The organism is Micromonospora sp. NPDC002575, from assembly GCF_042889525.1.
Classification (GTDB): domain Bacteria; phylum Actinomycetota; class Actinomycetes; order Mycobacteriales; family Micromonosporaceae; genus Micromonospora; species Micromonospora carbonacea.
The window spans coordinates 176841-289684 of sequence record NZ_JBIARA010000003.1; the positions used below are offsets into that span (position 1 = coordinate 176841).

The 112844-nt window shown below is 75.1% G+C and carries 98 protein-coding genes and 5 tRNA genes (2 of these 103 cut by a window edge); 58 read left to right on the plus strand and 45 right to left on the minus strand.

Annotated elements, in window-relative coordinates:
- Both ACFYWL_RS06405 and ACFYWL_RS06410 read left to right on the plus strand, forming a co-directional pair.
- Positions 1-177: the 3' end of an OB-fold nucleic acid binding domain-containing protein gene (locus tag ACFYWL_RS06405; RefSeq protein WP_386968179.1), read on the plus strand. Its footprint begins 207 nt before the window's first position; 177 of the gene's 384 nt are visible here — the last part of the coding sequence; its start codon lies off the left edge, out of view; its stop codon occupies positions 175-177.
- Positions 178-208: 31 nt separating this feature from the next.
- Positions 209-916 carry a DUF3159 domain-containing protein gene (locus ACFYWL_RS06410; protein ID WP_386968181.1) on the plus strand — a complete coding sequence of 236 codons (708 nt, stop codon included), beginning with the start codon at positions 209-211 and terminating at the stop codon, positions 914-916.
- A gap of 57 nt (positions 917-973) precedes the next feature.
- On the opposite strand, the gene ACFYWL_RS06415 is transcribed toward ACFYWL_RS06410, so the two are convergent.
- Positions 974-1663, minus strand: coding sequence for a potassium channel family protein (locus ACFYWL_RS06415; protein ID WP_386968182.1), 690 nt, complete (start codon positions 1661-1663; stop codon positions 974-976).
- Positions 1664-1665: 2 nt separating this feature from the next.
- A complete protein-coding gene (locus tag ACFYWL_RS06420) occupies positions 1666-2331 on the minus strand; it encodes a potassium channel family protein (protein ID WP_386968185.1) in 666 nt (221 codons plus the stop codon).
- 160 nt (positions 2332-2491) lie between these two features.
- On the opposite strand from ACFYWL_RS06420, the gene ACFYWL_RS06425 reads away from it, so the two are divergent.
- The 4 genes from ACFYWL_RS06425 (at position 2492) to dxs (ending at position 9197) form a co-directional block, all read left to right on the plus strand.
- Complete coding sequence (locus tag ACFYWL_RS06425) at positions 2492-4564, plus strand: APC family permease (protein WP_386968187.1); 2073 nt, start codon at positions 2492-2494, stop codon at positions 4562-4564.
- Positions 4561-5973 (plus strand): class I SAM-dependent RNA methyltransferase, encoded by a 1413-nt coding sequence (locus ACFYWL_RS06430; protein WP_386968188.1) that lies wholly within the window; start codon positions 4561-4563, stop codon positions 5971-5973. Before ACFYWL_RS06425 ends, ACFYWL_RS06430 begins: the two co-directional genes overlap by 4 nt.
- Positions 5974-6040: 67 nt before the next feature.
- Entirely contained in the window at positions 6041-7204 is a 1164-nt protein-coding gene (locus ACFYWL_RS06435; RefSeq protein ID WP_386968191.1) for an anhydro-N-acetylmuramic acid kinase, read from the plus strand.
- Positions 7205-7265: 61 nt separating this feature from the next.
- Positions 7266-9197, plus strand: a complete 1932-nt coding sequence (gene dxs, locus ACFYWL_RS06440) for a 1-deoxy-D-xylulose-5-phosphate synthase (protein WP_386968193.1) — start codon at positions 7266-7268, stop codon at positions 9195-9197.
- Positions 9198-9324: 127 nt separating this feature from the next.
- Here dxs and ACFYWL_RS06445 read toward each other — a convergent pair whose 3' ends face one another.
- The gene (locus ACFYWL_RS06445) at positions 9325-10515 is read right to left on the minus strand and encodes a hypothetical protein (protein ID WP_386968195.1); all 1191 of its coding nucleotides are present in this window, start codon (positions 10513-10515) and stop codon (positions 9325-9327) included.
- A 304-nt stretch (positions 10516-10819) separates the two neighbouring features.
- On the opposite strand from ACFYWL_RS06445, the gene ACFYWL_RS06450 reads away from it, so the two are divergent.
- Positions 10820-12607: a hypothetical protein gene (locus tag ACFYWL_RS06450; protein WP_386968765.1), complete on the plus strand. Its 1788-nt coding sequence runs from the start codon at positions 10820-10822 to the stop codon at positions 12605-12607.
- On the plus strand, positions 12607-14421 hold the full coding sequence (locus tag ACFYWL_RS06455) for a hypothetical protein (RefSeq protein WP_386968197.1): 1815 nt from the start codon (positions 12607-12609) through the stop codon (positions 14419-14421). Before ACFYWL_RS06450 ends, ACFYWL_RS06455 begins: the two co-directional genes overlap by 1 nt.
- 102 nt (positions 14422-14523) lie before the next feature.
- Here ACFYWL_RS06455 and ACFYWL_RS06460 read toward each other — a convergent pair whose 3' ends face one another.
- A complete protein-coding gene (locus tag ACFYWL_RS06460; protein ID WP_386968199.1) occupies positions 14524-16392 on the minus strand; it encodes a hypothetical protein in 1869 nt (622 codons plus the stop codon).
- A 111-nt stretch (positions 16393-16503) separates the two neighbouring features.
- Between ACFYWL_RS06460 and ACFYWL_RS06465 the strand changes: the two genes are divergently transcribed.
- The 5 genes from ACFYWL_RS06465 (at position 16504) to ACFYWL_RS06485 (ending at position 23282) form a co-directional block, all read left to right on the plus strand.
- Positions 16504-17811: a hypothetical protein gene (locus tag ACFYWL_RS06465; RefSeq protein WP_386968201.1), complete on the plus strand. Its 1308-nt coding sequence runs from the start codon at positions 16504-16506 to the stop codon at positions 17809-17811.
- Between the two features lie 113 nt (positions 17812-17924).
- Entirely contained in the window at positions 17925-18593 is a 669-nt protein-coding gene (locus tag ACFYWL_RS06470; protein WP_074473992.1) for a response regulator transcription factor, read from the plus strand.
- Positions 18590-19771, plus strand: a complete 1182-nt coding sequence (locus tag ACFYWL_RS06475) for a sensor histidine kinase (RefSeq protein ID WP_386968205.1) — start codon at positions 18590-18592, stop codon at positions 19769-19771. Before ACFYWL_RS06470 ends, ACFYWL_RS06475 begins: the two co-directional genes overlap by 4 nt.
- A 310-nt stretch (positions 19772-20081) precedes the next feature.
- Complete coding sequence (locus tag ACFYWL_RS06480; protein ID WP_386968208.1) at positions 20082-22622, plus strand: malectin domain-containing carbohydrate-binding protein; 2541 nt, start codon at positions 20082-20084, stop codon at positions 22620-22622.
- Between the two features lie 276 nt (positions 22623-22898).
- On the plus strand, positions 22899-23282 hold the full coding sequence (locus ACFYWL_RS06485; RefSeq protein WP_386968209.1) for a VOC family protein: 384 nt from the start codon (positions 22899-22901) through the stop codon (positions 23280-23282).
- An 85-nt stretch (positions 23283-23367) separates the two neighbouring features.
- On the opposite strand, the gene ACFYWL_RS06490 is transcribed toward ACFYWL_RS06485, so the two are convergent.
- The 4 genes from ACFYWL_RS06490 to ACFYWL_RS06505 all read right to left on the minus strand — a co-directional run bounded on the left by ACFYWL_RS06490 (position 23368) and on the right by ACFYWL_RS06505 (position 29082).
- A complete protein-coding gene (locus ACFYWL_RS06490; RefSeq protein WP_386968212.1) occupies positions 23368-24081 on the minus strand; it encodes a hypothetical protein in 714 nt (237 codons plus the stop codon).
- A 164-nt stretch (positions 24082-24245) separates the two neighbouring features.
- Positions 24246-26315 (minus strand): 3-hydroxyacyl-CoA dehydrogenase NAD-binding domain-containing protein, encoded by a 2070-nt coding sequence (locus ACFYWL_RS06495; protein WP_386968215.1) that lies wholly within the window; start codon positions 26313-26315, stop codon positions 24246-24248.
- Entirely contained in the window at positions 26312-27535 is a 1224-nt protein-coding gene (locus ACFYWL_RS06500) for a thiolase family protein (protein WP_386968217.1), read from the minus strand. Before ACFYWL_RS06500 ends, ACFYWL_RS06495 begins: the two co-directional genes overlap by 4 nt.
- A 218-nt stretch (positions 27536-27753) precedes the next feature.
- Positions 27754-29082 (minus strand): ribonuclease D, encoded by a 1329-nt coding sequence (locus ACFYWL_RS06505; RefSeq protein ID WP_386968220.1) that lies wholly within the window; start codon positions 29080-29082, stop codon positions 27754-27756.
- Positions 29083-29447: 365 nt separating this feature from the next.
- Between ACFYWL_RS06505 and ACFYWL_RS06510 the strand changes: the two genes are divergently transcribed.
- Together ACFYWL_RS06510 and ACFYWL_RS06515 are read left to right on the plus strand one after the other, a co-directional pair.
- Positions 29448-30557 carry a trypsin-like peptidase domain-containing protein gene (locus ACFYWL_RS06510; RefSeq protein ID WP_386968767.1) on the plus strand — a complete coding sequence of 370 codons (1110 nt, stop codon included), beginning with the start codon at positions 29448-29450 and terminating at the stop codon, positions 30555-30557.
- A gap of 86 nt (positions 30558-30643) precedes the next feature.
- Positions 30644-31714, plus strand: a complete 1071-nt coding sequence (locus ACFYWL_RS06515; protein ID WP_386968223.1) for a hypothetical protein — start codon at positions 30644-30646, stop codon at positions 31712-31714.
- A 233-nt stretch (positions 31715-31947) separates the two neighbouring features.
- Here the strand turns inward: ACFYWL_RS06515 and ACFYWL_RS06520 are convergent, their stop codons facing one another.
- The gene (locus ACFYWL_RS06520; protein WP_386968226.1) at positions 31948-32520 is read right to left on the minus strand and encodes a DUF3000 domain-containing protein; all 573 of its coding nucleotides are present in this window, start codon (positions 32518-32520) and stop codon (positions 31948-31950) included.
- 206 nt (positions 32521-32726) lie between these two features.
- Between ACFYWL_RS06520 and hemE the strand changes: the two genes are divergently transcribed.
- Genes hemE through hemQ form a run of 3 tightly spaced genes read left to right on the plus strand, consistent with a single transcriptional unit; the run spans position 32727 to position 35949 of the window.
- The gene (gene hemE, locus ACFYWL_RS06525) at positions 32727-33815 is read left to right on the plus strand and encodes a uroporphyrinogen decarboxylase (protein ID WP_386968229.1); all 1089 of its coding nucleotides are present in this window, start codon (positions 32727-32729) and stop codon (positions 33813-33815) included.
- A gap of 11 nt (positions 33816-33826) precedes the next feature.
- The gene (gene hemG, locus ACFYWL_RS06530) at positions 33827-35251 is read left to right on the plus strand and encodes a protoporphyrinogen oxidase (protein WP_386968770.1); all 1425 of its coding nucleotides are present in this window, start codon (positions 33827-33829) and stop codon (positions 35249-35251) included.
- Positions 35248-35949 carry a hydrogen peroxide-dependent heme synthase gene (gene hemQ, locus ACFYWL_RS06535; protein ID WP_386968231.1) on the plus strand — a complete coding sequence of 234 codons (702 nt, stop codon included), beginning with the start codon at positions 35248-35250 and terminating at the stop codon, positions 35947-35949. Before hemG ends, hemQ begins: the two co-directional genes overlap by 4 nt.
- 159 nt (positions 35950-36108) lie before the next feature.
- Here hemQ and ACFYWL_RS06540 read toward each other — a convergent pair whose 3' ends face one another.
- The 3 genes from ACFYWL_RS06540 to ACFYWL_RS06550 form a co-directional block, all read right to left on the minus strand.
- Complete coding sequence (locus ACFYWL_RS06540; protein WP_386968772.1) at positions 36109-37134, minus strand: lytic polysaccharide monooxygenase; 1026 nt, start codon at positions 37132-37134, stop codon at positions 36109-36111.
- Between the two features lie 200 nt (positions 37135-37334).
- Entirely contained in the window at positions 37335-37889 is a 555-nt protein-coding gene (locus tag ACFYWL_RS06545; protein ID WP_386968234.1) for a GNAT family N-acetyltransferase, read from the minus strand.
- Between the two features lie 114 nt (positions 37890-38003).
- Positions 38004-38264 carry a Prokaryotic metallothionein gene (locus ACFYWL_RS06550; protein ID WP_386968237.1) on the minus strand — a complete coding sequence of 87 codons (261 nt, stop codon included), beginning with the start codon at positions 38262-38264 and terminating at the stop codon, positions 38004-38006.
- A gap of 160 nt (positions 38265-38424) precedes the next feature.
- On the opposite strand from ACFYWL_RS06550, the gene ACFYWL_RS06555 reads away from it, so the two are divergent.
- Complete coding sequence (locus ACFYWL_RS06555) at positions 38425-38700, plus strand: isoamylase early set domain-containing protein (RefSeq protein ID WP_386968240.1); 276 nt, start codon at positions 38425-38427, stop codon at positions 38698-38700.
- Positions 38701-38746: 46 nt separating this feature from the next.
- Here ACFYWL_RS06555 and msrB read toward each other — a convergent pair whose 3' ends face one another.
- Complete coding sequence (gene msrB / locus ACFYWL_RS06560; protein ID WP_043962545.1) at positions 38747-39157, minus strand: peptide-methionine (R)-S-oxide reductase MsrB; 411 nt, start codon at positions 39155-39157, stop codon at positions 38747-38749.
- 47 nt (positions 39158-39204) lie between these two features.
- Between msrB and ligD the strand changes: the two genes are divergently transcribed.
- The gene (gene ligD, locus ACFYWL_RS06565) at positions 39205-40233 is read left to right on the plus strand and encodes a non-homologous end-joining DNA ligase (RefSeq protein WP_386968244.1); all 1029 of its coding nucleotides are present in this window, start codon (positions 39205-39207) and stop codon (positions 40231-40233) included.
- Between the two features lie 28 nt (positions 40234-40261).
- Here ligD and ACFYWL_RS06570 read toward each other — a convergent pair whose 3' ends face one another.
- Complete coding sequence (locus ACFYWL_RS06570; RefSeq protein WP_043962547.1) at positions 40262-40558, minus strand: hypothetical protein; 297 nt, start codon at positions 40556-40558, stop codon at positions 40262-40264.
- A 190-nt stretch (positions 40559-40748) separates the two neighbouring features.
- On the opposite strand from ACFYWL_RS06570, the gene ACFYWL_RS06575 reads away from it, so the two are divergent.
- The 4 genes from ACFYWL_RS06575 to ACFYWL_RS06590 are packed head-to-tail and all read left to right on the plus strand — an operon-like array spanning position 40749 to position 48583.
- The gene (locus ACFYWL_RS06575; protein ID WP_386968247.1) at positions 40749-43940 is read left to right on the plus strand and encodes an FtsX-like permease family protein; all 3192 of its coding nucleotides are present in this window, start codon (positions 40749-40751) and stop codon (positions 43938-43940) included.
- Positions 43937-46777 carry a hypothetical protein gene (locus ACFYWL_RS06580; RefSeq protein ID WP_386968249.1) on the plus strand — a complete coding sequence of 947 codons (2841 nt, stop codon included), beginning with the start codon at positions 43937-43939 and terminating at the stop codon, positions 46775-46777. Before ACFYWL_RS06575 ends, ACFYWL_RS06580 begins: the two co-directional genes overlap by 4 nt.
- A gap of 55 nt (positions 46778-46832) precedes the next feature.
- The gene (locus ACFYWL_RS06585; RefSeq protein ID WP_386968253.1) at positions 46833-47825 is read left to right on the plus strand and encodes an ABC transporter ATP-binding protein; all 993 of its coding nucleotides are present in this window, start codon (positions 46833-46835) and stop codon (positions 47823-47825) included.
- The gene (locus ACFYWL_RS06590) at positions 47822-48583 is read left to right on the plus strand and encodes an ABC transporter ATP-binding protein (RefSeq protein ID WP_386968256.1); all 762 of its coding nucleotides are present in this window, start codon (positions 47822-47824) and stop codon (positions 48581-48583) included. The genes ACFYWL_RS06585 and ACFYWL_RS06590 overlap by 4 nt, the downstream gene beginning before the upstream one ends.
- 122 nt (positions 48584-48705) lie before the next feature.
- Here the strand turns inward: ACFYWL_RS06590 and ACFYWL_RS06595 are convergent, their stop codons facing one another.
- From ACFYWL_RS06595 to ACFYWL_RS06605, 3 genes are all read right to left on the minus strand, one after another.
- Positions 48706-49158 (minus strand): GNAT family N-acetyltransferase, encoded by a 453-nt coding sequence (locus ACFYWL_RS06595; protein ID WP_386968259.1) that lies wholly within the window; start codon positions 49156-49158, stop codon positions 48706-48708.
- Between the two features lie 61 nt (positions 49159-49219).
- Complete coding sequence (locus tag ACFYWL_RS06600) at positions 49220-50782, minus strand: alpha/beta hydrolase (RefSeq protein ID WP_386968774.1); 1563 nt, start codon at positions 50780-50782, stop codon at positions 49220-49222.
- 69 nt (positions 50783-50851) lie between these two features.
- Positions 50852-51964: an ATP-dependent DNA ligase gene (locus tag ACFYWL_RS06605; protein ID WP_386968776.1), complete on the minus strand. Its 1113-nt coding sequence runs from the start codon at positions 51962-51964 to the stop codon at positions 50852-50854.
- A 135-nt stretch (positions 51965-52099) separates the two neighbouring features.
- Between ACFYWL_RS06605 and ACFYWL_RS06610 the strand changes: the two genes are divergently transcribed.
- Together ACFYWL_RS06610 and ACFYWL_RS06615 are read left to right on the plus strand one after the other, a co-directional pair.
- Positions 52100-52312, plus strand: a complete 213-nt coding sequence (locus ACFYWL_RS06610) for a hypothetical protein (RefSeq protein ID WP_229404206.1) — start codon at positions 52100-52102, stop codon at positions 52310-52312.
- A gap of 59 nt (positions 52313-52371) precedes the next feature.
- The gene (locus ACFYWL_RS06615) at positions 52372-52881 is read left to right on the plus strand and encodes a DUF1990 family protein (RefSeq protein ID WP_386968263.1); all 510 of its coding nucleotides are present in this window, start codon (positions 52372-52374) and stop codon (positions 52879-52881) included.
- A 21-nt stretch (positions 52882-52902) separates the two neighbouring features.
- On the opposite strand, the gene ACFYWL_RS06620 is transcribed toward ACFYWL_RS06615, so the two are convergent.
- The 9 genes from ACFYWL_RS06620 to ACFYWL_RS06660 form a co-directional block, all read right to left on the minus strand.
- A complete protein-coding gene (locus ACFYWL_RS06620) occupies positions 52903-53820 on the minus strand; it encodes a DNA-3-methyladenine glycosylase family protein (protein ID WP_386968266.1) in 918 nt (305 codons plus the stop codon).
- Between the two features lie 368 nt (positions 53821-54188).
- Positions 54189-54848: a hypothetical protein gene (locus ACFYWL_RS06625; RefSeq protein WP_386968268.1), complete on the minus strand. Its 660-nt coding sequence runs from the start codon at positions 54846-54848 to the stop codon at positions 54189-54191.
- A gap of 207 nt (positions 54849-55055) precedes the next feature.
- Complete coding sequence (locus tag ACFYWL_RS06630) at positions 55056-55841, minus strand: anti-sigma factor family protein (protein ID WP_386968271.1); 786 nt, start codon at positions 55839-55841, stop codon at positions 55056-55058.
- Entirely contained in the window at positions 55838-56536 is a 699-nt protein-coding gene (locus ACFYWL_RS06635) for a sigma-70 family RNA polymerase sigma factor (protein ID WP_386968274.1), read from the minus strand. The genes ACFYWL_RS06630 and ACFYWL_RS06635 overlap by 4 nt, the downstream gene beginning before the upstream one ends.
- Positions 56537-56620: 84 nt before the next feature.
- The gene (locus tag ACFYWL_RS06640) at positions 56621-57478 is read right to left on the minus strand and encodes a spermidine synthase (RefSeq protein ID WP_386968277.1); all 858 of its coding nucleotides are present in this window, start codon (positions 57476-57478) and stop codon (positions 56621-56623) included.
- Positions 57478-58431, minus strand: coding sequence for a hypothetical protein (locus tag ACFYWL_RS06645; RefSeq protein WP_386968779.1), 954 nt, complete (start codon positions 58429-58431; stop codon positions 57478-57480). Before ACFYWL_RS06645 ends, ACFYWL_RS06640 begins: the two co-directional genes overlap by 1 nt.
- Positions 58432-58517: 86 nt before the next feature.
- Positions 58518-60992, minus strand: coding sequence for an AAA family ATPase (locus ACFYWL_RS06650; RefSeq protein WP_386968280.1), 2475 nt, complete (start codon positions 60990-60992; stop codon positions 58518-58520).
- On the minus strand, positions 60992-62140 hold the full coding sequence (locus tag ACFYWL_RS06655) for an exonuclease SbcCD subunit D (protein ID WP_386968282.1): 1149 nt from the start codon (positions 62138-62140) through the stop codon (positions 60992-60994). Before ACFYWL_RS06655 ends, ACFYWL_RS06650 begins: the two co-directional genes overlap by 1 nt.
- A 12-nt stretch (positions 62141-62152) precedes the next feature.
- Positions 62153-63907, minus strand: a complete 1755-nt coding sequence (locus ACFYWL_RS06660) for an ATP-binding protein (protein ID WP_386968781.1) — start codon at positions 63905-63907, stop codon at positions 62153-62155.
- A 381-nt stretch (positions 63908-64288) separates the two neighbouring features.
- On the opposite strand from ACFYWL_RS06660, the gene ACFYWL_RS06665 reads away from it, so the two are divergent.
- Entirely contained in the window at positions 64289-65833 is a 1545-nt protein-coding gene (locus tag ACFYWL_RS06665) for a M4 family metallopeptidase (protein ID WP_386968285.1), read from the plus strand.
- Between the two features lie 79 nt (positions 65834-65912).
- Here the strand turns inward: ACFYWL_RS06665 and ACFYWL_RS06670 are convergent, their stop codons facing one another.
- Positions 65913-66698, minus strand: a complete 786-nt coding sequence (locus tag ACFYWL_RS06670; RefSeq protein ID WP_386968288.1) for a pyrimidine reductase family protein — start codon at positions 66696-66698, stop codon at positions 65913-65915.
- A gap of 152 nt (positions 66699-66850) precedes the next feature.
- Between ACFYWL_RS06670 and ACFYWL_RS06675 the strand changes: the two genes are divergently transcribed.
- Positions 66851-67396 carry a plasmid pRiA4b ORF-3 family protein gene (locus tag ACFYWL_RS06675; RefSeq protein ID WP_386968291.1) on the plus strand — a complete coding sequence of 182 codons (546 nt, stop codon included), beginning with the start codon at positions 66851-66853 and terminating at the stop codon, positions 67394-67396.
- A gap of 148 nt (positions 67397-67544) precedes the next feature.
- Here ACFYWL_RS06675 and ACFYWL_RS06680 read toward each other — a convergent pair whose 3' ends face one another.
- Positions 67545-68156, minus strand: coding sequence for a hypothetical protein (locus ACFYWL_RS06680; RefSeq protein ID WP_386968293.1), 612 nt, complete (start codon positions 68154-68156; stop codon positions 67545-67547).
- 697 nt (positions 68157-68853) lie between these two features.
- Between ACFYWL_RS06680 and ACFYWL_RS06685 the strand changes: the two genes are divergently transcribed.
- The 6 genes from ACFYWL_RS06685 (at position 68854) to ACFYWL_RS06710 (ending at position 75649) form a co-directional block, all read left to right on the plus strand.
- Positions 68854-70167 carry an ABC transporter substrate-binding protein gene (locus tag ACFYWL_RS06685; protein WP_386968297.1) on the plus strand — a complete coding sequence of 438 codons (1314 nt, stop codon included), beginning with the start codon at positions 68854-68856 and terminating at the stop codon, positions 70165-70167.
- Between the two features lie 215 nt (positions 70168-70382).
- Positions 70383-71369 carry a carbohydrate ABC transporter permease gene (locus ACFYWL_RS06690; protein ID WP_386968300.1) on the plus strand — a complete coding sequence of 329 codons (987 nt, stop codon included), beginning with the start codon at positions 70383-70385 and terminating at the stop codon, positions 71367-71369.
- 13 nt (positions 71370-71382) lie between these two features.
- A complete protein-coding gene (locus ACFYWL_RS06695) occupies positions 71383-72282 on the plus strand; it encodes a carbohydrate ABC transporter permease (RefSeq protein ID WP_386968304.1) in 900 nt (299 codons plus the stop codon).
- Positions 72279-73712 (plus strand): GH1 family beta-glucosidase, encoded by a 1434-nt coding sequence (locus ACFYWL_RS06700; protein ID WP_386968306.1) that lies wholly within the window; start codon positions 72279-72281, stop codon positions 73710-73712. Before ACFYWL_RS06695 ends, ACFYWL_RS06700 begins: the two co-directional genes overlap by 4 nt.
- A gap of 88 nt (positions 73713-73800) precedes the next feature.
- Positions 73801-74847, plus strand: coding sequence for a LacI family DNA-binding transcriptional regulator (locus ACFYWL_RS06705; RefSeq protein ID WP_386968310.1), 1047 nt, complete (start codon positions 73801-73803; stop codon positions 74845-74847).
- A gap of 178 nt (positions 74848-75025) precedes the next feature.
- On the plus strand, positions 75026-75649 hold the full coding sequence (locus tag ACFYWL_RS06710) for a hypothetical protein (protein ID WP_386968313.1): 624 nt from the start codon (positions 75026-75028) through the stop codon (positions 75647-75649).
- Positions 75650-75673: 24 nt separating this feature from the next.
- Here the strand turns inward: ACFYWL_RS06710 and ACFYWL_RS06715 are convergent, their stop codons facing one another.
- Together ACFYWL_RS06715 and ACFYWL_RS06720 are read right to left on the minus strand one after the other, a co-directional pair.
- Complete coding sequence (locus ACFYWL_RS06715) at positions 75674-76885, minus strand: acyl-CoA dehydrogenase family protein (RefSeq protein WP_386968316.1); 1212 nt, start codon at positions 76883-76885, stop codon at positions 75674-75676.
- The gene (locus ACFYWL_RS06720) at positions 76885-77997 is read right to left on the minus strand and encodes a phosphotransferase family protein (protein ID WP_386968319.1); all 1113 of its coding nucleotides are present in this window, start codon (positions 77995-77997) and stop codon (positions 76885-76887) included. Before ACFYWL_RS06720 ends, ACFYWL_RS06715 begins: the two co-directional genes overlap by 1 nt.
- Before the next feature lie 149 nt (positions 77998-78146).
- Here ACFYWL_RS06720 and ACFYWL_RS06725 point away from each other — a divergent pair, with 149 nt between their 5' ends.
- The 4 genes from ACFYWL_RS06725 to ACFYWL_RS06740 all read left to right on the plus strand — a co-directional run bounded on the left by ACFYWL_RS06725 (position 78147) and on the right by ACFYWL_RS06740 (position 84637).
- On the plus strand, positions 78147-78854 hold the full coding sequence (locus ACFYWL_RS06725) for an amino acid-binding protein (RefSeq protein ID WP_386968321.1): 708 nt from the start codon (positions 78147-78149) through the stop codon (positions 78852-78854).
- Positions 78855-79111: 257 nt separating this feature from the next.
- Positions 79112-80302, plus strand: coding sequence for a GNAT family N-acetyltransferase (locus ACFYWL_RS06730; protein WP_386968324.1), 1191 nt, complete (start codon positions 79112-79114; stop codon positions 80300-80302).
- A 321-nt stretch (positions 80303-80623) separates the two neighbouring features.
- The gene (locus tag ACFYWL_RS06735; protein WP_386968784.1) at positions 80624-80974 is read left to right on the plus strand and encodes a hypothetical protein; all 351 of its coding nucleotides are present in this window, start codon (positions 80624-80626) and stop codon (positions 80972-80974) included.
- 744 nt (positions 80975-81718) lie between these two features.
- Entirely contained in the window at positions 81719-84637 is a 2919-nt protein-coding gene (locus ACFYWL_RS06740) for a glycoside hydrolase family 9 protein (RefSeq protein WP_386968327.1), read from the plus strand.
- An 80-nt stretch (positions 84638-84717) separates the two neighbouring features.
- Here ACFYWL_RS06740 and ACFYWL_RS06745 read toward each other — a convergent pair whose 3' ends face one another.
- From ACFYWL_RS06745 to bioB, 4 genes are all read right to left on the minus strand, one after another.
- Positions 84718-85665, minus strand: a complete 948-nt coding sequence (locus tag ACFYWL_RS06745) for a hypothetical protein (RefSeq protein WP_386968330.1) — start codon at positions 85663-85665, stop codon at positions 84718-84720.
- 159 nt (positions 85666-85824) lie between these two features.
- Positions 85825-86331: a GNAT family N-acetyltransferase gene (locus ACFYWL_RS06750; RefSeq protein WP_386968787.1), complete on the minus strand. Its 507-nt coding sequence runs from the start codon at positions 86329-86331 to the stop codon at positions 85825-85827.
- Positions 86332-86342: 11 nt separating this feature from the next.
- Positions 86343-86525, minus strand: coding sequence for a hypothetical protein (locus ACFYWL_RS06755; protein ID WP_043962582.1), 183 nt, complete (start codon positions 86523-86525; stop codon positions 86343-86345).
- 14 nt (positions 86526-86539) lie between these two features.
- Entirely contained in the window at positions 86540-87535 is a 996-nt protein-coding gene (bioB, locus tag ACFYWL_RS06760) for a biotin synthase BioB (RefSeq protein WP_386968334.1), read from the minus strand.
- A 191-nt stretch (positions 87536-87726) separates the two neighbouring features.
- Between bioB and ACFYWL_RS06765 the strand changes: the two genes are divergently transcribed.
- Both ACFYWL_RS06765 and bioD read left to right on the plus strand, forming a co-directional pair.
- Positions 87727-88863, plus strand: coding sequence for an 8-amino-7-oxononanoate synthase (locus ACFYWL_RS06765; RefSeq protein ID WP_386968336.1), 1137 nt, complete (start codon positions 87727-87729; stop codon positions 88861-88863).
- Between the two features lie 62 nt (positions 88864-88925).
- Positions 88926-89630 (plus strand): dethiobiotin synthase, encoded by a 705-nt coding sequence (bioD, locus tag ACFYWL_RS06770; RefSeq protein WP_386968789.1) that lies wholly within the window; start codon positions 88926-88928, stop codon positions 89628-89630.
- 91 nt (positions 89631-89721) lie between these two features.
- On the opposite strand, the gene ACFYWL_RS06775 is transcribed toward bioD, so the two are convergent.
- Complete coding sequence (locus tag ACFYWL_RS06775) at positions 89722-90882, minus strand: cytochrome P450 (protein WP_386968339.1); 1161 nt, start codon at positions 90880-90882, stop codon at positions 89722-89724.
- Between the two features lie 9 nt (positions 90883-90891).
- Positions 90892-91560, minus strand: a complete 669-nt coding sequence (locus tag ACFYWL_RS06780) for a class I SAM-dependent methyltransferase (RefSeq protein WP_386968341.1) — start codon at positions 91558-91560, stop codon at positions 90892-90894.
- A gap of 180 nt (positions 91561-91740) precedes the next feature.
- Between ACFYWL_RS06780 and ACFYWL_RS06785 the strand changes: the two genes are divergently transcribed.
- The gene (locus ACFYWL_RS06785; RefSeq protein ID WP_386968343.1) at positions 91741-92595 is read left to right on the plus strand and encodes a hypothetical protein; all 855 of its coding nucleotides are present in this window, start codon (positions 91741-91743) and stop codon (positions 92593-92595) included.
- 40 nt (positions 92596-92635) lie between these two features.
- Here the strand turns inward: ACFYWL_RS06785 and ACFYWL_RS06790 are convergent, their stop codons facing one another.
- Positions 92636-93307 carry a TetR/AcrR family transcriptional regulator gene (locus ACFYWL_RS06790; RefSeq protein WP_386968346.1) on the minus strand — a complete coding sequence of 224 codons (672 nt, stop codon included), beginning with the start codon at positions 93305-93307 and terminating at the stop codon, positions 92636-92638.
- Positions 93308-93657: 350 nt separating this feature from the next.
- On the opposite strand from ACFYWL_RS06790, the gene ACFYWL_RS06795 reads away from it, so the two are divergent.
- From ACFYWL_RS06795 to ACFYWL_RS06805, 3 genes are all read left to right on the plus strand, one after another.
- Positions 93658-93730 (plus strand) — tRNA-Gly (locus tag ACFYWL_RS06795).
- A gap of 34 nt (positions 93731-93764) precedes the next feature.
- A tRNA-Cys gene (locus ACFYWL_RS06800) sits at positions 93765-93835 on the plus strand.
- 13 nt (positions 93836-93848) lie between these two features.
- Positions 93849-93923, plus strand: a tRNA-Val gene (locus ACFYWL_RS06805).
- A gap of 117 nt (positions 93924-94040) precedes the next feature.
- Here the strand turns inward: ACFYWL_RS06805 and ACFYWL_RS06810 are convergent.
- Positions 94041-94280, minus strand: coding sequence for a DUF6458 family protein (locus tag ACFYWL_RS06810; protein WP_386968349.1), 240 nt, complete (start codon positions 94278-94280; stop codon positions 94041-94043).
- Positions 94281-94442: 162 nt separating this feature from the next.
- Between ACFYWL_RS06810 and ACFYWL_RS06815 the strand changes: the two genes are divergently transcribed.
- The 4 genes from ACFYWL_RS06815 (at position 94443) to recQ (ending at position 97182) form a co-directional block, all read left to right on the plus strand.
- Positions 94443-94515: transfer RNA gene (locus ACFYWL_RS06815), tRNA-Gly, on the plus strand.
- A gap of 64 nt (positions 94516-94579) precedes the next feature.
- Positions 94580-94651 (plus strand) — tRNA-Val (locus ACFYWL_RS06820).
- Positions 94652-94850: 199 nt separating this feature from the next.
- Positions 94851-95222: a group 1 truncated hemoglobin gene (locus tag ACFYWL_RS06825; RefSeq protein ID WP_386968352.1), complete on the plus strand. Its 372-nt coding sequence runs from the start codon at positions 94851-94853 to the stop codon at positions 95220-95222.
- A 121-nt stretch (positions 95223-95343) separates the two neighbouring features.
- Complete coding sequence (gene recQ / locus ACFYWL_RS06830) at positions 95344-97182, plus strand: DNA helicase RecQ (RefSeq protein ID WP_386968355.1); 1839 nt, start codon at positions 95344-95346, stop codon at positions 97180-97182.
- Between the two features lie 45 nt (positions 97183-97227).
- On the opposite strand, the gene ACFYWL_RS06835 is transcribed toward recQ, so the two are convergent.
- A complete protein-coding gene (locus ACFYWL_RS06835; RefSeq protein WP_386968357.1) occupies positions 97228-97848 on the minus strand; it encodes a TetR/AcrR family transcriptional regulator in 621 nt (206 codons plus the stop codon).
- Positions 97849-97947: 99 nt separating this feature from the next.
- On the opposite strand from ACFYWL_RS06835, the gene ACFYWL_RS06840 reads away from it, so the two are divergent.
- The 4 genes from ACFYWL_RS06840 (at position 97948) to ACFYWL_RS06855 (ending at position 101039) form a co-directional block, all read left to right on the plus strand.
- The gene (locus ACFYWL_RS06840) at positions 97948-98871 is read left to right on the plus strand and encodes an NmrA/HSCARG family protein (RefSeq protein WP_386968359.1); all 924 of its coding nucleotides are present in this window, start codon (positions 97948-97950) and stop codon (positions 98869-98871) included.
- Positions 98872-98959: 88 nt separating this feature from the next.
- Positions 98960-99958, plus strand: a complete 999-nt coding sequence (locus ACFYWL_RS06845) for an NAD-dependent epimerase/dehydratase family protein (protein ID WP_386968362.1) — start codon at positions 98960-98962, stop codon at positions 99956-99958.
- Between the two features lie 187 nt (positions 99959-100145).
- Entirely contained in the window at positions 100146-100490 is a 345-nt protein-coding gene (locus tag ACFYWL_RS06850; protein WP_386968365.1) for a hypothetical protein, read from the plus strand.
- Positions 100491-100502: 12 nt separating this feature from the next.
- Positions 100503-101039 carry a DinB family protein gene (locus ACFYWL_RS06855; protein WP_386968372.1) on the plus strand — a complete coding sequence of 179 codons (537 nt, stop codon included), beginning with the start codon at positions 100503-100505 and terminating at the stop codon, positions 101037-101039.
- A gap of 341 nt (positions 101040-101380) precedes the next feature.
- Here the strand turns inward: ACFYWL_RS06855 and ACFYWL_RS06860 are convergent, their stop codons facing one another.
- Positions 101381-101581, minus strand: coding sequence for a DUF397 domain-containing protein (locus tag ACFYWL_RS06860; protein WP_386968375.1), 201 nt, complete (start codon positions 101579-101581; stop codon positions 101381-101383).
- Entirely contained in the window at positions 101572-102375 is an 804-nt protein-coding gene (locus ACFYWL_RS06865) for a helix-turn-helix transcriptional regulator (protein WP_386968377.1), read from the minus strand. The genes ACFYWL_RS06860 and ACFYWL_RS06865 overlap by 10 nt, the downstream gene beginning before the upstream one ends.
- Positions 102376-102623: 248 nt before the next feature.
- Here ACFYWL_RS06865 and ACFYWL_RS06870 point away from each other — a divergent pair, with 248 nt between their 5' ends.
- From ACFYWL_RS06870 to ACFYWL_RS06885, 4 genes are all read left to right on the plus strand, one after another.
- On the plus strand, positions 102624-102944 hold the full coding sequence (locus ACFYWL_RS06870) for a hypothetical protein (RefSeq protein WP_386968380.1): 321 nt from the start codon (positions 102624-102626) through the stop codon (positions 102942-102944).
- Entirely contained in the window at positions 102944-103204 is a 261-nt protein-coding gene (locus tag ACFYWL_RS06875) for a hypothetical protein (protein WP_386968382.1), read from the plus strand. The genes ACFYWL_RS06870 and ACFYWL_RS06875 overlap by 1 nt, the downstream gene beginning before the upstream one ends.
- Positions 103205-103382: 178 nt before the next feature.
- A complete protein-coding gene (locus ACFYWL_RS06880) occupies positions 103383-104246 on the plus strand; it encodes an MBL fold metallo-hydrolase (RefSeq protein WP_386968385.1) in 864 nt (287 codons plus the stop codon).
- 17 nt (positions 104247-104263) lie between these two features.
- On the plus strand, positions 104264-104746 hold the full coding sequence (locus ACFYWL_RS06885; RefSeq protein WP_386968388.1) for a MarR family winged helix-turn-helix transcriptional regulator: 483 nt from the start codon (positions 104264-104266) through the stop codon (positions 104744-104746).
- A gap of 21 nt (positions 104747-104767) precedes the next feature.
- Here ACFYWL_RS06885 and ACFYWL_RS06890 read toward each other — a convergent pair whose 3' ends face one another.
- Entirely contained in the window at positions 104768-105742 is a 975-nt protein-coding gene (locus ACFYWL_RS06890) for an Acg family FMN-binding oxidoreductase (protein WP_386968792.1), read from the minus strand.
- A gap of 186 nt (positions 105743-105928) precedes the next feature.
- On the opposite strand from ACFYWL_RS06890, the gene ACFYWL_RS06895 reads away from it, so the two are divergent.
- Entirely contained in the window at positions 105929-106567 is a 639-nt protein-coding gene (locus ACFYWL_RS06895; protein WP_386968391.1) for a response regulator, read from the plus strand.
- 99 nt (positions 106568-106666) lie between these two features.
- Here ACFYWL_RS06895 and ACFYWL_RS06900 read toward each other — a convergent pair whose 3' ends face one another.
- Together ACFYWL_RS06900 and ACFYWL_RS06905 are read right to left on the minus strand one after the other, a co-directional pair.
- Positions 106667-108373 carry a GAF domain-containing protein gene (locus ACFYWL_RS06900; protein WP_386968795.1) on the minus strand — a complete coding sequence of 569 codons (1707 nt, stop codon included), beginning with the start codon at positions 108371-108373 and terminating at the stop codon, positions 106667-106669.
- Between the two features lie 91 nt (positions 108374-108464).
- Complete coding sequence (locus ACFYWL_RS06905) at positions 108465-109475, minus strand: Acg family FMN-binding oxidoreductase (RefSeq protein WP_386968394.1); 1011 nt, start codon at positions 109473-109475, stop codon at positions 108465-108467.
- 211 nt (positions 109476-109686) lie between these two features.
- Here ACFYWL_RS06905 and ACFYWL_RS06910 point away from each other — a divergent pair, with 211 nt between their 5' ends.
- Positions 109687-112008, plus strand: coding sequence for a heavy metal translocating P-type ATPase (locus ACFYWL_RS06910; protein WP_386968396.1), 2322 nt, complete (start codon positions 109687-109689; stop codon positions 112006-112008).
- A 104-nt stretch (positions 112009-112112) separates the two neighbouring features.
- On the opposite strand, the gene ACFYWL_RS06915 is transcribed toward ACFYWL_RS06910, so the two are convergent.
- Positions 112113-112844, minus strand: partial view of a universal stress protein gene (locus ACFYWL_RS06915; protein ID WP_386968399.1) — the 3' portion only. 129 nt of this gene lie beyond the right edge of the window; only the last 732 of its 861 coding nucleotides appear in the window; its start codon lies off the right edge, out of view — the gene reads right to left on this strand; it ends in the stop codon at positions 112113-112115.

Consider the following 112844-nt stretch of genomic DNA (forward strand, 5'->3'; position numbering starts at 1 on the left):
ACCCTCGAAGCCGATCTATATGATGGCAGCGACGTGGTGACCCTGGTCTGGCTCGGTCGGCGGCACATCGCCGGCATCGAGCCGGGCCGGCACCTGACGGCCAGGGGCCGGGTGGCGGTGCGCGACGACCGCAAGGTCATCTACAACCCGTACTACGAGTTGGAGCCGCCGAAGTGACGACCCGCACGCCCCCGACGGGAGGGCCGCGATGACCGCCGGAGCCCAGCGGGCGGCCGAGCCCGGCACCGGTCCGGAGGACGAGGCGCCGCTGCCGACCCTCGCCGAGCAGATGGCCGACCAGCTCGGCGGCTGGCGCGGGTTGGTCGAGTCGAGCATCCCGGTGGTCGTCTTCGTCGTCGCCAACATCGTCGGCGAGCTGCGGCCCGCCGTCATCGCCTCGGTGGCCGTGGCGCTGCTCATCGCCGCCCTGCGGCTGGTCCAGCGCCGGCCGGTGCGACACGCGGTCAACGGCCTCGTCGGCGTCGGCATCGGCGCGGCCATCGCCTGGCGCACCGGCGACGAGCGCGACTTCTACCTCCCCGGCATCCTCTACGGCATCGGCTACGGGTTGGCCCTGCTGGTCTCGGCGGCGGTCAAGCAGCCCCTCGTGGGCTGGATCTGGTCGGTGCTGGTGGCCAAGGGGCGCTCCGAGTGGCGCGACGACGCGCGCCTCGTGCGGACCTTCACCCAGCTCACCGTCCTGTGGGGCGTGGTGTGGCTGGCCAAGGTCGGCGTCCAGGCCGGCCTCTACCTCGCCCACCAGGACACCGCGCTCGGCGTGGCCCGGCTGGCGCTGGGCTACCCGCCGTACGCGCTGCTGCTGCTGATCACGGTCTGGACGGTGCGGCGGGTGACGCGCGAGCGGGCGGCGGAGCAGGATCCCACGGCGGCCCCGGAGCCCCTGCCCGGCGGCTGAACCCGCCCTCTGCGGCGGCGTCGCCCCGCCGAAGGCTCAACTCGCCCCGCCGGGGGCTCAGCTCGCGCCGCGGGTCCGCTCGATGCTGTCCGTGCCGAGGATCACCGCGCGGACGTCGTCCTCCACCTCCGCCGTGCACACGAAGATCAGCTCGTCGCCGGCCTCGATCGGATCGTCCGGGCTGGGCACCAGCACCCGCTTGCCGCGCAGGATGGCCACCAGGGCGGCGTCGCGGGGGATCGGCACGGCGTGGATCGGCTGCCCCACGTACGGCGCGGTCGGCGGCAGGGTGATCTCCACCAGGTTCGCCTCGCCCTGCCGGAACGTCATCAGCCGCACCAGGTCGCCGACGGTCACCGCCTCCTCGACCAGGGCCGCCATCACCCGCGGCTTGCTCACCGCGACGTCGACGCCCCACTGCTCGGTGAACAGCCACTCGTTCTCGGCCCGGTTGACCCGGGCCACCACCCGGGGCACCGCGAACTCGGTCTTGGCCAGCAGCGACACCACCAGGTTGACCTTGTCGTCCCCGGTCGCCGCGACCACCACGTCGCAGCCGGCGACGTTGGCCTCCTCCAGGCTGGCCAGCTCGCAGGCGTCGGCGAGCACCCAGTCGGCCGCCGGCACCCGGTCGGGCCGCAGCATCCGCGGCTGCCGCTCGATCAGCATCACCTGGTGGCCGTTGTCGATCAGCTCCTGCGCGATCGAGCGGCCCACGTTGCCGGCGCCGGCGATGGCGATCCGCATGCTCAGTGCGCTCCTTCCGGCGGGCTGCCCGCCACCGAGGTCGCCGACGCCACGATGTCGTCGGTGACCAGCATGAAGACCTGGTCGCCCTCCTGCACGGCGGTGGAGCCGGTGGGCAGCGTGCCGATGCCGAAGCGGATCAGGTACGCCACCCGCGCCCCGGCCGCCTCCTCCAGGCCCCGCAGCGGCCGGCCGATCCAGTCCTTGTGCACCGGCACCTCGACGATCGAGACGGTGCTGGTCGGATCCCGGAAGATCTCCACGTTGCCCTCGGGCACCAGGTGGCGCAGCATCCGGTCGGCCGTCCACCGCACGGTGGCCACGGTCGGGATGCCCAGCCGCTCGTAGACCTGGGCCCGGCGCTGGTCGTAGATGCGCGCGGCGACCCGGGAGACGCCGAACGTCTCGCGGGCCAGCCGGGCCGAGATGATGTTGGAGTTGTCGCCGCTGGAGACCGCCGCGAAGGCGTCCGCCCGCTCGATGCCGGCCTGCCGGAGCACCTCGCCGTCGAAGCCCGCGCCGGTCACCGTGATGCCCGCGAAGTCCGGGCTGAGCCGGCGGAACGCGTCGGCGTCCTGGTCGATCACCGCCACCGAGTGCCCCCGGGACTCCAGGCTCTGGGCCAGGGTCGACCCGACCCGGCCACAGCCCATGATCACGACATGCACGTGTCCCTCCCAAGGTGCGCGCATCCGCCCGCCGTCGGCCCTCGACTGCGAGCCTGCCACGTCCAGGTTGCCGGCGGGCACGACGCTACCCCGCCCGGCCGAACCCGCCCCCGCGCCACCCCCGGGCGACCACGGAACCGTGGTCGTACCCTTAGCGCTTGTGGCCAGTCCCACCTCGCTGCTGAAGCGGCTGCTCGTCGGTCGACCGTTCCGGTCCGACCGGCTCCAGCACACCCTCTTGCCGAAGCGCATCGCGCTGCCGGTCTTCGCCTCGGACGCCCTCTCCAGCGTCGCGTACGCCCCCGACGAGATCCTGCTGACGCTCTCCATCGCGGGCGCCTCGGCGTTTCTCTTCTCCCCGTGGATCGCCTTCGCCGTGGTGGTGGTGATGCTCACGGTGGTGGCCAGCTACCGGCAGAACGTGCACGCCTACCCCTCGGGCGGCGGCGACTACGAGGTGGCCACCGTCAACCTCGGCCCCCGGGCCGGCCTCGCGGTGGCCAGCGCGCTGCTGGTCGACTACGTGCTCACCGTGGCCGTGTCGGTTTCCTCCGGCGTGGCCAACCTGGGGTCGGTGGTGCCGTTCGTGGCCACCCACAAGGTGCTCATCGCCGTCAGCGCGGTGGTGCTGCTCACCGCGATGAACCTGCGCGGCCTGCGCGAGTCCGGCACCGCGTTCGCCATCCCGACGTACGGCTTCGTGATCGTCATCGGCGGCATGATCGTCACCGGCCTGGTCCGGTACTTCGTCCTCGGCCACGACCTGCGTGCGCCCAGCGCCGGCCTGGAGATCCAGGCCGAGCACAGCGTCACCGGGTTCGCCCTGGTCTTCCTGCTGCTGCGGACCTTCTCCTCCGGCTGCGCCGCGCTCACCGGCGTGGAGGCGATCTCCAACGGGGTGCCGGCGTTCAAGGCCCCGAAGAGTCGCAACGCCGCCACCACCCTGCTGCTGCTCGGCACCATCGCGGTGAGCATGCTCGTCGGCATCGTCTGGCTGGCCCGGCTCACCGGCCTCCAGTTCGTCGAGGACCCGGCGCGGCAGATCGTCTCCGGCCCCGACGGGTACGTGCAGAAGACCGTCACCGCCCAGCTCGGCGAGACCGTCTTCGGCTCCGGGTCGGTGCTGCTGTTCGTGGTCGCCGGGATGACCGCGCTGATCCTCTTCCTCGCCGCCAACACCGCGTTCAACGGCTTCCCGGTGCTCGGCTCCATCCTCGCCCAGGACCGCTACCTGCCCCGGCAGCTGCACACCCGGGGCGACCGGCTGGCGTTCTCCAACGGCATCGTCTTCCTCGCCGTCGCCGCGATCGTGCTGATCGTCGGCTTCCAGGCCGAGGTGACGCGGCTCATCCAGCTCTACATCGTCGGCGTCTTCGTCTCGTTCACCCTCTCCCAGGCCGGCATGATCCGGCACTGGAACCGGCACCTGCGCACCGAGCGGGACCCGCAGTCCCGCCGCCGGATGGTCCGGTCCCGGGCCATCAACGCCTTCGGCATGGCGATGACCGCCGCGGTGCTGGTCATCGTGCTGATCACCAAGTTCCTGCTCGGCGCGTGGATCGCCATCGCCGCGATGGCGCTGCTCTACGTGCTGATGCTGGCCATCCGGCGGCACTACGACCGGGTCGCCGCCGAGTTGGAGCCGACCGAGGTCCGGGGCGTGCTGCCCGCCCGCAACCACGCGATCGTGCTGGTCAGCAAGCTGCACCAGCCCACGCTGCGGGCCATCGCGTACGCCCGCGCCACCCGCCCGGACACGCTGACCGCGGTGACGGTGAACGTCGACGAGAAGGACACCCGGGACCTCCAGGCCGAATGGGAGCGGCGCGAGCTGCCGGTGCCGCTGACCGTGGTCGACTCGCCGTACCGGGAGATCACCCGGCCGATCCTCGACTTCGTGGCCAACACCCGCCGGGAGTCGCCGCGCGACGTGGTCACGGTCTTCATTCCCGAGTACGTCGTCGGACGCTGGTGGGAGAACCTGTTGCACAACCAGAGCGCGCTGCGCCTCAAGGGGCGGCTGCTGTTCGAGCCGGGCGTCATGGTCACCAGCGTCCCGTGGCAGCTCGCCTCCACCGCCGGCAAGAACCTCGACCGGCTCGACGCGACGCTGACCCGGGGCCCGGCGCGCGGCCCCCGGGTCGCCCCGCGCAGCACCCTGCCCCCGCCGGTGCCGCCGGTGGTCTCCGCCCCGCCCGGCGAGCGCGGCCCGGCCGAGGGGGACCGGCGATGACCCGGCCGGGCGTGGACGCGTCCCGGTCCGGCGTGGACGTGTCCCGCGCGGGCGCCGGACCGGCCCGCGGCGACGGTCGGGGCCGGCCGGCGGGCACCACCGGACCGGCCGACGGCGAGCGGCGCGGGCTGGAGGAGGCCGAGCGGGTCGAGCTGACCGTCGACGCCGTCGCCCCCGGCGGGCACTGCGTGGCCCGGGTCGACGGGCAGGTGGTCTTCGTCCGGCACGCGCTGCCCGGCGAGCGGGTGGTGGCCGAGGTCACCGAGGTGCACCGCGGGTTCGTCCGCGCCGACGCGGTGACGGTGCTCGACGCCGCGCCGCAGCGGGTCGCGCCGCCCTGCCCGTACGCGAAACCGGGTCTCTGCGGCGGGTGCGACCTCCAGCACGTCGCGCCCGAGGCCCAGCTCGACTGGAAGGCCGCGGTGGTCCGCGAGCAGCTGCGCCGCCTCGCCGGCCTCGCCGACGCGGAGATCGACCGGCTCGGGGTCCGGGTCGAGGCGCTGCCCAGCGGACCGCTCGGCTGGCGCTCCCGGGTCCGGTACGCGGTCGACGCCGCCGGCCGCGCCGGGCTGCTCAAGCACCGCTCGCACGAGGTCGTGCCGGTCGACCGCTGCCTCATCGCCCACCCGGCGATCCAGGCGCTGCCGGTGCTCGGGCGGTCCTGGCCGGCGGCCGAGGCGGTGGAGGCGGTCGCCTCGACCGGCGGCGACGTCGCGGTGACCGCCCTGCCCGACGGGCCGACCACCCGCGTCGCCGGGTCGGCGGCAGTCCCGTCCGACGGGTCGGCAGCCGCCCGGGTCGACGATCCGGCGACCGCCCGGTCCCTCGACGGCCCGCAGACCGTCCGGGAGGTGGCCGCCGGCCGGGAGTGGACGCTGCCGGCGTCCGGCTTCTGGCAGGTGCACCCGGCGGCGGCCGACACCCTGGTCGACGCGGTGCTCGACCTGCTCGACCCGCAGGCGGGCGAGTCGGCCTGGGACCTCTACGGCGGGGCGGGGCTGTTCGCCGCCGCCGTGGCCGCCCGGGTCGGCCCGGACGCCCGGGTCACCGTCGTCGAGTCCGCCGGCGAGGGCGTCGCCGCCGCCAGGGACAACCTGCGGGACCTGCCCGGCGTCGAGGTGGTGGCGGCCCGGGTGGAGACCGCCCTGGCCCGCCGCCGGGTCACCGGCCCGGTGGACCTGGTGGTGCTGGACCCGCCGCGCAGCGGGGCGGGAGCGCGGGTGGTGCGGGACGTGGTCGCGGCCGGGCCGCGCGCCGTGGCGTACGTGGCCTGCGACCCGGCCGCCTTCGCCCGGGACGTGCGCGCCTTCGCCGACGCCGGCTGGGAGCTGGCGGCGCTGCGCGGCTTCGACCTGTTCCCGATGACCCGGCACGTCGAGCTGGTCGGCCTCCTGCGCCCGGCGCGGTAACTGCCGCCGGGGTGATTGCAGGGGACCCTTCCTATGCAGAATGCGTTAACAGGGGGCCCTTCCTTACATGCGGATCGTGGGGTTGATGTCGGGGACGTCGTACGACGGGGTGGACGTCGTCGCCGCCGAGTTCGCCGTCGACGGGGACGACCTGCGGCTACGGCCGCTCGGGCATCTCGGCCTCGACCACGACGAGGGGCTGCGGGCGCAGATCCAGGCCGTGCTGCCGCCGCACCCGACCACGATCGAGGCGGTCTGCAAGCTGGACAACCGGCTCGGCGAGGTGTTCGCCGACGCGGCGGCGCGCGGCGTGGAGCTGGCCGGCGGGCGGATCGACGCCGTCGTCTCGCCGGGGCAGACCGTCTTCCACTGGGTCGACGGCGGCGTCGTGCGCGGCACCCTCCAGCTCGGCGCGCCGGCCCGGGTGGCCGCCCGGGTGGGCGTGCCGGTGCTGTCGGACCTGCGCGCCGCCGACGTCGCCGCGGGCGGGCAGGGCGCGCCCCTGGTGCCGGCGTTCGACGCGCTGCTGCTGGGCGGCCGGGCCGGCCCGCCCCGGGCGGCGCTCAACCTGGGCGGCATCGCCAACCTCACCGTGGTCGCACCGGGCGCGCCGACCCTCGGGTACGACGTGGGCCCGGCCAACGCGCTGCTCGACGCGGCGGCCCGGCGGTTCCTCGGCCGCCCCTGCGACCTCGACGGGGCCCGGGCGGCGGCCGGCCGGGTGCACCCGGGGCTGCTGGAGCTGCTGCTCGCCGAGCCGTACTACGCCGCGCCGCCGCCCAAGTCCACCGGCAAGGAGCTGTTCCACGCCGGCTACCTCGACGAGCGGCTCGCCGCGCTCGGCGAGCCCGTCGACGCCGACGACGTGCTGGCCACGCTGACGGAGCTGACCGCCCGGACGGTGGCCGCCGCCTGCGACCGGCACGGGGTGGCCGAGGTGGTCGCCGCCGGGGGCGGGGTGCGCAACCGCGCCCTGTGGGGCCGGCTGGCCGCGCTCGGGGCGGGCCGGTGGCGGCTGCGGGTCAGCGACGAGCTGGGGGTGCCGGCCCAGGCCAAGGAGGCGTACGCGTTCGCCCTGCTCGGCTGGCTGTCCTGGCACGGCCTGCCGGGGGCGGTCCCGTCGGTGACCGGGGCCCGGGAGGCGGCCGTGCTGGGGTCCTGGACGCCGGCCGGGCCGGCCCGGCACGCCCCGCCGGCCGTCGCGCCCCGACGCCTGGTGGTCGTCTCCTGACTGCCCGCCCGGTCAGCCGGCCGGGCTGCGGACTACCGGGCGGCCGATAGACTCTTCGCTCATGAGTGCTGAAGAGGACACGGCCAACCACGGCCGGCTGCTGGCCACGGTGCGGGGTCCGCAGGACGTGAAGCGGATGACCGCCGAGCAGCTGGACATCCTCGCCGCCGAGATCCGTGACTTCCTGATCGCCAAGGTCTCCCGCACCGGCGGGCACGTCGGCCCCAACCTGGGTGTGGTGGAGCTGACACTGGCGATGCACCGGGTCTTCGACTCCCCCCGGGACCGGCTCCTGTTCGACACCGGCCACCAGGCGTACGTGCACAAGATCCTCACCGGCCGGCAGGACGGCTTCGACAGGCTGCGCCAGCGCGGCGGCCTCTCGGGCTACCCGAGCCAGGCCGAGAGCGAGCACGACCTGATCGAGAACTCGCACGCCTCCACCGCCCTGTCCTACGCCGACGGGCTGGCCAAGGCGTACGCGCTGCGCGGCGAGGCGCGCTCCGTGGTGGCCGTCGTCGGCGACGGCGCGCTGACCGGCGGCATGTGCTGGGAGGCGCTGAACAACATCGCCACCTCCGGCAACCCCCTCGTGATCGTCGTCAACGACAACGGCCGGTCGTACGCGCCGACGATCGGCGGCCTCGCCGACCACCTGTCGTCGCTGCGGCTCAACCCCGGCTACGAGAAGGTCCTCGACACCGTCAAGGACGCCCTGGGCTCGACGCCGCTGGTCGGCCGGCCCATGTACGAGGTGCTGCACGCCGTCAAGAAGGGCATCAAGGACGCGGTCGCCCCGCAGGCCATGTTCGAGGACCTGGGCATCAAGTATGTCGGCCCGGTCGACGGCCACGACGTGGCGGCGGTCGAGTCGGCGCTGCGGGCGGCGAAGCACTTCGGCGGCCCGGTGATCGTGCACGCGGTGACCCGCAAGGGCTACGGCTACCGGCCGGCGGAGGAGGACGAGGCCGACTGCTTCCACGGCCCCGGCGCGTTCGACGTGGAGACCGGCAAGCTGGTCGCCGCCCCGTCGGTGAAGTGGACCGGCGTCTTCGCCGACGAGCTGGTCGCGATCGCCGACGCCCGGCCCGACGTGGTGGGCATCACCGCCGCGATGGCCGAGCCCACCGGCATCGCCAAGCTGGCCCGCAAGCACCCCGACCGGGTCTACGACGTCGGCATCGCCGAGCAGCACGCGGCCACCTCGGCGGCCGGGCTGGCCCTCGGCGGGCTGCACCCGGTGGTGGCGGTCTACGCGACGTTCCTCAACCGGGCGTTCGACCAGGTCCTGCTGGACGTGGCGATGCACAAGCTGCCGGTGACGTTCGTGCTGGACCGGGCCGGGATCACCGGCCCGGACGGGCCGAGCCACTACGGCATCTGGGACATGTCCGTCTTCGGGGTGGTGCCGGGCCTGCGCATCGCCGCCCCCCGGGACGCCGCGACCCTGCGCGAGGAGCTGCGCGAGGCGATCGCCGTGGACGACGGCCCGACGGTCGTGCGGTTCCCGACCGGCGCCGTCGCCGCCGACCTGCCGGCCGTGCGCCGGGTCGGCCCGGTCGACGTGCTGGCCGAGGCGGCCCGCGCCGACGTGCTGCTGGTCGCGGTCGGCGCGTTCGGCCACCTCGGCATGGAGGTCGCCGCCCGGGTCGCCGAGCAGGGCTACGGGGTGACCGTGGTCGACCCGCGCTGGGTGCGCCCGGTCCCCGCCGAGCTGGTCGAGCTGGCCGCCGGCCACCGGCTCGTCGTCACCGTCGAGGACGGCGTGCGCGTCGGCGGCGTCGGCGACGCCCTCGCCCAGGCGATGCGGGACGCCGACGTCCGGGTGCCGCTGCGGGACCTGGGGGTCCCGGCCGACTGGCACCCGCACGGCACCCGCGCGCAGATCCTGGCCGACCTGGGCCTCACCGCCCAGGACGTGGCCCGCGACGTCACCGGCTGGATCTCCCGCCTGGACGAGCAGCAGACCGAGCCGGTCCGCCTGCCCAACTAAGCAAGGAAGGGCCCCTTCTTAACGCCTGGCGTCGAGAAGGGGCCCCTTCTCACCACTTCCGGCGGGGCGGCGCGTTGCGGTGGGCGCGGCAGCGGGGTGCGGCGCTGGGGGTGCCGGCGGGGCCGGGCTATCTGCCGCCGACCGAGCGGTAGTAGGTCTTCTCCGCGCCGGCCAGGCTGAACGTCGCCTTGCTCGACGGCTGCGGCACCACCACCAGCCCCGGCCGGTCGACCAGCCGGGGGGTGCCCGGGGGCACCGACAGCGAGGTGTACCGGTTGGCCCGCCAGCTCAGCACCACCAGCGGCTGCCCCGGCACCGGCAGCACGTACGCCTGCAACGTGTTGGCGCGGTCGGCCGGCGAGAACACCGGGTCGCCGGCGGCCGGGCGGTAGACGACCGCCGTCATCGTGCCCGTGCCGGTCTCCCAGCTCAGCTGCTCCAGGTCGGCCGGGTCGCCCCCGCCGAGGGCCACCTCGCCGAGCGCGCGCACGCTCACCTTGCCCCGCGGCCACGACTCCGGCACCGCGCGGGGCGCGTCCCGGTCGCCGATGCGCCGCGGGATGCTGCCGAAGGGGCCCCGCTCGTCGGCCAGCTCGCAGGTGTCCAGGTCGTCCAGAGCCCGCCGGCCCGAGCCCGTCTCGTCCCGTACCAGCGGGTAGCGGGGGTCCGTGGTGGCCGTACCCAGGTCGAGCAGGCGGTCGGCGGCCCGGCCGCGCGGCAGCGAGCTGGTGGCCCGCAGCGTCGCGGTCAGCGGCACCGCCTGGCAGGCCGGCACGTCCACCGGGTCGGTCAGGCCGTCCCGGGTGACCAGGGCCCGGCCCTTCGGGCCGAGCAGCCGCTCCACCCGCTCGGAGAGCAGGTAGCGACGCCCGGCGCTGGTCTGCACGGGCAGCACGTCCGAGTAGACCAGGTAGCCGGGGTCGGTGTACTCGCTGGCCCGGTCGACCACGTAGCGGTTGCCGTCGCGGGTCAGTTGCAGCAGCCAGGAGGCGCTCTCGCCGGGGACGTCGGCGGCCACCAGGGCCAGCGGCGCGCCGTCGGCCTCGCCGGACCAGAGGATCCCCGAGGAGGGCAGGTGCGCCCGGTCGTCGACAGGCGTCCGCCAGGCCCGGACCGCGTCGGTCACCGCCGCCGTCGCCGCCGCGTCGCCGGCCAGGCTGCCCCGCGCCGGCCACACCCGCAGCGTGCCGTCCAGGCTGTCGTAGCCCACCGGGAGGGCGTCGGGCTTGCGGTCGGCGACCGGGCCGCAGGCCGTTGCGGTCAGCAGGACGGCGAGCAGCGCGGTGGCCGTCCCGCCGCGCCGGCGCGCTGAAGCCACCTGTACGCCCCCGATCGCGTCGCCGGTCGTGTTGCGCCCCACATGGTACGAGACGACGGCCGGACGCGAACCGGCACCTCGATCCCCGCCCGCGAGCTGCGCGCCGACCGCCCACAAGGGACGCAACGGTGATTGTCGGGCGCGGCCCCGCCTCCGGTAGACTCCGCCGACTGTGACTCCTGCCGAGCCCCTGACCGTCGAGCCTCCGACCGTCGAGCCCCCGGCCGGCGCGGAGCCCGCAGCCGCCCCGCCGCCCGCCGGGGCCCCGCAGCCCGCCGCCGCAGCCCCGTCGTCGACCGCCGCCGTGGCATCGCCGGCCGGGTCCGCCGAGGCCCGCAGCCGGCGGCGCTGGAGGTGGACGCCCCGGCGGCGGGACCTCGCCGTCTACGGCCTCTTCCTGCTCGCCGCGCTCTGGGTGACCAGCCAGATCTGGATCGACCCCGCCGGCCGGGTCGCCTCGCTCTACAGCAGCGACCCCGCGCAGGTGCAGTTCTTCCTCGCCCACTCCGTGCGCGTGGTGCTGCACGGCGAGTTCCCGTTCTACACCGACCAGTTCAACTACCCCGACGGGGTCAACCTGATGGCCAACACGGCCGTCCTCGCGCTCGGCATCCCGATGGTGCCGGTGACCCTGCTGTTCGGGCCCGCCGTGTCCTTCGTGGTGCTGGTCACCTGCGGCCTCGCGGGCACCGCCGCCGCCTGGTACCGGGTGCTCTCCCGGCACGTCGTGCGCAACCCGCTCGCCGCCGCCGTGGGCGGCTGGTTCTGCGGGTTCTCCCCGGCGATGCTCTCGCACGCCAACTGGCACCCGAACATCATCAGCCAGTTCCTGCTGCCGTTCATCGTCTGGCGGGTGCTGGTGATCACCCGCTCGAAGCGGCCGGTCCGCGACGGGGCGCTGCTGGCCCTCCTGGTCACCGCGCAGGCGTTCATCAACGAGGAGATCCTGCTCTTCACGGCGATGGCCTGCGGGGTGTTCCTGATCGCCGTGCTGGCGCAGCGGCCGGGGCTGTGGTCGGCCGCGTGGCGGCCCCTGGGCGTCGCCGTCGCGGTGTGCACCGTGCTGGCCGGCTCGCTGCTGGCGTACCCGCTCTACGTGCAGTTCGCCGGGCCGATGGCGTACCACGGGCTCAGCGACGCCGTCCGCGACTACGGCAACGACATCGCCGCGTTCTTCGCCCCCGGCTCGCCCACCCTCGGCGGCAACGAGCGCGCCAACGTCAACCTCGCCCCGAACTACTCCGAGGAGAACGCCTTCCTCGGCTGGAGCCTCGCCCTCATCGCCGTCGGCATCGTGCTCTGGCTGCGCCGCGAGCCGATCGTCCGCGCCCTCGCCGCGACCGGCGCGTTCTTCGCGGTGCTCTCCCTCGGCGAGCGGGTGTCCTGGTGGGACCGGGAGCTGTTCACCGGCCCCTGGGAGTTCCTGGTGCGGCTGCCGCTGCTCGACGCCGTCGTGCCCACCCGGTTCGGCATGATCACCAGCGTGGTGGTGGGGGTGCTGCTCGCCATCGCCGTCGAGCGGGTCTGGGCGCTGCGCACGGCCGAGGCCCGCACCATGCGTACCCTCGGGGTGGCCGGGCTGGTCATGGCGCTGCTGCCGATCGCGCCGATGCCGCTGAAGGTCACCTCCCGCCCACCGGTGCCGAAGTTCATCACCGCCGACCGGTGGCGCGGCTACGTCGGCCCCGACCAGACCCTCGTGCCGATCCCGGTGCCGAGCATGGGCAACACGCACGGGATGCGGTGGGCGGCCAGCACCAACCTCGACTTCAAGATCCCGGGCGGCTACTTCCTCGCCCCGCGCAACGGCAACACCGGCGACCCGGGCCGGTTCGGCGGGCGGCCCAGCGGCGTCGGCGAGCTGCTGGAGGACGTGGCCAGCACCGGCCGCACCCCGAAGCTCGACGACCGCCAGCGCCGCCGCTCCCTGGACGAGCTGCGGCACTGGCGGGCCGCCATCCTGGTGCTTCCGGTCGGCCAGCACAACGCCGAGCCGCTGCGGCGTACGGTCGAGGACCTGGTCGGCCCGGCGCGCCGCGAGCTGGACGTCTGGGTCTGGGACGTGCGGACCCTTACCGACCCGTCCGCCTGATGGCCGCGCCCGCCGCCGTCGGCGCGCCGGGCAAGCGGCGGCAGCCGGGCGCGCCGCCGGTCGCCGCCCGGCCCCGGCGGGTACGCAGCGTCGACGTCGCCGTCGTCGCCGGCTACCTCGGCCTGGCGGTGCTGCTCACCAGCCGGCAGTGGGGCCGGCCCGACCGGCTGTTCCACCAGGACAACGACCAGATGCTGTTCGAGTGGATGCTCGCCCGGGCGGCCCGCGCGGTCACCGCCGGGGAGAATCCGCTGCACAGCGCGGCCCTGAACGCCCCCGACGGGGTGAACCTGATGGCCAACACGTCGGTGCTCGGCCTGGGCGTGCCGCTGACCCCGGTGACGCTGCTGTTCGGCACGCAGACGGCCTTCCTCGTGGCCGTCGTCGCCAGCCTGGCCGGCACCGCCACCGCCTGGTACGTCCTGCTGGCCCGCCGGCTGGTCGACTCCCGCGTCGCCGCCGCCGTCGGCGGCCTCGTCTGCGGCTTCGCCCCCGGCATGGTGGCCCAGGCCGGGGCGCACCTGCACATGGCCGCCCAGTTCCTGGCGCCGCCGATCCTGGCGCTGGTGTTCCGGCCCCACACCGACCGGGTCCGCCGGCACGGGGTGGCGCTCGGGCTGCTCGTGGCGTACCAGGTCTTCGTCGGCGAGGAGCTGCTCGTCTTCCTGGCGCTCGCCGCCGGGGTGTTCGCCGTGGCGTACGCCCTCGCCGACCGGGCGGCGGCCCGCCGGCTGACGCCCGCCCTCCTCGGCCGGCTCGGCGTGGGCGCGCTGGTGGCGGGGGCGCTGCTGGCGTACCCGCTGTGGTTCCAGTTCCTCGGCCCGGGGCACTACCGGGGGATGCCCTTCGACGCGCGGGGCTTCCAGCTCGACGCGGCCTCGTTCACCGCGTCGGCCCGGCAGACGGTCCTCGGCGACGGGTACGTGCCCGGGCTGCTCTCGCCGAACCCGACCGAGGAGAACTCCTTCTTCGGGCCCGGCCTGCTGGTGCTCGCCGTGGTGGTCGTGGCCTGGCTGTGGCGTCGGCCGCTGGTGCGGGCCCTCGCCGTCGTCGGGCTGCTCGCCGCGCTGCTCTCCCTCGGCGACACCGTCCGGGTCGACGGCGCGTCGACCGGGCTGCCCGGGCCGTACCGCCTGCTGGCCGGGGTGCCGCTGCTCGACCTCGTGGTGCCGGCCCGGTTCGCCCTGATCTGCGTGCCGGTGCTGGGGGTGCTGGTCGCCCTCTCCCTCGACCGGGCGCTCGCCCTGGGCGTCGGCGTGGCTGCGGCGGGCGACCGGCCGGGGGCGTCGGTGCGGCTGCTCTGGGGCGGGGCCGTGGCCGCCGCGCTGCTCCCGCTGGCCCCCACGCCGATCCGCACCGTGCCGACGTGGCCGGTGCCGGCGTTCGTGGCCGGCGGCGGCTGGCGGGCGTACGTGCCGGCCGGGCGGACCCTCGTGCCGGTGCCGCCGGTGACCGGCGCGGGGGTGAGCCCGGCGACGTTCTGGTCGGCCCGCACCGGGCTGGCCTTCACCGCGCCGGGCGGCTACTTCATCGGCCCGAGCGCCGCCGACGACCCGACCGCCCGCTGGGGCGCGCCCGACCGCCCGACGGCGGCGCTGCTGCGCCGGGCGGCCGAGACCGGCGAGGCGCCGGTGGTGACCGACGCGGACCGCCGGCAGGCGGTGGCGGACCTGCGCCACTGGCGGGCGGCGGTGCTGGTGCAGGGCGGGCTGCACCGGGGCGACGCGGTCCGCCGCACCGTCGACGCGCTCGTCGGTCCGGGGCGCGAGGTCGACGGCGCGTGGGTGTGGGACGTGCGCCCCCTGGTGGGCTGACCGCGGCCTGCTGCGCCCGCTCCGCCGCTCCGCCCGCTGCGGTGGCGCGCGTGTTAGGAAGGGCCCCCTGTACAACAGAATGCGTTAACAGGGGGCCCTTCCTTACACCCGCCAGAGCCAGACGTCGTCGACGCGCTGCGGCGGGCCCAGCAGGGCGGTCATCAGCTCGCGCAGCACCGCCTCGCGCGGATGCGCGCCGAGGACGACCACGGACGCCTTCCAGTAGCGCAGGTCCTCGGCGGCCTGCCGGCGGTTCTCCTCGGTCAGCGGCGGCACGACGCCCGCGTCCATGGTGGAGTAGATGAGGGTGCTGGTCGGCCGGTTCGGGGCCCCGAAGACGCCCTCGCCGTCGGGGTTGGGCCCGATGAAGTAGCCGCCGGGGATCGGGAACTCGTGCCCGGTCAGGGCGCTCCAGCGCAGCGTGGGCAGGCCGTGCACGTTGCTGGGGATCGGCACCGGCACCAGGGTCCGGCCCGCCGGGACGTACGGCCGCCAGCCGCCGGAGGTGATGAAGCGCGGCGGCGGGTCGATCCGCTCGGCGGGCAGCGGGCGGGGGACCAGCGGCAGCACGGCGAGCGCGAGCGCCGCGTACCCGACGGGGCGCAGCCAGCGGCGCGACCGGGCGGCGGCCCCGGCCCCGGTCCCGGCCGGCGCGGTGCGGGCCAGCGCGTCCCAGGCCAGGGCGAGCAGCACGCCGACGGCGGCGGCCACCACCAGGGCCAGCCGGGTGGGCATCATCATCTCCACCAGCGGCAGGTCGTCCGGGATGTACGCCCACGGCCCGTCGATTGTGGTCTCCGCCCCGTCGAAGCGCACCACCGGGCCGATCGAGGCGACGGTGAACACGACCACCAGCACGGCGACGATCCGGGCGGCCAGCGACCGGCGCACCAGCAGCGCCAGCGCGACCAGCGCCACCAACACCAGCGGCCAGCCGAACCAGGTGTTCTGCTCGGTCAGGCCGATGGTCTTCTCCACCGCCTCGTCGCCGGCCACGGTGTCCCGGGCGAACGTGACGAACGCCACCAGGTCCTCGCCCCAGTTGTGGAACACCCCGCCCTGCAACCCCCGGTAGGACTGCGGGCCGTTGAACTGGAACCAGATCGGGTACGCGGTGAGCAGCAGCGCCAGCGCGCCGCCGAGGCCGAGCGCGGACCCGAAACCGCGGGCCCGGGCCCACGCCGCCCGGGGCCGCTGCGCCGCGTACGCGAGCACGACCACCAGGCAGGCCAGCGCCGTGAGCAGCAGCATCTCCTCGTTGATGAAGATCTGGTACGCCACCAGCAGCCCCAGCGCCACCCCGTCGCGCCGCCAGCTCCGCCCCGCCGCGCCCAGCAGCAGCACCCGCGCCACGATCAGCGGCAGCAGGTAGTTGGAGACGAAGTTGGGCTGCCCGTTGGCGTGGTGCACGATGCCGGGCGCGAAGCCGAGGAACACGCCGCCGAGGAACGCCGCCGCGCGCGAGCGCACCAGGTGCCGAGACAGCATCCAGTACGAGGTGGCCGCCGTCGCCGCGAGCGCCCCGCCCAGGTAGAGGGCGTACGTCACCTGCGGGCCGAACAGCAGCGTCACCGGCGTCAGCGGCAGGGTCGCGCCGAGCAGCGACGTGTTCGCCATCATGTTCACCCCGTCCGGGGCGTTCTGGCGGGTGGAGAAGAACGGGTTCTCCAGGTGCTGCACCGAGTACGCGCCGTGGGCGAACAGCCACTCGAACCAACTGTGGTCGGTCGGCAGGTGCGACGACACGCGGTGCTCGACGTCGCCCCAGTAGTTGAGGCACACGAGGACGCCGAGGAGCACGTACGCTCCGATGGCCAGCAGGTCGGCGCGGGCCGGCCGCCAGCGGGGCCGACGGGGTGTGCCTGTGCCCGCCGCCTCGGGCCCGGTCGACGCGGCCCCCGTTTCGACGGGTGCGGAGTCGACGGGTGCGGAGTCGGAGTTCAGCGAGGGGTCTACCACCGGCACGGCCACGACGCGCCATCGTACAGGCGCGTGCGCGCGGTCCCGGCCGGCCGGTGCGCCCCACGGCGGCCGGTGGGACGCCCCGCCGGGCCGCCGGCCACGGCCCGGGAAGGAGCGAGGGTGACGCTGATCGACCTCGGCGAGGTGCGCGGCGACCGGGAGCCGGAGCCCGCGCCCCGGCCGCCCCGGGCGGTGGGCCGGCCCCTGCGGGTGGCGCTGGCCGGCGTGCTCGGGCTGCTCCTGCTGGCCTCGTCGACGCCCGTGGCGCGACCCGCGTCGGCGGTGCTGGGCGGCCAGTTGGGCGCCGAGGTCGTCGTCCTCGGCGGCCGGGTCTACCTGCTGGCGCCGGAAGTGGGCAGCAACGGGTCCCGCGAGGTGACCGCCCACGCGACGCCCGCCCGGGCGGGGGACGGGGTCCGGCCGCTGTGGCACACGGCCGTCGCGAGCACCGGCCGACTGGTCGGCGTGCAGGAGCAGGGCGGCGTCACCCTGCTCGTCGACTACCAGCCGGCCGGGGTGCAGACCATCGCCGTGGACGTGGCGACCGGCGAGCGGCGCTGGCAGCAGGCCGGCTACCCGGCGTCCGCGGCCGGCGGGGGGCTGCTGCTCCTCGGCGATGACGTCGAGCGGGGCGAGCTGCGGTCGGTGGACCCGGCGTCGGGCCGCGTCCGGTGGTCGGCGCCGGGTCGCCTGGGTCGGGCGGCCTTCGCCGACCGCGACGCCGACGGGGCGGCCGAGCAGGTGGCGCTGGTCACCGCCGCCGGCGGCATCGAGGTGCGCGACGCGGCCTCCGGCGCGGTGCGGGCGAGCCTCGCCCCGCCGCCGGGCGGCTGGCAGGGCGGCCTGCAGATCGAGGTCGCCGGCGACCTGCTGCTGGCCTCCGAGCAGGACGAGGGCGAGGTCCGGCGGGTCACCGCGTACGGGCTCGCCGCGCTGGACCGACGCTGGGCGCTGGAGCGGCCGAGCTTCGGCTACGCGGGGGCGTGCGGAGCGGTGCTCTGCGCCTCCGCGTACCGGGGCTCCGAACTGTCCGGGCTGGACCCGGCGACCGGCGAGGTCCGGTGGACGAACCCCCGCTGGCAGTCGGTCTTCGCGGTGCGCGGCGACCGGCTCCTGGCGATCGCCGACGAGCGGGCGGGCGGCACGGCCAGCCACCTCGGCGTGCTGGACGCCGCGACCGGGCGGGAGGTCGCCGACCTGGGGCGCTGGGACCTGGCGTTCAGCCGGAGCCCGGGCGGGCCGCACTACGGCACCCGGCCCGACCGCGCCGGCGGCGGCCTGGTCGTCGTGGAGCTGGACCTGGCGGGGGCGACGGCCCGGCTGCGTGACGTGCTGCCCGGCGCGGCGGGGGACTGCGCCGCCGACGGCCGCGACATCGTCTGCCGCCGGCCGGCCGGCACGTACGGCTGGTGGCGGCTGCCCGCCTGACGCTCGTCCGCCGTCCGGCGGCTGCCCGCCCGTACGCCCGGCCGGGCCGGGTGCCACGCTGGTTTGGTGGCCGGCACTAGGTTGTCGGGAGGTCGGCCGGCGAGGAGGCGGGTATGCGGGTGTTGGTGGTCGAGGACGAGCGCAACCTCGCCGACGCGATCGCGCGGGGGCTGCGCAAGCGCGGCATGGCCGTCGACGTGGCCTACGACGGCGACAGCGGCCACGAGATGGCCTTCGTCACCCGGTACGACGTGGTGGTGCTGGACCGGGACCTGCCCGGCGTGCACGGCGACCAGATCTGCGCCGAGCTGGCCGCCTCCGGCACGCTGACCCGGGTGCTCATGCTCACCGCCAGCGGCACCGTCGCCGACCGGGTCGAGGGGTTGCAGCTCGGCGCGGACGACTACCTGCCCAAGCCGTTCGCGTTCGACGAGCTGGTCGCCCGGGTGCAGGCGCTGGGCCGCCGGGCCACCCCGGCCGCGCCCCCCGTGCTGGCCGTCGCCGACCTGGTGCTCGACCCGGCCCGCCGGGTGGTGACGCGGGGCGGTGCGCCGGTCGACCTGACCAACAAGGAGTTCGGGGTGCTGGCCGAGCTGCTCAAGGCGCGCGGCGCGGTGGTCTCCAGCGAGGAGCTGCTGGAGCGGGTCTGGGACGCCAACACCGACCCGTTCACCACCATCGTCCGGGTGACCGTGATGACGCTGCGCCGCAAGCTCGGCGATCCGCCGCTGATCGAGACGGTGGTCGGCGCCGGCTACCGCACCGCCGAGGGGCTGGCGTGAGGGTCCGGCTGCGGCCGACCCTGCGGCTGCGGCTGACGCTGCTCAACGGGGTGCTGCTGGTGGGCGCCGGGGCGATCCTGGTGCTGCTGGCCTGGCTGCTGGTCCGCGACGCGCTGCGTCCCACCGACGAGCTGCTGCCCGGCACCACCGTCCTGCTGGCCGACGGCCGGTCCCTGGACGCGGGGGAGTGGCAGCGGCAGCTCGTCGCCGCCGCGTCCCGGGAGCTGCTGGTCAAGGGCCTGCTGGCGCTGCTGGCGATCAGCGTGGTCGGGGTGGCCGGCGCGTACGCGGTGGCGGGCCGGGCGCTGCGCCCGCTGCACCAGGTCACCGCGACCGCCCAGCGCCTCGGCGAGGCCACCCTCGACCAGCGAATCGGCTGGTCCGGGGCGGACGACGAGGTGGCCGAGCTGGCCAAGACGTTCGACGCGATGCTTGACCGGATCGCCGCCGCGTTCGAGGCGCAGAAGCGGTTCGTCGCCAACGCCTCGCACGAGCTGCGTACCCCGCTCGCGGTGATGCGGACCGAGATCGACGTGACGCTCAGCGACGACGAGGCCGACGCCGCCGAGTACCGCCGGATGGCCACCGTGGTCCGCGACGCCTCGGAACGGGCCAACGGCCTGGTCGACGCCCTGCTGGTGCTGGCCCGCAGCGAGGCCCAGGCGGGCCGGCGGCTGGGCCGGCGCACCGAGTGCGACCTGGCCGCCGGCACCGGCAACGCGCTGTCGGCCGTCCGCCGGGAGGTGGAGCGGATCGGGCTGCGGGTGCAGACGTCGCTGGAGCCCGCGCCGGTGGTGGGCGATCCCGGGCTGCTGGACCGGCTGGCCGGCAACCTGATCGAGAACGCGGTGCGCTACAACCACCTGCACGGCCGGATCACGGTGCGCACCGGCACGGACGGCTGCACGTCCTGGCTGGTGGTCGCCAACACCGGCTTCGAGGTCAGCCCGGGCGACGTGCCGGGCCTGTTCGAGCCGTTCCGCCGGGGCGGGCAGGAACGCACCGGGGCGCGGGGCTCCGGGTTGGGCCTGTCCATCGTCCGGGCGGTCTGCGACGCGCACGGCGGCACGGTGCGGGTGTTCGCGCAGCCCGGCGGCGGCCTGGAGGTGACGGTGACGCTGCCCGCCGCCGACGCCGGGCCCGCCGTCGGCGCCCCCTCCCACGCCGGGCGGCCCTGACGGTCGGCCTGGCCGGCGGCCCTCCGGGCGGCCCTGGCCTGGCCCCGGGGCCGGTCGTGATCGGCTTTTCGTGTGCTCCGCCCGGCTGACCCGGCGGGCCCCGCCTCCGGCGGGCAACCCGGCGTCGGGTGCTCGGGTGGAGCCGGCGCGCGGTTGGGGCAGAATCGGACCCCGCCGCTGGACTCGGTGGCTCCGGTGCGTGAAGGTGTCATGGCGTCATGCCTCACGTGGTGCGCGCCGCCGAGCCGGCCGTCCCCGGTGGCCCGGCTGTGAGCCGCACCTCCGTCCGCACGTGCTCCGGGAGCTGCCCGTGATTCGTTCCTCGTCCCTGACCCGCCGCGCCCCGGCGGTCCTCGTCGCGGTCGCCCTGACCGCCGCCGGTCTCGTCGCCGGCGGCCCGGCGAGCGCCGCGCCCGACCACGACAAGGTGGTCTCCGCCGTCCCGTCCACGGCGTCGCCGGACATCGTGAACGGCACCGTGTTCGCCATCCACGACGCCGGCACGAAGATCATCGCGGCGGGTTCGTTCACCACGGTGCAGAACCGCAACTCGGACGTGGACATCACCCGCAACTACGTGCTCGCCTTCGACAAGGCCACCGGCGCGGTGGACACCGCCTTCGTGCCGGTCGTCGACAACGAGGTGAACGCGGTGGCGGCCGGCCCGACCGCCGGCACCGTCTACCTGGCCGGCAAGTTCAACACGGTCAACGGGGTGACCCGGCGCAAGGTGGCCCTGGTCGACGTCGCCACCGGGGCCACCGTCACCAGCTTCGCCGGGCCGGCGTTCAACGGCCTCATCGACGACGTCGCCCTGGTCGGCAACCGGCTGCTCGTCGGCGGCATCTTCACCACCGCCGGCAACGCCAACCCGCGCGGCGGCCTCGCCTCGCTCAACGCCACCACCGGCGCGCTGGACAGCTACCTGACCACCACGCTCACCGAGAACCACAACTACGACGGGGTGAGCGGGGCCAAGGCCGGCGTCGGCGCGGAGAAGCTCGCGCTCTCCCCGGACGGCACCCAGCTCGTCGTCATCGGCAACTTCAAGAAGGCCGACGGGGTGCTGCACGACCAGATCGTGCGGCTGGACCTCGGCGCGACCGCCGCGACCGTCGCCGACTGGAACACCAGCCGGTACACCCCGCGCTGCTCGTGGAATGCGTTCGACTCGTACATGCGGGACGTGGCCTTCGCCCCGGACGGCAGCTACTTCGTGGTGGTCACCACCGGCGGCCAGCACAGCGGGTCGCTCTGCGACACCGCCGCCCGCTGGGAGGCCGCCGCGGCCGGCGACGCCCAGCAGCCCACCTGGGTCGACTACTCCGGCGGCGACACCTTCCTCTCGGTCGGCATCAGCGAGCAGGCCGTCTACGTCGGCGGGCACCTGCGCTGGCTCAACAACACCTACGGCGGCGACAACGCGCAGGCCGGGGCCATCGGCCGGGCCAGCATCGCCGCCCTCGACCCGCGCAACGGCCTGCCGCTGTCGTGGAACCCGGGCCGGCACCCGCGCGGCTACGGCGTGGCCGAGATGCTGGTCACCCCGCAGGGCATCTGGCTGGGCTCCGACCAGTCCTGGATCGGCAACTTCCGGTACCGGCGGGAGCGGATCGCGTTCTTCCCGCTGACCGGCGGCAACGCCCCGCACCCGACCACCACCGCCGGCCTGCCCGGCACCGTGTACCAGGCCGGGGTGCCGGTGCCGACGAACGTGCTCCACCGGGTCAACGCCGCCGGCCCCGCCGTCGCGTCCACCGACGACGGGCCGGACTGGAGCGCCGACACCGCCGAGGCGCCCAGCCCGTACCACAACACCGGCAGCAGCGCCGCGAGCTACGGCGTCGTGCCCAACCTCGACGGGACCGTCCCGGCCGGCACCCCGGCCGCGCTGTTCAGCACCGAGCGGTGGGACGACGGGGGCGCGCCGGAGATGCAGTGGGACTTCCCGGTGCCGGCCGGCACCGAGGTCACCGTCCGGCTCTACCTGGCCAACCGGTACGCCGGCACCAGCACCCCCGGCACGCGGGTCTTCGACGTGACCCTGGACGGCACGCTCGTCCTGAACGACCTCGACCTCGCGGTCACCCCGGGGCACGACACCGGCACCATGCGGGCGTTCACGATCGTCAGCGACGGCAACGTCGACATCGACTTCGGGCACGTGGTGGAGAACCCGCTCGTCAACGCCATCGAGATCGTCAAGACCGGCCCGCCGCCCGCCGGCACCGGCGACGAGGTCCAGGCCCGCTCCTACGACGGGGCGACCACGGTCGGCGCGGCCACCCCGGTGGCCAACCCCGACGACACGGACTGGTCGTCGGCGAAGGGCGCGTTCTGGGTCGGCGGCACCCTGTTCTACGGGATGAACGGCGCGCTCCAGCGGCGCACCTTCGACGGGACCACCTTCGGCACGCCGAGCCTCGTCGACCCGTACCACGACGCCTACTGGGACACCGTGGAGACCGACTCCGGCCCGGCCGGGCAGACGTACGCCGGCGTCACCACCAACTTCTACGCGGAGATCGCCAACGTCACCGGCATGCTCTACACCAACGGCCGGCTCTACTACACCCTCTCCGGCCAGAACGGGCTGTTCTGGCGCTGGTTCACCCCGGACAGCGGGGCGGTCGGCGCCGAGAAGTTCACCGTCGCGGGGGTGACCGGGTTCGCCGACACCGGGTCGATCCTCCTCGCCGGCGGCACCCTCTACCGGGTCAGCCGCTCGACCGGCGCGCTGGCCTCCACCGCGTGGGCCGGCGGCGTGCCCACCGGCGCGTTCACCACCGTCAGCGGCCCCGCCGTCGACGGGGTGGACTGGCGCGCCAAGGCCGTCTTCGTCGGCCCGTAGACCCCCGTCGCACCACGGGGGCACCCCGGCCCGGCTCCGCGTCCGCGCGGTGCCGGGCCGGTGCCCTTTCCGGGGTACGCGCGACCGGGCCCCGCCGCGCGTCCCGCGGAAACGGCGTTGCGGGGCGGCCGGTGGCGTGCCATGATCGTCCCCGTCAGCCCGACGGCCGGAGGGAGGTGCGGTTGATGTCCACGACGACCAGTCCCGCGCCCCGCTCCACCCGCCGCTGACCTCTGCCGATCCCGCGGGGCGCTCCACTCCACCACGGAGGCGACCGTGAGCGCACGGATCAGGAACATCAGCATCGACTGCCACGACACCTACGCCCTGGCCGGCTTCTGGGCGCAGGTGTTCGGCACCGGGCGGCAGCCCGACGACCACCCCGGCGACCCGGAGGCGATGGTCCGCACCGCCGACGGGGAGACCGTGCTGTTCCTCCAGGTGCCGGAGGGCAAGACGGTGAAGAACCGGGTCCACCTGTGCCTGGAGCCGGCCGACCGGCCCCGCGACGCCGAGGTCGAGCGGCTGCTCGCCATCGGCGCGACCCAGGTCGACGACCGGCGGCGGCCGGACGGCACCGGCTGGGTGGTGCTCGCCGACCCGGAGGGCAACGAGTTCTGCGTGCTGCGCAGCGCCGCCGAGCGGGAGGCGTCGGCGTAGCGCCGGAGACGGGCCGGGCCCCCGCGCGGCGCGCGGGGGCCCGGTTCACTCCCGGGCCGCCTCGCGGGGCCCGGTCACCGGCAGGTCAGGAGCGCTGCTCGATCTGGCCGCGCATGGTGACGAACTCGGCCTCCGCCTCCTTGGCGGACTTGAAGAACACCACGATCATGCCGAGGCTGCCGCGGTCGGCCCAGACGCAGACGCCCAGCGGCATGCCCGCGGTCTTGCCGTCGCCGCAGCGCGCCTCGCCGCCGAGCGGGCCCGGCTCGGTGGCGGTCATCTCCTGGACGGTCAGCTCGGTCTTGAGGCCGGCGATCGCGTCGTCCAGCTCCTTCTTCGGGTCGACCAGCACGCCCGACGCCGCGGCGATCATCACGAGGTCCTGCTTGGCGGCGTCGCCGTAGAACGCCCCGGCGGTGCTGGTCTCGTTCTGCACGGTCGACTTCATGTCGGCGACCAGCTCGTCCGACAGCTTCGTCAGCTCCGGGTCGGTAACCTGCTTGCGGCCGGCGAGGGTGGCCGGGGCGGTGACCCGGGTGTTGGCGGCGTCGACGACGTCGCCGACCTCGTCCTTCACGGCGAACCAGGTGATCGCCGCGCCGCCGAGGCAGAGCACCAGCACCACGGCCAGGACGATGAGCACGATCTTGCCGGCCTTGGACTTCTTCGGCGGCAGCGGCGCGGCGGCCGGCTCGCCGTACGGCTGGCCGGCCGGCGGCGGAAAGCCACCCGGCTGCTGCGGGGCGGGCTGCTCCCCGTACGGCTGGTGGGGATAGGGGTTGCCCGACGGCTGGGACATGTCGATTCAGCTCCAGTTAGTTGATCAGGAGCGGTGATCGTAGCCAGCCCCACCGACAGCCACCGACCCCGCCGGGGCGAAGGTGAGGTGAACGACGATCGCGGCGGCCGGGACGCCCACGAAAGGGAGGCCCGGCCGCCGCGATCGCGGGGGAGCGGGGAGGATCAGGCGGGCAGGCTGGCCACGCCGGGCGGCAGGAACCGCCGGCCGGTCACCCGCTCGCTGGTGCCCGTCCGGTCCAGGTACGGCGTGACGCCGCCCAGGTGGAACGGCCAACCCGCGCCGAGGATCAGGCACAGGTCGATGTCCTGCGCCTCGGCGACGACGCCCTCGTCGAGCATCAGCCGCACCTCCTGCGCCAGCGCGTCGAGCGCGTCGCGCCGCACCTGCTCGGCGGTCAGTGGCTCGTCGCCGACGACCAGCAGCTTGGCGACGTCGGCGTTGATCTCGTCGTCGACCACGATCGGCTGGCCCGACTCGGCGATCCGGCGCAGGTTCTCGCTGACGGCGAACCGGTCCGGGAACGCGCCGTGCAGGGTGCCGCCCACGTGGTACGCCACGGCCGGGCCGACGAGCTGGAGCAGGGCGAGCGGGCGCATCGGCAGGCCCAGCGGGTCCAGCGCGGCGTTCGCCACGTCCAGCGGGGTGCCGGCGTCGACGGCGGCGAAGACGGCGCCGAGGAAGCGGGTGAGCAGCCGGTTCACCACGAACGCCGGGGCGTCGGCCACCAGCACGCTCGACTTCTTGAGCTGCTTGCCGACCGCGAACGCGGTGGCCAGGGTGGCGTCGTCGGTGCGCTCGCCCCGGACGATCTCCAGCAGCGGCAGCACCGCGACCGGGTTGAAGAAGTGGAAGCCCACCACCCGCTCCGGGTGCTCCAGCTCGGCGGCCATCGCGGTGACCGACAGGCTGGAGGTGTTGGTGGCGAGCACCGCCTCCGGGGAGACGATCTTCTCCAGCTCGGCCCAGACCTGCTTCTTGACGTCCAGGTCCTCGAACACGGCCTCGATGACGAAGTCGGCGTCGGCGAACACGGACTTGTCGACCGAGCCGCTGACCAGCCCGTACAGCTTGGCGGCCGTGCCCTTGTCCATCCGGCCCTTGCTGACGGCCTTCTCGATCTGGGTGTGCACGTAGCCCACGCCCTTGTCGACGCGGCCCTGGTCCAGGTCGGTCAGGACGACCGGCACCTGGAGGCGGCGGGCGAACAGCAGCGCGAGCTGGCTGGCCATCAGGCCGGCGCCGACGATGCCGACCTTGTTCACCGGCCGGGCCAGGCCCTTGTCGGGCGCGCCGGCCGGCCGCTTGGCGCGCCGCTGCACCAGGTCGAACGCGTAGAGCCCGCTGCGCAGCTCCTCGGAGAAGATCAGGTCGGCGAGGGCCTCGTCCTCGGCGGCGGTGCCGGCCGCGAAGTCGGCGTCCTTCGCCGTCTCCAGCAGGTCCAGCGCCCGGTACGCGGCGGGGACCGCGCCGTGCAGCCGCGCATCGAGGGTCTGCCGGGCGAAGTAGAGCACGCCCGCCCACATGTCCCGGTCGACCTCGGGCCGGGTCACGGTGACCTCGCCGCGCACGACGCCGGCCGCCCACTGCAGGGACCGCTCCAGGAAGTCGGCCGGCTCCAGCAGCACGTCGGCGATGCCCATCTCGGCGGCCTGCTTCGGCTTGAGCATCTTGTTCTGCGTCAGCGGGTTCTGCAGGATCACCTGGGTGGCGGCCGGGATGCCGATCAGGTTCGGCAGGAGCTGCGTGCCGCCCCAGCCGGGGATCAGGCCGAGGGAGACCTCCGGCAGCGCCAGGGCCGACGCCCCGCCGGACAGGGTCCGGTAGTGGCAGTGCAGCGCCAGCTCCAGGCCGCCGCCCATCGCCGCGCCGTTGACGAACGCGAACGTCGGGACCGCGCTGTCCTTCAGCCGGGCGAAGACCCGGTGGCCGAGCCGCCCGATCTCCAGGGCCTGCTCCCGGTCGGCGAGCTGCGGCAGGCTGGTGATGTCGGCGCCGACGCAGAAGACGTACGGCTTGCCGGTGACCGCGACGAACGCCGGGTCCGCCGCGAGGGCGGCGGTGATCGCCTCGTCGAGGCTGGTCAGGCCGCCCGGGCCGAAGGTGTTCGGCTTGGTGTGGTCGAAGCCGTTGTCGAGGGTGATCAGGGCGGCCGGGCGGGCCAGCCCTGGCACGTGCACCTGGCGCAGCAGCGCCCGGGTGACCACCTCGTTCGGTGCGGCGAGCGCGCTCACTTGTCTCCACCCTCCTGTCCGGCCGGAACGGCGGAACCGGTCCAGTGCGGGTTCTCCCAGATGACCGTGCCGCCCATGCCGATGCCGATGCACATGGCGGTGAGGCCGTAGCGGACCTCGGGGTGCTCGGCGAACTGCCGGGCGAGCTGCGTCATCAGCCGCACCCCGGAGGACGCGAGCGGGTGACCGATGGCGATCGCGCCGCCCCACGGGTTGACCCGGGGGTCGTCGTCGGCGATGCCGAAGTGGTCGAGGAAGGCGAGCACCTGCACGGCGAACGCCTCGTTCAGCTCGAACAGGCCGATGTCGCCGATGCCCAGGCCGGCGATGCGCAGCGCCTTCTCCGTCGACGGGATCGGCCCGACGCCCATCACCTCCGGCTCGACGCCGACGAAGCCGTACGACACCAGCCGCATGGCCACCGGCAGGCCCAGCTCGCGGGCGGTGCTCTCGGCGGCGATCAGGCTGGCGGTGGCGCCGTCGTTCAGGCCGGCCGCGTTGCCCGCGGTGACCCTGCCGTGCGGGCGGAACGGGGTCTTGAGGGTGGCGAGCTTCTCCAGCGAGGTGTCGCGGGGCGCCTCGTCGACCGTCGCCAGGCCCCAGCCGCCCTCGTCGTCGCGGATCGCCATCGGCACCAGGTCGCCCTGGAGCTTGCCGTTGGCGTACGCCTTCGCGGTCTTCTGCTGGGAGGCGAGCGCGAACGCGTCCGTGCGCTCCTTGGTGACGTGCGGCACCCGGTCGTGCAGGTTCTCCGCCGTGGCGCCCATGACCAGGGCGGACGGGTCGACCAGCCGCTCCGCGACGATCCGCGGGTTGGGGTCGACGCCCTCGCCTATCGGGTGCCGGCCCATGTGCTCGACGCCGCCGGCGATCGCCACGTCGTACGCGCCCATGGCGATGCCGCCGGCCACGGTGGTGACGGCGGTCATCGCACCGGCGCACATCCGGTCGATGGCGAAGCCGGGGACGGTCTTCGGCAGGCCGGCCAGCAGGGCGGCGGTGCGGCCGATGGTGAGGCCCTGGTCGCCGATCTGGGTGGTGGCGGCGATGGCGACCTCCTCGACCCGCTCCGGCGGCAACTGCGGGTTGCGGCGCAGCAGCTCGCGGATGCAGCGGATCACCAGGTCGTCGGCGCGGGTGTTGGCGTACATGCCACCCGCCTTGCCGAACGGGGTGCGGACGCCGTCGACGAAGACGACATCGCGGACTTCACGGGGCACTTGAGCCTCCTTTTCGACCCTGACTCGGCCTCGTCGCCGACCAGCGGCACCACGGACCGAACGAGGATCGCGGCACGGGCGTGGTCCCTCGGATGCTACTCGCCAGTAACCATCCTCGACACCACGCCCCGTGTGGCCCACCCCACACCCCCCGGTGTCCGGCGCGGGGCGGCGGCACCGCCGACCCCGCGACCGCCGCCGACCCGCGACCGCCGGGGTCAGGTCGCCGCAGCCGGGCCCGCCAGCGCGGCGGTCAGGTCGGGCACCAGCAGCGAGAGCTGCCACTCGCGCGCCCCGAGGCCGCGCAGCGTCTCGGCGACCGTCGCCTCGGTCACCTCCTCCGGCGGGGTCCAGGCGAGCCGGCGGATCGAGTCCGGGGCGATCAGGTTCTCCGGCGGCAGGGCGTGCTCGCCCGCGATCCGGACCACCACCTCCCGGCACCGGGCCAGCCGGCCCGCCGCCACCGGGTCCCGCTCCGCCCAGCGGTGCGGCGGGGGCGGCCCCTCCACCACCGGGGTCACCGGCAGCGCGTCGTCGGGCAACTGCCGGGCGTCGTCCAGCGCCGCCAGCCAGGTGCGGGCCAACCGGCGCACCGACCGGCCGCCGAAGCCCGGCAGGGTCAGCAGCGCCTTCTCGTCCTTCGGGTCCAGCTCGGCGGCGGCCACGATCGCCGAGTCCGGCAGCACCCGGCCCGGCGCGGCGTCCCGGCGGGAGGCGATCTGGTCCCGGGCATACCAGAGGGCACGGATCCGTGCCTGGGCCCGCGCCCCGCGCACCCGGTGGATGCCGGAGGTGCGCCGCCACGGCTCCGCCCGGACCCGGGGCGGGCGGTCGACGCTGCGCACCAGCGCGGCGAACTCCTCCGCCGCCCACGCCGACTTGCCCTGGCGGGCCAGCTCCGCGTCGAGCACGTCACGCAGGTCGGTCAGCATCTCCACGTCCAACGCGGCGTACGTCAGCCACGACTCCGGCAGCGGCCGGCTCGACCAGTCCGCCGCCGAGTGGTGCTTCTCCAGGCTGAAGCCGAGTAGCTGCTCGGTCAGCGCGGCCAGCCCGACCCGCTCGAATCCCGCCAGCCGAGCGGCCAGTTCCGTGTCGAACAGCCGGCGCGGGCGCAGCCCCACCTCGGCCAGGCAGGCCAGATCCTGGCTGGCGGCGTGCAGCACCCACTCGGCGTCGGCGATGGCCGCGTCCAGGCTGCTCAGGTCGGGCAGCGGCAGCGGGTCGATCAGCGCCGTGCCGGCCCCCGCCCGGCGTAACTGCACCAGGTAGGCCCGCTGGCTGTAGCGATAACCCGAGGCGCGCTCGGCATCCAGCGCGACCGGGCCGGTGCCGGCGGCGAAGCGGGCCACGACCTCGGCCAGCCCGGCCTCTGTCGTCACCGGCTCGGGTGTTCCCTCGCGGGGGGCGGTCAGGGGCACGGGCCCGTCGACGGTCGGTTCGGGCCCCGCGTCCACCGGCTCCGGCGCGGCCGACGGCGGTTGGTGCGGCTCGTTTCCCGTTCGGCTTTCGGCGGCCCGACGGCGCAGGGGTGGTTCGTCGGTCACCTGACAACCCTAGTGCGCGCGGCGATCCGGCGCGCGCAGCCGGGTGCGGTGTGTGTCGGCGTCGGCTTCTTGACCCGGCATGCCAGGGTCGGACATCGGGGAAGACAAAGCGCGGCGGCGCGGGTACGTTCCTTCGGGCCGCCGCCCGGGACGGAACCGGCGTCGGCGGACACCGGGGCGGCGACGGGGAGGACGTGGCAATGACGACGGCTGGGTACGGTGCGACGGGCCCGGGGCAGGGGCCCGGCGACGGCTCGGGCGGTGGCTGGGCCGCCCCGGCGCGACCTGCCGAGCCGCCGGTGGGCGAGCCTCCCGCCGCCGCGACCCCGGCCGGCGACGCCCGCCCCGGCCCGCTGCCGCCCCGCATGGACCCGCCCCGGATCGACCCGCACCGGGGCACCGCCGCCGTCTACCCGCAGGCCGCAGGCTCCCACCCGCCGCCGGGCGGCAGCAACCCGCCCGCCGGTCAGGCCGCCCCGTCCGGTCACTGGCCCGGCTCGTCGCCCCCGCCGGCCCAGTCCGCCGTGCCCGGCCAGTGGCCCGGTCCCGCGCCCGCCGGCTGGCCCGCCCCGCAGCAGCCGCCCGTCGCCGGCCCCCAGCCGTCCGTCGCCGCCCCGCAGCCGCCCGTCGGCGGTCCGCAGCCGCCCGGGTGGCCCGCGCCCGCCCCGACCGGCGGGGCCACCCCGGCGCCCCGGGCCCGGGGCCGCGCCCTGACGTTCGTCGCGTTCGGGCTCGCCCTGGTCCTGGCCGTGGTCAGCGGCGTGCAGGCGTACCAGATCAGTCGGCTCTCCGACCGGCTGGCCGACACCGACCGGCGGCTGGCCACCGCGCAGACCGACGACGGCGCCCGGCTCGACGACCTGGAGCAGCGGACGCAGGCCCTGGAGAAGCAGGCCGGGGCGCAGTTCAACCCGGAGGCGGTGGCCAGCGCCGTGCTGCCCAGCGTCTTCCGGGTCCGGGCCGGGCAGTTCACCGGCACCGCCTTCGCGGTCGGCAAGCCCGACACCGGCGGCGGCACCAACCTGTTCACCAACTTCCACGTGGTCGAGTCGGTCTGGGTCGGCGGCGGCCGGGAGGTCTTCCTGGAACGCACCGACCAGCGCTACCCGGCCACCATCGTCAAGGTCGACGAGGCCAACGACATCGCCCAGCTGCGCACCACGAGCAAGTTCACCGGGCTGGTGACGGCGTCCGCCGCGGTCAAGCCCGGCCAGCAGATCGTCGTCGTCGGCGCCCCGCTCGGCCTGCAGGACAGCGTCACCACCGGCGTGGTGAGCGCCTTCCGCGAGGCGGGGCAGGGCTCCGGCCCGGTCATCCAGTTCGACGCGCCGATCAACCCCGGCAACTCCGGTGGCCCGGTCGTCAACGGCCAGAAGCAGGTGGTCGGCATCGCCACCGCCAAGGCCCGCGACGCCGAGGGCATCGGCCTCGCCGTACCCATCAAGGTCGCCTGCGACGGCTTCCGGATCTGCTGACCTCGGCCGTTCCGCGCCGTCCGTCCCGTACCAGCCGGTTCGTCGCGGCCCCGGCCACGGGCCGCCCCACCTGGAGGAAGAGAAGAATGTCGCAGCCACCGACCGGGCCGGGGAGCCAGCCGCCGTACCCGCCGCCGGGCAACCCCGGCCAGCCCGTGCCCCCGCAGCACGACCCGACGGGCCAGCCGGCGGAGCCCACCCGGCAGTTCACCCCGGTCCAGTACGGCGCGCCGCAGCCGGCGGCGGAGCCGACCCAGCAGTTCGCCCCGGTCCAGCAGAGTGCGCCGCAGCCGCCGCAGCCGCCGCAGCCGCCGCAGCCGACCCCGCCGACGCAGCCGTTCACCCCGGGCCAGTACGGGACGCCGCAGCCGGCGGCGGAGCCGACGCAGCAGTTCAACCCCGTCCAGTACGGGACGCCGCCGCCGTCGCCGGCACCGACGCAGCAGTTCGCACCGGGCCAGTACGGCACGCCGCAGGCGGGCCAGCCCGTTTCCACCCCGCCGGTGTCCGGTCCCGGGCAACCCGGGCCGGCACCGACGCCGCCGGCGTTCGGCCAGCCGATGTCGGTGGCGCCCGCCTCCGGCCAGCCGATGTCGGTGCCGCCTGTCTCCGGCCCGGCCTTCGGCCAGCCGATGTCCGGCCCGCCCGGTGCCGTGCCGGCCTACGGCCCGCCGGGCGCGACGCCGTCCTACGGTCAGCCCGGCACGACGCCGCCCTACGGCTCCCCGGCGCCGGCCGCCCGTCCGGGCGGGCGCAAGGTGCTGGTCCTGGCCGTGGTGGCCGGGCTGCTCTTCGTCCTCGGCGGCGTGATGACCGGCCTCTACGTGACCAAGAGCAGCGAGCTGGACCGCACCGAGAAGCGGCTGACCGGCCAGGTCAGCGAGCGGGACGGCACGATCGCGGCGAATAAGATTGAGATCGAGAAGCTCAAGACGGATCTGCAGGCCGTGCGGGACAAGCTCTCCAACACCGAGCAGGACCTCACCGGCACCCGCAACGACCGGGACGAGCAGGCCCGGCAGAAGAAGGTCATCGCCACCTGCCTGGACAAGCTCACCAGCGCGTTGACGGCTGCGGCGGCGAACAACAAGGCCGCGTACGACAAGGCCACCGAGGGCATGAACAAGGTCTGCGACGAGGCCGAGAACTACCTCTGACAGTGCGCAGGTAGGCACCACCCGCCCGTCCCGCCCCGTCCCGCCCCGTCCCGCCCGTCCCGCGCCACGACGGGCGGGACGGGACGGCGCAGGGCCCGGCACCCATCGCCGACGCCCGACGCCCGACGCCCGACGCCCGGCGCCCGTGGATCTTGGAGCGGAACGGCCCCTCCGGGGGCCGAAATCTTCCAAGATCCGTGGCGGGCGTCGGGCCGGTGGGCGTCGGCGATGGGTCAGGCGGCGTCGGCCGGGCGGCGTTCCGGCAGGGCGGTCACCCCGGGCGGGGGCAGGCCCGCCGTCGAGGCGAGCAGGGTGCACCAGGCCATCAGGTGCGGGGTCAGGTCCTCGCCGAGCGGGGTCCAGGAGGCCCGGATCTCGACGTCGGCGGCGGCCGGCGGCCCGGCGAGGTCGCCGAACCGGGTCGACATGGTCTGGGTGACCGTGCCGCCGATGGCGCGGTGCGGGGCGCCCTGCGCGTCCAGCGCGTCGGTCAGCCAGGTCCAGCCCACCCCGGGCAGCAGCGGGTCGGCAGCCAGGTCGACCTCCAGCTCCGCCGTGACGTAGGTGACCAGCCGCAGGGTGCCCTGCCACGCCTCGTGCCCGGCGGGGTCGTGCAGCAGGATCAGCCGCCCCGTGGCGACCTCGTCGCCGTCGCGCAGCACCGTCGCGGAGAGCGCGAAGGCGTACGGCGCGAGGCGCTGCGGCGCGCCGACCTCCTCCAGCACGATCTCCGCTCGTGGCGCGGCCGACCGCAGCCCGGCGACCGCGCGGGCAAAGGTCTCCGGGAGCGCGATCGGGGGGGCCATGCCGGCAGCCTATGCCGCCCGCCGCCCGGCCGACGGAACGGCACGCCGACGGCCTGCGGCGGCGGCCCTCGCGGGCGCCGCGAACGGAAGGCGGTGAGAGGGGGACCCTTCTCTACCGGATGCGTTAACAGGGGGCCCTTCCTTACACGTCACAAAAGGCGGCCGGGGTGGGGGAGGGGGTCGGGGGGCGTGGCACGATAGCCGCGATGAGCACCGAGACGACGGGCACCGCCGCCCGAGACGGAGAACCCCGCAGCGGGACGGGCGGGTCGCCGTTCGTCCGGGCCTGCCGGCGCGAGCCCGGCCCGCACACCCCGGTCTGGTTCATGCGCCAGGCCGGCCGCTCCCTGCCGGAATACCGCGAGATCCGCAGGAACGTCGGGATGCTGGAGTCCTGCCGCCGCCCCGAGCTGGTCGCCGAGATCACCCTCCAGCCGGTACGCCGGCACGGGGTCGACGCGGCGATCCTGTTCAGCGACATCGTGGTGCCGGTGGCCGCCGCCGGGGTGGAGCTGGACATCGTCGCGGGCACCGGGCCGGTGGTCGCCGAGCCGGTGCGCACCGCCGACGACGTCGAGCGGATCCGGCCGATCGGCCGCGACGACGTCTCCTACGTCGACGAGGCGGTGCGGCTGCTCGTCGCCGAGCTGGGCGACACCCCGCTGATCGGCTTCGCCGGGGCTCCCTTCACGCTGGCCAGCTACCTGGTCGAGGGCGGGCCGTCGCGGACCCACGCGAAGACCAAGGCCCTGATGTACGGCGAGCCGGAGCTGTGGCACGCCCTGTGCGCCCGGCTGGCCGAGGTGACGCTGGCGTTCCTGCGGGTGCAGGTCGAGGCCGGCGTGTCGGCGGTGCAGCTGTTCGACTCGTGGGCCGGGGCGCTGTCCGAGGCCGACTACCGGCGCTACGTGCTGCCCCACTCGACGAAGGTGCTGGCCGGGCTGGCCGACGCGGGGGTGCCCCGGATCCACTTCGGGGTGGGCACGGCCGAGCTGCTGCCCGCCATGGGCGAGGCCGGCGCGGACGTGGTCGGCGTCGACTGGCGTACGCCGCTGGACGTCGCGTCCCGCCGGATCGGCGCGGACAGGGCCGTGCAGGGCAACCTCGACCCGTGCGTGCTGTTCGCCCCGTGGCCGGTGGTCGAGGCGGAGGTGCGGCGGATCCTCGCCGAGGGGCGGGCGGCCCCCGGCCACGTGTTCAACCTCGGGCACGGCGTCCTGCCGGAGACCGATCCGGACGTGCTGACCCGGGTGGTCGCGCTGGTGCACGAGGTGTCCGCGCGCCCGGGCGAGTAGCGGGGGTGACCGTGCGGCAGCCGTGGCGGGTGGCGATCGTCGGGGGCGGGATCACCGGGCTGGCCGCCGCCGTCCGGCTGGCCGACCGGGCCCCGGCCGGCACCGAGGTCACCGTCTACGAGCAGTCCGGCGTGCTCGGCGGGAAGCTGCGCACCGGCGAGCTGGCCGGCGGGCCGGTGGAGTTCGGCGCGGAGTCGTTCCTGATGCGGGACCCGGCCGGCGGCGAGTCGGCCGTCGTGACCCTGGCCCGCCGGCTCGGCCTGGCCGGCGACATCGTGCACCCGAGCGTCGGGCAGGCCGCCCTGGCCGTCGACGGGGAGCTGCGCCCCGTCCCCGGCGGGACGCTGGTGGGCGTACCCGGGGATCTGGCAAAGGCGGCGGCGGTGGCCGAGCCCGCCGCGGACGCCGACCGCGACGCCGGCCGGCCGCTGCTGGCCCCCGGCGCGGACGTCTCCGTCGGGGCGCTGGTGCGCGCCCGGTTCGGCGACGCGGTGGTCGACCGGCTGGTGGACCCGATGCTCGGCGGCGTCTACGCCGGCCGGGCCGACGACCTGTCCCTGGCGACCACGATGCCGGCGCTGGCCCGCGCGGCCCGGGTGGAGCACACGCTGCTCGGCGCGGTCCGGGCGGCGCAGGCCGCCGCGCCCCGCGCCCCCGGCGAGCCGGTCTTCGGCACCCTGGCCGGCGGGCTGAGCCGGCTGGTCGAGGCCGCCGCCACGGCCGGCGGGGCGACGATCCGCCGCACCGCGGCCGTGCGGGAGCTGACCCCGACGGCGACCGGTTGGCGGCTGACCGTCGGCCCGACCCGCGACCCGGAGCGGGTCGACGCGGACGCGGTGCTCCTCGCCGTCCCGGCCCGCCCGGCGGCCCGCCTGCTGGCCGGCCTCGACGGCCCCGCCGGCCTCGGCGCCGGGGTCGCGGCGACCGTCGGGGCGCTGGACTACGCCAGCGTCGCGCTGGTCACCCTCGCGCTGCCCCGCCCTGAGCTGCCGGCGCTGTCCGGGTTCCTGGTGCCGGCCACCGAGGGGCTGCTGATCAAGGCGTCGACGTTCTTCACCACCAAGTGGGGGCACCTGGCCCGGCCGGACGGGCTGGCCCTGGTGCGGGCCTCCGTGGGCCGCTACGGCGAGGAGGCGTCCCTCCAGGTCACCGACGACGACCTGGTGGAGGCGGTGCACCGGGAGCTGTCGAAGGTGCTCGGCACGCCGCTGCCCGCGCCGGTGGCCAGCCACGTGCAGCGGTGGGGCGGGGCGCTGCCGCAGTACACCCCGGGGCACCTCGACCGGGTGGCCGCCGTGCGGGCGGCGCTGCGCGGCGCGCACCCCACGCTGGCCCTGGCCGGCGCCGGCTACGACGGCGTCGGCATCCCGGTCTGCGTCCGCTCCGGCGAGACGGCGGCCGAGGAGATCATCACGGCACTGGGAGGATCGGCATGACCGAGCAGACCAACGCGGCGCGGCTGCGGGAGCTCAACGAGAGCATCCGCTACACGATGTGGTCGGTGTACCGGGCGGCCAGCCCGCTGCCGTCGCTGCGGGAGAACGTCACCGGCGAGGTCGAGGCGCTCTTCGCCGAGCTGGCCGGCAAGGACGTGACGGTGCGCGGCACGTACGACGTCGCCGGGCTGCGCGCCGACGCCGACCTGATGATCTGGTGGCACGCCCCGACCAGCGACGCGCTTCAGGACGCGTACCTGCGGTTCCGTCGCACCACCCTGGGCCGGGCGCTGACCCCGGTGTGGTCGCAGCTCGCGCTGCACCGGCCGGCGGAGTTCAACAAGAGCCACATCCCGGCGTTCCTGGCCGGCGAACAGGCGCGGGCGTACCTGTGCGTGTATCCGTTCGTCCGCTCGTACGAGTGGTACCTGCTGCCCGACGCGGAGCGGCGCGAGCTGCTGGCCGAGCACGGGAAGATGGCCCGGGGATACCCGGACGTGCGGGCCAACACGGTCGCCTCGTTCGCCCTCGGCGACTACGAGTGGATGCTCGCCTTCGAGGCCGACGAGCTGCACCGCATCGTGGACCTGATGCGCGACCTGCGGGCGTCGGGGGCGCGCCGGCACGTCCGGGAGGAGGTCCCGTTCTACACGGGCCGCCGCCGCGCGATCGCCGACATCGTCACCTGCCTCCCGTGAGGGGCTAGGTGCAAGGAAGGGCCCCCTGTTAACGCAAAACGTTGTACAGGGGGCCCTTCTTAACGCGCGCCGCCGCGTCGGGCGGGCGTCGTGCCGCCGGCCCTGCCGGGCGGGCGTCGGGCCGCCGGGCGTCAGGTGGCAGCCGTCAGACGGCAGCCGTCAGACGGTGGCCGTGCAGGTGGGGGTCGGCGCGGTGTTGGTGCCGGACGACGAGGCGACGAACCCGAACGAGGTCTTCCCCCCAGCGGCCAGCGAACCGTTGTACGCGACGTTGCGGGCGGTCACCGTGGACCCGCTGGTGGTCACCGTCGAGCTCCAGTAGGAGCTGACCTGCTGGCCGTTGGCCCAGGTCCAGGTCACCGTCCAGCCCTTGATCGCCGACGAGCCGGCGGTCACCTCGATCTCGCCCTGGAACCCGCCGTTCCAGGAGGAGACGGGCCGGTAGGTCGCCGTGCAGCCCCCGGTCGCCGGCGGGGTCGTCGGCGGGGTGGTCGTGGGGGGAGTGGTGGTCGGCGGGGTCGTGGTGGGCGGGGTGGTGGTGGGCGGCGTGGTCGGGCCGCCACCGCCGAAGTCCACGTCGCTGCACAGGTAGTACGACTGGTCGAGGTGGCTGGCCTGCCAGATCGTGTAGACGATGTGCCGCCCGGTGCGTCCCGGCGCGTTGGCCGGCACCTGGATCGACACGCCCGACGCCTCCTTCTTCCACTGGGACGCCGGCGTGTTGCCGATCTGGCCGGCCAGTTCCAGGTCGCTCCAGCCCAGCGGCTTGGTCAGCGCGTCGAAGCCCTGCTTGGTCACGTACACCCGGATGTAGTCCGCGCCGTGACTGGCCTGGTCGTTGAGCTGGATGCGGAAGCTGTTGGAGATCGAGGTGGTCTTCCACGCGCCGATCGTGTCCAGCGAATTGTACTGGCCGCTCTGGGTGTGGCCGGCGCTGCACAGTTGGCCGTCGGGGATGGCGGCCTGGTGGTTGCCGGCGACGCCCTCCCGGAACAGGCCCATCCAGTTCCACATGGCCTGCGGGTCGGCCTGGAACGCCTGCCAGCACATCGGGTCCTGGGTGGCCATGGCGGGGTTCATGTGGTCGGCGCCCCAGCGCTGCCAGCAGCCGTAGTTGCGGGACGCCGGGTCGACGACGGAACCGTGGGCGGACGCGGGGTTCGCCAGGGCGGTGGTGAGCAGCATGGCGGCGGCAGCGCCGACGGCGAGCAGCCAGGCTGCCAGGCGCGGCGTGGAACGCCGACGCGCGAGGGTGGACAATGGAGCCTCCGGGATGAGGGGTCGACTGTGACGACGCCCGGATCGCGGGAGTTGCCCCTCCCGTGCCGGTTCGAGTTGCTCCCGTGGCGGCTCCGCTGCGAGATTCCCACACCCATCGGGGTGTGTCAATTTGGGGCGGCCCCCGGGGCGTCGGGGCGGCCGGGGTGTCGGCGCATCGGCGTGTGCGGGATGCCGTCCTCGACGTACTCCGGCCCGCTCACGGCGAAGCCGTGCCGGGCGTAGAAGCCGACCAGGTGGGACTGCGCCTCCAGCACGCACGGCCGGTCGCCCACCGCGGCCAGCGCCTCGGCCATCAGCCGCCCGGCGTGGCCGCCGCCCCGGGCCCCCGGCGCGACCACGACCCGGCCGATCCGCGCCAGGCCGCCGGGGTCGGCCAGGATCCGCAGGTACGCCACGACGCCGCCGTAGGTCCCGGCCTCGCCCTGGCTTCCGTCGCCCCCGTCACCGGCGTCGCCCCCGGCCCGCCGGCCGCCGTCATCGGTGCGGGCCAGCCACACGTGCCGGGTGCCCGGCTCGACGTCCCGGCCGTCGAGTTCCGGGTACGGGCACCGCTGCTCCACCACGAACACGTCGACGCGCAGTCGTAGCAGGTCGTGGAGGGTGCGGGCGTCCAACTCGGCGAAGGAGGCGATCCGGGCCTCGACCGTCTGCGGCGACACCCGCCGATGCTAGGCCGCCCGCCCCTGGCGCAAGGAAGGGCCCCCTGTTAACGCATTCTGTAGAGCAAGGGCCCCTTCTTAGCACCCGTGATAAGAAGGGGCCCTTCCTTCGTCTCAGCGGGGGTGGGAGCCGACGGTGTCGCGGATCTCCGCGCCCCGGTCGCCCTCCTCCTGGCGGGCGCAGTGTGCGCAGCAGAAGAAGCGCCCCGACACCTCCACCCCGTGGCCGACGATCTTGACCTGGCAGTGTTCGCAGATCGGGGCCAGCCGGTGCGCCGCGCACTCGAAGCAGTCGAAGGTGTGCACGTCGCCGCTGACCGTGCGCACCTCGAACGCCAGCCAGTAGTCGTTTCCGCAGACCTCGCACGTCGCCATCGCCGAACCCCCGTAGCCGTAAGGACAGATGCCCCCCAGCGTGCGACAATCCCCCAGGCCAAGCGATCAAAACGCCAGAAAACGGGCTTAACGGGCGGCGTGTCGGGACCGGCGTGTCGGACGTTGTGCCTGGTGAAAGCCCCGACCCCGGGAGGACGACGTGATCAAGCGCAGCAGGCTGTTCGGCAACCAGACCCGGGTCACCTTCTGCCTTCCCCGCGAGACGCCGGCCGGCCCGGTGAGCGTGGTCGGCTCCTTCAACGACTGGGAGCCGGGCCGCCACGAGCTGGTCGCCCGGCGCGACGGCACCCGTACGGTGACCGTGCGGCTCCGGCCCGGGGCGTACCGGTTCCGCTACCTCGCCACGGGCGGGGTCTGGCTCGACGACGAGTCCGCCGACCGGGTCGACGAGCAGGGCAGCGTGCTGATCGTCTGACGGCGGGCCCGCGCCCCGGCGGGCGTGGCACCGGGGCCGTCGCCGGTCAGCCCTGGGCCGGCTCCAGCCGGATCGAGATCGAGTTGACGCAGTGCCGGGTGTCCTTCGGGGTGAAGCCCTCGCCCCGGAAGACGTGCCCGAGGTGGCTGTCGCAGCGGGCGCAGCGGATCTCCGTGCGCCGCATGCCGTGGCTGTTGTCCTCGATCTCCTTCACCGCGCCCGGGATCGCGTCGTCGAAGCTCGGCCAGCCGCAGTGCGAGTCAAACTTGGTGTCGCTGGGATAGAGCTGCGCCCCGCAGGCGCGGCAGCGGTAGACCCCGGGGGTCTTCGTGTCCACGTACTCGCCGGTCCAGGGCCGCTCGGTGCCCGCCTCGCGCAGCACCCGGAACTCCTCCGGGCTGAGCCGGACCCGCCACTCGTCCTCGGTGCGGGGCAGTTCGTTCTCGTCAAGACTCACCCCGCAACGGTACGTCGGCTGTCGGTGCCGTGGCATATGGTCGCCGAATGGCAGGCACCGCGAAGGCACCGGCCGCCGAGGTCGAGGTGGCCGGGCACACCGTACGGCTGAGCAGCCCGGACCGGGTGATCTTCCCTGAGCGGGGCTTCACCAAGGCGGACGTCTTCGGCTACTACCTGGCGGTCGGCGACGGCATCATGCGCGCCCTGCGGGACCGCCCGACCACGCTGCAACGCTTCCCCGACGGCATCGGCGGTGAGGCGTTCTTCCAGAAGCGGGTGCCGGCCCGGGGCGTGCCGCCGTGGCTGGCCACCGCCCGGATCACCTTCCCCAGCGGCCGGACGGCCGACGAGCTGTGCCCGGTCGACCTGGCCCACGTGGCGTGGGCGGCCCAGATGGGCACCGTCGTGTTCCACCCCTGGCCGGTGCGCGCCGGTCACGTCGACCACCCCGACGAGCTGCGCGTCGACCTCGACCCGCAGCCCGGCACCGACTTCGCCGACGCGGTCGCCGCCGCCGCCGAGCTGCGGGCCCTGCTCGCCGAGCTGGGCGCGACCGGCTGGCCGAAGACGTCCGGCGGCCGGGGCGTGCACGTCTACCTGCGCATCGCGCCCCGGTGGACGTTCACGCAGGTGCGCCGGGCCACCATCGCGCTGGCCCGGGAGCTGGAGCGCCGCCGCCCCGACCTGGTCACCACCGCCTGGTGGAAGGAGGAGCGGGGCGAGCGGGTCTTCGTCGACTACAACCAGATGGCCCGGGACCGCACGATCGCCTGCGCCTACTCGCTGCGGGCCAACGCCCGGGCCACCGTGTCCACCCCGGTCACCTGGGACGAGCTGCCCGACGTCGACCCCGACGACCTGCACCTGGGCAGCGTCCCGGCCCGGCTGGCGCAGCGGGGCGACCCGCACGCCGGCATCGACGACGCGGCGTGGGACATCACCCCGCTGCTGGAGTGGGCCGACCGGGACGACGCTGCGGGGCAGGGCGACCTGCCGTACCCGCCGGACCACCCGAAGATGCCCGGCGAACCGAAGCGGGTCCAGCCGTCGAAGGACCGCGACCGGCCCCGCTGACCACGGGCAGAGCTGACATGCGCGTCGCTCAGCTGATCGGGCCCATCATCGCCTCCACGGCTTCCTTCGCCGTGCGCAGGTCCGCGCCCGTCGCCTCCCGGTACGCCTTGATCGCCTGGATCTTCTGGCCCCGGGCCAGATACTCGCGGACCCCGGGCGGCTCCGGCCGTCGGTCGACCACCCCGAGGTGGTCCATGACGAGCTGGAGGCGGCGATCGATCTCGGCCAGCCGGGCCTCCGTGACCCGGTCCCGCCGGGGGCCGGCGAGCTGGCCGGCCAGCAGCAGCACGACGCCGATCGTCAGCACGATGAGGGCGATTTCCATGCCCGCCATCCAACCAGGCCGACGCCAGCCCCAGCCGTCGCGCCGCCCGGCCCAGCCGTCGCGCCGCCCGGCCCCGGCACGCTCGGCGGGCGCTGTGCCATAACGGTCGGATAACGGGCGCGAACCTTTCCGTACCCGCAGTGGGTCTCTGTGTCCGTCGGCTCCGCGGGGGGCCCGGGGAGGCAGCGCGATGGTGCTGGTGTGGAGGCGGGCGTGGGCCGCCCGGGGGCTGTTGTCCGCCGCGTTGGTGGCGGCCCTGGTGGCGGTGGCCCTCGTCACCGGGCTGGCCGACTACAGCCGGCGGGCCGTCGACGCGGGGCAGCGGGCCGTGCTTGCCGCGTCGCCCGCCCAGGAGCGCAGCCTGCTGGTCAGCGGCTCGGGCGGCCCCGACCGGGCCGCCTTCGCCGCCCGGGACCGGGCGGTCCGCGACCGCTTCGCCGCCGGGCTCGGCGGGGCGGCGGCGACGGTGCGCGGGGCCCGCTACGGGACGGGGCGGGAGCTGACCGGCGACCTCGGCGCCGCCCGGGTCGGCGACGACCCGGTCTTCGCCGAGCTGACCACCCTGGAGGACCTGGCCGGGCACGCCGAGCTGGTGGCGGGGCGGCAGCCCCAGGGCGGGGCCGTGCCGACGCAGGTGCTCCTGCCGGAGCGGGTCGCCGGGGTGCTCGGCCTGACCGTCGGCGAGCGGGTGCCGCTGCGCGACCGGGCCACCGAGCGCACCGGCGAGGTGGAGCTGGTCGGCCTCTTCCGGCCGAGGGACCCCGCCGGGTCGTACTGGCGGCTCGCGCCGGGCGCCGTCGCCGCAGGCTCCGAGACGTCGTACGGGCCGTTCCTGCTCGATCCGGCCGACTTCGACCGGACGTTCCCCGGCACCACCTCGGCGGCCTGGCTGGTCGAGCCCGACCTGGCGGCGGTCGGGCCGGGCCGGCTGGACGCCGTGCGGCGCGCCGTCGCCACGGAGGTCGCCGACCTGCCCGGGGCGACGGGCCTCGGCGCCTCCGCGCAGACCGTCACCACCATGGACCGGCTGATCGACCGGCTGACCCGCGCCGACCTGGTGGGCCGGTCGTCGCTGCTCACCCCGCTGCTGCTCGTCCTCGTCCTCGGCGGGTACGCGCTGGTCCTGGTGGCAGCCCTGCTCAACGAGGACCGCCGGGGGCAGACGGCGCTGCTGCGCGCCCGGGGCGCGGCCCGGGCACAGATCGCCGGGCTGGCGGTGCGGGAGGCCGCCCTGGTGGTCCTGCCGGCCGCGCTGCTCGGGCCGCCGATCGCCGCCGAGGCCCTGCGCCGGATCGGCCACGAACAGGGCTGGTCCGAGCTGACCGCCCCCGGCGGCACGACCCTCACCTGGGCGGTCGCCTCCGCCGCGGCGGCCGGCTGCCTGGTGGCCATGGCGCTGCCGGCGCTGCGCCGTGCCGGCACGTACGTCGCCGACATGGCGGCCCGGTCGCGGCCGGGCCGGGGCGCGGCGGCCCAGCGGATCGGCGTCGACCTGGCCCTGGTCGGCCTGGCGGTGCTGGCCTGGACGCAGCTGCGGCGGTACTCGTCCCCGCTGGCCGGCGCCGACGGCCGGCTCGGCGTCGACCCGTTGCTGGTGGCGGCGCCCACGCTCGGCGTGCTCGCCGGTGCCGTCGTCGCGCTGCGCCTGCTGCCACCGGCGGCCCGGCTCGCCGAACGGTTCGTCGACCGGCGGCCGTGGCTGGCCGCGACGCTGGGCATGTGGCAGGCGGGCCGCCGGCCGCACGCCGGTCCGGTGCTGCTGCTCGCGCTCGCCGTGGGCGGGAGCACCCTGGCCTGGTCGCTGGTGACCACGGGGGAGCGGTCGCACGTCGACCAGGCGGACTTCACCGTCGGGGCCGACCTGCGGCTGGTCGAGCGGTCCGGGGCCGCTCCTGCCGAGCGGGCCGGCCGCCTCGCCGCCGCGCCCGGCGTGGACCGGGCGGTGCCGGCCTGGCGCGACGACATCCGGGTGGGCCGCGAGGACCTGCCGGTCAGCGTGCTGAGCCTGGACGCGGCGGCGGCGTCCGACGTGGTCCGGTTCGACGAGCGGCTCGCCGGCGAGCCGCCCCGGGCACTCTTCGACCGGCAGGTACGCGGCCGGGCCGCGCCCCTCGGCGTCGAGCTGCCCGCCGCCGCCCGCCGGCTCGCCGGCACGGTCGCCACCCCCGTGGCCAATGCCGTCAGGCCGCACCCGGTCCGGGTGTCCGTCCTGCTCACGACCGCCGACGGGGGCGCGTGGAAGCTGCCGCTGGCCAGCGCGGGCAGCGACGGCCGGCCCGTGCCGGTGGCCGTGGACCTGCCGGACAACGGCGGCCGGGCCTACCGGCTGGCCGGGTTCGACGTCGACGGCGGGCCGGCGCTCGGCTCCGGCTACCGGCTGGAGGTGACCGGGCTGCGCACGCTGGACGCGGCCGGCGCGGCCAGCCCGGTGCCGCTGGCCGGCGACTGGGTGCCCCGGCTGGACGACCCGGGAAGCGCGGAGCCGGCCTGGTTCGCTGACGGCGTGCTGCGCGCCGGCCGGAAGATGGAGCGCGTCGCGGGCGGCCGGTTCGCGACGCAGCCGACCAGCCGCTTCGCCGTGGTGCCGGCCGGCACGGGCCCACCGGTCCCGGCGCTGATCACGCCGCAGGTGGCCCGCGCGCTGAGCGTCGGGCGGGGCGACACGCTGGACGTCGGCCTCTCCGGGGTGACGCTCACCGTCGAGGTGGTCGGGGAGATCGACGCGGTCCCGGCCAGCGGCGGGGCGGCCGGCGGCATGCTGCTGGACCTGCCGGCGGCCACGGACTGGCTGCTGCGGGCCACGGGCACCGTCCGCCCGGTCTCGGAGTGGTGGATCCGCACCGGGACCGGCGAATCCGCCGAGGCGGCGCGGGCGGCGGCGGACCTGCCGGGGGTGACCGTGCTGGACCGGCGGGTGACGGCGGCGGAGGCCGGCCGCGACCCGTACTGGCTCGGCACCCGCACGGGGCTGCTCGCGGCGGCGGCGGGTTCCGTCCTGCTCGCCCTGGTCGGGCTGGGCGTGGACGTCTGGGCCACCGCGCGCCGACGGATCGGCGAGCTCGCGGTCCTGCACACCCTGGGCGCACCGGCGCGGCTGCTCGCCCGCGCCCTGCTCACCGAGCAGACCTTCCTGGCCGGCATCGGCGTCGGGGTCGGGCTGCTGGTCGGTGCCGGGGTGGGCGCCACCATGGCACCGCTGGTGGTGCTCACCCGGTCGGCGGACCGGCCGGTGCCGGAGGCGGCCTTCGCGCTGCCCTGGCTGCCCGTCGCCGGCACCGCCCTCGGCCTGCTGCTGGCGGCGCTCGCGTTCAGCACGGTGATCGCCTCCGGCGTCCGCCAGCGCGTCGCGGCGGCCCAACTACGGATCGGCGGAGAGCGATGACTAGGGGCGACACCAAGGGACCTCGGGCAGCGGTGTTCGGCGGCGGCGGGACCGCGCTGGCCGGGGCCGTCCGCCGGGTGCGGGCGTTCGCGGGGCAGTTCCTCCTGCTGGGGCTGCTGGCGCTGGTGGCCGCGCTGCTGGTGACCGCGGTTCCGCGTACGGCCGACCGGCTCGCCGAGCAGGGGCTGCGGGAACACGTCGCCGGCCGGCCGGCCGCCGAGCGGGACCTCACCCTCACCGCCCCCGAGCTGCCGGCCGGGGGCGGCGGGGTCGTCACGCCGGTCACCGCGGACCGGGGCCAGGAACTCGACAGGCTCCAGGCGGGCCTGCCCGAGGCCGTCCGGGAGGCGGTGCAGAGCCGGTGGTTCCTCGCGGAGACCGCCTTGAGCCGGCTGACCGGGCCCGACCTCGCGGCGAAGAACTACCTCGTCGTCGCCCGGCTCCGCGCGGCGTCGGGCGTCACCGGGGCGGCCACCCTGACCGAGGGACGCTGGCCGGCGGAGGCGGTGGGCGCGGCGCAGCCCGTCGAGGTCGCGCTGGCCGCCGACACGGCCCGCAAGCTGAACCTCCGTGCGGGCAGCCGGCTGCGGTTCAGCGGCGCCGACGGGGAGTCGCTGCCGCTGCTCGTGGCGGGCGTCTTCGAGCCCGTGCGCACCGGGGACGGCGTCTGGAACACCCTGCCGTCGGCGCTGCGGGTGACCGAGCCGGCCGGCGACGCGGAGCCGTACGAGATGGTGGCGCTGACCAGCGACGCGGGCCTGGACGCGGCGATCGCGACCGGCGTGCCCGTCCGGTTCTCCTGGCGCTACCGCCTCGGCGGCCTGGACGTGGCCGGCCTGGGCGCCGTCATCGACGGCGTACGGCGGCTGGAGCGCACGCCCCCGGCCGGGCTGAGCGTCACGCAGGCCGTGGACGTCCCGCTGCGGCAGTTCCTCGACGCGGTCTCCGCCGCCCGGACGCTGCTCGCGGTGATCGCCGCCGGGATGTTCGCCACCGTGGCGGGGCTGATCGTGCTCGCGGCCCGCCTGGCGGCCCGCCGCCGGGAGGCCGAGTTCGCCCTGCTGGTGGCCCGGGGCGGCGCACCGACGAGCGGCGCGTGGCGCAGCCTCGCCGAGTCGGCGCTGGTGGTGCCGCCGGCCGCGGCGCTCGGCTGGCTGCTCGGCCGGTTGCTGCCCGGCTCGGCGGCGGCGGGAACCGACTGGCTGGTCCTCGTCGCGGCGGCGCTGGCCACCCTGGCCCTGCCCCTGGCGACGCTGGGCCGCTCGGCCCTGCCGGGCGGCCGACGCGACCTGTCCGGCCGCCGCGCCGGTGGCCGTCGGCTGACCCTCGAACTCCTCGTCGTCGCCCTCGCCGTGCTGGCCGCGTTCCTGATCCGCCGCCGCGGCCTGAGCCCCGGCTCGGTCGATCCGCTGCTGGTCTCGGTGCCGGTGCTGCTGGCCGTCGCCGCCGCGGTGCTGGCGCTGCGGCTCTACCCGTGGCCGCTGCGGCTGCTCGGCCGCGTCGCGGCCCGCACGCGCGGCAGCGTGACGTTCCTCGGGGTGGCCGGGGCGAGCCGGTCGGCGGCCACCGGGCCGGTGGTCGTCGTCGTGGTCGCGGTCGCCACGGCGGCCTTCTGCGGGATCGTGGCGGGCGGGATCGAGGCCGGCCGGGACCGGACGGCCACCATCGCCGTGCCGGCGTCCGCGCTGGTCGACGGGGAGCGGCTGGCCCCGGACACCGGCGCGGCCCTGCGCCGGCTGCCCGGCGTGCGGCGCAGCACCCCGGTGCTGCGGGAGAGCGCGCTGCGGGTCGCCGACGCCCGGGGCGTCGACGCGGGCCTCGCGGCCGTCACCGTGCTGCTGGTCGACGGGCCGGGCCTGGCCGACACGGCGCGCGACGCCGGGGTGGCCGTGTCGGTGCCGCCGGTGCTGCGGGCGGGCCGGTCGCCCGGGCCGGCGCCCGCGCTCGTCTCCCCGGGGCTCGCCGCCGAGCTGGCCCACGCGGGCCTCGACGGGACGGCGCGGGTGGCCGTGCAGGGGTACGCCCAACCGTTCCGGGTGGCCGACACGGCCGACCGCTTCCCGCTGGTCCCGCCCGACGTCGACCGGTTCGTGGTGCTGCCCTGGCAGGCGCTGCCCGAGCCGCTGTCGTCCGGCCTGGCCGCATCCGGCCCGAGCGCACCCGGTCCGGCGTCTCCCAGTCCGAGCGCACCCGGTCCGGGGACGGCCGGTCCGGGCGCGTCCGGCCCGGTGCCGACGGCGTTCCTGGTCTCCGGCGACGGGCTCGACGTGGAGACGCTGCGGCGGGCGGGCGACGAGGGCCAGCGCCGCTACCAGACCGGCGGCAGCTTCGCTGCGGGGGAGCGCCCGCGCGGGGCCGAGGTGACCACCTGGCAGGGCGCCCGCCAGCAGCTCGGCGGCGGCGGCGCGAACGGCCTGCTCGTCTTCGGCTTCGCCGCCGGCGCGGCCGGGGGCGCCGCGTTCGGCCTGCTGGCGATCGCCTTCGCGGTGCTCGCCGGTGCGCGGACGCGGGGGCAGGTGCTGTCCCGGCTGCGCACCCTCGGCCTGTCCCGCCGGCAGTGGCGGGGGCTGCTGCTGGTGGAGCTGACGCCCCTGGTCGCCGCCGCGCTGCTCACCGGCGCGCTCACGGGGGCGCTGCTGCCCGTGCTGCTGACCCCGGCGCTCGGCCTGGCCGCGTTCACCGGCGGCGAGCCGGTCCGGGTCGCGTTCTCGCCCGGGCTGGTCGGGGCGGTGCTGGCGGCCGGCGCGGTGGCGCTGGCCCTCGCGGTGACCGTGGAGACGGTGAACAACCGCCGCATGCGCCTCGGCGAGGTGCTCCGGCTCGGAGAGGGGAGCTGACCGTGTGTGGACACGCGGCGGGGAATGCTGACGATGCGTGGAGAGGGATGCTGAGATGACAGCCACCGTGACGGCGTCCGCCGCGCCGGACCTGGCCACCCTGCAACGACGGGCCGCGCAGCGGGCGGCCGAGCGGGCCGGCGGGCACGACCGGCTGCGCGGGCACATCGTCTGCGACGGCCTGGTGCGGATCTTCAAGACCGACGGGGTCGAGGTGGTCGCGTTGCAGGGGCTCGACCTAATCATCGACCGGGGGGAGCTGGTCGCGATCGTGGGCGCGTCCGGCTCGGGCAAGTCCACCCTGCTGAACATCCTCTCCGGGCTGGACACCCCGACCGCCGGCATCGCCCGGGTCGCCGAGTACGACCTGCTCGCGATGTCCGCCCGCCGCCGGCTGAGCTACCGCCGCCGGATGGCCGGGTTCGTCTGGCAGCAGACCGGCCGCAACCTGCTGCCGTACCTGACCGCGCTGGAGAACGTCGAGCTGCCGATGCGGCTGGCCGGGCGGCGTCCCCGGCGGACCCGCCGGGAGCGGGCCCGCGAGCTGCTCGACCTGGTCGGCGTGGGCCACTGCGCCGACCGGCGGCCGGGTCAGCTCAGCGGCGGGGAGCAGCAGCGCTGCGCGATCGCGGTGGCCGTGGCCAACGACCCGGAGGTGCTCTTCGCCGACGAGCCGACCGGCGAGCTGGACGAGGCCACCGGCGCGGAGGTCTTCGCCGCGCTGCGGCAGATCAACGCGGAGCTGGGGGTGACGGTCGTGGTGGTCACCCACGACCACGCCGTGGCCACCCAGGTCCGCCGGACCGTCGCCATCCGCGACGGCCGGACCGCCTCCGAGGTACGCCGGACCGCGCGCATCGGCGCGGACGGCAGCACCGAGCTGGTCAGCGAGGAGTACGCCGTGCTGGACCGCGCCGGCCGGATGCAACTGCCGGAGTCCTTCGTCGACGCCCTGGCCCTGCGCGACCGGGTGCGGCTGACCCTCGAACCCGACCACGTCGAGGTGCGGCCGGGCGGCCGGGCCGACGCCGAACGGAGTGACGCATGAGCGAGCAGCAGCAGCCCGGTCCCCCCGTCGCCGGGTCGGCCGTGGCCCCCGGGACCGCCCCCGGATTCGCCGCGACCGTGGACGAGGTGGTGCGGGTCGACCGGGTGAGTCGCACCTTCGGCCGGGGTGAACGCGCGGTGCACGCCGTGCGGGACGTCTCGTTCGTCGCCGGGCGGGGGGAACTGGTCGCCGTCCGGGGCCGGTCGGGCGCCGGCAAGACCACCCTGCTGAACCTGGTCGGCGGCCTGGACCGGCCCGACTCCGGCCGGGTGCGGGTGGCCGGGCACGACCTCGGGGCGGCCGGCGAGCGGGAGCTGCTGCGGCTGCGCCGGGGGACCGTCGGGTTCGTCTTCCAGACCTTCGGGCTGATCCCGATCCTCTCCGCCGCCGAGAACGTCGGGGTGCCGCTGCGGCTGGCGAAGGTGCCCGCCGCCGAGCGGGAGGAACGGGTGGCGGTGCTGCTGGAGCTGGTGGGGCTGGGCGGGCACGCCGCGCAGCGGCCGTACGAACTCTCCGGCGGCCAGCAGCAGCGGGTGGCGCTGGCCCGGGCCCTGGCCAACGAGCCGGACCTGCTGATCGCCGACGAGCCCACCGGCCAGCTCGACTCGGAGACGGGCCGGTCCATCATGGACCTGCTCCGCGCCGTGGTGCACGCGCGCGGCATGACCGCCCTGGTCGCCACCCACGACCCGGCCCTCATCGACCTGGCCGACCGCACCCTCACCCTCCGCGACGGCCACCTGACCCCCACCCCCTGACCCGCCCCCGCCTCGCCCCCGCCCCCACCCGCGATCTTGCACTTGCGGCCCCTTCCGTGGGGCATTTGCGCCATTCGTCGGGGCCCAAAGTGCAAGATCGCCGCGGTGGGGGCGGGGTCGGGTCAGAGGGAGAGTTTCATGCCCTCGTGGGAGGCCACGAAGCCCAGGTTGAGGTAGAAGCGGTGGGCGTCGGTGCGGGACTTGTCCGTGGTGAGCTGCACCAGGGCGCAGCCGCGCTGCCTCGCCTGGTCGATCGCCCAGCGGATCATCTCCCCGCCCAGCCCCTGCCCTCGGCGGTCGGAGCGCACCCGCACCGCCTCGATGAGGGACCGCTGGGCGCCGTGCCGGCCGAGGCCGGGAATGTAGGTGATCTGGAGGCAGCCCACGACCGCCCCGCCGTCGTCGGCCACCACGAGATGGTTGCGCGGGTCGGCGGAGATGTCCGCGAAGGCCCGCTCGTACGCGTCGTCCACCTCGCCGACGTCGCGGGCCCGCCCGAGCACGTCGTCGGCGAGCAGGGCGAGGACGGCGGGCAGGTCGGCCCGGACCGCCTCCCGGAAGATCACTGTGCGCATGCCGTCAGCCTGGCACAGCGGCAGCGGCCGATGCCCCGGTCGTAGGCCGGGCACGCTGCCGTCACCGGGCCGGGCAGCGCAGCCCCTCCCGGGGCACCGTCAGCGAGATCAGGTACGCGTCCACCGCCTCGGTCACGCAGCGCGTCTGCGGGTACGCCGTGTGCCCCTCGCCCTCCCAGGTCAGCACCCGGCCCACGCCCAGCATCGAGGCCAGCGTCGCCGTCTGCTCGTAGGGCGTCGCCGGGTCGCCGGTGGTGCCCACCACCACGATCGGCGGCGCGCCGACCGCCTTCCCCGTCGGGTACGGGTCCCGCGCGCCGGGCCACTCGGCGCAGCCGAGCATGCCGACGGCGAGCGCCGGCCCGAACAGCGGGTAGGTCTGCCGCCACTGCGACTGGAGCTCGCGGATGCGCTGCACGCTGGGCTTCGCGGTCTCGTCGGTGCAGTTGACCGCGAGGTTGGCGTCGAAGAGGTTCGAGTATTTCCCGTCGGCGTCGCGGCCGGCGTACGCGTCGGCCAGCCGGAACACCTCGCCCGGGTCGCCGCCGTCCAGCCGCTCGATGGCGTGGGCCAGCTCCTGCCAGCCCGACTCCGTGTAGAGCGAGGAGATGACCGCGTAGAAGACCCAGCCGGCGGTGGCCTCCCGGCCGTCGGCCGCCCTGACCGGGGAGACCTTCGCCTTGTCGATCGCCGAGGTGACCGCCGCCCGGGCGTCCGGGGCGAGCGGGCAGCGCCCGGCGTTGGCCGCGCACCACCGGGTGAAGTTGGCGAACGCCCGCTCGAAGCCCTTCGCCTGGCCCTCCGAGCCGGCCACCAGGTCCTGCGTCGGGTCGACCGCGCCGTCGAGCACCAGGGCCCGCACCCGCTGCGGGTAGAGTTGCGCGTACGTCGCGCCGAGGAGGGTGCCGTAGGAGTAGCCGAGGTAGGTCAGCTTCTCGTCGCCGACCGCCGCGCGCACCGCGTCCATGTCGCGGGCGGCCTGCTCGGTGCCGTAGAGCGGGAGCTGGTCGCCGTACTTGTCGCCGCAGCCGCGCCCGATCCGCTCGTTGAGCGCCACGAACCCGTCGAAGGACGCCACGGACTCCGGGTCGGGGTCGTAGCCGAAGCTGGCGTCGAGGTCGGCGTCGGAGATGCACTTCACGGGGCTGGACCGGGCCACCCCGCGCGGGTCGAAGCCGACGATGTCGAAGCGTTCGGTGACCGACGGGGGCAGGCCGCCGAACGCCGGGCCGAAGGAGAGGTAGACGGCGGTGTCCACGCCGGAGCCGCCCGGGCCGCCCGGGTTGATCACCAGGGAGCCGATCCGGCCGCGCTGCTTCGTCGAGCGGGCCCGCAGCAGGGCGATCTCGAAGGTCTGCCCGGTGCCCGGCCCGGCCGTCGCGCCGCCGCCGGAGCCCCAGTTGCGCGGCACGGCGATGCGGGCGCACTCGTAGCGCATGTCGGGCGCGCGCCGGCCCACCAGGTCGTCGGCGACCTCGGGGCAGGCCCGCCAGGTCGGGGCGGTGCCCGGCGGGGCGGCCTCGCCCGCGCTCTCGGTGCGCGGGGCGAACGCGGGCAGCGTGCAGCCGGCGACGACCACGGCCGCGGCGACGAGCCCGGCGAGGGTCAGCCGGGCCCGGCGGATCCGGTCGGGAATGCGGGTCACCGGCGCGCCTCTCGTGCTCGTGTCGACTGATCCTGTCGACGCCCCAGGCTACGCCCGGCCCGGCGTGGGCTCGGCCGTCGCCGCCGGATCGCCGCGCAGGACCTGGTCGACGTCGTAGCGGATCGGGCGGTCGAGCTGGTCGTAGCCGCAGGACCGGGGGTCGCGGTCGGGCCGCCAGCGGACGAACCGGGCGGTGTGCCGCAGCCGGTCGCCCTCCATCGCGTCGTAGCCCACCTCGGCCACCAGCTCCGGGCGCAGCGGCTCCCACTCCAGGTTCTTCGTGCCCGTCCACCGGCTCACCCCGCCCGGGATGCGCTGGCCGCGCTCGTGGTCGCCGTGCACCCACGGGTGGTCGGGGCCGACCTCCCGGTAGGGGGCCAGCTCGTCCAGCAGCTCCCTGCGGCGGGCGGCGGTGAACGACGAGCTGACCCCGATGTGGTGCAGCACGCCGTCGTCGTCGTAGAGGCCGAGCAGCAGCGAGCCGACCACCGGGCCGGTCTTGTGCCAGCGGAACCCGGCCACCACCACGTCGGCGGTGCGGTTGTGCTTGACCTTGGCCATCAGCCGCTTGCCCGGCTCGTAGGGCAGGTCGGCCGGCTTGGCGATCAGCCCGTCGAGCCCGGCGCCCTCGAACACGTCGAACCAGCGGCGGGCCGTGGCCGGGTCGGTGGTGACCTGGGTGACGTGCACCGGCGGGCGCACCCCGGCCAGGGCCCGCTCCAGCCGGGCCCGGCGCTGCGGGTAGGGCTGGTCGGTCAGCAGCTCGTCGTCGACGGCCAGCAGGTCGAAGGCGACGAAGTCGGCGGGGGTCGTCTCGGCCAGCAGCTTCACCCGGGACGCGGCGGGGTGGATGCGCTGGGCGAGCAGCTCGAAGTCGAGCCGGGGCTGCCCGCCCGGGCCGTCCCGGCGGATCACGATCAGCTCGCCGTCGACGGCGCAGCGCTCGGGGAGCTGCCGCAGGGCCTGCTCGACCACCTCGGGGAAGTAGCGCGTCATCGTCTTGCCGCCCCGGCTGGCCAGCTCCACCTCGTCGCCGTCGCGGAACACGATGCAGCGGAAGCCGTCCCACTTCGGCTCGTACGTCGTGCCGGGGTCGGTGGGCAGCCGGGAGACGGCCTTGGCCAGCATCGGTTCGACCGGCGGGTTGATCGGCAGGTCCACGGCGACAGTCAACCAGACACCACCGACAGTCGTGAGGCGGATCACCGGCGGTGGTGGGGCGGCGTGTCCCCGCACGTCCCGTCCCCGCCCGCGCGACCGGATGGCGTTCGGCCAGCTCGGGGCTACCTTCGCCGGGTGCGGGAGTGGGTCTGCGGGTGCTGCGGGCGCTGGCGGGTCAGCGTCGAGCTGATCCACGGGCGGTACCGGTACCGCCTGGTGCGCCGTTACCCGGCCCGGTTCGGCGGCGGCAAGGACGTCCTCGGCGAGGTGGGCACGGTCGCCGAGCTGGAGGAGCTGCTGCGCCGCCGCACCCCGCTCACCCTGGCCGACCTCCACGAGGCCGCCTGAGCGCCGGCGCGCCCCACGGCCGTACCCTGGCGGGTGTCCCACGCGAGGAGGCCGCCGCCGTGCCCGAGCTGACCTACCCGCACGCCGGCGCGACCCGCGGCGGCGAGCTGCCGGCCGGGTGGCGGCACGTCCGGCACCGGGTGCCGCTGCCCGCCGGGTCCTTCGACGCGGCCGGCGCGGCGGTGCTGGGCTGGCGGCTGCACCGGGCCGCCGGCGTCCGGATCGACGCGACCGCGCCCCACGCCGCCCCCGGGGTCATCGTCGTCTCCCGGCTGGGCGTCGGCCCGCTGCGGCTGGCCGCGCCGTGCGCGGTGGTCTGGGCGGCCGACGACGACCGCCGGGCCGGCTTCGGGTACGGCACGCTGCCCGGCCACCCGGCGCGGGGCGAGGAGGCGTTCGTGGTGGAGCGCGACGACGCCGGGGCCGTCTTTTTCGAGGTGCGCGCGTTCAGCCGGCCGGACCGCTGGTTCATGCGCGCGGCCGGGCCCGCCGGCCGGGCCTTCCAGCGGGGGTACGCCTGGTGGCTGGGCCGCACCCTGCGCCGCCTGTGCGCCCGCCCCGCCGCCTGACGGCGCGGCCCGGTCCGGCGGTCAGTACCGGGCGAAGGAGCGGATCGGCATCCTCGGGCCGTACCTCGGGGCCTGCACGCCCTCGGCGGCGAGCAGCAGGCAGACCCGCCCCCGGTGCCCCCGGAACGGCTCCAGCAGCGCCAGCATCCGGGCGTCGTCGCCGCGCGGCTCGCCGGCCAGGGCCCAGGCCACCGTGTGGGGCACGTGGTAGTCGCCGACGCTTACCGCGTCCGGGTCGCCGTACGCGATCCGCACCACCTCGGCGGCCGTCCACGCGCCGATGCCGCCGATGGCGGTCAGCCGGCGGGTCGCCTCGGCGGCGTCGGCGCAGCGTTCCAGCCGCCCGGCCTCGGCGGCGGCCCGGCGCAGCGTGTCGGCGCGCTTCTGCTCCACTCCGAACGGGTGGAACGCCCAGTACGGCGCGGCGGCCACCGCCGCCGGGTCGGGCGGCAGCAGCAGCGGCTGCATCGGCCCCGGCGCGGGCTCGCCGAAGTGGCGCACGATCGCCGCGTACGCCCGGTATGCCTCCGTGCCGGTGACCTTCTGCTCCAGGATCGCCCGCAGCGCCCGGGCGAAGACCTGGCCGGTGGCCGGCATCCGCAGCCCGGAGTGCCGCGCGGCGAGCCGGGCCACCACCGGGTGCGCGGCGGCCCGCTCGGCGAACCCGGTGAGGTCGTCGCGGAGCCCGGCGACGGCGTCGGCGCGCTCGACGACCCAGTCGGCCCCCGGGCCGTACCCCTCGGCGAGCAGTTCTCCGGCGCCGGCCGGGCGCAGCGCGAGGGTGGCGGGGCCGGCGGGGGTGCGGGCCGCCCACCAGAACGTGCCGGCGGCGATCCGGGCGCACGGGTCGTAGGTGCTGAAGGTGAGCGCCCGCACCGACGCGGCCAGCCGGTAGCCGGCGGGCGGGCGCAGCGCCCGGCGGGCGGAGGGTTCGCTCACGCCGTCACTCTGCCACGGTCCCCGCCGGGCGAGCCGCGGCGGTCCCCGCCGGGCGAGCTGCGGGGGAGCGCACGGCCGCAAGGAGCGGCACCGCCGACGTGGGGAACGTCGGCGGTGCCTCCTTGCCGGAGCGGAGCGGCCGGAACCGGCCGTGGGGCGCGGGGTGGGGGGACCTCGGCGGGCGCGGTTGCTGGCGTCAGCGCGCCCGCCGCCCTCCTCCGCTCCGAAAGGTCCGGCGGATCGCGGCGCCGGCCCATCCTCTTCGGGGGCCGGCGCCGCGGCCGGGACGCGGCGTTGCCGGTACGCCGGTCCGGTTCACGGCGGTGGTCGGTCGTGCCCTCCCCGGCCGCGACCGACCACCGGGTCGGTCAGTACGAGTAGCCGGAGTCCGCCGCGCCCGCGTCGCTGGACGACGGCGGGGCGACCGCCTTCGGGGTGCCGGTCGGCAGGCATTCGAGGTTCTTCTTGCCGTCGGGCTGGGCGACGAACCAGGTGCCGCCGACGCCCTGGCCCTTCCACTGGCCCGGCTTCTTGTCGCCGATGTAGCGGTACAGCGGCCAGCCGCCCAGGGTGATCTGCCGGGTGCCGTCCTGCCGGGTGATGGTGCCGACCTTGTCGTCGGAGACGCCGCTGAGCTGCGGGCTGCCGTCGGTCAGCGCGGGCGGCCACACCTCGGCGCACTTGTCCACGCAGTTGGACGCGGGCGGGTCGTCGGAGTCCTTGTCGAACCGGTAGAGGACCCAGCCCTCCTCGTCGGTGACCACCTTGCCCATCCGGGCCACCTTCTTGCCGACGAGCTGGTCGGTCAGCTCGACGTCGGCCGGCGGCGCGGCGTCCGGGGCCGCGGTGGTGGCCGCCGCGTCGGGGGAGGCCGAAGCCTCCGGTTCCACTGCCGCGGTGGGCTCGGCCGCGGCCACGGCGACCGGCTCGGCCGCGCTCGAGTTCGCTCCGTTGTAGCCTGCGGGAGCGCAGGCCGTAAGTGCGACCATGGCGCTTGCGACGATGACGGTGCGCTTCAGCTGTGCCACGTGCCCTCCTCATTCTTTGCAGTTCGCCGATTGGTACGGGCCGGCCGGCTGTCAAGGTTGAAGGAATAACAGTGGTCAATTTCACTTATCTCGGTTGAACCATTTTCGGCCGCCGCGCGTACCGCCGGACAACCCCTCCGGCGAACTGCGGGCACGCCGAATCGGCGCCGGCCGCGACAGCGACCGACGCCGATTCGGGTACGCGTGCTACATCGGCACCTGCACGAGCGGGCTGGCCACCCCGCTGGCGTCCACCGACTGCACCATCAGCTTGGCGATGTCGTCCTTCGGCACGGAGGTGGCCCCGCTCAGCTCCAGCGGCAGCGGATTGGTGGTGGTGCCGTAGCCGCCCCCGGGCACCGACCAGGTCGACAGGACCTCGGTCGTGCCGTTCTTGCGCACCACCATCAGCCGGCAGGTGCGCGGCCCCGGCAGCCGCTTGAGCTGGAAGTCGATCCGGGTGCCGAAGTCCTTCGAGATCAGCCACATGTTGAGCTGCACGCCGGTGGACGCGTCGACGGCCGTGAACGGCTCGCCCTCCTGCTCGTTGCCGCCGGTGCCCGGGTCGTTCGGGTCGGTGCTCCTGCCCGGGCTCGGCGTGCCCTCGACCGGCGCGGACACCGTCGGCTGCGCGCCGATCCGCGGCGGGGCGTCGCCGCCGGCGACGCTGGCGATGCCGACGCCGGTGAGCCCGCCGAACACCACCACGGCCGCGGCGCTGGCCAGCACCTGCCGCAACCGGGTCCGCCGCCGGTGCGCCCGCACCGCGACAAGCGTCCGGTCCAGCAGGGCCGGGTCGGTGGCGGTCTGCTCCAGGGCCGTCATCGTCTCGCCGTCGATGTCGGAGAGCAGCCCCACCACGGGAACCATCGTCTCCAGCTCCGCGGCGCACGCCCAGCATGTGGCGAGGTGCTCCTCGAACCGCTCGGTGTCGTGCTCGTCCAGCACGCCCAGCGCGTACGCGGCGACGTCCATGTGATCTGCCCGGCTCATTCCGTCACCCCCCTCTCCTGCAGGGCCGTGCGCAGCGCGCGCAGGGCGTAGTAGACCCGCGACTTGGCGGTGCCGAGCGGCAGGCCCAGCTCCTCCGCCGCCTCCGGCACCGTCCGGCCCCGGAAGTACGTCGCCACCAGGATCTCCCGGTGCGACTGACTCAGCGTACGCAGCGCGTCGGCCACCGTCATGGTGCGCAGCACCCGGTCGGTGCTGTCCGACTCGGCGAAGGCCGTCAGGTCCCGGTCGTACGTCTCCGCCGGGCGGGCCTGCTCACTGCGGTGCTCGTCGATGGCGATCCGCCGGGCCACCGTCACCAGCCAGGGCCGCAGCGAGCCCTGCCCCTGCGCGCCGAGGCGGTGGGCGTTGCGCCAGGCCCGCAGCAGCGTCTCCTGCACGATGTCCTCGGCGCGCTGCCGGTCCCCGCCGGTGAGCCGCATCACGAACGCCAGCAGCGGCCCGGCGTGCTCCGCGTAGAGCAGCCGGATCAACTGGTCGGAGTGGCTGGCCTCAGTGGACACGGCCTGGTGCCGCCCGGGTGCCGATCGCGGAGACACCGGGCCATTCTGGCCATCGGCGGGGCGAACGTCGACCCCCCGGGTCGACCTGGACGAGCGGGACTGCGGCTGTGCGCGGGCGGACATCCAGTCCACCCTGACCGCGTCGCCGTGCCAGCCGGCCGCCACCGCATGCATGCAGACCTCCGGGTGTCCGATGACATCAGCCCGACCCCCACCGGGCATGGCCGCCCGGTGATACGCACCGGACGGCCCAGCGGATCAACGGCGTACCGAAAAAATTCCCGGCGGGGGCGGAGTGGAGTCGGTGGCGTCGGCATCGCGCACCACGGCGGCCCCGCCGGCGAACCGGTCCAGCTCGTCGCCGGCCAGCACCCGGCCCGGGAACCAGTCCCCGGCCGCCCGCCGGGTCAGCGCCGGCACCGGCGGGTCCACCCGGCCGGCGACCAGCACCAGGTTGCCGTAGCGCCGGCCGCGCAGCACCGCCGCGTCGCCGACCAGGCAGGCCCGGGGCAGCACCGCACGCACCGTGGCCACCTGCGCGCGGGCGTGCCGCAGCGGCGGCCCGTCGGCCACGTTGGCCAGGTACCAGCCGCCCGGGGCCAGCACCCGGGCCACCTCGGCCGCGTACTCCACGCTGGTCAGGTGCGCCGGGGTGCGGGCGCCCGCGAAGACGTCGGCGACCACCACGTCGTAGCCGGCGTCGCGGGTGGACTCCAGTGTGGCCCGCGCGTCGGCGACCCGCACCCGCAGCCGGGGGTCGGCCGGCCAGGGCAGCTCCCGGCGCACCAGGTCGACCAGGGCGGCGTCCACCTCGGACACCCGCTGGGTGGAGCCGGGGCGGGTGGCCTGCACGTACCGGGGCAGGGTCAGCGCCCCGCCGCCGAGGTGCAGCACCCGCAGCGGCGCGCCCGCCGGTGCGATCAGGTCGAGGGCGGCGGCGAGCCGCCGGACGTACTCGAACTCCAGGTGGGTGGGATCGGCGAGGTCCACGTGCGACTGCGGCGCGCCGTCGAGCAGCAGGGTGAACGACCGCGGCCGGTCGGCGTCCGGGACCAGCTCGGCCTCGCCGGTGTCGACCCGCGCGGTCACCCGGCCCGTGCCCCGGCGGCGGCCCATCAGACGCGGGGGCCGCGGCCCCGGGCCGCGGCGGTCAGCGCCCGGTGCAGCAGGCGGGCGTCGCCGAGCAACGCCCGCAGGCGGCGCTCCAGGCCGGCGATCGGGACGAGGTTCTGCGGGGCGCGCGGGTCCTTGTACGGGGTGGACGCGAACCGGGGCAGCGTGACCAGCGACAGGTCGGCCAGCGCGAACGCCTCGGACTCGGCCAGCTCGGCCGAGCACTCCACCCGCACGATGCCCGCCCACGGCGCGCCACCGGAGCCGGGCAGCCGCAGATACCACGAGTAGCCGCCCCAGGCGGTGACGAGCCGGAACACCGGTGACCGCTGGCCGGGCCGCAGCCCGGTCACCACGGCCGTCAGCCGGGCGTCGAGGTACTGGCTGTGCTGGGTCTTGACGTAACCCAGGGTGCGGGGCAACTGCCGGCGGCTGCGCAGCGGGCCGTCGACGACCAGCAGGTCCCCGTCGACCCGGGCCGCCCCGGAGACCTCCACCTCCAGCGCGGTCAGCGGCCCCTGCACGGCCGCCTGGAGCTTGTTGAGCTCGCCGGTGCCGCCGACCCGGTGCACCGGGTAGCGCACCGTGCCGGCGCGCACCTCCCGGGCCGACGGGCTGGCCGTGAACAGGCCCCGCCGCACCTGGGCACCGGCGAGCCGCGCCGCGCCGCGCTCCAGGTCGCAGCGGACCACCCCGGCGGCGTACGAGGCGGCCACGCCCGGGAACGACGCGCCGTCGGCCTCCGCCGTCCACACGCTGGCGTCGATCCGGCGTACGCCGTCGACCAGCAGCACCACGTCCGGGGCCCGGACGCCGGGCCGGACGTCGATGGCCCGCCAGTCCACCGCCGGCAGCTCCACCTCGGCGTCGACCTGCTGGCGGCTCGGCGTGGCCGGCCCGCCCGGCGCCGCCTCGAAGGACGCGCCGTAGCCCGGATCCCAGGCGTCGACGAACAGCTCCGGCGCCTCGCCCACCGGGGCGACCCCGCCCGGCCCCGCCCCGCCCGGCCCCCAGCCGGTCGGGCCGCCCCCGCCCGGCCCCGTCACAGGCCGGTCCGTTCCACCCGGGCGGTGCGGGCGTCCTTGCGGACCTCGAACCGGACCGGGATGCGTTCGGCCAGCGCCGGCACGTGGGTGACCACGCCGACCATCCGGTCGCCCCGGGCGGCCAGGCTCTCCAGTGTGGCCGCCACCGTGTCCAGGGTCGCCGCGTCCAGCGTGCCGAACCCCTCGTCGAGCACGATCGACTCCAGGCTCGCCGCCGTGGTGGACAACCCGGCGAGCTGCTCCGACAGCGCCAGCGCCAGCGCCAGCGACGCCTGGAACGTCTCCCCGCCGCTGAGCGTGCGCACCCCGCGCCGCAGCCCGGCGTCGTGGTGGTCGACGACGAAGAACTCGCCCTTGTCGTGCACCAGGTCGTACTGGCCGCCCGACAGCTCGCGCAGGATGCCCGACGCGCCGTCGACCAGCAGGTCCAGCGCCTCGGCCAGCAGCCAGCGCTCGAAGTTGTTGGCCCGCAGGTGCCCGGCCAGCGCCCGGGCCACCCGAGCCTGCCGCTCGTGCCCGGCCCGCTGCTCGCGCAGCTCGGCGGCCTGCTCGCGGCGCTCCACCAGCCGCCGGTGGGCGGCCTCGGCGCGCTCCACGGCGACGGTGGCCGCCCGCACCGGGTCGTCGGTGGCGGCCAGCCCGGCGGCGGCGAAGACCCCCGCGATCCGCTCCTGCACGGCCGCCACGGCGGCCTCCGCCCCGGCGACCGCCTCGGCCAGCCCCGGCCGGTCCGCGCGCCGCCGGGCCGCCTCCCCGCCGGCCCATTCCGTCAGCGCCGCCCAGGCCGCGGCGACGTCGTCCCGGTCGGCGGCCGGCGGGCCGAACCGGGCCAGCCCGTCGCGGGTCGCGTCGAAGTCCCGCCACGCGCCGCGCAGCCGCTCCTCGGCCGCGTCGAGGGCCCCCCGGGCCCGCCGGGCGGCGTCGCGCCCCGCCCGCACCGCGCCCGCCGCGTCGTCGAGGGCCTTGCGCAGCCGGGCGTGCTCGGCCAGGTCGTGCCGCAGCGCCGCCGGGGTGGCGGCGCCGGCGAGCTGGTCGTCCAGCTCGGCCAGCCGGCCCCGCAACTGGTCGTGCTCGGCGCGGGCCCGCAGCAGCACCCGCTCCACGTCCCGGGCCGCCGCGTCGCGCTCCTGCACCACCCGCTGGGCCGCCTGCACGGCCGCCCGCGCCGCCTTCCCGGCGGCCGTGGCCCGCGCCACCGCCGAACCGGCCGGCACCGCCGGCACCCGGGGCACCACCTGCTCGCAGACGGGGCAGGCCGCCCCGTCGACCAGGTGCGCCCGCAGCGCCACCGCCTGGTCGGTGGCCTTGGCCTCCTCGTGCGCCCGGAACGCCGCCTCCAGCTCCGCCTCGGCCCGCTGCGCCGCCGCCCGCGCCGCGTCCAGCGCGGCGACCGCCGCGTCGTGCTCGGCCTGCGCGGCCGTCACCGCCGTGGCCACCGACCCGGCCTGCCCGGCGAGCCGGTCCCGGTCGGCGTGCGCCTTCAGCAGCAGCCGCAGCGCGCTCTCGTCGCCCGCGCCGGCCAGCTCGCCGCGCAGCTTCTCCTCGCGTTCCTCGGCCAGCGCCACCGCGCCCGCGGCCTCGCCGACGCCGGCCCGCGCGTCGGCCACCGCCCGGGCCACCTCGGCCATCCCGCCGGGGGCGCGCACCGCGTCGAGCACGGCCAGCTCGGCGTCGAGGGCCGCCAGCGCCGCGTGCGCGTCCCGCGCCGCCGCCCGGGCCGAATCCCGTTCCGGTACGGCCGCCGCGACCGCCCCGGCCAGCTCGTGCGCCCGCCCGATCTGCTCCTGCGCCTCGGCCAGCGCCGCGTCGTCGACGTCGGCGAGCCCGCCGAGGACCCGGTCGACCGCCTCCAGCCGCGCCTCGGCCTGCCCGGCCCGCTCGGTGGCCCGCCGCTGCACCTCCTCGTAGACGCCGAGGCCGAGCAGGTTCACCAGGATCTGCTGCCGGGTCGCCGGCCTGGCGTGCAGGAAGTCGGCGAACTGCCCCTGCGGCAGCACCACGCAGCTGGTGAACTGCTCGTACGGCAGCCCCACCGCCTCCAGCACCGCCCGGTCCATCTCGGCCGGGGTGCCGGCCACCACCTCGCCCAGGTCCTCCGGGCTGAGCCCGGTGTCCAGTTTGGTCACGTCGAATCCGGCCGGCATGAGCTGCAAACCGGCGTTGGCGGTCTTGACGTTGCCCCGGCCGTCGCGGCGCACCACCCGGGTCGCCACGTAGCGGTCCCCGGCGGACTCGAAGACCAGCCGCACCCGCGCCTCGGTGGCGGACGGGGCGAGCGCGTTGCCCAGCCCCCGCGTCCCGCCCCAGCGGGGCACCGTGCCGTAGAGGGCGAAGCAGATGGCGTCCAGCACCGTGGACTTGCCGGAGCCGGTCGGGCCGACGAGGGCGAAGAAGTCGGCGTCGGTGAAGTCGACGGTGGTCTCGTCGCGGAAGACGGTGAAGCCCGCCATGTCCAGCCGCATCGGGCGCATCAGCGGTCCACCTCCTCGAACAGCTCGTCGAACAGCTCCCGGACGTCGGCGTCGTCGTGCCCCCGGCTGTCGAGGTAGTCGGCGAACAGCTCCCGGGGCGAGCGGCCGGCCCGCTGGGCGGTGCGGGCGCCGCTGCCGGGGGCCGGCATCAGCTCCGGGTCGATCCGGATCTCCAGGGCGCGGGGCAGCAGCTCCTGCACCTCCTCCCGCAGCCCGGCCCGGGGCTGCTCGCGGACGAACACCCGCAGCCAGCCCTCCGGCGGGGCGGTCTCGGCGAGCTGCGCCAGGGTGCCCCGCACCGTGCGCAGCGGCACCGCCGCCGGCACCGGCACCTCCCGGATGCGCGCCGCGCTGGTCGCGGTCACCTCGACGACCGTCACCGACGGGACGTTCTCCTGCTCGCCGAAGTCGACGGCGAGCGGGCTGCCGCTGTAGCGGATCGGGCAGGGCCCGGACACCCGCTGCGACCGGTGCAGGTGACCCAGCGCCACGTAGTGGGCGGTGCCCGGGAACACCGTCGCCGGCACCGCGTAGCCCAGGACGGTGTGCGCGTCGCGCTCCCCGCCGCCGGTGGCCGCCCCGACCACGGTGAGGTGGGCGGTGACCAGGTGCACCCGGTCGGGCTCGTCGAAGCCCTCGGTGAGCCGGCCGAGCACCCGGCCCAGGTGGTCGGCGTACGTCTGCACGGCCTCGGCGGCGGTCAGCTCGTACATCTCCACGGCCCGCACCGCGTAGCGCTGGGACAGGAACGGCAGCGCGGCCACCCGCCAGCGTTCCCCGCCGGCCGTCGTGCCGTCGATCACGTGCTCGTCGGGGTTCTCCCGCACCCCGCCGCGCAGGGTGATGCCGGCGGCCTCGGCCCACGGCCGCAGCGCGTCGAGGGCCTGCCCGTTGTCGTGGTTGCCGCCGATGGCCACCACGTCGGCGCCGGTGCGGCGCAGCGCGGTCAGCGCCCGGGTGACCAGCCGGGTCGCCTCCGGGGTGGGCGCGGCCGTGTCGTAGAGGTCGCCGGCGACGATCACCAGGTCGGGGCGCTCGGCGTGGGCGACCTCGATCACCCCGGCGAGGACCTGCTTGTGCTCCTCGGCCCGGGACTGTCCCTTGAGCACCTTGCCGACGTGCCAGTCCGAGGTGTGCAGGATCTTCATGACCGGTGCCCCCTAGAACGGGATGTCGTCGTCGCTCGTGCCGCCGCCGGAGCCGACCACCGCGAACGGGTCGGCCGCCCCCGTGATCGACCGTAGCGTCTCCGAGGGCGCCCGACCGGCCTCGGAGACGCGGGTGGCCCACGCGGGGAAGGGGAACTCCAGGCAGAGCGGGACCGGGATGTCGGGCTGGTTGACGAACATCGTGCCCGGCTTGGCCAGCAGCGCCCGCTGCCGCTGGGCGGGCGGCAGGAAGCCGTACTCCGGGCGGGACGCCTCGGCCGGGTCGAGCCGGCCGACGACCCGGATCGCCGAGTTGGTGACGATGCGCCGCTCCACCTCGCTCGCGGTCTGCTGCGCGCCGACCAGGATCACGCCGAGCGAGCGGCCCCGCTCGGCGATGTCGAGCAGCACCTCCTTGATGGGGGAGGAGCCCTCGCGGGGGGCGTACTTGTTGAGCTCGTCGAGGACGACGAAGAGCAGCGGCTTGGCCGTGCCCGCCTTCTCCTTGCGCTCGAACTCGCTCTTGAGCGTCACGCCGACCACGAACCGCTGCGCCCGGTCGGGCAGGTTGTGCAGGTCGACCACGGTCACCTGCGCGGACTCGCTGGTGTTGATGCTGTGCGGGCGGCGGGTGGCCAGGTCGCCCCGGATCAGCCGGCCCAGGTCCTTCTTGCTGCCGATCAGCCGGCGGGCGAACGCGTTGACCGTGCCCAGCCCCACGGCGCTGCCGGCCCAGTCGCCCCGGGTCTCGTCGTCGTTGAGCTGCTCGACGATGTGGTCGACCAGGTCGGTGTAGGAGCCGAGGCGCACCCCGTCGACGCTCACCCCGCCGTCGGCGGGCTGCGCGTGGCGGGCCAGGTGGGCGGCGACCGAGTGGACGACCATCGTGTACTGCTGCCGCTCGTCGTCGGCGTCGGCGAAGACGTACGGCAGGAGGCGGTCGGCGCAGAACTCGCTCAGCGTCCAGTAGAAGCTGTCCACCCCGGTCAGCCGGCTGCTCACGTCGGGGGTGCCGGAGGAGTCGCCGACCCGGGGCGGGGCGTAGACCCGCACGTCGGGGAACGCCCCGGCGCTGAGCCCGAGCCGGGCGTAGCCGGCGCGGGTGGCGTCGTCGAGGCGGGTGTTGGGGTGGTCGAGGAACAGCAGGTCCTCGCCCTTGACGTTGAAGATCAGCGCCTTGGCGTTGACCGCGTCGCCGCCGAGCACCCCGGAGCGGAAGACGGAGTAGAGCAGGAACGTGGCGAAGCTGGTCTTGGTGGCGACCCCGGAGATGCCGGAGATGGAGACGTGCGCGCCCCGGGTGCCGTCGAGGAAGTCGGCGTTGAGGTAGACCGGCACCCCGTCGCGGCCCATGCCCATCGGGATGCGCCGCTCCATCCGGTCGAAGTGCAGCGCGCGGGCCCGCGCGTCGCCCTCGGCCCGGTGCACCACGGCACCGGGCGTGGGCGGAACGTAGACCTCCGGGTCGACCCGGGTGGTGGTGATCTCGGCGGCCTCCTGCACCATCGCCGGCAGGGTGCCGTCGGCGATGGCGAAGACGTCCGAGTCGAACTGGGCGCCCTCGTGCCGCGCCCGCACCTGGGTCACCACCCCGGCGATGGTCACCGGCTCGCGGTCGGGCATCTCGCGGCGGGTCACCACCACGTCGTCGAGCTGGAGGTAGCTGCCCGGGGCCACGGCCGTCCAGAACGTCAGCGGGGTGGCGTCGGCGGTGCCGAGCACCCGGCCGACCCCCTCGCCGGGGCCGGCGGACCCGTCGTCGGTGATCGGCAGGCTCTCGGTCATCGGCCCGCTCCCGTCAGCTGGTCGTCTCGGTCACGGCACACGAGGAGCATCCTGCCGCAGGGATGTGACAGGTTGCCACGCGACGCGGCGGACGCCACCTCTCGCCCGGTACGCGATCACTCGTCGCATTCCTCCGAACGCGCACGGTGTCGCAAAACTTCTCGCCGCGGAGGTGACAGAAAGCGGTTGCTCGGCGCAACAATGGCACCGGCACCCATCGAGGATCTTCGTTCCGTCGATGTTTCGGGGTGCCCCTGCGGCCCGCCACCTGCGGGCCGTGGGCCGGCCCGGCGGCCACCACCGCCGGGTCACCGCCGGTCGGCACCCCCTTCCGACCGGCCGTCGATCGAAGGCAGGAGCCTCATGCGTCGTACCACTGTCCTGGCGGGCCTGGCCTCGGCCGCGCTGCTGGCCACCGCCGTGCCCGGCGCGGCCGTCGCCGCCCCGGCCGCCGCCCCCTCCGCCGACGCGTTCACCCGCGCCGTCGCCCAGCTGAAGTCCCACGCCGCCGACGCGCTCGCCGGCGACGGGCAGAGCTTCACGCTGAAGAACGTCGCGACCGACGCCGACGGCACCGAGCACGTCCGGCTGCACCGCTACCTCGACGGGCTGCCCGTGCTCGGCGGCGACCTGGTCGTGCACCTCGGCAAGGGCGGCGCCTGGCGCGGCGCCAGCCAGACGCTCACGGCCGCCCCGCGCCGCGCCGCCCGCGCCGCGCAGCCCGCCGTCGGCGAGGCCGCCGCCGGCCGCGCCGCCCTGGCCGCCTCCACCGCCACCGCCCGCCGCGTCGACGGCGCCCAGCTCGTGTACGACGCCGACGGCGCGCACACGGCCCTCGCCTACGAGGTGGTCGTCGGCGGCGTGTACGCCGACGGCACCCCCAGCGAGCTGCACGTGCTTGTCGACGCCGCCACCGGCGGGGTCCGCGGCTCCTGGGAGGGCGTGCAGCGCGAGGGCACCGGCAACACCCTCCACTCCGGCACCGTGCCGCTGGGCACCACCGCCTCCGGCAGCACGTACCAGCTCACCGACGGCGCCCGGGGCGGCCACAAGACGTACGACCTGAACGGCTCCACCAGCGGCACCGGCGCCCTTGTCGCCAGCGCCAGCAACGTCTTCGGCGACGGCACCACGGCCAACCGGCAGACCGCCGCCGCCGACGCCCACTACGGGGCGGCCGTCACCTGGGACTACTACAAGAACACGTTCGGCCGCAACGGCATCCGCAACGACGGCGTCGCCGCCTACAGCCGGGTGCACTACAGCAACAACTACGCCAACGCGTTCTGGAGCGACTCCTGCTTCTGCATGACCTACGGCGACGGCGGCTCCGGCTTCGCCCCGCTGACCTCCCTGGACGTCGCCGGCCACGAGATGACCCACGGCGTCACCAGCAACACCGCCGGCCTGGTCTACAGCGGTGAGTCCGGCGGCCTCAACGAGGCCACCAGCGACATCTTCGGCACCCTCGTGGAGTTCTCCGCCGCCAACGCCAGCGACCCCGGCGACTACCTCATCGGCGAGAAGCTGCGCAGCACGCCGCTGCGCTACATGGACAAGCCCTCGAAGGACGGCTCCTCGGCCGACTGCTGGTCCAGCCTCCTGCGCTTCAAGGACGTGCACTACTCCTCCGGCGTGGCCAACCACTTCTTCTACCTGCTCGCCGTCGGCAGCGGCGCGTCTGCGTACGGCAACAGCCCCACCTGTGACGGCAGCACCATCACCGGCATCGGCAACGCCAAGGCCGGCGCGATCTGGTACCGCGCGCTGACCACCTACATGACCTCGCGCACCAACTACTCGGGGGCCCGCGCCGCCACCCTGTCGGCCGCCGCCGACCTGTACGGCGCCAGCAGCGTCGAGTACCGGACCGTCGCCGCCGCCTGGACGGCCGTGAAGGTCGCCTGACCCACCCGGTACGGCGGGGGCGGCGACGTCCCCGCCGTACCGGAACCCCCGCGCCCCGGCCCCGCGGCCTGCGCCCCGGCTACGGACCGGCGGCCGGTGCGCGGGTCGGGGTCGCGTCGGCGTCGCGGGCGTAGCGGAGCAGCAGCACGCCGTCGGCGGCGGCCAGCACGTGCCGCAGCGGCAGTTCCCGGTGCCCGCCGGCGGGCCCGGCCGCGATTCGCCCCGGCCCGGCCCCGGCGAGCAGCGGCGCGACGGTGAGGCAGACCTCGTCGACCAGGTTGGCGGCGGTGAGCGCGCCGAACAGGTGCGGGCCGCCCTCGCAGAGCACCTGCCCGAGGCCGCGCCGGCGCAGCTCGGCCAGCCCGGCGGCGAGATCCACCCGGTCGGTCCCGCAGCGCACCAGGTCGGCCACCTCGGCCAGGCCCGGCGGCGCCTCGGCGGCGGCGTGGGTGAGCACGACCGGGCGCACCGGCGCGTCGGCGAAGGCGGCCTGCGCCGGATCCAGGTCCAGCGAGCCGGAGACCACCACCAGGGTCGGATACTCGGCCAGCCCGTGCGCGCGCCGCCAGGCCCGCCGCGCCGCGTCGAGCCGCACCGCGCCGTACCCCTCGTGCCGCAGCGTCCCGGCGGCCACCAGCAGCCCGTCGCAGAGCATCCGCAGCAGGCCGAAGACCCGCTTGTCCGGCGCGCCGGAGAGCCCCGCCGAGTAGCCGTCGAGCGAGACCGCGCCGTCGACGCTGGTCACGAAGTTCACCCGCAGGTGGGGACGGCCCGCCCGGCCGTACAGCGCGGTCAGCTCCGCGTCGTCCAGGCCGGCCGCCGACGGGGCCGGCCAGAGGCGCAAGATCGCGGCTCCGGCGCTCATTCGCCGGCCGGACCCGTGACCGGAGGGGTCGGTTCGGGGGTACGGTGCTGGCAGTCGCACCACTTCCGGCCCGGGCATTCGTCGTGCCGCCGTTCCCGGCAGGCTCGGCAGATCATGCGGGCAGCCTATGTCGTGGAGGGAGGGGGCAGCACATGCCACGTCAGATCTTCCAGCTGAAGGTGTCCCTCGTCGGGGTCCAGCCGCTCGTCTGGCGGCGGGTGCTGGTCCCCGCCGGTTACACGCTGGACCGGCTGCACCGGGTCGTGCAGCACGCGATGGGCTGGCGCGACTGCCACCTGCACTCGTTCGAGATCGACGGCACGCAGTACGCCGAGCCCGACCCGGACGGGGAGCTCGCCGTGCGCGACGAGCTGGACGTGCGGCTGGACGCGGTGCTCGGCAAGGGCAGCCGCTTCCACTACACCTACGACTTCGGCGACTGGTGGGAGCACGACATCGTCGTCGAGGACGCCGTCTCCGCCGACCCGGACGAGCGGTACCCGACCTGCCTGGCCGGCGAGCGGGCCTGCCCACCGGAGGACGTCGGCGGCCCCGCCGGGCACCAGGTGCTGCTGGCCGCGCTCGCCGACCCCGCCCACCCGGAGCGCGAGCGGCTGCTGGACTGGGCCGGCGAGGCGTACGACCCGGACGCCTTCGACCCGGCCCGCGCCGCCACCCTCCTGCGCCACCTCTGCTGAGGTGTGCAAGGAAGGGCCCCTTGTTAACGCTTTCTGTAGAGGAAGGGCCCCTTGTTAACGCCACGCTGGGCGGGGTGGTGGGGACGCCGACGGCCGGGCCCCTTGGTGGTCGGGGGTCCGGCCGTCGGCACATGTGCGTGTGCGTGTGTCAGCTGTTCCAGTGTTGGGTGACGAGGTCGGCGGCCTGCTGTTCCCACTGCGCGTACGCGTCGGGGTACGCCGACACCTGCACGGTTTGGGCGGCGTCGGTCAGGGCCTTGTCCTGCCAGCCGTCGACCTGCCTGAGGCCCTTGAGGAACGCCGTGGTGGCGTACTCGGGGTCGGTGATCTGCTCCGGCGAGCCCCAGCCGCTGGACGGGCGCTGCTGGAACAGGCCCAGCGAGTCGTGGTCGTTGCGGTCACCCAGGTGACCCAGGTTCTGCAGCTTCGACTCCTGCAGGGCGGTGCCGATCGAGATGACCGCGGCCCGCTCGTCGAGGCCGGCCTTCTTCGTGGCGGCGATGATGGCCTTGGCGTTGGCGGTCTGTTCGGTGTCGAGGTCGATGCGCGACTGCGCGCCCTGCACGCCGTGGGGGATGAGCTTGCCGGTGTCGACCCCGGCGGTGGGCTTGTCGGCCTGCACGGCGGCGACGGGCCGGGCGTCGACCGCGCTGGTGCCGGCGTCGGGGGTGGTGGTGTGGAGGGGTCCGGCGGCGATGCCGCCGGCGAAGGCGAGTCCGGCGATGCCGAGGATGCTCTTGCGCAGGATGGTCGTGTTCATGGGGGTGTCTCCAATCCGGGGGTCGGCGCACCCCACGCCCGCAAGGGGGGACGGTGAGGGGGTGCGCGAGCACCACGTCGAGGCGCCCGAACAACGAACTCAGAACGAACGAGGGGGTGGCTGCCGTGCGGCGCCGGGTCCGGGTGTAACGACCGGCGGCCGGCCCGCATTCCGGGGGGCGACGACACCCAGGGTGCGGGGGCTGCTTCGGTGGTCCGTCAGGTGTAACGACCCCGGCCCGGCCGGGATTCCGGCCCGGGGGTGCCGCCGGTCACCACCCCAGCCCGCCCCGCCCCGCCCCACCCCACCCCGGCCCGGTCCGCCGAGGCCGGACAAACCGCCCAGCCCGGCCGGGGGTGACGGGATGTCGGGCAGATGGCGGTGTCAACGGCGCGGGATGCCGCCACATCCCCGACATGACGCCTCCGGTGGGCGGCCACCGGCGGGTCACGCCGCCTTTGACGCGCCGTAGCGATAGTTCCGACACACGGCGGTAACGATCTGGGAACGCTCCCAACGGCTTATTGACACCCTGGGGACTCTCCTCCAGTCTCATGGGAGCGCTCCCGGGGCTGTGTCGCGGATCTCTCCGCAGCGGCGCCGAGTGTCGACCGTGGGCTCCGGCCGTCGGCCGCGAGCGCCTGCACAGCACCCCCCACCACATGACACAGCCTCACCACCGAAAGAGGGGTCTCGGATGAGCGTCCCAATCCGTCGCCGGCGGCTCGCGGCCATCGCGCTCGCGTCCGTCGCGATGATTGCCACCACTTCAGCCTGCGGCAGCGACGACTCGGACTCGGGCAGCAGCGACGGCCCGATCAAGCTCGTCGTCGACGTCTTCGGCGACCAGGGCTTCGGCTACGACGAGCTCTACAAGCAGTACGAGGCGGAGCACCCGAACGTCAAGATCGAGCAGCGGGGCAAGGGCCTCGGCCTGACCGACTACAACACCCGCCTCACCCAGCAGATCACCGCCGGCGCCGGTGCCGGAGACGTGGTGGCCCTCGAGGAGGGCACGATCGTCCAGTTCTACGCCCAGGCCAACAAGTTCGTGAACCTGGCCGACCACGGCGCGAACGACCTCAAGTCCAACTACCTGCCGTGGAAGTGGGAGCAGGGCACCACCCCGGACGGCGCGGTCCTCGGCCTCGGCACCGACGTCGGCTCGATGGCGCTGTGCTACCGCAGCGATTTGTTCAAGGCCGCCGGCCTGCCGACCGACCGCGAAGAGGTCGGCGCGCTCTGGCCGACGTGGGACCAGTTCATCGCCACCGGCCAGAAGTTCGTCGCCGCCGACAAGAAGCACAAGTTCGTCGACTCGGCGACCAACTTCTACAACGTCGTGCTGATGCAGACCGCGGGCAACGGCTCCGGCTACACCTACTACGACAAGAGCAACAAGCTGGTCATCGGCGAGAACCCGGACGTGCGGACGGCGTACGACCTCACCACCAAGATGATCGCCGCGGGCCTGTCGAACAACCTCCAGTCGTTCTCGAACGAGTGGAACGCCGGCTTCAAGAACGGCACCTTCGCCACCATCGCCTGCCCCGCCTGGATGACCGGTGTCATCAAGGGCCAGGCCGGTGACTCCGCCGCCGGCAAGTGGGACGTCGCGAAGGCCCCCGGCAACGGCGGCAACTGGGGCGGTTCCTTCCTGGCCGTGCCGAAGTCCAGCAAGCACGCCAAGGAGGCCGCCGAGCTGGTGAAGTTCCTGACCAGCGCCAAGGGCCAGATCGAGGCGTTCAAGAAGGTCGGCAACCTGCCGTCGTCGCCGCAGGCCCTGGCCGACCCGGCCGTCGCCGACTCGACCAACGAGTACTTCACCAACGCCCCGGTCGGCAAGATCTTCGCCGCCGGTGCGAGCGAGCTGAAGCCGGTCTACCTCGGCCCGAAGAACCAGGCCGTCCGTACCGCGGTGGAGAACACCCTGCGCGCCGTCGAGCAGGGCAAGCCCGCCGCCGAGCAGTGGGAAGCAGCGCTGAAGAACGGCGAGGCCGCCGGTAAGTGACCGGCCGGACCGACCACGGGTGGCGTCGACAGGCGACTGTCGGCGCCACCCGCGGTGCCCGGTAAGCCCGGTGCGCCCGAGTGGCCGGGCCGGCAATCCTCCGGCGCCGCCCGCGCGGAAGGCCGGCAACTCCCCGGCCGCCCACGCGGAAGGCCGGTAACCCCCCGGCGCCGCCCGCGCGGACGGGTCGCGCCGACCGACGAGAAGGACCGTCGATGAGCCTGGACCTCCACACCGCAGCGCCCCCCGGCGGGGGCGGTGAACCCGCCCGCTCCGCCCGTGCCGCGCACCGTCGCCCGGCCCCTTTCACCCGGCTGGACCTGAAGTTCTCCCCGTACCTGTACGTCCTGCCGTTCTTCGTGATCTTCGCGGTCTTCAGCGCGTACCCGATCATCTACACGGTCTGGATCGCGCTCACCGACCGGTCGCCGCTGAACGCCACGATCAGCTTCGTCGGCCTGGACAACTTCGTCGAGCTGCTGACCGACGACCCGCAGTTCTGGAACGCGGTCGTCAACACGTTCGGCATCTTCCTGCTCTCCACCGTGCCGCAGCTGATGCTGGCGCTGGTGCTGGCCAACGCGCTGAACCGGAAGCTGCGGGCGCAGACCTTCTTCCGGATGGCCATCGCGATGCCGATCATCACCTCCACCGCCGTGGTGGCGCTGATCTTCTCGATGATCTACGCCAAGGAGTTCGGCCTCGCCAACTGGCTGCTCGACCTGGTCGGCCTCGACCCGATCGACTGGCGGGCGAACCGCTTCGCCTCCTGGTTCGCCATCTCCACCATGGTCGACTGGCGCTGGGTGGGCTACAACGCCCTGATCTACCTGGCCGCCATGCAGTCGATCAGCAAGGACATGTACGAGGCGGCGGCGCTGGACGGCGCGTCGCGGCGTCGGCAATTCTGGTCGATCACCATCCCGCAGCTCCGCCCGACGATCATCTTCACGTTGATCGTCTCGACCATCGGCGGGCTCCAGCTCTTCACCGAGCCGCTGATGTTCACCAGCGGCGCGGGGGCGCTCTCCGGCGGCTCCGAGGGGCAGTTCCAGACCATCACCATGTACCTGCTCGACGTGATGAACACGCGCTTCCGCTGGGGGTACGCCGGCGCGGTCGCCCTCGTGCTGTTCCTGCTCATCGCGCTGGTGTCGCTGGTGAACTACCTGCTCGCCCGCCGCATCAGTTCCGACAAGTGAGGGTTGCGCCCAGATGACGACCACGACGCTCCGCCCACCCGCGCGCCCGTCCGGCAGGCCGCCGCGCGACGCGCACAAGGCCGACCGGATCTGGAAGGCGACCCCGCTGACCTGGGTCGGCCTGGTCCTCGGCGTGATCCTCTCGCTGTTCCCGTTCTACTGGATGATCGTCATCGCGTCCCGGACGAACGACGCGGCCAACTCCTGGCCGCCGCCGTTCCTGCCCGGCGGCAAGCTCGGCGAGAACATCCAGCGGGTGCTGGAGAACGGCGACGCCAACATCGTCAAGGGGCTGATGAACTCGTTCCTGGTCTCCGGGACGATCACCATCGCCACCGTCTTCTTCGGCTCGCTGGCCGGTTTCGCCTTCGCCAAGCTGCGCTTCCGCGGCAAGAACGCGATGCTGCTGATCATCCTGGCCTCGATGATGGTACCGATCCAGCTCGGCGTGCTGCCGCTCTACATCCTGATGGCCAAGCTCGAGTGGCTGAACACCATGCCGTCGGTCACCGTGCCGTTCCTCATCGGCGGCTTCGGCATCTTCATGATGCGCCAGTACGCCGAGCAGGCCGTGCCCAACGAGCTGATCGAGGCCGCCCGGGTGGACGGCTGCTCCACCTGGCGCGTCTACTGGCACGTCGTCGTCCCCGCGCTGCGGCCGGCGGCGGCGGTGCTGGGCCTGCTCACCTTCATGGAGCAGTGGAACCAGTTCTTCTGGCCCTTCGTGGTGCTCGCCGACCCGGCCAACCCGACCGTGCAGATCTCGCTGCGCAGCCTCAACACGGCCTACTTCGCCGACAACTCGCAGATCTTCGCGGGCACGCTGGTCGCCACGTTGCCGCTGTTCGTCGTGTTCGTCCTGTTCGGCCGCCAGATCATCGGCGGGATCATGGAAGGTGCCGTCAAGTCGTGAGCGATCCGACCCGTCCACCCGCCGTCGCCGTCCTCGACCAGGGCGCGGCCCTCACCTTCCCGCCCGGCTTCCTGTGGGGGGCCGCGACCGCGGCGTACCAGATCGAGGGCGCGGCCACGGCGGGCGGCCGTACCCCCTCGATCTGGGACACCTTCAGCCACACGGAGGGCCGGACCGTCGGCGGGCACACCGGCGACGTGGCCTGCGACCACTTCCACCGGATGCCCGACGACGTGCGGCTCATGGCGGAGCTGGGCCTGAAGTCCTACCGGTTCTCGGTGTCCTGGCCGCGCGTGCAGCCGGGCGGCTCGGGTCCGGCCAACGCCGAAGGGCTGGACTTCTACCGGCGGCTGGTCGACGAGCTGCTGGGCCACGGCATCGAGCCGTGGCTGACCCTCTACCACTGGGACCTGCCGCAGCCCCTGGAGGACGCCGGCGGCTGGCCGGCCCGGGACACCGCCGGCCGGTTCGCCGACTACGCCCGGCTCGTCGCGGACGCGCTCGGCGACCGGGTGCGCTACTGGACCACGCTCAACGAGCCGTGGTGCTCGGCGTTCCTCGGGTACGGCTCGGGCGCGCACGCGCCGGGGCGTACCGACGGGGCGGACGCGGTCCGGGCCGGGCACCATCTGATGCTCGGGCACGGCCTGGCGGTCCAGGCGCTGCGGGCGTCCCGGCCGGACGCCCAGCTCGGCATCACCGTCAACCTGTATCCGGTGACCCCGGCCACCGACTCGCCGGCCGACGCGGACGCGGCCCGGCGGATCGACGGGCTGGCGAACCGGTTCTTCCTCGACCCGGTGCTGCGCGGGTCGTACCCGGCGGACCTGCGGGCCGACCTGGCTGCGGTGACGGACTTCGGGCACGTGCGCGACGGCGACCTGGCGGTCATCTCGACGCCGCTGGACCTGGTCGGGATCAACTACTACAGCCGGCACGTGGTCGCCGCCCCGGTCGACGGGGAGCAGCCGGAGGCGTACTGGCGGGCGCCCACGTGCTGGCCGGGCAGCGAGGACGTCCGGTTCGTCACCCGGGGTGTCCCGATGACCGACATGGACTGGGAGATCGACGCCCCCGGGCTCGTCGAGACCCTGGAACGGGTGCATCGCGACTACACCGACCTGCCGCTCTACGTGACCGAAAACGGTTCCGCTTTCGTTGATACTGTGGTCGACGGTCAGGTCGACGACGCCGACCGGTTGGCCTACTTCGACTCGCACCTGCGGGCGGCACACGCGGCGATCGGTGCAGGGGTGCCCCTGCGGGGCTACTTCGCGTGGTCGCTGATGGATAATTTCGAGTGGGCCTGGGGTTATGCCAAGCGCTTCGGCATGGTGTACGTCGACTACGACAGCCAGGTCCGCATCCCCAAGTCCAGCGCCAGGTGGTACGCCGAGGTGATCCGACGCAACGGTCTGGCCGCACAATAGGGCACACGGCCAGCCAGTACGGGCGGTCCCGATGCCCGTCCCCCCACCCGGGGGGCGCACCGGGCCGCCCATGTCGGAGGAGCAGACGATGACAACGCAGCGCACCCGGTCGCTCGGGCGCCCGACCCTTGACGCGGTCGCCGCGCGCGCCGGCGTCGGGCGCGGCACGGTCTCCCGGGTGGTCAACGGCTCACCCCAGGTGAGCCCGGAGGCCCGGGCCGCCGTGCAACAGGCCATCGCCGAACTGGGGTACGTGCCGAACCGCGCCGCCCGGGCCCTGGTGACCCAGCGGACCGACTCGGTGGCCCTGGTCGTCTCCGAGTCCGGGGACCGGGTCTTCACCGAGCCGTTCTTCGCCGGCATCGTCCGGGGGATCAGCTCGGGCCTGCTGGAGACCCCGATGCAGCTCTGGCTGGCCATGGCCCAGTCGCCGGTGGAGCGGGAACGCGTCGAGCACCACCTCACCAACCAGCACGTCGACGGCGTCCTGCTGCTGTCGCTGCACGACTCCGACCCGCTGCCCACCCTGCTGGAGGAGCGGGGCCTGCCGACCGTGCTGGGCGGCCGGCCGGCGCGGATGCTCCAGCCGGGCGCGCAGCCCGCGTACTACGTCGACGTCGACAACGTCGGCGGCGCCCGGCACGCGGTGGAATACCTGTTCGCCCGGGGGCGGCGGCGCATCGCCACCATCGCCGGCACCCAGGACATGGGCGCCGGCCTGGCCCGGTTGACCGGCTACCGGGAGGCCGTCCAGGCCACCGGGGCCGGCCTCAACCCCGACCTCATCGCGTACGGCGACTTCAGCGAGGGCAGCGGGGCGGCCTGCATGCGCCGGCTGCTGGAGGTCTGCCCGGATCTCGACGCGGTCTTCGTCGCCTCCGACCTGATGGCCTTCGGGGCGCTGCGGACGCTGCGCGAGGCCGGCCGGCGGGTGCCGGACGACGTGGCGGTGATCGGCTTCGACGACGCGCCGGTGGCCCGGCAGGCCGAGCCGCCGCTGACCACCGTCTTCCAGCCGGTCGAGGAGATGGGCCGGCAGATGGCCCACCTGCTGGTGTCCCGCATCCGGGGCGAGGACATCCCGACCGACCACATCCTCCTCGACACCCACATGGTCCGCCGCGCCTCCGCCTGAGTGGGCCCACGGCCCGACGGGGAGGCGGGCTGTCTGATTGATCCGGCCTGGCGTCATCTGGGAAGTCCCGGGCCGCCGGTCGGTATCACCGCTTTGTGCGGCCGGCTCCTGAAGTCGAGACCATGCCGGTGCGGGGAGTCCTCCGGGCCGGCGTCACCGTCGACGGGAGACCGCTGTGATGGCAATCCTCGGAAGCCGCGCCCGCCGCCTGGCCCTGACCCTGTGCGCCGGGCCGCTCCTCGCCGGCCTGCTGGCCACCGCCACGGGCCCGGCCGCTGCCGCCCGGGCGGCCACCGCCGGACCGGCCGCGAAGCCCGCCCGGATCATGTCCGTCACCGACGTCTGGATGCGGGACGCCGTCGACGACGCCGGCCTCCAGCCGTACCCGGCCACCAGGGTCTGGGCCAGCCCGGACGTCAAGGTCTGCCCGACGCCGGTGGAGTGCGCGACCAGCGAGTTTCCCGTCGCCGGCTCGACCAGCCACATCTTCGTCAAGCTGCGCAACCCCGGGCCGTACGGGTCGGGCACCGACAGCGGGACCCTGCGGTTCTACCGGACGAACCCGGGCGGCAGCCTGTCCTGGCCGCTGGGCTGGATGCCGGTCGCCTCGCGGGCCGTCACCGTGCCCACGGGCGTGACGACGGTGCAGGTCGCGTGGACCGCGGTGCCCGGCCCCGGTCACTTCTCCCTGCTGGCTGTCTGGGAGTCGCCGAACGACCCGCTGCCGTTCATGACCGCCGACACCCTGACCAACGTGCGCTACAACAACAACATCGCCTGGCTCGACCTGGTGTCGGTCTGAGCGACCCCGCGGCGACGCGCCCGGTCAGGCCCAGCGGCGCAGCTCCCGCTTGGCCAGCGAGGAACGGTGGACCTCGTCCGGGCCGTCGGCGAGGCGCAGGGTGCGCGCCTGGGCCCAGAGCCCGGCGAGCGGGGTGTCCTGGCTGACGCCCGCGCCGCCGTACCCCTGGATGGCCTTGTCGATCACCCACTCCGCCATCGCCGGAGTGGCGATCTTGATCGCCTGGATCTCGGTGTGCGCGCCCTTGTTGCCGACGGTGTCCATCAGCCAGGCGGTCTTGAGCACCAGCAGCCGGGCCTGCTCGATGCGGACCCGGGACTCGGCGATCCACTCGCGCACCACGCCCTGCTCGGCCAGGGGGCGGCCGAACGCGATCCGCTGGTTGGCCCGGCGGCAGAGCAGCTCCAGGGCCCGTTCGGCCATGCCCACCAGCCGCATGCAGTGGTGGATGCGCCCCGGGCCGAGGCGGGCCTGGGCGATGGCGAAGCCCGCCCCCTCCGCGCCGATGAGGTTCTCCACCGGCACCCGTACGCCCGTGAAGTCGATCTCCGCGTGGCCGCCGTGCGGGGCGTCGCTGTAGCCGAACACCGTCATCCCGCGCCGCACCGTCACGCCCGGGGTGTCCCGGGGGACCAGGACCATGCTCTGCTGGCGGTGCCGGTCGGCCCCGGGGTCGGTCTTGCCCATCACGATGAAGATCTCGCAGCGCGGGTCCATCGCCCCGGACGACCACCACTTGCGCCCGTCGATCACGTAGGAGTCGCCGTCGCGGACGATCCGGGTGGCGATGTTGGTGGCGTCGGAGGAGGCCACCTCCGGCTCGGTCATGCAGAACGCCGAGCGGATCTCCCCCTCCAGCAGCGGAACCAGCCAGCGGTCCCGCTGCGCCTCGGAGCCGAACTCGGCGAGCAGCTCCATGTTGCCGGTGTCCGGCGCGGCGCAGTTGACCGCCTCCGGGGCCAGGTGCGGGCTGCGCCCGGTCAGCTCCGCCAGCGGCGCGTACTGGAGGTTGGTCAGGCCCGCGCCGTAGCGGGGGTCGGTGAGGAAGAGGTTCCACAGGCCGCGCTGCCGCGCCTCGGCCTTCAGCTCCGCCAGCACGGGGGAGCGGGCCCACGGGTCGCCGGCCGCCGCGACCTGCGCGGCGTGCACCGCCTCCGCCGGGTGGACGCACTCCTGCAGGAACGTGCCGAGCCGCGCGCGCAGCTTCTCGGTGCGGGCGTCGAACTGGAAGTCCATCACTGCTCCCTGACTGCGCGCAGACCATGCTCCACCAGCGGCGCGACCATGTCGCCGATCCGGTCGAAGCCCCCGCCGAGCGTCTGCCCGAGGGTGTGCCGGTAGTGGATCCCCTCGCAGATCACCGCGAGCTTGAAGCAGCCCAGGGCGACGTGCCAGTGCAGCGGGCCGACGTCGACGTCGCCGCGCCCGGCGTACCGCTCGATCAGCTCGCGCCCGGCGGGGAAGCCGGCGCGCGGGCCGAGCCCGTCGGCGACGGGGTTGCCGGCGGCGGCGTCGCTGTCGCCGAGCACGTCCCAGTACGTCAACAGGAGCCCGAGGTCGGCCAGCGGATCGCCGAGGGTGGCCATCTCCCAGTCCAGCACCGCCCGCACCGACACCGCGCCCCCGGTGGCCGTGCTGGCGTCGACCGTGGCGAGCAGGTTGTCCAGCCGGTAGTCGCCGTGCACGATCCGCCCGGCGTTCACGCCCTCGGGCACCGAGGCGGCGAGCGCGTCGCGCAGCTCGTCGATGCCGGGCAACGGGCGGCTGCGGGACCGGTCGAGCTGCCCGGCCCAGCGCCGCACCTGCCGGCCGAGGAAGCCCTCGGGGCGGCCGAAGTCGGCCAGCCCGACGGCGGCCGGGTCGACCGCGTGCAGGTCGGCGAGGGTGTCCATCATCGCCATGGCCAGGCCGCGGCGCTGCCCGGCGGTCAGCGCGTCGGTCTGTGACCGGCTGCGGAACACCTCGCCGTCGACCTTCTCCATCAGGTAGAACGGCGCGCCGAGCACGGCGGTGTCCGTGCAGAGCAGCAGCGCCGCCGGCACCGGCACGGCGGTCGGGGCGAGCGCGGAGATGACCCGGTGCTCCCGGGCCATGTCGTGCGCGGTGGCGAGGACGTGGCCCAGCGGCGGCCGGCGCAGCACCACCTCCCGACCGCTCGCCCCCGCGCCGGCCCGCAGGGCGTACGTCAGGTTGGACTTGCCGCCGGCGATGAGCCGGGCCCGCAGCGGCGGGCCGGCCAGCTCGGGGCGGTGCACGGCCAGGTGGGCGGCGAGCCGGTCGAGATCCAGACCTTTCGGGGCGTCCGCACCGGGGCCGGTGCGTGGGTCGACGACGGCCGGATCGGTCATCCGACTAGTTGATGGCAGCTCACGCACCTTGTCAAGGTGGGATTTTCCCCTGGGACACGGCACGGCAACAGGGACGAAATGGTCAACCGGCAGGCTGGTGCCCAGCCTGCCGGCCGCCCTGCGCCGGCCTGCCGAGCGGAGGGACGATCATGTTGCTGAGAGTTCGGGTGACCCTGCCGGACCGTCCCGGCACGCTCGGCCAGGTGGCCCGCACGCTCGGCGTCTCCGGTGCCGACATCGTCCAGGTCGTCGTCCTGGAACGGCTCGGCGGGCGGGCGGTCGACGACTTCACCGTGGTGTGGCCGGGCGCATCCCGGGTCGAGCGGCTGCTCGCCGGCCTGGCCGCCATCCCCGGCGTGCGGGTCGACGGCGTCTGGCGGGCGATCGGCGCGCCGACCACCACGGGGCAGGACGCCGAGCTGCTGGCCCAGGTGGCCGGCAACCCGGCCGACGGCCTGGCCACGCTGGTCGACGCGGTGCCGGGGCTGCTCGCCGCGGACTGGTCGGTGGCGGCGGTGGTCCCGCTGGACTGGGCCTCGCGCACCGGCGGCGGGGGCGGCGACGCCACGGTGGCGCACGCGAGCTGGCGGGTGCCGGTCCCGCCCCGTCTGCCCGAGATCACCCCGCTGCGGGCCCGCGCGATGACCGCGCCCGACGGCACCCACTACGCGATCGCGCCGTTCGGCCGGGCCGGCCTGGTGCTGGTGGTGTCCCGCGACCACACCGAGGCGCTGAGCCCCGCCGCGTTCCACTCCACGGAGGTGGACCGGCTCGCCCAGCTGGTCCGGGCCAGCGCGGTGATCCTCGGTGACCGGCTGGACCTGGTGGGCGCGCCGCCGGTGGTGGCCGGCGGCTGAGAAGACTGTCGGGCCCCGGTGCGGGGTCCGTCAGCTGGAGCCGGGCCCCGGTGCGGGGCCCGTCCGGCGGCACCAGTGCGGGCCCGGTCGATGCGACCGGGTCCGCACTGTCGTTCCCCTCGCCTGCCATCGAGCGGCGTGGCCAGCGTCACCACCTGTGGTGCTGGTCATGCGTGCGGTTCCCGCCCCGTCACCACCGGGCAACGGGCCCGCAACAGCCGGCCGGCATCGTCGTAGGCGGGTGAAGGGAGACAACCATGGCGCTGTGGCGGATCCGAGCCACCGTGGACGACCGGCCGGGCTACCTGTCGGTCCTCACGGCGAGCCTCGCGTTGCGGGGGGTCAACATTCTCACCGTGCAGGTGCACACCACCGAGGTCGGCGCGGTCGACGACTTCCTCGTCGACGCCCCGGACACGCTCGACGAGGCGGAGCTGATCGCCGCCGTGGAGCGGGGCCGGGGCCGGGACTGCTGGGTGGCGCGCAGCGAGGCGCGCGGCCTCGCCGACCAGCCCACCCGGGTGCTCGGCCTGGCCACCCGGCTGGTCCGCGACCCCGACGCGGCGGGGGAGGCGCTGCGGACGCTGCTGGGGGCCGACGAGGTCACCTGGCGGCCCGTCACCGTCGCGGGGGGCATCACCGGCACGACGATGACCCTGCCCGACCCCACCGGCGGGTCGTACGAGCTGCGTCGGGCCGCGCCGAGCTTCACCCCGGCCGAGTACGCCCGCGCCCAGGCGCTCGCCGAGCTGGCGGCGACCGTGGGCCGGCGGGAGGCCGACCAGCTCACGCTCGTCCTGCCCGACGGCGCGGAGGCCGTCGTCCGCCCGGCGGCGGCCGGTGACCTGACCGGCGTGCTGGAGTTGCACCGGGCCTGCTCGGCAGGCACCCTGCACCGCCGCTACCTCGGCGGGGCGGCGCTGCCCGCGCCGGCCCGCCTGGCCCGGCTGCTGGAGCCGGCCCAGGGCCTGACCCTCGTCGCGACGGCGGCCGGCGCGGGCGGGGCGGCGGCCGGCGCGGGCTGGCCGACGTTCGCCCCGGGCGGGGTGGTGGACGGTTTCGCCGGGGCGGTTGCCGGCCCCGGTGGGGTTGCGGCCGGTCCGGGCGGCGCGGCGGTCGGTTCCGGCGGGGCGGCGGAACCGGTCGTCGCGATGGCGAACCTGCTCGTCGAGGGCGACGAGGCCGAGGTGGCGCTGCTGGTGCGCGACGACTGGCAGCGGCGCGGGATCGGCACGGCCCTGCTGCGCCGGCTGGTCCGGCACGCCGAGCGGGCCGGCCTGGCGGCGCTGGTGCTGCACGTCCAGGCGGAGAACACGCCGATGCTGCGCACCCTGCGCCGGCTCGGCCGGTCGATGGTGACGGAGCGGGACGGCTCCCTGGTCACCGTCAGCGTGCCGGTGGCCGGAGCCTCGGCCGGGGTGGTGCCGGCCCAGGTGCGCCGTAGCTGACGCCGTGCCCGGCTGTCCGGGGGCCACAAGCTGCCGGGGCCCGGCCGCGCGGCCGGACTGCTATCCGGTGACCGTACCGCCGTGCCGGGGTGTTAACAGGGGGCCCCTGCTCTACAGAATGCGTTAACAGGGGGCCCTTCCTTGCCGCGCAGCGCGGACCGGCCGCCGGACGGAGGTCCGACGGCCGGTCGCGGGGCGCCTGCCCGAGGGGGTGCGGGCGGGCCCGATCGGGGTCAGCCGGTGAAGGTGATGCGGTCCCGGCGTCGGCGCAGCGTCATCAGGGCGACGCCGCCGCCGACCAGCGCGACGCCGGTGAGCGCCATGCCGGTGACGGCCACGCCGGTCAGCGGCAGGTCGCTGCCGCCGCCGGTCCCGCCCGACGGGGAGGTCGTGGGCGACGCCGAGTCCGACGGGGCGGGCGACCCGGAGGTCGACGGGGACTCCGACGCCGACGGCGACTCCGACGGTTCCGGGGACTGCGACGCTGACGGGGACGCCGACGGGGACTCCGACGGCTCCGGCGACTCCGAGAGCGACGGCGTCGGGGTGGGCGTGGGCGTGGGCTTGGCAATCGTGCCCTTGCAGGTGTGGCTCACGTTGAAGTCGTCGCCGGTCCCGCTGATCGCGGCGGATCCGTCGACCAGCTTCCACCCGGCCGGGGTGAACAGGTAGGCGTGGATCTGCCGGGGGTCCTTGCCGCCGGTGGAGTAGAAGAAGTCCGGGTACGCGTCCGAGCCGTCCGGGATGTGCACCGTGACGTCGTTCGTGCCGTCGGAGAAGGTCAGCGTCAGGGCCTCGAAGCTGCCGCTGTTCTTGCCCCCGGGCAGGACGAAGTGCCAGCCGTCGTGGTCGTCCGGCAGGTTCGCGAAGCGCTCGTCGTCGCACTGCTGGGTGAAGTAGCCCGCCTTCTTGCCCTGGTGAGCCGACTTGAGGCCGATGGTGGACGACGCCCACGCCGGGGTGGCGAGGGCGAGGCAGGCCGTGGCGGCGGTCGCGGAGAAGGCCGCGCGCGCCACGCGCCGACGCTGTGACATGAGGTGTTCCTCCGGAAGAGGGTCGAGGGGACGCCACATGATCGCCTCGGCGCGTGCGGGCGTGGCATCGGATGAACGGCCTGAGCTGGGCGGACGCCGCGCCCAATCCCCCTTCCGGGAGGGGATTACCGCCGCCGGGCGGCGTGTCGGCGTAACGCTTGCGGCCGGCGTGACGCCCCGTCGGGCCGGCGCGACACCGCAGGCTCGCGGCAGCGGGGTCTTCCCAAGTGTGCAATCCGCTGGATACATTGTCGAGCATCCATGGGAGCGCTCCCGCGCCTCCTCGGAGACCCCCACCACCCGCCTCCGCCGGCCCCGACCCCTCAGACGCCGTCCCGCGTCCGGTCGGGGCCGCCGGGCGCCATCCGTCAGGAGCTCGCAGATGCGTCACCCGAACCGGCCGTCCCGGCCGTCGCGCGGCCGACCCTGGCTGCGCCGCCTGCTCGCCGCCGGCGCCGCCCTGGCCAGCGGCCTCGCCGTGGGCGTCGTCGCACCGCAGGCCGCGCCCGTCGCCGCCGCGCCCGCCTTCAACTACGCCGAGGCGTTGCAGAAGTCCCTCTTCTTCTACGAGGCGCAGCAGTCCGGCAAGAAGCCGGACTGGAACCGGGTCTCCTGGCGCGGCGACTCGGCGCTCACCGACGGCTCGGACGTCGGGGTGGACCTCACCGGCGGCTGGTACGACGCTGGCGACCACGTCAAGTTCGGCTTCCCGATGGCGTTCAGCGCCACCATGCTCGCCTGGGGCGCGGTCGAGTACCGCGACGGGTACGTCGCCTCCGGGCAGCTCACCCACCTGCTCAACAACCTGCGCTTCGTCAACGACTACTTCGTCAAGGCGCACCCCGCCCCGAACGTCCTCTACGGACAGGTCGGCAAGGGCGACGACGACCACAAGTGGTGGGGCCCGGCCGAGGTGATGCCGATGGCGCGGCCCGCGTACAAGATCGACTCAAGCTGCGGCGGCGCGGACCTGGCGGGGGAGACGGCGGCGGCGATGGCCGCGTCGTCGATGGTCTTCCGGCCCACCGACGCCGCCTACGCCGACAAGCTGCTGACCCACGCCAAGCAGCTCTACACGTTCGCCGACACGGTGCGCAAGAGCTACCACGAGTGCATCACCGACGCGACCAGCTTCTACAAGTCGTGGAGCGGGTGGCAGGACGAGCTGGTCTGGGGCGCGATCTGGCTCTACCGGGCCACCGGCGACGCCGCCTACCTGACCAAGGCCGAGAGCGAGTACGACAAGCTCGGCACCGAGCCGCAGTCCACCACCCGGTCCTACAAGTGGACGATCGCCTGGGACAACAAGCAGTTCGGCGCGTACGTGCTGCTGGCCAACCTGACCGGCAAGCAGAAGTACGTCGACGACGCCAACCGGTGGCTCGACTTCTGGACCGTGGGCGTCAACGGCGCGAAGGTGAACTACTCGCCCGGCGGGATGGCGGTGCTCGACTCGTGGGGCGCGCTGCGCTACGCGGCCAACACCGCGTTCGCCGCGCTGGTCTACAGCGACAAGACCACCGACGCCACCCGCAAGACGCGTTACCACGACTTCGCCGTCCGGCAGATCAACTACGCGCTCGGCGACAACCCGCGCAAGTCCAGCTACCAGATCGGCTTCGGGGCCAACGCGCCGCGCAACCCGCACCACCGCACGGCGCACGGCTCCTGGTGGGACAGCCAGACCGTGCCCACCGAGACCCGGCACGTGCTCTACGGCGCGCTCGTCGGCGGCCCGTCGTCGGCCAACGACGCCTACACCGACAGCCGGTCCGACTACGTGATGAACGAGGTCGCCACCGACTACAACGCCGGCTTCACCTCCGCCCTGGCCCGGCTCGCCTCCGAGTACGGCGGCACCCCGCTCGCCGGCTTCCCCGGCACCGAGACGCCGGACATCGACGAGCTGACCGTGGAGACCACGGTGATGCAGGCCGAGCCCCGGGCCACCGGCCTCAAGGCCATCGTCTACAACAAGTCCGCGTTCCCGGCCCGCGCGCTGACCAACGGGAAGTTCCGCTACTACTTCCGCCCCGAGGGCAGCACCGCCGTCCAGGTCACCCCCGGCTACACCCAGGGCTGCCCGTCGCCGTCGGCGGCCAAGCAGCTCAGCGGCGACATCTGGTACGTCGAGGTCGACTGCACCGGCCACACCATCGCCCCCGCCGGGCAGTCGCAGCACCGGATGGAGGTGCAGTTCAAGATCGGCGTGCCGGAGGGCGGCACCTGGGACCCGACCAACGACCCGTCGTACCAGGCCACGGCCGGGCCGAACAAGAAGGTGCCGCTCTACGCCGGCAGCACCCTCGTCTGGGGCGCGGAGCCCACCTCGACGCCCACCGACACCACCCCGCCCACCGTCCCCGGCGCACCGACGGTCTCCGCCATCAGCCCCACCTCGGCCACGCTGACCTGGCCCGCGTCCACCGACACCGGGGGCAGCGGCCTGGCCGGCTACGACGTCACCCAGGAGATGATCGGCAGCGACGCGCTCATGCTGCACCGCACCACCACCAACAGCGTGACCGTGTCCAACCTCTCGCCGGCCCGCAACTACCGGTTCTGGGTGCGCGCCCGCGACGGCGCGGGCAACAACTCGCTGTCCTCGCCGGTGCTGCCGGTGGCCACGCCGGCCGGGACCGGGCCGGACACCACGGGGCCGACCCCGCCCGGCACCCCGACCGCCTCCGACATCACCTCGACCGGGGTGACCCTGTCCTGGTCGCCGTCGACCGACAACGTCGGCGTCGCCGGCTACCAGGTCTGGAAGGTCACCTGGCCGCTGCACTCCGTCGTCGCCACGGTCACCGGCACCAGCCACACGGTGACGGGGCTGACCCCGGACACGTCGTACCCGTTCTACATCGTCGCGGTGGACGCCGCCGGAAACCCGTCGGTGGTGTCGCCCAGCATCTCGGTGCGCACGCTGCCCGGGACCAACCCGACGCCGACGCCCACCCCGACCCCGACGACCCCGGCCGGGGCCTGCAAGGTCGCGTACACCACCAGCGACTGGAGCACCGGCTTCAGCGCGAACATCACCATCACCAACACCGGCTCGACGGCGCTCAACGGCTGGAGCCTCGCGTTCACCTTCGGGAACGCCGGGCAGAAGGTCACCCAGGGCTGGTCGGCCAACTTCACCCAGACCGGCACGGCCGTGACCGCGTCGAACGCCCCCTACAACGCGGCGCTCGCGCCGGGCGCGTCGACGACCCTGGGCTTCAACGGCACCCACACCGGCGCCAACCCGAAGCCCACCGCGTTCACCCTGAACGGCTCCGCCTGCACGCTGGGCTGACCTTCTGCTGAATCCTGGACGGTTGCTGTCCCCTGTGGACGGCAACCGTCCAAGATTTCTGCGCGGGGGAGGCGGGCGGGTCAGCGGGAGGGGTGCCAGCCGGCGGCGAGCAGGGCACGGCGTACCGAATCCGCGACCTCGTCGGGGCGGGCGCGCACGAGCCAGGCGGGGAAGCGCAGGACCCGGTCGCCGGAGGTCCACACGTCGTTCTGCCGGCGCAGGTCGGCCGCCCACTCGCGGGCGTCCATGTGGTGCGCGCCGTCGATCTCCACGTGCAGCCCCCACTCCCGCCAGTACGCGTCCAGCCACCGGGTCCGCCCGCGCGCGTCGGTGCGTCGGTGCTGGAGGTCGGGCCGGGGCAGTCCGTACCGCCGGCACAGCCGTAGGAAGTCGATCTCCGAGAGGGCCTGCGCGCCGCCCGCGATGTCGTCAACGGCGCGCCGGACGAGGCGTCGCCGCCGGGCCCGGGGCAGCGCCTCCACCACCGCCGCGATCTCCTCCGGCAGCGCCCGCCGCTGCTGGCAGCCGGCGGCCAGCACCGCCTGCGCCTCGTCGGGCGTGCGCGCCCAGCCGGCGGCGTCGACCAGGGCACGGGCCGTGGTCGTCCGGGGCGGGCGGGCGAGTTGGAGGTGCGCCTCGGGCAGCACCGACGTGCGGTGCACGACGACCGCCGCCATGTCGAGGGGCAGCCGCCGCAGCACCGTACGGCCGGCCCGGCGGGCCGCCGGCACCAGGACGTGCAGCGGCTCCTGCCGCAACCCCCGTACGCCGGCCTCGGCCGCTGCGGTGACGCCGGCCAGCACCGCCCCGGGGCCGGTGGCGAGGACCGCCACCCACAGCTGCTGGTCGCGGGTCAGCCGGCCGTTGCCGGTGAGCAGGACGCCCCGGCAGATCGAACGCCACCGGCCGGACCGGATCCGCCCCCGGGTCAGCCCGGCGCCGAGCAGCCGGGTCGCCTGGGCGGTGGTCAGGACGCCGGACTGCGCGAACGTCACCCACCCGATCTCGTCATCATCGGAGAACTCCATCCGCCGACCCTCGCCCGTCGCCGCGCCGACCGTCCGCCCCGGACGGCGAAACGGCGGTCTCCGGGCCAGACCTTGGACAGTTGTCGTCAGAGCGAGACGACAACCGTCCAAGATCTCGTGCGGGTGCGGGTGCGGGTGCGGGTGCCGGTGCGGGGGCGGTCAGTCCGCCAGGTCGTCGGCGAGGAGGTCCATCAGCAGGCCGTCGTGCCAGCGGCCGTCCTCGCCGCGCTCGTAGCGGCGCAGGACACCGACCGGGCGGAAGCCGACCTTCGCGTACGCCCGGATCGCGGCGGTGTTCGCCGCCGCAGGGTCGACGGTGAGCCGGTGGTGGCCGTGGTCGTCGATCAGGTGCCGGGCCAGGGTGCGGATCGCGTCGCCGCCCAGCCCGACGCCGCGTACGGCCGGATGCAGGAAGACGTCCAGGCTGGCGTGCCGGTAGTCGGGGTCGTCGTCGGCATACCACTGGACGGCCCCGACGACCCGGCCGTCGTGCTCGACGGCGTACACCGTGAGGTCGTCGTCGCCGAGGTCGGCGCGGACGGCGGCGGTCAGGTCGTCGCCGCCGCGCCACCAGCGGCGCACCTCCGGGGTGGCCCGGATCGCCGCGAGTGCCGGCACGTCGTCGGCCGTCACCGGACGCAGCGTGACCGCCCTGCCGCGCAGCACCCGCACCGGCCTCAGCCCCGCAGCTCGCCGTGCTCGACGCAGACCGCCGCCCAGCCGACCGGCAGCACCTGCACCTTCATCCGGCGGCGGCAGCGCGCACAGAACCGGGGCGGCTCCAGCTCGCGCGCCGCCCGGCACGCCGCGTGGCCGCCGCCGTCGGCGGGCTCCCCGCACCGGTCGCACCACACGGCCATCGTCGAGGTTCCCCTCACAGCGTCGCGGAGAGCGCCTTGACCGGCATCTTCAACTCGGTCAGCAGCGCCAGGTCGGCGGTCGCCGGGCGGCCCAGCGTGGTCAGGTAGTTGCCGACGATGACCGCGTTGATGCCGCCGAGCAGGCCGTCGCGGGTGCCCAGGTCGCCGAGGGTGATCTCCCGGCCGCCCGCGTAGCGGAGGATGGTGCGCGGCATGGCCAGCCGGAACGCGGCGATGGCCCGCAGCGCGTCCTTGCCCTCGACGACCGGGCGGTCGCCCAGCGGGGTGCCCGGCCGGGGGTTGAGGAAGTTGAGCGGCACCTCGTGCGGGTCCAGCTCGGCGAGCTGCGCGGCGAACTCGGCCCGCTGCTCCACGGTCTCGCCGAGGCCGAGGATGCCGCCGCAGCACACCTCCATGCCGGACTCGCGGACCATCCGCAGCGTCTCCCAGCGCTCCTCCCACGAGTGCGTGGTGACCACGTTGGGGAAGTAGGAGCGGCAGGTCTCCAGGTTGTGGTTGTAGCGGTGCACGCCCATGTCGACCAGCTCGTCGACCTGCTCCTGGCTGAGCATGCCGAGCGAGGCGGCGACCTGGATGTCGACCTCGGCCCGGATCGCGGCGACGCCCTCGCGCATCTGCTTCATCAGGCGGGCGTCGGGGCCGCGCACGGCGGCCACGATGCAGAACTCGGTCGCCCCGGTCGCCGCCGTCTGCTTCGCCGCCTCCACCAGGGAGGGGATGTCCAGCCAGACCGAGCGGACCGGCGAGGCGAACAGCCCGGACTGCGAGCAGAAGTGGCAGTCCTCCGGGCAGCCGCCGGTCTTCAGCGACACGATGCCCTCGACCTCGACCTCCGGCCCGCACCAGCGCATCCGCACCTCGTGGGCCAGCTGGAGGGCGGCCGGGAGGTGCTCGTCGGGCAGGTTCAGCACCGCGAGAACGCCGGCCTGGTCGAGGCCGACGCCGTTCTCCAGCACCTGGTTGCGGGCCTGGTCGAGGATCTCTGGCATGGCTCGTACCCTACAAGGCGTCCGGCGGCGAAGAAACGCCCGAGCGCGCGGCCCGAGCCCCCGCACCCGAGCGCGGCCCCGCCGCGCGCCCGACCGGCGGCGGCACCGCGCGCCGCCCCGCGCCACGCCGCGGCGCGGCCGACTGGTGGTAACTTCGCCCGGCGGAGACGGAGGGGGACGGGAGCGTGGCGGTGGCGGACTGGCTGGCGGCGCTGCACCGCCGCGCCGAGCTGCGGGCGAAGGCGGGGCTGACCCGCCGGCTGCGCCCCCGCGCCGCCGGCGACGCCGTGGTCGACCTGGCCGGCAACGACTACCTCGGCCTGGCCGCCCACCCCGAGGTCACGGCCGCGGCCGGGCGGGCCCTTTCGGCGTACGGGCTGGGCGCGACCGGTTCCCGGTTGGTGCGCGGCTCCACCGACGCCCACCACGGGCTGGAGGCGGCCCTCGCCGACTGGCTCGGCGTCGACGGCAGCCTCGTCTTCTCCTCCGGCTACCTGGCCAACCTCGGCGCGGTCCGGGCGCTGACGCAGCCGCGTACCCTGCTCGTCTCCGACGCGCACAACCACGCCTCGCTGATCGACGGCTGCCGCATCTCCGGCGCGGAGACCGTGGTGACCCCGCACGCCGACCCGGCGGCGGTCGCCGCCGCGCTGGCCGCCGCGCCGGGCCGGCCGGCGGTGGTGGTCACCGAGTCGGTCTTCTCCGTCGACGGCGACCTCGCGCCGCTGGCCGAGCTGCACGCCGTGGCCCGCCGGCACGGCGCGCTGCTGCTCGTCGACGACGCGCACGCGCTCGGCGTGCTGGGGCCCGCCGGGGCGGGCGGGGTGGCCGCCGCCGGGCTGGCCGGCGAGCCGGACGTGGTGGTCACCGGCACCCTCTCCAAGGCGCTCGGTGGCGCGGGGGGCGTGGTCGCCGGCCCGGCCGAGTTCGTCCGGCACCTGGTCGAGACCGGCCGCACCTTCATCTTCGACACCGCCCTGCCGCCCGCCGTCGCCGCCGGGGTGCGCGCCGCGCTGGACCTGGCCCGCGCCGGCGACGACCTGCGCGCCGAGTTGGCCGAGCGGACCTCGCTGGCCGTACGCCGGCTGCGCGCCGCCGGGCTGGCCGTCTCCGCGCCGGACGCCGCCGTGGTCTCGGTGGCCGCGCCGGGCCCCGAGGCGGCCACCGCCTGGGCGGCCGACTGCGCCGACCGCGGGGTGGCCGTGGGCTGCTTCCGCCCGCCGTCGACGCCGGACAGCCGGTCCCGGCTGCGGCTGACCGTCAACGTCGGGGTCGCCCGCGAAGACTTCGGGCGGGCCCTCGACGTGATCGTGGATTGCGCACCGTGACCAGCGACGGGAACGGGCGGACGGGCGGAGGTGACGTCGTGGGCGCGGCGTGGACCGGGCCGGTGCTGATCACCGGCACCGACACGGAGGTGGGCAAGACGGTGGTGACGGCGGCGGTGACCGCCGCCGCCCAGGCGGCCGGGCTGCGGGTCGCCGTGGTGAAACCCGGCCAGACCGGCACGGCCACCGGCGACCCGGGCGACGTCGACACGGTGACCCGGCTGGCCGCCCCGCTCACCGGCCGTACCCTGGCCAGCTATCCCGACCCGCTGGCCCCGCTGGCGGCGGCGCGGGTGGCCCAGCTGGAGCCGCTGGAGCTGTACGCCGCCGTCGACGCGATCCGCGAGGAGGCCGACAAGCACGACCTCGTGCTGGTCGAGGGGGCCGGCGGCCTGCTCGTGCCGATGGGGCTGCGCCCCTCCGGCGAGGCGTGGACGCTGGCCGACCTGGCGGTGTCGCTCGGCGCGCCCGCCGTGGTGGTGGCCCGTGCCGGCCTCGGCACCCTGAACCACACCGCGCTGACGCTGGAGGCCCTCGACCGGCGCGCGGTGCCGGCCGGCGTGGTGATCGGCGCGTGGCCGGCCGAGCCGGAGCTGGTGCACTGGGCCAACCTGACCGAGCTGGTGCCGCATCTGCTCGGCGCGCTGCCGGCGGGCGCCGGGGCGATGGACCCGGGTGTCTTCCGCCGGTCCGCGTCGGGCTGGCTCACCCCTTCCCTCTACGGGGTGCTCGACGACTGGCGGGCCTGGGCCGAGGACGCCGGCTGACCGCCCGCCGAGCAAGGAAGGGCCCCTTGTTAACGCATACGGTATAGAAGGGTCCCCTTCTCTACCCCAGGCGTTAATAAGGGGCCCTTCCTTATCGGGCGACCACGAAGGCGTCGGGCATCCGGAAGGTGAGATTGTCCGGGCACCACGGCGGCCGGAGCACGCGTACGCCGTCGAGCAGCGGCGCGGCCTCGGCGACGACCACGGCGGCCTCCAGCCGGGCGAGCTGCGCGCCGACGCAGCGGTGCGCGCCCGCCCCGAACGCCAGGTGCCGGCGCGAGCCGGGCTGACCGGGGCGGAACTCGTCGGGGGCGGCCACGACCTGCGGGTCGCGCCCGGCGCGGGCCAGCCACAGCACCACGCTGACGCCGGCCGCGACGGGCGTGCCGCCGAGCGTGGTGTCGACGGCGGCGACGCGCCGCCAGGTGACGATCGGCGGTTCCAGCCGCAGCCCCTCCTCGACCACGTCGGCGACGTCGACGGTCCCGGCGCGCAGCCCGGCGCGTACGGCCGGCTCGGCGGTGAGTCGGTGCAGCAGGAGGGTGAGGAACTGCGAGGTGGTCTCCTGGCCGGCGACGAGCAGGAAGAACAGCGCGCCGACGACCACGTCGGGGGAGTGCCCGGCGGCGCGCAGCCGGGCGGCGAGCCCGCCGCCGGTGGCGGCGAACGCCCGCAGCACCCGGTGGAACCGGCCCACCTCGGCGGCGAGGGCGGCCTGCCGGTCGGCGTCGAGCGGGGCCCAGAACAGCTCCAGGGCCGCGCGGGCGAACTCCTTCACCGCGCCGACCGGCGCGTCGGGCAGGTCGACGAGCCGGGCCAGCACGAGCAGCGGCAGGTCCGCGGCCAGGCCGGCGTGCAGATCGACGGGTACGCCCGCGTCCAGCGCCGCCCGCAGCCGGGCGACCCGGTCGCGGACGAGGTCGGTGAGCCAGGGCCGCTGGGCGGCGACCCGGCTCGGGTGCAGGGCGTCGGCGACGATGCCCCGGATCTGCGGGTGGCTGGCCCCGCCGTTGTTGGCCAGGGTCGGCGGCAGCCGGAACCGGTGCGCGGCGAGCACCCGCAGGGCGGCCACCGGGATCGGGGTGACCGCGTCGAGGGCGTTGTCGGGCCGGAACGTCGCCGGATCGGCGAGCACCCGCCGCACGAGCGCGTGCCGGGTCACCACCAGGTGCGTCGCGCCGACGTGGTCGGTCACGGTCGCGATGTCGGGCCACGGCCCGTCGACGGCGTCGCCCCAACCCCGGAACAGCACCGGGTCAACCTAGCGGGCGGCCCCCGGCGGCGCGGGGTCGAGCTCCCACACGGTGGTGTGCTTCACCCGGACGCTCTCCAGGGCCTCGGGCACCGGCACGTCGTAGGCGGCCAGCTCGCGGAACCGCTCGCGGGGCAGGAACGCCCGCCCCGGGTCGCCGACCAGCACCCGCGCGCCGCAGCGGGCTGCCCGCAGCAGGAAACGCAGCATCCGCCGGGCCATCGCCTCGCTGTAGAAAACGTCCCCGGCGAGCACCACCTCGGCGTCGCCGGCGTCGCCGTCGAGGACGTCGCCGAGTTCGGCGGCGACGCGTACCCCGTTGGCCTCGGCGTTGAGCGCGACGGCGGCCACGGCGCGTTCGTCGATCTCGGCGGCGCGCACGGCCGCCGCGCCCGCGCGGGCGGCGGCGACGGCGACCAGGCCGGAGCCGGAGGCGAGGTCGAGCACCCGGCGGCCGGCGACGACCTCGGGGTGGTCGGTGACGTACCGGGCGAGCGCCTGCCCGCCGGCCCAGGCGAACGCCCAGAACGGCGGCGGCTGGGAGCTGCGGAACTCGCCCTCGGTGAGTTCCCACAGCCCGATCGGCTCGTCGGCCTGGTGCAGCCGGACCTCGGGGACGAAGGCCACCGGGGCGAGCCGCGCGTGCAGCCTCACGAAGGCCGCGGAGAGATCGGACACGGCACCGATTGTCCCTGCCCGGCGATCCCGGGCGTGTCGCGGGTGGAGGGTCATCGGTTCACCACTGTCGGTGAGATGGCCCCCCGGGCTTCGCGGTACGTGCGAACACGCCCGTCTACCCGGTTGTCCGGTTCGCCCATAGCGTTGCCGGATGGATGGATCCGACGGGAGGCGAGGGCGGTGGTGACGGTGGTGCGGTACGCGCTAAGGGTCGGGGTGGTGCTGGCCTGCCTGTCCGGAGCGGGGGTCGGCGTCGCCGCGCCGGCTCGGGCGGCGGCGGCCGGGTTCGCCACCGAGCTGAGCGGCCTGCCGACGGAGTTCACGGCGGGCGACGGGGTGCAGACGGTCTCGGCGGTGGTGTCGCGCCGCGACGGCGGCTGCGTGAAGGTCCGCTGGTCGATGGTGCTCACCGTGCAGGGGCTGCGGCTGGACCAGGTGAAGATGGACCGGATCGAGGAGACCGGGCTGTTCCCCCTGGAGATCCGGACGCAGGGCAGCACGGCCCGGCTGACCGACCGGCAGCTCGACCCGGGCACGCTCTGCCCGGGCCGCACGGTGACCGCCCGCTACCGGGTGGCCTTCGCCGAGGACGTCACCCGGGGGCGGGTGACGCTGGCCGCCGAGGCGTACGACGCGCAGTCGCGGCTGCTGGCCCGGCAGGCGGCGACCCGGGAGGTGATCGGGACGCAGGTCGAGGCGGCCCCGACGAGCGCGGCCCCGACGGTCGAGCCGTCGGCGGACCCGACGGACGAGCCGCTGGAGCCGGCCGGGGTGGACGAGGAGGCCGAGCCGAGCGAGGAGGCGGCCGAGGTGCCGCCGGCCGCGTCGGGCGGGCGTCCGGTGTCGTCGTCGGGCGGCTTCGGGGTGGTGCAGGCGGCGTTTCTGCTCGGCGCGCTGCTGCTGTCGCTCGGGGTCGGGCTGCTGCTGCGCCTGCGGCACCTCACGAAGACGCCCGACGACGGCGAGCCGGCCGTCGGGCTGGACTTCGAGCGGGCCGTTCCGCCGCAGCGGGGGTGGGGCCTGCTCCGCCGCTGATGCCACAGTCGGGGCGTGCCCGGGAGATCGAAGGCCGGCGTCAGCTCACGGCGTCGGGCTGTGGCTCGGGCTGGGTGGCCCGGCGGGAGCGGTCCTGTGCCGGGGCGGACCAGTCGAGCTGGGCCGGTTCCAGGCCGAGCTCGCGGGCGGCGGCCAGGCGGATCCACTCGGCGCACTGGCGGCGGGAGATCACCCGGTCGTGCACGGCGAACTGCACGGCGAGCCCGTCCATCACGGCGTTGATCCGCCAGGCCGCGCCCGCCGGGTCGGCGCACTCGAACACGCCCTCGCGCACCCCGTCGGCGATCACCGCGGCGAGATCCTCCCGCCAGCGCAGGTCGAGCCGGCGGGACACCTTCTCCAACTCGGGCACGCGCAGCGACTCCGACCACCCGTCGATCCACATGGACCACGAGGTCGGCCGGCCGGTCGGGGCGTAGAGCTTGAGCATCCGGCGGAGCTTGACCAGGGGCGAGGCGCCGGACCGGACCACGGCGTCGAGCCGGGCGAGATCCTGCTCCACGGCGTAGGCGAAGGCCTGGGAGAGGAGGCGCTCCTTGGTGGCGAAGTGGTAGAAGACCAACGCCTGGCTGACCCCCGCCGCCTGGGCCACGTCGGCCGTGCGGGTGTTGGCCAAGCCCCGTTCCGCGATCACGTCACAGGCCGTGCGCAAGAGGGCATCCAGGCGGATCTCGGCGGCACGTCTCGTCACGTCGCTACCGTAACCTATCCGTTCGTGCACAAACAGTTACCGCTCCGGCGGATTCTGCCCGTCCGAGTCGGAAGTGGGACACTTTTTCGGTCTTGTCGAGCATGTCAGGTCCTGATGGGCGGAGTCCTATCCAGTCTCCTAGGAAGGTTGCGGGCAGTGGCGGTGGTCACGCCGCCCCCTTCGGTTCGCCTGCCGGCCCGGCGGGGGTGTCCCCAAAGCCGGGGAAGGGCCGACGTCGCCGACATGGCGCAGCCCAGGAGGGCGGGACGCGCCCGGCGGCACCCCGATTTGGCAACCGCTCGCGGGCTCGGCTAAAGTTCTCATCCGTCACCGGGAAACGCCGGGGGCGTGCGGACGTAGCGCAGCTGGTAGCGCATCACCTTGCCAAGGTGAGGGTCGCGGGTTCGAATCCCGTCGTCCGCTCGGATCTGCCGCCACGCATGTCGGGGGCAACCTCGGTGGAGTGGCCGAGAGGCGAGGCAACGGCCTGCAAAGCCGTGTACACGGGTTCAAATCCCGTCTCCACCTCGGCAGTTGACGAGGGCGATTGGCGCAGTGGGAGCGCGCTTCCTTGACACGGAAGAGGTCACTGGTTCAAACCCAGTATCGCCCACCATGGGTAACGGCCCGGCACCGCACAGGTGCCGGGCCGTTACGCCGTCCGGGGTGAGCGTGCCGACGGAACGGGTTCTCGGCGAGGGGCCGAGGAGACAGGTTCCCGGCGAGGGGTCGCCTACAGCGGCGGGGCGACGTCCCGGCGCTCCTCGACGCGGCGATACTCGGCCGGCTCCGTGGTGGTGACCACCTCGCGGCGGCGGCCCCAGACCAGCGTGGTCATGACGAGGCCGAGCGCGCCGGCCACCATCAGGATCCAGCCGACGATGTCCAGGTCGACGCCGCCGACGGTGGCGTCCATCGCGAACGTGAGGATCGCGCCGACCGCGATCAGGAAGATGCTCGTACCGATACCCACGACAGCCTCCTTCGGGGGATGCAGTGTGCTGTCGAAGGAGAGAGGTACCCCGTCGGTGAGCTGCGTAATCGGCGGCGCGTGCGCCGCGTGCCCGAGGGGAGTTTGTTCCGCGATCTTGCCGTCGGGTAGAGTTCACCCGTCGCCGGCGGACGCCGGGGGCACGCGGACGTAGCGCAGCTGGTAGCGCATCACCTTGCCAAGGTGAGGGTCGCGGGTTCGAATCCCGTCGTCCGCTCGCGATCCGCCCCGAGGGGCCGACCGCAGCCGGGGCCGGCATCTCACGCCGGGCCGGCGAGCGCGGGCGATTGGCGCAGTGGGAGCGCGCTTCCTTGACACGGAAGAGGTCACTGGTTCAAACCCAGTATCGCCCACTCCACGAACGCGCGTGCTGACGGCTTCGTCAGCCGCCGCCGACTGTTTCCGGCCCCGCACCACGAGACCGCACACGATGTGCGACGTCCGTGTCGGGGCGGTCGCCGGCCGACAACGGCCCCGCAACGTGACCGTCCTACGTTCGGTGGGTCGCCGCGACCCCCGCGGTCGATCCGAGGAACCGCTGCGAGGAACCTGATGAGCATCTTTGCCGCCATCGGTGGGGCCCCCGCTGTCCACGCCGCCGTCGACGACTTCTACGTGCGGGTGCTCGCCGACCCGACGCTCGCCCCGCTGTTCGGGGGCGTGGACCTGGCCCGGCTGAAGACGCACCAGCGGGCGTTCATCGCCGCCGCGATCGGCGGCCCGCAGCTGTACGCCGGGCGTGACATGGCAGCCGCGCACGCCGGGCTGCGCATCTCCGACGCCCAGTTCGACGCCGTCGTCGGTCACCTCGTGGACACGCTCGCCGGCCTAGGCGTGCCCGGCGAGACGATCGCGCGGATCGGCGACACCCTCGCCCCGTTGCGCGGCGACATCGTCACGGCGGTGGCCCCCGAGGCGGCCTGAGCGGGCGTCGCGACCCGGCCGGGTGGGACGCGCGGGCCGACGGCCGGGTGGGACGCGCGGGGCGACCTGGCCGGTAAGACCGGTTTCCGCCGGTGTCGGTGCCGGCCCGTAGACTCCGGCGATGACCTCCCCCACCGACACCGTGGTCGAGACCCCGCTGGGCGTGCTCCGGCGCGTCTTCGGCTACGACGCCTTCCGGGGCGCGCAGCAGGAGATCATCGAGCACGTGGTCGGCGGCGGCGACGCCCTGGTCCTGATGCCCACCGGTGGCGGCAAGTCGCTGTGTTACCAGATCCCCGCGCTGGTGCGCGACGGCGTCGCGGTGGTCGTCTCCCCGCTGATCGCCCTCATGCAGGACCAGGTGGACGCGCTCACCGCCGTCGGGGTGCGGGCCGGCTTCCTCAACTCCACCCTGGACCCCGACGCCCGACGCCTCGTCGAGGCCCAGTTCGTGGCCGGGGAGCTGGACCTGCTCTACCTCGCCCCCGAGGCCCTGGGCAGCGGGGGCACGCTGCGGCTGCTCGACCGGGGCCGCATCGCGCTGTTCGCCATCGACGAGGCGCACTGCGTGGCGCAGTGGGGTCACGACTTCCGCCCCGACTATCTCGCGCTGTCGATGCTGCACGAGCGCTGGCCCGCCGTGCCGCGCATCGCGCTGACCGCCACGGCGACCGCCGAGACCGCCAGGGAGATCGCCACCCGGCTCGACCTCACCGGGGCCCGGCACTTCGTGGCCAGCTTCGACCGGCCCAACATCCAGTACCGGATCGTGGCCAAGCGGGAGCCGCGCAAGCAGCTGCTCGACCTGATCCGCACCGAGCACCCGGGCGACGCCGGCATCGTCTACTGCCTCTCCCGCGCCTCGGTCGACAAGACCGCCGAGTTCCTCGTCGCCAACGGCGTCGCCGCGCTGCCCTACCACGCGGGGCTCGACGCGGCCACCCGCGCCGCCCACCAGAAGCGGTTCCTGCGCGAGGACGGCCTGGTCATGGTGGCCACCATCGCCTTCGGCATGGGCATCGACAAGCCCGACGTGCGGTTCGTCGCCCACCTCGACCTGCCCCGCTCCGTGGAGGGCTACTACCAGGAGACCGGCCGCGCGGGCCGCGACGGCCTGCCGTCGACGGCGTGGCTGGCGTACGGGTTGCAGGACGTGGTGCAGCAGCGCAAGATGATCGACTCCTCGGAGGGCGACGCGGCGCACCGGCGGGTCCTCGCCGCCCACCTCGACGCCATGCTCGCCCTGTGCGAGACCGTCGAGTGCCGGCGGGTGCGGCTGCTCAGCTACTTCGGGCAGGCCAGCGGGCCGTGCGGCAACTGCGACACCTGCCTGGAGCCGCCCGAGTCGTGGGACGGCACGATCGCCGCCCAGAAGCTGCTGTCGACGGTGCTGCGGCTGCACCGCGAACGTAACCAGAAGTTCGGCGCGGGGCAGTGCATCGACATCCTGCTCGGCCGGCGCACCGAGAAGGTCGTCCAGCACCGCCACGACACGCTGACCGTGTTCGGCATCGGCGAGGAGCTGAGCGAGGCCGAGTGGCGGGGCGTCGTGCGGCAGCTGCTCGCCCAGGGCCTGCTCGCCGTCGAGGGCGACTACGGCACCCTCGTGCTCACCGACGCCAGCGCCGAGGTGCTGGGCCGCCGCCGGCAGGTGCCGATGCGCCGCGAGACGGTCCGGCCGCCGAAGGCGCGGTCGGCGGCAAAGGCCCGGCCCGGTGCGGCGGCCGTCGTCGAGTTGCCCGCCGAGGCCGAGCCCGTGTTCGAGCGGCTGCGCGCCTGGCGGGCGGCCACCGCCAAGGAGCAGGGCGTTCCCGCGTACGTGGTGTTCCACGATGCCACGCTGCGGCAGATCGCCGCCGATCCGCCGTCGACGCTGGACGAGCTGGCCCGGGTCAACGGCGTCGGCGAGGCCAAGCTCGCCCGCTACGGCGAGCAGCTCCTCGCCGCCCTGAGCGAGTAAGGAAGGGCACCTTGTTAACGCATTCTGTAGAGCAGGGGCCCCTTATTAACGCTCGCTCCTAGCTGGGCTCAGCCCCGCCACCGCGAGGCCGAACAGCCGGTCCGCCTGGGCGGCGGGGTCGGGGTGGTGCTCGGTGGCCAGGGCGATGCCGACGACCAGCGCGATCAGGTCCGCGGCGGTGACGTCGGGCGGCACCGCGCCGTCCTGCGCGGCGCGGCGCAGCAGCGGGCCCGCCGCCTCCTGGATCGCCGCCGAGCACGTGTTGCCGTGCACCGGATCCGGGCCGGCGTCGCCGTAGGCCAGGGCGGTCGCCAGCCCTCGGGCGGTGACGGAGTAGGCGACGACGTCGGACAGCCATTCCAGCAGCGCGTTCCGGCTGTCGCCCCTGTCGGCCAACTCGCGGGCGCGGGCGCTCAGGGCGTCGATCCGCTTGCGGGAGACGGCCTCCAGCAGCGCGCGGCGGGTGGGGAAGTGCCGGCGTACGGTCGCCGAGCCGACCCCGGCGGTGCGGGCGATCTGCTCCAGGGATGCGCCGCCGCCGTGGGCGGCGACCTCCTCCTCGGCCACGGCGAGGATGCGCGCGTAGTTGCGCCGGGCGTCGGCGCGCTGGCGGTCCGCGCGCTGGCGGTCCGCGTGCTGGCGGTCCGCGTGCTGGCGGTCGGGCATGGCGTCATCTCCGAGCTTGCTAAGTGGCGGGCCCCGCCATATCGTACCGACTGGGAAACGGCGGGCCCCGCCGTTTAAGGTCGAGCGCTCAGGAGCGACATGTCCACAGATTCCGCACCCGTCCTGGTCACCGGTGCCACCGGCCGGCAGGGCGGCGCGACCGTCCGCGCCCTGCGCGCGGCGGGCGTGCCCGTCCGCGCCCTGGTGCGCGACCCGAACACCGACCGGGCCAGGGCCGTCGCGGCGCTCGGCGTCGACCTGGTCACCGGTGACCTGCACGACCGCGACTCGGTGATCCGGGCCGCGCAGGGCGTCCGTGCCGTCTTCTCCGTGCAGATGCCCGACATGAGCACCGGAGTCCCCGACTTCGCGGGGGAGGTCGTCCAGGGCGTCAACCTTGTCGAGGGCGCGCGGGCCGCCGGGGTGCCGCAGTTCGTGCACACCTCCGTCACCGGCGCCGGCCAGCACACCGAGGCTCCCGGCTGGGCCGAGGGCCGCTGGGCCATGATGGAACCCACCCTGGGCGCCAAGAGCGAGATCCAGGATCGGGTACGCGCGGCCGGCTTCCCCCACTGGACGCTGCTCAAGCCGGGCTTCTTCATGGAGAACTTCCTGCCGTCCATGGCGTTCCTGTTCCCGCGCGGCATCGCGGGCGGCCTGGTCAGCATCCTGCGCCCCGAGACCCGGCTGTCCCTGGTCGCGGTGGACGACATCGGCCGGGCCGCCGCCGCGGCCATCGCCGCGCCGGAGCGCTTCGACGGGGTCGAGCTGGAGCTGGCCAGCGACCACCTGTCGATGACGGAGATCGCGGAGGTCCTCTCCCGCGTGCTGGGCACGCGGCTCACCGCGCCGGACATGACCGAGGAGGAGGCCACGGCCGCCGGCATGCCGCCGATGGGCGCCACGCACGAGTGGATGAACGTGGTCGGCCAGCCGGGCCGGCCGGAGTACGCGAGGGACCTCGGCCTCCCGCTCACCAGCTTCGCCGACTGGGCGCGGGAGCATCTGGGCTCCCACGTGTGACCTGGACGGCCCGGGTTCTGCCGTCGGCAGATTCGCTGCGGGTGAACACCCGTCGCGGGCGGGCCGCCGTTCGGGGCAGGGTGGAACGATGAGACTCCTGGTGCTGGGCGGGACGGGCTTCGTGGGCGGGGCGACGGTCGCCGAGGGGGTGCGCCGCGGCTGGTCGGTGACGGTGTTCAACCGGGGGGTGAGCGGCGCGCCGCCTGCGGGCGTACACCGGTTGCGGGGTGACCGGGACGCGCCCGACGGCCTCGCCGCGCTGGCCGACGGCGAGTGGGATCTCGTCGTCGACACCTGGGACGGCGCGCCCCGCGCGGTCCGCGACGCCGCCCGCGCCCTGCGCGACCGGGCCGGCTGGTTCGGGTACGTCTCCAGCGGCTCCGTCTACGCCCGGCCGGTTCCGCCCGGCGTCGGCGAGGACGCGCCCACCGTCGCCGCCGAGCCCGACGCCGTCGACGGCTCCTACGCGCAGTTCAAGGCCGGCGGGGAACGGGCCGCCACGGCGGTGTTCGGCGACCGGGCGCTGCTGGCCCGCGCCGGGCTGATCCTCGGCCCCGGGGAGGACATCGGCCGGCTGCCCTGGTGGCTGCACCGGGTCGCCCGGGGCGGCGACGTGCTCGCCCCCGGCCCCGCCGACCTGCCCCTGCAGTACGTCGACGTCCGCGACCTGGCGGCGTGGCTGCTGGACCGGGGCGTGGCGGGCGGCGGCGGGGCGTATAACGTGCTGTCGCGGACCGGGCACGCGACGATGGGTGAGCTGCTCGACGGCTGCGTCGCCGCCACCGGCTCGACCGCCCGGCTGCGCTGGACCGATCCGGACACGATCCTCGCCGCCGGGGTGGAACCATGGAACGACCTGCCGATCTGGGTGCCCCTCGGGCACGAGTACCGCTGGTTGCAGGAGCGCGGCGTGCAGCGGGCGCACGCGACGGGGCTGACCTGCCGGCCGGTGGCCGAGACCGTCGCCGACACCTGGGCCTGGCTGCGCGCGGTGGGTGGCGTGCCGCCGCGCGCCGGCCGCCCGGCCCGCCCGCCGGTGGGCCTGGACCCGCAGCGGGAGGCCGCGCTGCTCGCCGCCGCCGGCTGACCGGTCGACCTGGTGCGGCGGGGGCTGGACCCGCGGGCTCGCCCGCATGGTCGTCAACACCACGCCGCCGCCCTGTGGTTGACACAGGGGCCTTTCCCGGTCGATTGTTGCATTGATAGATGTCGCTCTGTGTCCGGGTCGCACGGAGGCCCGGTCCCTTTCCCGAACTTCGCACCGGGAGGACGCCATGCGCAGATCCGTCAAGCCCGCCGCAGGTCTCGCCGCAGCCCTGGTCGCCACGCTGGCCGTGGCGCTGCCGGCGTCGCCCGCAGCCGCCGGGGAGCCGTTCCAGAGCCCCGACACGGGCCTGGTCTTCTATTCGAGCTACCCGACCGAAATCGTCGGCAGGCAGGCCACCCCTGACGGCGTCTGCCGTCCGGTCCCGGCCGACGCGACCTGGTTGCTCGCCTGGAGCGGCGGCTTCGTCTCCGTCCCCGGCTACCAGACCCCCGACTGCAGCGGCCCGGCGTCCGAGCTGAACAACTTCCACAGCTGGTCGAAGGGCCGGTACCTGTCGTACCGGGCCGGCTGACCGCTGCTCCCGGTGGTCGTTCGCGGCGCGACGATCTGGAATGCTCTGGCCATGCCTTCCTTTCCGCCCACCTTCGCCGACCAGGTCGTCGCACAGCCGGCCCGTGCCCAGATCGAGGCGTTCATCGACGAGCATCGCAGCGCGCTCAACCGCTGTCTGGACGGGCTGACGGAGGAACAGGCGCGCCGATCGCTGGTGCCCTCCCGGACCACGCTGCTGGGCCTGGTGAAGCACGCGACCTTCGTCGAGAAGGTCTGGTTCGACGAGGCCATCACCTGCCGGCCGCGCGTCGAACTCGGCCTCCCCGCAGCCTCGGAAGACTCGTTCCTCCTCGACGACGGCGACACGATCGCCAGCGTCCAGCAGGCGCACCGCGAAGCCTGCGAGGCGGCACGCCGGGCGACGGCCTCCCTGGACCTGGACGACATCCTGCGCGGCAACCGGCGGGGTCCGCTGCCGCTGCGGTGGGTGTATCTCCACGTGCTGCGCGAGCTCGCCCAGCACTGCGGGCACGCCGACATCCTCCGGGAGCAGATTCTCGACGAGTAGTGCGCGAACAAGCCCAGGGAAGATCAGCGCCGGGTGGGGTGGACGGTTCGCCCGCCGGCCCGCCGGCCCGCCGGCCGCCGCTGTGCCGCGCCGCTCGCTACCGGTCGCCACCGGGCCGCGCGGGTCGCGGCTGGGCCGCGCGGGTCGCGGCTGGGCGGCTGGGCCGCGCCGAAAGCGGAGATCTTGGACGGTTGCTGTTCGTGGCGTACCGAAACTGTCCAAGTTTCACGGGATGGACCCTCGCGGCCGGGGAGGGGTGGGGCGGCGTTCGCGTAGGTGTGGCTGGGGTGGAATGCGCAGCGCCCCCAGCCGGGCGGCCGGGGGCGCTTGCGCGGGACGTGTCAGGCGACGGGGCCGAGCGCCTTCGCCAGGCCGACGAAGCCCTGCCACTGGGCGGGGCTGAAGGCGAGCGTGCCGCCGTCGCGGTCCTTCGTGTCACGGACGAGGACGACACCGGCAAGATTGTCGGCGACCTCCACGCAGGCCCCTTGATTGCTGCCACTGCGAGTGCTCTTGCGCCAACACGCGCCGGTCACGTCCATGACTTCGCCACTTCCATCATCAGCTCGGTGGACTGTTGCAGGGTCAGCGCTTCGGCGAGAGTGGCTTCCCACTGCTCACGGAGGGCGGCAACCTCGGTGGTCCGCTCGACCACTTGACCCCTGAGCCTGTTGTCGAGGTAGCCCACGTCCATCAGGTCGGGCAGGGTCGCGATGACGAACGGCCCGTCCAGGCCAGCGTACGCGCCCACTCCCTGCGGGACGACATGGATCCTCACCCGCCTGCTCTCCTGATTGAGCTGTGCCATGCGAAAGAGCTGCTCCCGCATGACCGCAGCACCACCGACCGGGCGACGCAGGACCGCGTCGTCCACCACCGCGACGAGCTGCGGCGGAGCCTCGTTCGAGAGAACCTGTTGCCGAGCCAGGCGTGCCGCCACGCGCGTCTCGACCTCCTCGGCGCTCAGCCTGCCGTCGCTGCCGAAGACCGCTCCTGCGTACGCCTCGGTCTGGAGAAGACCGGGCACCCATGCGACCTCGTACCATCGCAGCGTGCGGGCCTGCTGCTCGTAGGTGATCCACTCGCGCAGCCAGAGTGGTTCGGCGTCCAGGCCCGAGAGTCGTTCGAGCAGGCGGACGAACATTCCGCCCGTGTTCAGGGCACGGTCGATCGCTGCGGCGTAGGCGCTCGTCGGCGGACGCGCGCCAGTCTCCACGGCGCTGACGTGTGTACCTGAATAGCTGATCAGCTTGCCGAACTCGTCCTGATTCAGCCCCCGTGACAACCGCGCGTGGCGCAGCTCGTCCAACAGGATCTCGGCCGCCGTCATGCTCATGTCCCCAACCCCTCCCCAACTCGGCCCGGGCCTCCCTCGCGCCTCCCCACCAGGGGGTAAGCGGGAGGCCGAGGTCTCTCCATCGTGGGCCAACACCTTCCGATGTCAGGTGGTTACCGCCCAGTGTGGAATCCAGCGGCGCGAGCCGGTGGAGGGCCCGAGCCCGCCGGTCGCGTACGCCAAAGGCCGTCCCGGTCCTCCCAGCGCCACCGACCGGGCGGCCCCGCCAACCGACCGAGGAGGCAACCATGTCGCAAGGCCGTCACCGTCTCGCCGGGGCACTGCCGGCCACCGGGCATCTCGGCCGCTCGCCCACCTGGGACTGCGAGTGCTGCGGCGAGCCCTGGCCCTGCCCCGCCCTCCGGGCGCTCCCACTGGATCGGCTCGACACGAGCATCCTGCTGCCGGCCGTGTCGTACCTGATGCCCACGGCGATCCGCGACCTGCGCGGGCGGCCGGAAGGGCCGGAGCCGCCGGAGATCGTCAAGCGGTTCCTGTGGTTCCTGCCGCTGCGCGACGCCGAGGCCCGCGCGATCGCCCTGCGGATGCGCTGCCTGCGGGTGCTCTGATGGGCCGCCCGCATCTGCCGATGCGGCCGGCCTGGCTGTGCCGGTCCTGCGCCGCGCCCTGGCCGTGCCAGCCGGCCCGCCTCGCGCTGACGATCGAGTTCGAGGGGCATTCGGTCGCGCTGGCGTTCTACCTGGCCTCGTCGATGTACGAGGCGATGGACGACACGCTGCGCCTGGGTGGTCTGCCCGACCCGGCGGCGCTGCACGCCCGCTTCCTCGGCTGGGCGACGCGGTCCCGCCGGGTCCCGCCGGGCGCGTGACCTCCGGGGTGGCCGGCGCGGGGCGCCAAGCCGCGCCAAGCCGCGCCAAGCCGAGCCGTGCCAAGCCGTGCCGTGCCGCGCCAGCCGCGCCAAGCCGGACCGTGCCAAGCCAGCCGAGCCGAGTCGTACGAGCCGAGAAAGTCTTGCCTCAGACTTTCTCGGCTCGTACGATCTGGCCATGTCGCCTCTCGCCGAGCCCGCCACCTGGACGCAACCGCTGCCCGAGGCACGCCCTCCCGCGGGCATGGCCATTTACCACCTGCCCACCGGCACGTACGAGACCCGGGCGGCCTTCGCCGTCCGCGGCGGATCGTTCCGCGACAAGCGCCACTTCGCCGCGTCCGCGGTCCTGGTGCAGCACCCGGCCGGGGATCTGTTGATCGACGCGGGCTTCGGCGTCGACGTCGCGGCGCACGTCGCGATGCTTCCCCGGTTCGTGCGCGCCCCCTACCAGGTGGGCCGGACGGTCGGCGCCCAGCTCGACGCCGCCGGCTACGACCGCGGCAGGCTGCTGGGGGTGCTGCTGACCCACTCGCACTGGGACCACGCGAGCGGCCTCGACAGCCTGCGGGGCACACCGGTCTGGATGAACGCGAACGAACGGCGGTACGCCGCCGAGGACCCGGACGGGAGAGTCTTCCGCCACGTGTCGCCGGGGCACGAGATACACGAGTACGGGTTCGACGACCAGCCGTACCTCGGGTTCCCCGCGAGCCACGACGTCCACGGCGACGGCTCGGTGGTCGTCGTCCTCGCGGGAGGCCACACGACCGGCTCCGTCATCGTGTTCGTGACGCTGCCCTCCGGCGGGCGGTATGCCTTCATCGGCGATCTGACCTGGCAGATCGACGGCATCCGGCGGCGGGTCGAACGGCCGTGGCTGCTGAGCAGACTGGCCGACAGCGATCCCCACCAGCTGCGCCAGGATCTGCTCCGCATGATCGCCCTGGACGGCCTGCTGCGGATCGTCCCCGCGCACGACCTCGGCTCCTACGACGGCATTCCTCGGCTGACGCCCGAGGCCGCGCCGCGGTCCCGGTGAAGACGTACGGTTCTGGGATGCGAAGCCTGCCATCGCCCGTGCCCGAGGTCGTCGGCCCGAGCCCTGCCGTCGACTCCGAGATCACCTGGCTGCTGCACCGGGCGGCCCAGCGCATGCGCGGCGCGACCGGCGAGGTGGCCGAGCGGCACGGGCTCACGCTGCGCGACTACATCGTGCTGAGCGCCCTGGACAAGACCCCCGGCCTCACCCAGGGCGAACTCGGCAAGTCCCTCGCGCTGGACAAGACCACCCTGATGAGCCAGCTGGACCGGCTCGAACGCAGGGGCCTCGTCGTGCGGCACAACGACTCTCGCGACCGCCGCCTGCGCATCCCCGTGATCACCGAGGACGGCGAGGCCATCCGCGCGACAGTGGCCGCCGCCTGCGCCGCCGTCGAGGCCGCGGCCCTGAGCAGCTTCGGCCAGGACCAGGTCCAAGCCCTGCGCCGCATGCTCTTCGCGATCATCGGCGACGCCGAGGACCGGGGGTCGTGCCTCTGACGCGACTCACCAGGCGACGGTTCACGCGTTGACGACCGGCACGTCCAGCACCTCGTCGACGCTGCGGCGGGGGGTCGGCGAGCCCGGCTGGCCGTAACCGATCCGCATCACCATCTGCGGGGTGCCGAACCGCCCCAGGGACAGCCGCAGCGCCTCCCGCGCCCCCGGCACCTCGATCGGCTGGGACAGCATCGACACGCCGAGCCCGGCGTCGGTGGCGGTGAGCAGCACCCGTTGCAGGGCCTGCCCGGCCACCACCTGGTCGGTGGTGGTGTTGCCGGCCGTGCCGAGCACCGCCACCAGCGGCTCCGGCTCGAAGTCCCGCCCCGGCGCGCGGCTGCGCCCGCCGAAGCCCCGGCTGGGCAGCAGGTCCTGCGGCTCGCCCAGCGGGCCGCCCGCGGCGGCCGGCACCCCGTCGGGCGCGGGCGCGCCGCGCACCCACTCGGCCAGCTCCGCCTGGTAGGCGGGGTCGCGCTCCAGCACCCGGTTGGCGCTGCGGGCGACCTCGGCGAACGCGTTGACCGCGCTCACCCCGATCACCAGCTCCAGCCAGCCCTGCTCGGCGCGCGCCGCCTCACCGAGCCGCCACCGCACGTCGGCCGGCACCGGATCGGGCCAGAACGGGGCCCGGTTGCTGAACCGGTGCGGGACGGCGGCGTACAGGATCTGCTCGGCCGGGGTGGGCCGGCGGGGCACGTCCGGGGTCAGCCGGGCCAGCACGTCGGGCTCCGCCGGGCACGGGCGCAGGCGCACCGTCGCCGGGGCGCCCGCCGCGGCCAGGGACAGCCGCAGGTTGAACAGGGCCGCCCCGCAGGCGAGCCGGGCGCCCCAGCCGCTCGGGTCGGTCGCCGGCAGCCGCCGTTCGCGGTCCAGCAGCACCTCGATCCCGCCGTCGCGCAGCCGGAACCGCCACGGCTGGCTGTTGTGCAGTGACGGGGCGCGCACGGCGTCGGCGGCGGCGGCCCTGAGCTGCTCGACGGTGAAGCCGGTCTCCATCATGATCCCCTCCCGTGGCAGTCGTGCCGCCCCCGTCCGGTCTACCTCCACGGTGCGTGACCAGGGCGGTCGCCGGGCAGGGCCGGACGTCCCGTCCGCGCCGGGACCCCCAGCCCGCCGCCGCACGGCAACGGTAGGGACCTTCGGCCCGTGCGGGGGCCCGGCCCGAGGGGGTAGAAACGAGGGATGATCCGGGTGTTCCTGCTCGACGACCACGAGGTCGTCCGCCGTGGCCTTGCCGACCTGCTCACCAGCAGCGGCGACATCGAGGTGGTGGGGGTGTCGGGCTCCGCCCAGGAGGCGGCCCGCCGCATCCCCGCGCTGCGGCCCGACGTGGCGATCCTCGACGCCCGGCTGCCCGACGGCAACGGCATCGACGTGTGCCGCGACATCCGGGCCGTCGACTCGTCGATCAGGGGCCTGATCCTCACCTCGTACGAGGACGACGAGGCGCTGTTCGCGGCGATCATGGCCGGCGCGTCGGGCTACGTGCTCAAGCAGATCCGCGGCACCGACCTGGTCGACGCGGTACGCCGGGTCGCCGCCGGCCAGTCCCTGCTCGACCCGGCGGTCACCGCCCGCGTGCTGGAGCGCATCCGCAGCGGCGTGGAGCAGCCCCGCGAGCTGAAGACCCTCACCGAGCAGGAGCGGCGCATCCTGGAGTACGTCGCCGAGGGGCTGACCAACCGGGAGATCGCCGGCAAGATGTTCCTCGCCGAGAAGACGGTGAAGAACTACGTCTCCAGCGTGCTGGCCAAGCTGGGCCTGGAGCGGCGCACCCAGGCGGCCGTGCTGGCCACCCGCCTGCTGGGCAAGGCGCACTGACCGGCCGCCGGCGCGACCTGCCGGGCCGGCCGCTGGCGCGACCTGCGAGTCAGCCGTCGCGCCGGGTCAGCCGTCGCGCCGGGAGAATCGGCGCGCCGCTCAGTCGTCGCGCAGCGGGGCCGTCCAGCGCAGCTCGGTGCCGTGCGGGGTCACCGGACGCACCTCGAACTCGCCGCCGTGGCGTTCGGCGCGCTCGCGCAGGTTCACCAGGCCGCCCCGCGCGGCGGCCGGGTCGCAGCCCCGGCCGTCGTCGGCGACCGTCACCGTGACCCAGCCGCCCTCCACCCGCACGCCCACCGCGACCCGGCTCGCCTCGGCGTGGCGTACGGCGTTGGACAGCGCCTCGCGGAGCACGGCCGTGAGGTCGGGGCGGACCGGCTCGGGGACGGCGCTGTCGATCGGGCCGGTCAGCTCCAGCGACGGCCGGAAGCCCAGCGACTCGGCGGCCACGTCGACGGCCTCGCGGATCTCGGTGCGCAGCGCCGCGCTCATCGGGGTGCGCAGTTCGAAGATCGTGCGGCGGATGTCGCGGATCGTGGCGTCGAGGTCGTCGACGGCGGCGTTGATCCGCTTGGCCACCTCGGGGCGGGCGTTCATCGCGCCGCTCTGCAACTGCAGGCCGGTGGCGAACAGCCGCTGGATCACCACGTCGTGCAGGTCCCGCGCGATGCGCTCGCGGTCCTCCAGGACCACCAGCAGCTCCCGCTCCTCCTGCCCCCGGGCCCGCTCCATGGCCAGCGCGGCCTGCCCGGCGAAGCTGCCGAGCAGCGCCACGTCGTCGTCGGTGGCCCCGCCCCGGTCGGGCGGGTACGCGATCACCAGGACGCCGTGCAGCGTGTCGGCGGCGGCCAGCGGGGAGACCACCGCCGGCCCGGCGCTGACCGGCGTCGGCCACGGCGCCGACTCGGCCAGGTTCCCCACCAGCGTGTGCCGCCGCTCGGTGACCGACTCGGCGAAGCTGGTCTCCCCGGCCGGCAGCATCGCGCCCACCAGCCCTCGGACCGACTCGCCGGCCCCGCCGGCCGGCACCCGGACCGACTCGTCGGCGGCGTCGACCACCTCGACGGTGAACTGGCCGGCGTCCTCGTCGTAGAGCAGCACCACGGCCAGCTCCGCCTCGGCGACCTCCCGGGCCCGCCGGGCCACCAGCGCCAGCGCGTCGGTGCGGCGTACCTCGCCCAGCAGCACCGAGGTGATCTCGGCGGTGGCCGCCAGCCAGCGCTCCCGGCGGTGGGCCAGCGCGTACAGCCGGGCGTTCTCGATCGCCACGCCGGCCGCGGCGGCCAGCGCCACCACGATCTCCTCGTCGTCCTCGGTGAACTCGGCCGCGCCCTGCTTCTCGGCCAGGTAGAGGTTGCCGAAAACCTGCTCGCGGATGCGCACCGGCACCCCGAGGAAGCTGTGCATCGGCGGGTGGTGCGGCGGGAAACCGTATGACTTCGGATGCTTGGTGATGTCGGGCATCCGCACCGGGCGGGGCTCGTCGATGAGCAGGCCGAGCACGCCCCGGCCGTGCGGCAGGTCGCCGATCCTCGCGTGCCGTTCGGCGTCGATGCCGTGGACGATGAAGTCGTGCAGCAGCCGGTCGGGGCCGATCACCCCGAGCGCGCCGTACGTCGCGCCGACCAGCTCGCACGCCGCCGCCACGATCCGTTGCAGGGTGCTGCGCAGGTCGAGGTCGGTGCCGATGCCGACCACCGCGTCGAGCAGGGCCCGCAGCCGCTCCCGACTGGTGACCACCTCGCCGACCCGGTCCAGCATCTCCTGGAGCAGCTCGTCGAGTCGGACCCGGGACAGCGGGCTCAGCCCCAGCGAGGGCGCGACCGGCTCGTTCCTCGGGTTCGGTGCGTTCACCCGGCGATGGTATCGCCCGGCGAACGCGCCGCCCCAGCCTCGATCATGCGCCCGGCGGGCGCACGGCGGAGGTGTCGACGACCTGCTCCGTGGGCAGCCGGGGGGTGTGCGGCGGGCCCGCGTGCGCCTGGTCCGCGATCCCCATCCGCAGCGCGAGGTACGGGTACCCGAGGCCGGCGAGCACCCGCCGCAGCGTCTGCCGGGTGCCCTCCACCTCGACGACGCCCGACAGCGGCACCATCGACACGCCCAGCCGGGTCGCCGTCAGCCACGCCGCCGACAGCGCCTCCCCGGCCCGCAGCCAGCTGTCCGGCTCGTCCTCGTCGCCGAAGAGCACCCCGTACGCCGCCGCCCGGTCGTGGCCCGGCCCGATCGGCAGGGTGCCGGGGCGGCCGAAGTCCCGGCCCGGCACGGTGGTCTGCTGCGCCTGCTCGGGCAGCACCTCCGGCGGCAGGCCCGTGCCGGTGCCCACCCGGCTCGTCCAGTAGTCCAGCTCCTCGCGCAGCCGCGAATCCTCCGCTTCCACCGTCGCGGCGTGTGAGGCCGCGGCGGCCAGCTCCATCACCTGGTCGACGTGGAGCACCTGGAGCCGCGCGCCCTCGGCGGCGACCGCCGCGGCGATGTCGCCGAGCGCGGCCGGCGGCACCGGGTCGTCGCTGACCGGGCGGCGGTCGGTGTGCCGCACCTGCATGCACTGCACCATCCGCATGGCGTCGGGGTCGGCCTCGACGCGCCTGAGGTCGGTGAGCCGCGCCAGCAGCTCCGGCTCGCCCGGGTCGGGCAGCCGCTCCACCACGAACGCCCAGCCCTCGGCGGCGAGGGCCACCCGGGCGTGGTGCAGCGCCGCGCCGCAGCTCAGCGCCGACAGCCGGCCCTCCGGGTCGGTGGCGGCGAGCTGGCGGTCCCGCACCACGCGCAGCTCCAGCGCGTCGGGCAGCACCCGCCAGCGCCACGGCTGGGTGTTGTGCACCGAGGGCGCGCGGCCGGCCGTCGCCGCGGCCTCCGCGAGCGCGGTGGTCAGCGGGCGGTGCGTCGCCGGCGTCTCGTGGCTCATCGTCACGACCTTTCGTCTCAGCCCATCGTGCCCCACCCCGGCGGTGCTCCGGGCGGGGTTGCCACTCCATCCTGGGCGGCCCGCTCTCCGGGCGCACGGTACGCAGGTCCCGTCCCGCCCGGGCCGTTCGCCTCCCACGACCGTGACCGGCGGCGGGCGCGATCCGGTCGTTGGCCTCCTCGCCGACCCCGCCTGTTGAGAGGATCCGCAGGTGGGCACCCAGGCGCGGGAGTGCGTACCGGAGCGGCCGGTGCGGCAGCGCTGGGCGCGCGGGCTCCAGTGGGCCCCGCTGGCCGCGCTGACGCTGGCCGTGCTGGCCGGGGCGGGGCTGTGGCTCGCCGGCCGGCGCGCCTGGGCCGACTGGCTGTGGGCGGCGGCCACCGTGGCCGCGCTGGCCCCGGCGGCCTGGACCATGCTGCGCCGGCTGTGGGCGCGGCAGTTCGGGGTGGACGTCATCGCCGTCCTCGCGCTGGCCGGCACGCTCGTCGTCGGGGAGTACCTGGCGGGCGCGGTGATCGCGCTGATGATCGCCACCGGCAACGCGCTGGAGGCGTACGCCCAGCGCAGGGCGACCCGCGACCTGCGCGCCCTGCTGGAACGGGCCCCGCGCACGGCGCGGCGGCGGGTCCCCGGCGGCGGCATCGAGACGGTCCCGCTGGACCGGGTCGCGGCCGGCGACCGGCTCGTGGTCGGCCCCGGCGACGTGGTGCCGGTCGACGGGGCCGTCGAGGAGGCCGCCACCCTAGACGAGTCGGTCGTCACCGGCGAGTCCCGGCTCGTGCAGCGGGCGGCCGGCGAGCAGGTGGCCAGCGGCGTGGCCAACGCCGGGGCCGGGTTCGGGCTGCGGGCGACGAAGAGCGCGGCGGCCAGCACGTACGCGGGGATCGTCCGGCTCGCCGAGGAGGCCACCGCGCGCAAGGCCCCGATGGTGCGGATGGCCGACCGGTACGCGGCGGCGTTCGTGCCGTTCACCCTGGTCCTGGCCGGGCTGGGCTGGTGGCTCTCCGGCGAGTTCGTGCGGGCCGTGGCGGTGCTGGTGGTGGCCACCCCCTGCCCGCTGCTGCTGGCCACCCCCATCGCGATCGTCTCCGGGCTGTCCCGGGTGGCCCGGCGCGGGGTGCTGGTCCGCGACGGCGGCTCGCTGGAGCTGCTGGGCCGGGCCCGCACCCTGCTGGTCGACAAGACCGGCACGCTCACCGCCGGCCGGCCCCGGGCCGCCGAGACGGTGGTCGCCCCCGGCGGCGACCGGGACGAGGTGCTGCGGCTGGCCGCCTCCGTGGAGCAGCTCTCCCCGCACGTGCTGGCCGCCGCCCTGGTCCGGCAGGCCCGGGAGCGGGGCCTGCCGCTGGCCGACCCGACCGACGTCACCGAGGAGCCGGGGCGCGGCGTCACCGGCCGGGTCGACGGGCGGCTGGTGCGGGTCGGCCAGCTCGGCGGCGAGCTGCCGCAGTGGGCGGCCCGGGCCGCCGAACGCGCCGAGCTGGCCGGCCGGTCCGCGGTCTGGGTCAGCGACGAGCGGGCGCCGCTCGGGGCGATCCTGCTGGAGGACCCGGTGCGCCCCGACGCCCGCCGCACCGTGCGCCGCCTGCGCGAGGCCGGGCTGACCCGGCTGATCATGGTCACCGGCGACCGGCCCGGCACCGCCGACCAGGTCGCGCAGGCCGTCGGCGTCGACGGCGTGCTGGCCCGGTGCACGCCGCAGGAGAAGACCGCCCGGGTACGCGAGGAGTCCCGCCGGGCGGTCACCGTGATGGTCGGCGACGGGGTCAACGACGCCCCCGCCCTCGCCGAGGCCGACGTCGGGGTGGCGATGGGCGCGACCGGGGCGACCGCCTCCGCCGACGTCGCCGACGCGGTGCTCACCGTGGACCGCCTCGACCGGCTCGCCGACGCCGTGGAGATCGCCCGGTACGCCCGCCGCATCGCCACCCAGAGCGCCGTCGTCGGGATGGCGCTGGCCGTGGCGGCGATGCTCGTCGCCGCCGCCGGGAAGCTGCCGCCGGTGGCCGGGGCGTTCCTCCAGGAGGGCATCGACGTCGTGGTGATCCTCAACGCGCTGCGGGCCCTCGGCGGCGGGCTGCGCCGCCGGGACGTCCCGCCGGACACCCGGCAACTGCTCGACCGGTACGCCGGCGAGCACGCCGCGGTCCGCGACGTGCTCGCCGGCCTGCGGGACACCGCCGACCTGGTGGCCACGCACCCCGACTCGCCCGACTGCCTGCCCGCCCTGCGCGAGGCGCACCGGCGGCTCACCGGGCGGGTGCTGCCGCACGAGGCCGCCGAGGAGCGGCAGCTCTACCCGGCGCTGGCCGGGCCGCTCGGCAGCGACGAGGCGACCTCGCCGATGAGCCGGGGACACGTGGAGATCCGCCGGCTGGTCGACCGGATCGGCGGGCACCTCGCCCAGGCCGGCGACGGGCCGCTGCGCGGCGACCAGGTCACCGACCTGCTCGCCGCGCTGTACGGCCTCGACGCCGTCCTGCGCCTGCACCTGGCCCAGGAAGAGGAGGACTTCTTCTCCCTCCGCGACTGACAGCGCGCGGCGCAGCGTGCAAGGAAGGGCCCCTTGTTAACGCATTCTGTAGAGGAAGGGCCCCTTGTTAACAGCGGTGTTAAGAAGGGGCCCTTCCTTCGGCGTCAGCGTTCGCGGACCACCGCCACCGGGCAGTGCGCGTGGTGCAGGAGCTGCTGGCCGACCGAGCCGAGCAGCATGCCGCGCAGCCCGCCCCGGCCCCGGCTGCCGACCACCACGAGCTGGGCGTCCCGGCTCGCCTCGACCAGCGCGCCGGCCGGGCGGGCGGCCACCACGTCGACGGTCACCGCGACGTCGGGGAACGTCTTCTGCCAGCCGGCCAGCGGCTCGTCCAGCGCCGCCCGCTCGGCCGCCGCCGCGTCGTCGGCGCCCAGGCCCCGGTCCGCCGACGGCTCCCAGGCCCGCACCACGTGCAGCGGCACGCCCCGCTGGGCGGCCCGTTCGACGGCGAACCCGAGGGCCAGCAGCGAGGTGTCGGAACCGTCGACGCCCACCACCACCCGGCCGGTGCGCCCGGCGGGGGCGTCGCCGTCGCGGACCACCACCACGGGGCAGTGCGCGTGGGCGGTCACCGACACGGCCGTGGAGCCGGCGAGCAGGCCGCCGAACCCGCCGTGGCCCCGGCTGCCGAGCACCAGCAGGCCCGCCTCGGCGGAGCGTTCCTCCAGCACCAGGGCCGGCGGCCCGTCGAACACCTCCCCGTGCACGGTCACCGTGGGCCGCGCGGCGGCGGCGTCGGAGGCGGCCTTGCCGACCAGCTCCTCCACCTGCCGGCGGGCGGTCTCGTCGGGCCAGATGCCGGGGGCCACGCCGGGGCCGACCCAGCCGGCCACGGT

Excerpts from the sequence above, each read along its gene's own strand:
- ACFYWL_RS06640 (WP_386968277.1), bottom strand. The coding sequence starts at position 57,478 with ATGGGCCGCCGCCGGGGCACGGGCCGGGTGACCGCGCGGGTCGACACC.
- ACFYWL_RS06835 (WP_386968357.1), bottom strand. The coding sequence starts at position 97,848 with ATGCCCGACCGCCAGCACGCGGACCGCCAGCACGCGGACCGCCAGCGC.
- ACFYWL_RS06850 (WP_386968365.1), top strand. The coding sequence starts at position 100,146 with ATGCGCAGATCCGTCAAGCCCGCCGCAGGTCTCGCCGCAGCCCTGGTC.
- ACFYWL_RS06740 (WP_386968327.1), top strand. The coding sequence starts at position 81,719 with ATGCGTCACCCGAACCGGCCGTCCCGGCCGTCGCGCGGCCGACCCTGG.
- ACFYWL_RS06825 (WP_386968352.1), top strand. The coding sequence starts at position 94,851 with ATGAGCATCTTTGCCGCCATCGGTGGGGCCCCCGCTGTCCACGCCGCC.
- ACFYWL_RS06430 (WP_386968188.1), top strand. The coding sequence starts at position 4,561 with ATGACCCGGCCGGGCGTGGACGCGTCCCGGTCCGGCGTGGACGTGTCC.
- hemE (WP_386968229.1), top strand. The coding sequence starts at position 32,727 with ATGAGCACCGAGACGACGGGCACCGCCGCCCGAGACGGAGAACCCCGC.
- ACFYWL_RS06585 (WP_386968253.1), top strand. The coding sequence starts at position 46,833 with ATGACAGCCACCGTGACGGCGTCCGCCGCGCCGGACCTGGCCACCCTG.
- ACFYWL_RS06515 (WP_386968223.1), top strand. The coding sequence starts at position 30,644 with ATGTCGCAGCCACCGACCGGGCCGGGGAGCCAGCCGCCGTACCCGCCG.
- ACFYWL_RS06840 (WP_386968359.1), top strand. The coding sequence starts at position 97,948 with ATGTCCACAGATTCCGCACCCGTCCTGGTCACCGGTGCCACCGGCCGG.
- ACFYWL_RS06890 (WP_386968792.1), bottom strand. The coding sequence starts at position 105,742 with ATGGAGACCGGCTTCACCGTCGAGCAGCTCAGGGCCGCCGCCGCCGAC.
- ACFYWL_RS06705 (WP_386968310.1), top strand. The coding sequence starts at position 73,801 with ATGACAACGCAGCGCACCCGGTCGCTCGGGCGCCCGACCCTTGACGCG.
- ACFYWL_RS06655 (WP_386968282.1), bottom strand. The coding sequence starts at position 62,140 with ATGAAGATCCTGCACACCTCGGACTGGCACGTCGGCAAGGTGCTCAAG.
- ACFYWL_RS06470 (WP_074473992.1), top strand. The coding sequence starts at position 17,925 with ATGCGGGTGTTGGTGGTCGAGGACGAGCGCAACCTCGCCGACGCGATC.
- ACFYWL_RS06630 (WP_386968271.1), bottom strand. The coding sequence starts at position 55,841 with ATGAGCCGGGCAGATCACATGGACGTCGCCGCGTACGCGCTGGGCGTG.
- ACFYWL_RS06745 (WP_386968330.1), bottom strand. The coding sequence starts at position 85,665 with ATGGAGTTCTCCGATGATGACGAGATCGGGTGGGTGACGTTCGCGCAG.
- ACFYWL_RS06670 (WP_386968288.1), bottom strand. The coding sequence starts at position 66,698 with ATGAGCGCCGGAGCCGCGATCTTGCGCCTCTGGCCGGCCCCGTCGGCG.
- ACFYWL_RS06590 (WP_386968256.1), top strand. The coding sequence starts at position 47,822 with ATGAGCGAGCAGCAGCAGCCCGGTCCCCCCGTCGCCGGGTCGGCCGTG.
- ACFYWL_RS06675 (WP_386968291.1), top strand. The coding sequence starts at position 66,851 with ATGCCACGTCAGATCTTCCAGCTGAAGGTGTCCCTCGTCGGGGTCCAG.
- ACFYWL_RS06895 (WP_386968391.1), top strand. The coding sequence starts at position 105,929 with ATGATCCGGGTGTTCCTGCTCGACGACCACGAGGTCGTCCGCCGTGGC.
- ACFYWL_RS06650 (WP_386968280.1), bottom strand. The coding sequence starts at position 60,992 with ATGCGCCCGATGCGGCTGGACATGGCGGGCTTCACCGTCTTCCGCGAC.
- ACFYWL_RS06695 (WP_386968304.1), top strand. The coding sequence starts at position 71,383 with ATGACGACCACGACGCTCCGCCCACCCGCGCGCCCGTCCGGCAGGCCG.
- ACFYWL_RS06715 (WP_386968316.1), bottom strand. The coding sequence starts at position 76,885 with ATGGACTTCCAGTTCGACGCCCGCACCGAGAAGCTGCGCGCGCGGCTC.
- ACFYWL_RS06730 (WP_386968324.1), top strand. The coding sequence starts at position 79,112 with ATGGCGCTGTGGCGGATCCGAGCCACCGTGGACGACCGGCCGGGCTAC.
- ACFYWL_RS06880 (WP_386968385.1), top strand. The coding sequence starts at position 103,383 with ATGTCGCCTCTCGCCGAGCCCGCCACCTGGACGCAACCGCTGCCCGAG.
- ACFYWL_RS06595 (WP_386968259.1), bottom strand. The coding sequence starts at position 49,158 with ATGCGCACAGTGATCTTCCGGGAGGCGGTCCGGGCCGACCTGCCCGCC.
- ACFYWL_RS06875 (WP_386968382.1), top strand. The coding sequence starts at position 102,944 with ATGGGCCGCCCGCATCTGCCGATGCGGCCGGCCTGGCTGTGCCGGTCC.
- dxs (WP_386968193.1), top strand. The coding sequence starts at position 7,266 with ATGAGTGCTGAAGAGGACACGGCCAACCACGGCCGGCTGCTGGCCACG.
- bioB (WP_386968334.1), bottom strand. The coding sequence starts at position 87,535 with ATGCCAGAGATCCTCGACCAGGCCCGCAACCAGGTGCTGGAGAACGGC.
- recQ (WP_386968355.1), top strand. The coding sequence starts at position 95,344 with ATGACCTCCCCCACCGACACCGTGGTCGAGACCCCGCTGGGCGTGCTC.
- ligD (WP_386968244.1), top strand. The coding sequence starts at position 39,205 with ATGGCAGGCACCGCGAAGGCACCGGCCGCCGAGGTCGAGGTGGCCGGG.
- ACFYWL_RS06690 (WP_386968300.1), top strand. The coding sequence starts at position 70,383 with ATGAGCCTGGACCTCCACACCGCAGCGCCCCCCGGCGGGGGCGGTGAA.
- ACFYWL_RS06665 (WP_386968285.1), top strand. The coding sequence starts at position 64,289 with ATGCGTCGTACCACTGTCCTGGCGGGCCTGGCCTCGGCCGCGCTGCTG.
- ACFYWL_RS06635 (WP_386968274.1), bottom strand. The coding sequence starts at position 56,536 with ATGCATGCGGTGGCGGCCGGCTGGCACGGCGACGCGGTCAGGGTGGAC.
- ACFYWL_RS06905 (WP_386968394.1), bottom strand. The coding sequence starts at position 109,475 with ATGAGCCACGAGACGCCGGCGACGCACCGCCCGCTGACCACCGCGCTC.
- ACFYWL_RS06540 (WP_386968772.1), bottom strand. The coding sequence starts at position 37,134 with ATGCTGCTCACCACCGCCCTGGCGAACCCCGCGTCCGCCCACGGTTCC.
- ACFYWL_RS06680 (WP_386968293.1), bottom strand. The coding sequence starts at position 68,156 with ATGAACACGACCATCCTGCGCAAGAGCATCCTCGGCATCGCCGGACTC.
- ACFYWL_RS06455 (WP_386968197.1), top strand. The coding sequence starts at position 12,607 with ATGGCCGCGCCCGCCGCCGTCGGCGCGCCGGGCAAGCGGCGGCAGCCG.
- ACFYWL_RS06870 (WP_386968380.1), top strand. The coding sequence starts at position 102,624 with ATGTCGCAAGGCCGTCACCGTCTCGCCGGGGCACTGCCGGCCACCGGG.
- ACFYWL_RS06685 (WP_386968297.1), top strand. The coding sequence starts at position 68,854 with ATGAGCGTCCCAATCCGTCGCCGGCGGCTCGCGGCCATCGCGCTCGCG.
- ACFYWL_RS06575 (WP_386968247.1), top strand. The coding sequence starts at position 40,749 with ATGGTGCTGGTGTGGAGGCGGGCGTGGGCCGCCCGGGGGCTGTTGTCC.
- ACFYWL_RS06415 (WP_386968182.1), bottom strand. The coding sequence starts at position 1,663 with ATGCGGATCGCCATCGCCGGCGCCGGCAACGTGGGCCGCTCGATCGCG.
- ACFYWL_RS06845 (WP_386968362.1), top strand. The coding sequence starts at position 98,960 with ATGAGACTCCTGGTGCTGGGCGGGACGGGCTTCGTGGGCGGGGCGACG.
- ACFYWL_RS06410 (WP_386968181.1), top strand. The coding sequence starts at position 209 with ATGACCGCCGGAGCCCAGCGGGCGGCCGAGCCCGGCACCGGTCCGGAG.
- ACFYWL_RS06520 (WP_386968226.1), bottom strand. The coding sequence starts at position 32,520 with ATGGCCCCCCCGATCGCGCTCCCGGAGACCTTTGCCCGCGCGGTCGCC.
- ACFYWL_RS06580 (WP_386968249.1), top strand. The coding sequence starts at position 43,937 with ATGACTAGGGGCGACACCAAGGGACCTCGGGCAGCGGTGTTCGGCGGC.
- ACFYWL_RS06755 (WP_043962582.1), bottom strand. The coding sequence starts at position 86,525 with ATGGCCGTGTGGTGCGACCGGTGCGGGGAGCCCGCCGACGGCGGCGGC.
- ACFYWL_RS06710 (WP_386968313.1), top strand. The coding sequence starts at position 75,026 with ATGGCAATCCTCGGAAGCCGCGCCCGCCGCCTGGCCCTGACCCTGTGC.
- ACFYWL_RS06860 (WP_386968375.1), bottom strand. The coding sequence starts at position 101,581 with ATGGACGTGACCGGCGCGTGTTGGCGCAAGAGCACTCGCAGTGGCAGC.
- ACFYWL_RS06435 (WP_386968191.1), top strand. The coding sequence starts at position 6,041 with ATGCGGATCGTGGGGTTGATGTCGGGGACGTCGTACGACGGGGTGGAC.
- ACFYWL_RS06885 (WP_386968388.1), top strand. The coding sequence starts at position 104,264 with ATGCGAAGCCTGCCATCGCCCGTGCCCGAGGTCGTCGGCCCGAGCCCT.
- ACFYWL_RS06550 (WP_386968237.1), bottom strand. The coding sequence starts at position 38,264 with ATGGCGACGTGCGAGGTCTGCGGAAACGACTACTGGCTGGCGTTCGAG.
- ACFYWL_RS06725 (WP_386968321.1), top strand. The coding sequence starts at position 78,147 with ATGTTGCTGAGAGTTCGGGTGACCCTGCCGGACCGTCCCGGCACGCTC.
- ACFYWL_RS06720 (WP_386968319.1), bottom strand. The coding sequence starts at position 77,997 with ATGACCGATCCGGCCGTCGTCGACCCACGCACCGGCCCCGGTGCGGAC.
- ACFYWL_RS06735 (WP_386968784.1), top strand. The coding sequence starts at position 80,624 with ATGCCGGTGACGGCCACGCCGGTCAGCGGCAGGTCGCTGCCGCCGCCG.
- ACFYWL_RS06490 (WP_386968212.1), bottom strand. The coding sequence starts at position 24,081 with ATGTCCCAGCCGTCGGGCAACCCCTATCCCCACCAGCCGTACGGGGAG.
- ACFYWL_RS06510 (WP_386968767.1), top strand. The coding sequence starts at position 29,448 with ATGGACCCGCCCCGGATCGACCCGCACCGGGGCACCGCCGCCGTCTAC.
- hemQ (WP_386968231.1), top strand. The coding sequence starts at position 35,248 with ATGACCGAGCAGACCAACGCGGCGCGGCTGCGGGAGCTCAACGAGAGC.
- ACFYWL_RS06570 (WP_043962547.1), bottom strand. The coding sequence starts at position 40,558 with ATGGAAATCGCCCTCATCGTGCTGACGATCGGCGTCGTGCTGCTGCTG.
- ACFYWL_RS06865 (WP_386968377.1), bottom strand. The coding sequence starts at position 102,375 with ATGAGCATGACGGCGGCCGAGATCCTGTTGGACGAGCTGCGCCACGCG.